101 protein-coding genes (2 of these 101 only partly in view) are annotated in these 115,343 nt (G+C 60.1%); 46 read left to right on the forward strand and 55 right to left on the reverse strand.

Annotated features, from left to right (window positions below; translation table 11 throughout):
* Both C1T17_RS17090 and murA read right to left on the reverse strand, forming a co-directional pair.
* Positions 1-1,218, reverse strand: the 5' portion of a protein-coding gene (locus C1T17_RS17090; RefSeq protein ID WP_104954465.1) for a PAS domain-containing protein. 306 nt of this gene lie to the left of the window's left edge; the window shows 1,218 of its 1,524 coding nt (coding positions 1-1,218); it begins with the start codon at positions 1,216-1,218; its stop codon lies beyond the left edge, outside the window.
* Complete coding sequence (murA, locus tag C1T17_RS17095; protein ID WP_104954466.1) at positions 1,211-2,494, reverse strand: UDP-N-acetylglucosamine 1-carboxyvinyltransferase; 1,284 nt, start codon at positions 2,492-2,494, stop codon at positions 1,211-1,213. The genes C1T17_RS17090 and murA overlap by 8 nt, the downstream gene beginning before the upstream one ends.
* Before the next feature lie 209 nt (positions 2,495-2,703).
* Here murA and C1T17_RS17100 point away from each other — a divergent pair, with 209 nt between their 5' ends.
* Entirely contained in the window at positions 2,704-3,435 is a 732-nt protein-coding gene (locus C1T17_RS17100) for a Crp/Fnr family transcriptional regulator (protein ID WP_189338393.1), read from the forward strand.
* A gap of 17 nt (positions 3,436-3,452) precedes the next feature.
* Here the strand turns inward: C1T17_RS17100 and C1T17_RS17105 are convergent, their stop codons facing one another.
* Positions 3,453-4,019 (reverse strand): HNH endonuclease, encoded by a 567-nt coding sequence (locus C1T17_RS17105; protein ID WP_104954467.1) that lies wholly within the window; start codon positions 4,017-4,019, stop codon positions 3,453-3,455.
* A gap of 93 nt (positions 4,020-4,112) precedes the next feature.
* Here C1T17_RS17105 and gluQRS point away from each other — a divergent pair, with 93 nt between their 5' ends.
* The 6 genes from gluQRS (at position 4,113) to C1T17_RS17135 (ending at position 9,123) form a co-directional block, all read left to right on the forward strand.
* Positions 4,113-4,991 carry a tRNA glutamyl-Q(34) synthetase GluQRS gene (gene gluQRS / locus C1T17_RS17110; protein WP_104954468.1) on the forward strand — a complete coding sequence of 293 codons (879 nt, stop codon included), beginning with the start codon at positions 4,113-4,115 and terminating at the stop codon, positions 4,989-4,991.
* A 9-nt stretch (positions 4,992-5,000) separates the two neighbouring features.
* Positions 5,001-5,237 carry a twin transmembrane helix small protein gene (locus C1T17_RS17115; protein WP_104954469.1) on the forward strand — a complete coding sequence of 79 codons (237 nt, stop codon included), beginning with the start codon at positions 5,001-5,003 and terminating at the stop codon, positions 5,235-5,237.
* Between the two features lie 10 nt (positions 5,238-5,247).
* A complete protein-coding gene (locus tag C1T17_RS17120) occupies positions 5,248-5,817 on the forward strand; it encodes a cob(I)yrinic acid a,c-diamide adenosyltransferase (RefSeq protein ID WP_104954470.1) in 570 nt (189 codons plus the stop codon).
* A gap of 109 nt (positions 5,818-5,926) precedes the next feature.
* Positions 5,927-7,192, forward strand: coding sequence for an ergothioneine biosynthesis protein EgtB (egtB, locus tag C1T17_RS17125; protein WP_104954471.1), 1,266 nt, complete (start codon positions 5,927-5,929; stop codon positions 7,190-7,192).
* A gap of 5 nt (positions 7,193-7,197) precedes the next feature.
* Positions 7,198-8,157: an L-histidine N(alpha)-methyltransferase gene (gene egtD, locus C1T17_RS17130; RefSeq protein WP_104954472.1), complete on the forward strand. Its 960-nt coding sequence runs from the start codon at positions 7,198-7,200 to the stop codon at positions 8,155-8,157.
* 96 nt (positions 8,158-8,253) lie between these two features.
* Complete coding sequence (locus tag C1T17_RS17135; RefSeq protein WP_104954473.1) at positions 8,254-9,123, forward strand: 3-hydroxyacyl-CoA dehydrogenase NAD-binding domain-containing protein; 870 nt, start codon at positions 8,254-8,256, stop codon at positions 9,121-9,123.
* A 27-nt stretch (positions 9,124-9,150) separates the two neighbouring features.
* On the opposite strand, the gene C1T17_RS17140 is transcribed toward C1T17_RS17135, so the two are convergent.
* The gene (locus C1T17_RS17140; RefSeq protein ID WP_104954474.1) at positions 9,151-10,473 is read right to left on the reverse strand and encodes a hemolysin family protein; all 1,323 of its coding nucleotides are present in this window, start codon (positions 10,471-10,473) and stop codon (positions 9,151-9,153) included.
* Between the two features lie 147 nt (positions 10,474-10,620).
* On the opposite strand from C1T17_RS17140, the gene C1T17_RS22025 reads away from it, so the two are divergent.
* The gene (locus C1T17_RS22025; protein WP_104955331.1) at positions 10,621-11,298 is read left to right on the forward strand and encodes an OmpA family protein; all 678 of its coding nucleotides are present in this window, start codon (positions 10,621-10,623) and stop codon (positions 11,296-11,298) included.
* A gap of 100 nt (positions 11,299-11,398) precedes the next feature.
* On the opposite strand, the gene C1T17_RS17150 is transcribed toward C1T17_RS22025, so the two are convergent.
* The 6 genes from C1T17_RS17150 to C1T17_RS17175 form a co-directional block, all read right to left on the reverse strand.
* The gene (locus tag C1T17_RS17150; protein WP_104954475.1) at positions 11,399-12,016 is read right to left on the reverse strand and encodes a MarC family protein; all 618 of its coding nucleotides are present in this window, start codon (positions 12,014-12,016) and stop codon (positions 11,399-11,401) included.
* Complete coding sequence (locus tag C1T17_RS17155) at positions 12,013-12,678, reverse strand: hypothetical protein (protein ID WP_104954476.1); 666 nt, start codon at positions 12,676-12,678, stop codon at positions 12,013-12,015. Before C1T17_RS17155 ends, C1T17_RS17150 begins: the two co-directional genes overlap by 4 nt.
* A complete protein-coding gene (folD, locus tag C1T17_RS17160; protein WP_104954477.1) occupies positions 12,675-13,571 on the reverse strand; it encodes a bifunctional methylenetetrahydrofolate dehydrogenase/methenyltetrahydrofolate cyclohydrolase FolD in 897 nt (298 codons plus the stop codon). Before folD ends, C1T17_RS17155 begins: the two co-directional genes overlap by 4 nt.
* Positions 13,572-13,577: 6 nt before the next feature.
* Positions 13,578-13,880 carry a YggT family protein gene (locus C1T17_RS17165; protein WP_104954478.1) on the reverse strand — a complete coding sequence of 101 codons (303 nt, stop codon included), beginning with the start codon at positions 13,878-13,880 and terminating at the stop codon, positions 13,578-13,580.
* Positions 13,881-13,977: 97 nt separating this feature from the next.
* A complete protein-coding gene (gene argB, locus C1T17_RS17170; RefSeq protein ID WP_411269247.1) occupies positions 13,978-14,892 on the reverse strand; it encodes an acetylglutamate kinase in 915 nt (304 codons plus the stop codon).
* 42 nt (positions 14,893-14,934) lie between these two features.
* Positions 14,935-15,573 (reverse strand): queuosine precursor transporter, encoded by a 639-nt coding sequence (locus tag C1T17_RS17175; protein WP_104955332.1) that lies wholly within the window; start codon positions 15,571-15,573, stop codon positions 14,935-14,937.
* 141 nt (positions 15,574-15,714) lie between these two features.
* Here C1T17_RS17175 and C1T17_RS17180 point away from each other — a divergent pair, with 141 nt between their 5' ends.
* Positions 15,715-17,043 (forward strand): NupC/NupG family nucleoside CNT transporter, encoded by a 1,329-nt coding sequence (locus C1T17_RS17180; protein WP_104954480.1) that lies wholly within the window; start codon positions 15,715-15,717, stop codon positions 17,041-17,043.
* Between the two features lie 71 nt (positions 17,044-17,114).
* On the opposite strand, the gene sppA is transcribed toward C1T17_RS17180, so the two are convergent.
* Positions 17,115-18,998, reverse strand: coding sequence for a signal peptide peptidase SppA (sppA, locus tag C1T17_RS17185; protein ID WP_104954481.1), 1,884 nt, complete (start codon positions 18,996-18,998; stop codon positions 17,115-17,117).
* Between the two features lie 392 nt (positions 18,999-19,390).
* On the opposite strand from sppA, the gene phhA reads away from it, so the two are divergent.
* Positions 19,391-20,263, forward strand: a complete 873-nt coding sequence (phhA, locus tag C1T17_RS17195; protein WP_104955333.1) for a phenylalanine 4-monooxygenase — start codon at positions 19,391-19,393, stop codon at positions 20,261-20,263.
* 145 nt (positions 20,264-20,408) lie between these two features.
* Positions 20,409-22,004, forward strand: a complete 1,596-nt coding sequence (locus tag C1T17_RS17200; protein ID WP_104954482.1) for an MFS transporter — start codon at positions 20,409-20,411, stop codon at positions 22,002-22,004.
* A gap of 7 nt (positions 22,005-22,011) precedes the next feature.
* On the opposite strand, the gene C1T17_RS17205 is transcribed toward C1T17_RS17200, so the two are convergent.
* Complete coding sequence (locus tag C1T17_RS17205) at positions 22,012-23,658, reverse strand: class I adenylate-forming enzyme family protein (RefSeq protein WP_104954483.1); 1,647 nt, start codon at positions 23,656-23,658, stop codon at positions 22,012-22,014.
* 204 nt (positions 23,659-23,862) lie between these two features.
* Between C1T17_RS17205 and C1T17_RS17210 the strand changes: the two genes are divergently transcribed.
* Positions 23,863-24,660 (forward strand): SDR family oxidoreductase, encoded by a 798-nt coding sequence (locus C1T17_RS17210; RefSeq protein WP_104954484.1) that lies wholly within the window; start codon positions 23,863-23,865, stop codon positions 24,658-24,660.
* Here C1T17_RS17210 and C1T17_RS17215 read toward each other — a convergent pair.
* Complete coding sequence (locus C1T17_RS17215) at positions 24,657-25,466, reverse strand: sugar phosphate isomerase/epimerase family protein (RefSeq protein WP_104954485.1); 810 nt, start codon at positions 25,464-25,466, stop codon at positions 24,657-24,659. The genes C1T17_RS17210 and C1T17_RS17215 overlap by 4 nt on opposite strands.
* 79 nt (positions 25,467-25,545) lie before the next feature.
* Here C1T17_RS17215 and C1T17_RS17220 point away from each other — a divergent pair, with 79 nt between their 5' ends.
* The 3 genes from C1T17_RS17220 to C1T17_RS17230 are packed head-to-tail and all read left to right on the forward strand — an operon-like array spanning position 25,546 to position 28,250.
* Entirely contained in the window at positions 25,546-26,766 is a 1,221-nt protein-coding gene (locus C1T17_RS17220; protein ID WP_104954486.1) for an aromatic ring-hydroxylating oxygenase subunit alpha, read from the forward strand.
* Between the two features lie 47 nt (positions 26,767-26,813).
* Positions 26,814-27,716 (forward strand): acyl-CoA thioesterase, encoded by a 903-nt coding sequence (locus tag C1T17_RS17225; RefSeq protein ID WP_104955334.1) that lies wholly within the window; start codon positions 26,814-26,816, stop codon positions 27,714-27,716.
* A gap of 21 nt (positions 27,717-27,737) precedes the next feature.
* Positions 27,738-28,250: a MaoC/PaaZ C-terminal domain-containing protein gene (locus C1T17_RS17230; protein ID WP_223262665.1), complete on the forward strand. Its 513-nt coding sequence runs from the start codon at positions 27,738-27,740 to the stop codon at positions 28,248-28,250.
* Here C1T17_RS17230 and C1T17_RS17235 read toward each other — a convergent pair.
* Genes C1T17_RS17235 through C1T17_RS17270 form a run of 8 tightly spaced genes read right to left on the reverse strand, consistent with a single transcriptional unit; the run spans position 28,196 to position 36,396 of the window.
* Positions 28,196-28,837: an FMN-dependent NADH-azoreductase gene (locus C1T17_RS17235; RefSeq protein ID WP_104954488.1), complete on the reverse strand. Its 642-nt coding sequence runs from the start codon at positions 28,835-28,837 to the stop codon at positions 28,196-28,198. The two genes, C1T17_RS17230 and C1T17_RS17235, sit on opposite strands and share 55 nt — an antisense overlap.
* 1 nt (position 28,838) lies before the next feature.
* Positions 28,839-29,999 (reverse strand): acyl-CoA dehydrogenase family protein, encoded by a 1,161-nt coding sequence (locus tag C1T17_RS17240; protein ID WP_104954489.1) that lies wholly within the window; start codon positions 29,997-29,999, stop codon positions 28,839-28,841.
* Positions 30,000-30,050: 51 nt separating this feature from the next.
* Complete coding sequence (locus tag C1T17_RS17245; RefSeq protein ID WP_104954490.1) at positions 30,051-31,460, reverse strand: 2-oxo acid dehydrogenase subunit E2; 1,410 nt, start codon at positions 31,458-31,460, stop codon at positions 30,051-30,053.
* Between the two features lie 11 nt (positions 31,461-31,471).
* Positions 31,472-32,482 carry an alpha-ketoacid dehydrogenase subunit beta gene (locus C1T17_RS17250; protein WP_104954491.1) on the reverse strand — a complete coding sequence of 337 codons (1,011 nt, stop codon included), beginning with the start codon at positions 32,480-32,482 and terminating at the stop codon, positions 31,472-31,474.
* A gap of 15 nt (positions 32,483-32,497) precedes the next feature.
* Entirely contained in the window at positions 32,498-33,469 is a 972-nt protein-coding gene (locus C1T17_RS17255; RefSeq protein ID WP_104954492.1) for a thiamine pyrophosphate-dependent dehydrogenase E1 component subunit alpha, read from the reverse strand.
* Positions 33,470-33,511: 42 nt separating this feature from the next.
* Positions 33,512-34,843, reverse strand: a complete 1,332-nt coding sequence (locus tag C1T17_RS17260; RefSeq protein WP_104954493.1) for an aromatic ring-hydroxylating oxygenase subunit alpha — start codon at positions 34,841-34,843, stop codon at positions 33,512-33,514.
* Positions 34,844-34,874: 31 nt separating this feature from the next.
* Positions 34,875-35,636 (reverse strand): SDR family NAD(P)-dependent oxidoreductase, encoded by a 762-nt coding sequence (locus C1T17_RS17265; protein ID WP_104954494.1) that lies wholly within the window; start codon positions 35,634-35,636, stop codon positions 34,875-34,877.
* A 16-nt stretch (positions 35,637-35,652) separates the two neighbouring features.
* A complete protein-coding gene (locus tag C1T17_RS17270; protein WP_104954495.1) occupies positions 35,653-36,396 on the reverse strand; it encodes an SDR family NAD(P)-dependent oxidoreductase in 744 nt (247 codons plus the stop codon).
* Between the two features lie 180 nt (positions 36,397-36,576).
* Here C1T17_RS17270 and C1T17_RS17275 point away from each other — a divergent pair, with 180 nt between their 5' ends.
* Positions 36,577-37,245, forward strand: coding sequence for a TetR/AcrR family transcriptional regulator (locus C1T17_RS17275; protein WP_104954496.1), 669 nt, complete (start codon positions 36,577-36,579; stop codon positions 37,243-37,245).
* Here the strand turns inward: C1T17_RS17275 and C1T17_RS17280 are convergent.
* Positions 37,233-37,964 (reverse strand): ThuA domain-containing protein, encoded by a 732-nt coding sequence (locus C1T17_RS17280; protein WP_104954497.1) that lies wholly within the window; start codon positions 37,962-37,964, stop codon positions 37,233-37,235. The genes C1T17_RS17275 and C1T17_RS17280 overlap by 13 nt on opposite strands.
* 74 nt (positions 37,965-38,038) lie before the next feature.
* Between C1T17_RS17280 and C1T17_RS17285 the strand changes: the two genes are divergently transcribed.
* From C1T17_RS17285 to C1T17_RS17295, 3 genes are read left to right on the forward strand one after another with little or no spacing between them, the layout of a single operon-like run.
* The gene (locus C1T17_RS17285) at positions 38,039-39,253 is read left to right on the forward strand and encodes a CaiB/BaiF CoA transferase family protein (RefSeq protein WP_104954498.1); all 1,215 of its coding nucleotides are present in this window, start codon (positions 38,039-38,041) and stop codon (positions 39,251-39,253) included.
* 8 nt (positions 39,254-39,261) lie between these two features.
* Complete coding sequence (locus C1T17_RS17290; protein ID WP_223262666.1) at positions 39,262-39,645, forward strand: Zn-ribbon domain-containing OB-fold protein; 384 nt, start codon at positions 39,262-39,264, stop codon at positions 39,643-39,645.
* Positions 39,646-39,647: 2 nt separating this feature from the next.
* Positions 39,648-40,799 (forward strand): thiolase, encoded by a 1,152-nt coding sequence (locus C1T17_RS17295; protein WP_104954500.1) that lies wholly within the window; start codon positions 39,648-39,650, stop codon positions 40,797-40,799.
* 3 nt (positions 40,800-40,802) lie between these two features.
* Here the strand turns inward: C1T17_RS17295 and C1T17_RS21940 are convergent, their stop codons facing one another.
* Positions 40,803-41,042, reverse strand: coding sequence for an SDR family oxidoreductase (locus C1T17_RS21940; protein ID WP_104954501.1), 240 nt, complete (start codon positions 41,040-41,042; stop codon positions 40,803-40,805).
* A gap of 12 nt (positions 41,043-41,054) precedes the next feature.
* On the reverse strand, positions 41,055-41,546 hold the full coding sequence (locus C1T17_RS21775; RefSeq protein ID WP_104954502.1) for an SDR family NAD(P)-dependent oxidoreductase: 492 nt from the start codon (positions 41,544-41,546) through the stop codon (positions 41,055-41,057).
* A gap of 188 nt (positions 41,547-41,734) precedes the next feature.
* Between C1T17_RS21775 and C1T17_RS17310 the strand changes: the two genes are divergently transcribed.
* Positions 41,735-42,640, forward strand: coding sequence for an SDR family oxidoreductase (locus tag C1T17_RS17310; RefSeq protein ID WP_189338395.1), 906 nt, complete (start codon positions 41,735-41,737; stop codon positions 42,638-42,640).
* 19 nt (positions 42,641-42,659) lie between these two features.
* Here the strand turns inward: C1T17_RS17310 and C1T17_RS17315 are convergent, their stop codons facing one another.
* A complete protein-coding gene (locus C1T17_RS17315) occupies positions 42,660-43,130 on the reverse strand; it encodes a VOC family protein (RefSeq protein ID WP_104954504.1) in 471 nt (156 codons plus the stop codon).
* A 162-nt stretch (positions 43,131-43,292) separates the two neighbouring features.
* On the opposite strand from C1T17_RS17315, the gene C1T17_RS17320 reads away from it, so the two are divergent.
* Positions 43,293-43,847 carry a nuclear transport factor 2 family protein gene (locus C1T17_RS17320; RefSeq protein WP_104955335.1) on the forward strand — a complete coding sequence of 185 codons (555 nt, stop codon included), beginning with the start codon at positions 43,293-43,295 and terminating at the stop codon, positions 43,845-43,847.
* Positions 43,844-44,614 (forward strand): enoyl-CoA hydratase/isomerase family protein, encoded by a 771-nt coding sequence (locus C1T17_RS17325; RefSeq protein ID WP_104954505.1) that lies wholly within the window; start codon positions 43,844-43,846, stop codon positions 44,612-44,614. Before C1T17_RS17320 ends, C1T17_RS17325 begins: the two co-directional genes overlap by 4 nt.
* An 11-nt stretch (positions 44,615-44,625) precedes the next feature.
* Here C1T17_RS17325 and C1T17_RS17330 read toward each other — a convergent pair whose 3' ends face one another.
* The 4 genes from C1T17_RS17330 to C1T17_RS17345 are packed head-to-tail and all read right to left on the reverse strand — an operon-like array spanning position 44,626 to position 46,426.
* Entirely contained in the window at positions 44,626-45,243 is a 618-nt protein-coding gene (locus C1T17_RS17330; protein WP_104954506.1) for a nuclear transport factor 2 family protein, read from the reverse strand.
* Entirely contained in the window at positions 45,240-45,821 is a 582-nt protein-coding gene (locus C1T17_RS17335) for a nuclear transport factor 2 family protein (protein WP_104954507.1), read from the reverse strand. The genes C1T17_RS17330 and C1T17_RS17335 overlap by 4 nt, the downstream gene beginning before the upstream one ends.
* A 15-nt stretch (positions 45,822-45,836) precedes the next feature.
* On the reverse strand, positions 45,837-46,133 hold the full coding sequence (locus C1T17_RS17340; protein WP_104954508.1) for a putative quinol monooxygenase: 297 nt from the start codon (positions 46,131-46,133) through the stop codon (positions 45,837-45,839).
* On the reverse strand, positions 46,130-46,426 hold the full coding sequence (locus tag C1T17_RS17345) for a putative quinol monooxygenase (protein WP_104954509.1): 297 nt from the start codon (positions 46,424-46,426) through the stop codon (positions 46,130-46,132). Before C1T17_RS17345 ends, C1T17_RS17340 begins: the two co-directional genes overlap by 4 nt.
* A 247-nt stretch (positions 46,427-46,673) precedes the next feature.
* Between C1T17_RS17345 and C1T17_RS17350 the strand changes: the two genes are divergently transcribed.
* A complete protein-coding gene (locus C1T17_RS17350; RefSeq protein WP_104954510.1) occupies positions 46,674-49,169 on the forward strand; it encodes a TonB-dependent receptor in 2,496 nt (831 codons plus the stop codon).
* Positions 49,170-49,231: 62 nt separating this feature from the next.
* Here the strand turns inward: C1T17_RS17350 and C1T17_RS17355 are convergent, their stop codons facing one another.
* Positions 49,232-49,798 carry a carboxymuconolactone decarboxylase family protein gene (locus tag C1T17_RS17355; protein WP_104954511.1) on the reverse strand — a complete coding sequence of 189 codons (567 nt, stop codon included), beginning with the start codon at positions 49,796-49,798 and terminating at the stop codon, positions 49,232-49,234.
* Positions 49,799-49,916: 118 nt separating this feature from the next.
* Here C1T17_RS17355 and C1T17_RS17360 point away from each other — a divergent pair, with 118 nt between their 5' ends.
* Positions 49,917-51,287 (forward strand): aromatic ring-hydroxylating oxygenase subunit alpha, encoded by a 1,371-nt coding sequence (locus C1T17_RS17360; RefSeq protein ID WP_104954512.1) that lies wholly within the window; start codon positions 49,917-49,919, stop codon positions 51,285-51,287.
* 28 nt (positions 51,288-51,315) lie between these two features.
* Positions 51,316-53,433 (forward strand): PQQ-dependent dehydrogenase, methanol/ethanol family, encoded by a 2,118-nt coding sequence (locus C1T17_RS17365; RefSeq protein ID WP_104954513.1) that lies wholly within the window; start codon positions 51,316-51,318, stop codon positions 53,431-53,433.
* Between the two features lie 18 nt (positions 53,434-53,451).
* On the opposite strand, the gene C1T17_RS17370 is transcribed toward C1T17_RS17365, so the two are convergent.
* Positions 53,452-53,985, reverse strand: a complete 534-nt coding sequence (locus C1T17_RS17370) for a VOC family protein (RefSeq protein ID WP_104954514.1) — start codon at positions 53,983-53,985, stop codon at positions 53,452-53,454.
* A gap of 152 nt (positions 53,986-54,137) precedes the next feature.
* Between C1T17_RS17370 and C1T17_RS17375 the strand changes: the two genes are divergently transcribed.
* A complete protein-coding gene (locus C1T17_RS17375) occupies positions 54,138-55,496 on the forward strand; it encodes an aromatic ring-hydroxylating oxygenase subunit alpha (protein WP_104954515.1) in 1,359 nt (452 codons plus the stop codon).
* Positions 55,493-56,845 carry an aromatic ring-hydroxylating oxygenase subunit alpha gene (locus C1T17_RS17380; RefSeq protein ID WP_104954516.1) on the forward strand — a complete coding sequence of 451 codons (1,353 nt, stop codon included), beginning with the start codon at positions 55,493-55,495 and terminating at the stop codon, positions 56,843-56,845. The genes C1T17_RS17375 and C1T17_RS17380 overlap by 4 nt, the downstream gene beginning before the upstream one ends.
* 45 nt (positions 56,846-56,890) lie before the next feature.
* On the opposite strand, the gene C1T17_RS17385 is transcribed toward C1T17_RS17380, so the two are convergent.
* Positions 56,891-57,649: an SDR family oxidoreductase gene (locus C1T17_RS17385; RefSeq protein WP_104954517.1), complete on the reverse strand. Its 759-nt coding sequence runs from the start codon at positions 57,647-57,649 to the stop codon at positions 56,891-56,893.
* Between the two features lie 171 nt (positions 57,650-57,820).
* On the opposite strand from C1T17_RS17385, the gene C1T17_RS17390 reads away from it, so the two are divergent.
* Positions 57,821-58,174 (forward strand): Rieske (2Fe-2S) protein, encoded by a 354-nt coding sequence (locus C1T17_RS17390; RefSeq protein ID WP_223262667.1) that lies wholly within the window; start codon positions 57,821-57,823, stop codon positions 58,172-58,174.
* Positions 58,175-58,198: 24 nt separating this feature from the next.
* Here C1T17_RS17390 and C1T17_RS17395 read toward each other — a convergent pair whose 3' ends face one another.
* Positions 58,199-59,071, reverse strand: a complete 873-nt coding sequence (locus C1T17_RS17395) for an MFS transporter (RefSeq protein WP_223262668.1) — start codon at positions 59,069-59,071, stop codon at positions 58,199-58,201.
* A gap of 261 nt (positions 59,072-59,332) precedes the next feature.
* Here C1T17_RS17395 and C1T17_RS17400 point away from each other — a divergent pair, with 261 nt between their 5' ends.
* The 5 genes from C1T17_RS17400 to C1T17_RS17420 all read left to right on the forward strand — a co-directional run bounded on the left by C1T17_RS17400 (position 59,333) and on the right by C1T17_RS17420 (position 62,763).
* The gene (locus C1T17_RS17400; RefSeq protein WP_104954518.1) at positions 59,333-60,589 is read left to right on the forward strand and encodes an aminotransferase class V-fold PLP-dependent enzyme; all 1,257 of its coding nucleotides are present in this window, start codon (positions 59,333-59,335) and stop codon (positions 60,587-60,589) included.
* Between the two features lie 120 nt (positions 60,590-60,709).
* The gene (locus tag C1T17_RS17405) at positions 60,710-61,168 is read left to right on the forward strand and encodes a VOC family protein (protein WP_104954519.1); all 459 of its coding nucleotides are present in this window, start codon (positions 60,710-60,712) and stop codon (positions 61,166-61,168) included.
* Between the two features lie 209 nt (positions 61,169-61,377).
* Positions 61,378-61,845, forward strand: a complete 468-nt coding sequence (locus tag C1T17_RS17410; RefSeq protein ID WP_189338396.1) for a helix-turn-helix domain-containing protein — start codon at positions 61,378-61,380, stop codon at positions 61,843-61,845.
* 27 nt (positions 61,846-61,872) lie between these two features.
* A complete protein-coding gene (locus C1T17_RS17415; protein WP_189338397.1) occupies positions 61,873-62,271 on the forward strand; it encodes a hypothetical protein in 399 nt (132 codons plus the stop codon).
* Between the two features lie 57 nt (positions 62,272-62,328).
* Positions 62,329-62,763 (forward strand): hypothetical protein, encoded by a 435-nt coding sequence (locus tag C1T17_RS17420; protein ID WP_104954522.1) that lies wholly within the window; start codon positions 62,329-62,331, stop codon positions 62,761-62,763.
* 65 nt (positions 62,764-62,828) lie between these two features.
* Here the strand turns inward: C1T17_RS17420 and C1T17_RS17425 are convergent, their stop codons facing one another.
* Both C1T17_RS17425 and C1T17_RS17430 read right to left on the reverse strand, forming a co-directional pair.
* Entirely contained in the window at positions 62,829-63,803 is a 975-nt protein-coding gene (locus C1T17_RS17425; RefSeq protein WP_104954523.1) for an aldo/keto reductase, read from the reverse strand.
* Between the two features lie 77 nt (positions 63,804-63,880).
* Entirely contained in the window at positions 63,881-64,951 is a 1,071-nt protein-coding gene (locus C1T17_RS17430) for an NAD(P)H-dependent flavin oxidoreductase (protein ID WP_104954524.1), read from the reverse strand.
* Positions 64,952-65,160: 209 nt separating this feature from the next.
* Between C1T17_RS17430 and C1T17_RS17435 the strand changes: the two genes are divergently transcribed.
* Entirely contained in the window at positions 65,161-66,366 is a 1,206-nt protein-coding gene (locus C1T17_RS17435; RefSeq protein ID WP_104954525.1) for an MFS transporter, read from the forward strand.
* 4 nt (positions 66,367-66,370) lie between these two features.
* On the opposite strand, the gene C1T17_RS17440 is transcribed toward C1T17_RS17435, so the two are convergent.
* Positions 66,371-68,809, reverse strand: a complete 2,439-nt coding sequence (locus C1T17_RS17440; RefSeq protein ID WP_104954526.1) for a calcium-binding protein — start codon at positions 68,807-68,809, stop codon at positions 66,371-66,373.
* Positions 68,810-69,048: 239 nt separating this feature from the next.
* Here C1T17_RS17440 and C1T17_RS17445 point away from each other — a divergent pair, with 239 nt between their 5' ends.
* Genes C1T17_RS17445 through C1T17_RS17455 form a run of 3 tightly spaced genes read left to right on the forward strand, consistent with a single transcriptional unit; the run spans position 69,049 to position 71,203 of the window.
* Complete coding sequence (locus C1T17_RS17445; protein ID WP_104954527.1) at positions 69,049-69,354, forward strand: hypothetical protein; 306 nt, start codon at positions 69,049-69,051, stop codon at positions 69,352-69,354.
* Positions 69,351-70,934: a PepSY-associated TM helix domain-containing protein gene (locus tag C1T17_RS17450; protein ID WP_104954528.1), complete on the forward strand. Its 1,584-nt coding sequence runs from the start codon at positions 69,351-69,353 to the stop codon at positions 70,932-70,934. The genes C1T17_RS17445 and C1T17_RS17450 overlap by 4 nt, the downstream gene beginning before the upstream one ends.
* A gap of 38 nt (positions 70,935-70,972) precedes the next feature.
* The gene (locus tag C1T17_RS17455; protein WP_223262669.1) at positions 70,973-71,203 is read left to right on the forward strand and encodes a hypothetical protein; all 231 of its coding nucleotides are present in this window, start codon (positions 70,973-70,975) and stop codon (positions 71,201-71,203) included.
* A 25-nt stretch (positions 71,204-71,228) separates the two neighbouring features.
* On the opposite strand, the gene C1T17_RS17460 is transcribed toward C1T17_RS17455, so the two are convergent.
* From C1T17_RS17460 to C1T17_RS17470, 3 genes are read right to left on the reverse strand one after another with little or no spacing between them, the layout of a single operon-like run.
* Positions 71,229-72,671: an efflux transporter outer membrane subunit gene (locus C1T17_RS17460; RefSeq protein WP_104954530.1), complete on the reverse strand. Its 1,443-nt coding sequence runs from the start codon at positions 72,669-72,671 to the stop codon at positions 71,229-71,231.
* Between the two features lie 8 nt (positions 72,672-72,679).
* Positions 72,680-74,233 (reverse strand): DHA2 family efflux MFS transporter permease subunit, encoded by a 1,554-nt coding sequence (locus C1T17_RS17465; protein WP_104954531.1) that lies wholly within the window; start codon positions 74,231-74,233, stop codon positions 72,680-72,682.
* Positions 74,230-75,393 (reverse strand): HlyD family secretion protein, encoded by a 1,164-nt coding sequence (locus C1T17_RS17470; protein ID WP_104954532.1) that lies wholly within the window; start codon positions 75,391-75,393, stop codon positions 74,230-74,232. Before C1T17_RS17470 ends, C1T17_RS17465 begins: the two co-directional genes overlap by 4 nt.
* Positions 75,394-75,498: 105 nt before the next feature.
* Here C1T17_RS17470 and C1T17_RS17475 point away from each other — a divergent pair, with 105 nt between their 5' ends.
* Positions 75,499-75,978 carry a MarR family winged helix-turn-helix transcriptional regulator gene (locus C1T17_RS17475; RefSeq protein ID WP_104954533.1) on the forward strand — a complete coding sequence of 160 codons (480 nt, stop codon included), beginning with the start codon at positions 75,499-75,501 and terminating at the stop codon, positions 75,976-75,978.
* A gap of 204 nt (positions 75,979-76,182) precedes the next feature.
* On the opposite strand, the gene C1T17_RS17480 is transcribed toward C1T17_RS17475, so the two are convergent.
* Positions 76,183-77,598 carry a hypothetical protein gene (locus C1T17_RS17480; protein ID WP_104954534.1) on the reverse strand — a complete coding sequence of 472 codons (1,416 nt, stop codon included), beginning with the start codon at positions 77,596-77,598 and terminating at the stop codon, positions 76,183-76,185.
* A 453-nt stretch (positions 77,599-78,051) separates the two neighbouring features.
* Between C1T17_RS17480 and C1T17_RS17485 the strand changes: the two genes are divergently transcribed.
* Positions 78,052-79,440, forward strand: coding sequence for an O-antigen ligase family protein (locus tag C1T17_RS17485; protein ID WP_104954535.1), 1,389 nt, complete (start codon positions 78,052-78,054; stop codon positions 79,438-79,440).
* On the opposite strand, the gene C1T17_RS17490 is transcribed toward C1T17_RS17485, so the two are convergent.
* Together C1T17_RS17490 and C1T17_RS17495 are read right to left on the reverse strand one after the other, a co-directional pair.
* Positions 79,420-80,853 carry an oligosaccharide flippase family protein gene (locus C1T17_RS17490; RefSeq protein WP_104954536.1) on the reverse strand — a complete coding sequence of 478 codons (1,434 nt, stop codon included), beginning with the start codon at positions 80,851-80,853 and terminating at the stop codon, positions 79,420-79,422. The two genes, C1T17_RS17485 and C1T17_RS17490, sit on opposite strands and share 21 nt — an antisense overlap.
* A gap of 56 nt (positions 80,854-80,909) precedes the next feature.
* Positions 80,910-81,956, reverse strand: a complete 1,047-nt coding sequence (locus C1T17_RS17495) for a glycosyltransferase family 2 protein (RefSeq protein WP_189338398.1) — start codon at positions 81,954-81,956, stop codon at positions 80,910-80,912.
* A gap of 228 nt (positions 81,957-82,184) precedes the next feature.
* Here C1T17_RS17495 and C1T17_RS17500 point away from each other — a divergent pair, with 228 nt between their 5' ends.
* The 3 genes from C1T17_RS17500 to C1T17_RS17510 all read left to right on the forward strand — a co-directional run bounded on the left by C1T17_RS17500 (position 82,185) and on the right by C1T17_RS17510 (position 84,317).
* Positions 82,185-82,853, forward strand: coding sequence for a heparin lyase I family protein (locus C1T17_RS17500; protein WP_189338399.1), 669 nt, complete (start codon positions 82,185-82,187; stop codon positions 82,851-82,853).
* Positions 82,854-82,863: 10 nt separating this feature from the next.
* On the forward strand, positions 82,864-83,976 hold the full coding sequence (locus tag C1T17_RS17505; protein WP_104954539.1) for an acyltransferase family protein: 1,113 nt from the start codon (positions 82,864-82,866) through the stop codon (positions 83,974-83,976).
* Positions 83,977-84,110: 134 nt separating this feature from the next.
* Positions 84,111-84,317, forward strand: a complete 207-nt coding sequence (locus tag C1T17_RS17510) for a hypothetical protein (RefSeq protein ID WP_104954540.1) — start codon at positions 84,111-84,113, stop codon at positions 84,315-84,317.
* Positions 84,318-84,345: 28 nt separating this feature from the next.
* Here C1T17_RS17510 and C1T17_RS17515 read toward each other — a convergent pair whose 3' ends face one another.
* From C1T17_RS17515 to C1T17_RS17540, 6 genes are all read right to left on the reverse strand, one after another.
* Entirely contained in the window at positions 84,346-85,584 is a 1,239-nt protein-coding gene (locus C1T17_RS17515) for an SGNH/GDSL hydrolase family protein (RefSeq protein ID WP_104954541.1), read from the reverse strand.
* A 53-nt stretch (positions 85,585-85,637) separates the two neighbouring features.
* The gene (locus tag C1T17_RS17520; RefSeq protein ID WP_104954542.1) at positions 85,638-87,278 is read right to left on the reverse strand and encodes a DUF5597 domain-containing protein; all 1,641 of its coding nucleotides are present in this window, start codon (positions 87,276-87,278) and stop codon (positions 85,638-85,640) included.
* Entirely contained in the window at positions 87,275-88,513 is a 1,239-nt protein-coding gene (locus C1T17_RS17525; RefSeq protein ID WP_104955337.1) for an MFS transporter, read from the reverse strand. The genes C1T17_RS17520 and C1T17_RS17525 overlap by 4 nt, the downstream gene beginning before the upstream one ends.
* A gap of 89 nt (positions 88,514-88,602) precedes the next feature.
* Positions 88,603-89,814 carry a D-mannonate dehydratase ManD gene (manD, locus tag C1T17_RS17530; protein ID WP_104954543.1) on the reverse strand — a complete coding sequence of 404 codons (1,212 nt, stop codon included), beginning with the start codon at positions 89,812-89,814 and terminating at the stop codon, positions 88,603-88,605.
* A 13-nt stretch (positions 89,815-89,827) separates the two neighbouring features.
* Entirely contained in the window at positions 89,828-92,203 is a 2,376-nt protein-coding gene (locus C1T17_RS17535) for a glycoside hydrolase family 3 N-terminal domain-containing protein (protein WP_104954544.1), read from the reverse strand.
* On the reverse strand, positions 92,200-94,578 hold the full coding sequence (locus C1T17_RS17540) for a glycoside hydrolase family 3 N-terminal domain-containing protein (protein ID WP_104954545.1): 2,379 nt from the start codon (positions 94,576-94,578) through the stop codon (positions 92,200-92,202). The genes C1T17_RS17535 and C1T17_RS17540 overlap by 4 nt, the downstream gene beginning before the upstream one ends.
* A gap of 133 nt (positions 94,579-94,711) precedes the next feature.
* Here C1T17_RS17540 and C1T17_RS17545 point away from each other — a divergent pair, with 133 nt between their 5' ends.
* A complete protein-coding gene (locus C1T17_RS17545) occupies positions 94,712-96,865 on the forward strand; it encodes an alpha-glucuronidase family glycosyl hydrolase (protein WP_104954546.1) in 2,154 nt (717 codons plus the stop codon).
* A gap of 158 nt (positions 96,866-97,023) precedes the next feature.
* The gene (locus C1T17_RS17550; protein ID WP_104954547.1) at positions 97,024-98,088 is read left to right on the forward strand and encodes a LacI family DNA-binding transcriptional regulator; all 1,065 of its coding nucleotides are present in this window, start codon (positions 97,024-97,026) and stop codon (positions 98,086-98,088) included.
* 36 nt (positions 98,089-98,124) lie between these two features.
* Here the strand turns inward: C1T17_RS17550 and C1T17_RS17555 are convergent, their stop codons facing one another.
* Genes C1T17_RS17555 through C1T17_RS17570 form a run of 4 tightly spaced genes read right to left on the reverse strand, consistent with a single transcriptional unit; the run spans position 98,125 to position 102,339 of the window.
* Positions 98,125-99,534 carry a sugar porter family MFS transporter gene (locus C1T17_RS17555; protein WP_104954548.1) on the reverse strand — a complete coding sequence of 470 codons (1,410 nt, stop codon included), beginning with the start codon at positions 99,532-99,534 and terminating at the stop codon, positions 98,125-98,127.
* 21 nt (positions 99,535-99,555) lie between these two features.
* On the reverse strand, positions 99,556-100,431 hold the full coding sequence (locus tag C1T17_RS17560; protein ID WP_104954549.1) for an SMP-30/gluconolactonase/LRE family protein: 876 nt from the start codon (positions 100,429-100,431) through the stop codon (positions 99,556-99,558).
* Positions 100,432-100,435: 4 nt separating this feature from the next.
* Positions 100,436-101,197: an SDR family NAD(P)-dependent oxidoreductase gene (locus C1T17_RS17565; RefSeq protein ID WP_104954550.1), complete on the reverse strand. Its 762-nt coding sequence runs from the start codon at positions 101,195-101,197 to the stop codon at positions 100,436-100,438.
* Positions 101,194-102,339 carry a fumarylacetoacetate hydrolase family protein gene (locus C1T17_RS17570; RefSeq protein WP_104954551.1) on the reverse strand — a complete coding sequence of 382 codons (1,146 nt, stop codon included), beginning with the start codon at positions 102,337-102,339 and terminating at the stop codon, positions 101,194-101,196. Before C1T17_RS17570 ends, C1T17_RS17565 begins: the two co-directional genes overlap by 4 nt.
* A 163-nt stretch (positions 102,340-102,502) precedes the next feature.
* On the opposite strand from C1T17_RS17570, the gene C1T17_RS17575 reads away from it, so the two are divergent.
* Positions 102,503-104,089, forward strand: coding sequence for an aldehyde dehydrogenase (NADP(+)) (locus C1T17_RS17575; RefSeq protein ID WP_104954552.1), 1,587 nt, complete (start codon positions 102,503-102,505; stop codon positions 104,087-104,089).
* A gap of 30 nt (positions 104,090-104,119) precedes the next feature.
* Positions 104,120-105,898, forward strand: coding sequence for an IlvD/Edd family dehydratase (locus C1T17_RS17580; protein ID WP_104954553.1), 1,779 nt, complete (start codon positions 104,120-104,122; stop codon positions 105,896-105,898).
* A 113-nt stretch (positions 105,899-106,011) separates the two neighbouring features.
* Here C1T17_RS17580 and C1T17_RS17585 read toward each other — a convergent pair whose 3' ends face one another.
* The 3 genes from C1T17_RS17585 to C1T17_RS17595 all read right to left on the reverse strand — a co-directional run.
* On the reverse strand, positions 106,012-109,203 hold the full coding sequence (locus C1T17_RS17585; RefSeq protein WP_223262670.1) for a TonB-dependent receptor: 3,192 nt from the start codon (positions 109,201-109,203) through the stop codon (positions 106,012-106,014).
* A gap of 569 nt (positions 109,204-109,772) precedes the next feature.
* Positions 109,773-112,814, reverse strand: a complete 3,042-nt coding sequence (locus C1T17_RS17590; RefSeq protein WP_104954554.1) for a glycosyl hydrolase family 28-related protein — start codon at positions 112,812-112,814, stop codon at positions 109,773-109,775.
* Positions 112,815-112,889: 75 nt separating this feature from the next.
* Positions 112,890-115,343 carry the 3' portion of a TonB-dependent receptor plug domain-containing protein gene (locus tag C1T17_RS17595; RefSeq protein WP_223262671.1) on the reverse strand. 543 nt of this gene lie beyond the right edge of the window, so only the last 2,454 of its 2,997 coding nucleotides appear in the window; its start codon lies beyond the right edge, outside the window; its stop codon occupies positions 112,890-112,892.

Below are 115,343 nucleotides of genomic sequence, written 5' to 3' on the forward strand. Positions count from 1 at the left end.
CGGTGTCGCGGATCGATCATCAACGACCTGATCCTCACCAGTGATCGCGATCCGCTTATTGTCCGCAGATTGATAAGGCTCGAACAATTGCTCTAGCACGCCGAACAGGCTGTTTTGCCCGATCGCTGATGCGGAGTCGGCACTATGCGGACGAACGTAATCATGCGCGCGCCCAAGCGCGGTCACCCGATCCCGGAGCTGATCCGCCACATCGCTGATTTCGGGCCTCTCCCTTGCGGAAAGCCCGATCAAACCGGCTATCACCGAGAATATGTTCTTGATGCGGTGTGAAAGCTCATGCGCGATCATCTCGCGCTCCTCCATCTCCCGCTTGCGCTCGTGGATGTCGGTGCATGTCCCGAACCAGCGCGTGATGTTTCCGGTCTCGTCGCGGATCGGCAACGCACGACCCAGGGTCCAGCGATACTGGCCGCTATGATGACGCAACCGGTACTCGATCTCATATGGCTCGCCGGTCTGCAACGAATGGTCCCAATGCCTCCAGGCGTTCGCCTGATCGTCGGGATGGAACATGCCGTTCCATTCCTCGCCATCGGTCGATCCTGTGGGCATACCGGTGAATTCATACCAGCGCGCATTGTAATAGTCGTGATAACCATCAGGCCGCGTCGACCAGACCATTTGCGGCATAGTATCGGCCAGCGTCTGAAATCTGATCTCGCTGTCTTTCAGCGCGCTGGCTCGTATTTCCGCATCACGCAGTTGCAGGCGGTCCCTCCTCCGCGCCTCCAGAAAGGCAGAGACTTGCCGACCGAGGAGCATCAACCCCTGGCTCTGGAGAGGCGTTAATCCTTCGCGCGGCACGTAGTCGATGACGCACAACGCCCCTAACGGTATGCCCTCGGCGCTAATCAGCGGCGCACCTGCGTAAAAGCGAATATGTGGTGGGCCAGTGACCAACGCATTGTCCGCAAAGCGCGCGTCCAAGGCCGCATCGGGGATAGTGAACAACTGATCGCCCAGCATGGCATGAGCGCAGAAGGACACGTCACGAGGTGTTTCGCTCACATCTAAGCCGGTACGCGCAAGAAATCGCTGACGCTCGTCCTCTACAATACTGACGAGACAGGTCGGCGTACCGCACAGAGCACTGGCGAATGCGGTGATTTCATCGAGTTCAGCAAATTCCACCGAATCAAGATCATATTCGCGCAACAAAGCGAGGCGATCGGTCATGGTCGGCGACGTCTCAGCCATCGCTGATGCGTTCGATGTCGGCTCCGACAGCGGACAATTTCTCTTCCAGCCGCTCGTAACCCCGATCCAGATGGTAGACCCGGCTTACAACCGTTTCGCCTTGCGCCGCCAAGCCGGCCAGGATCAGGCTCATCGAGGCTCGCAAGTCAGTCGCCATGACGGGCGCGCCGGTCAGCCGCTCGACACCGCGCACGATGGCGGTGCGACCGTTCACGCTGATGTCCGCACCCATGCGCGCCAGTTCTGGCACATGCATGTAGCGGTTCTCGAAAATCGTTTCGGTCAACACGCTCGCGCCGTCTGCCAGTGTAAGCATCGCCATGAATTGCGCCTGCATGTCGGTGGGAAACGCGGGAAATGGCGCTGTTGAAATCGTCAGTGGTTTCAGCTTGCCTTCAGCGGCGATGCGGATGCCGTCAGCCAACTCCTCGACATGAACGCCTGCTTCGCGCAGGGTCGTCAGGATTGCATGCATGTCGCTATAATTCGCACCAACGAGATCAAGGCTACCCCCGGTGATTGCGGCAGCACAGGCATAGCTGCCCGCCTCGATGCGATCGGGCATGACGCTGTAGGTCGCGCCGTGCAGGCGCTTTTTGCCATGGATGGTGAGCGTTCCGCCGCCGATCCCTTCGATCTCCGCTCCCATCGCGACCAGCAGTCGGCACAGGTCAACGATCTCAGGCTCACGTGCCGCATTTTCGAGCACACAGGTGCCGTTCGCCAGCACAGCGGCCATCAACGCATTCTCGGTCGCGCCCACGGATACCACGGGGAAGCTGAACGTTCCGCCGGGAAGGCCCCCGTCCGGCGCACTCGCCCGGACATAACCCGCCGCGATTTCGATTATGGCCCCGAACGCCTCCAGCGCTTTCAGGTGCAAGTCGATCGGGCGGTTGCCGATCGCACAACCGCCGGGCAGCGACACCGTCGCCTCGCCCGCACGTGCGAGCAACGGCCCTAGCACTAAAATCGAGGCGCGCATCTTGCGCACGATGTCGTAAGGGGCCTCCGTCGACGTCACGCGTCCGGCCCGCAGCGTCATCACCCGACCGAAATCCTCCGGCCGCGCGCCTTCGATCATCGTCGACACACCGAGCTGGTTCAGCAGGTGCCCGAAGCTGTCCACGTCGGCAAGACGCGGCAGGTTGCGCAACGTTACCGGCTCGTCCGTCAGCAGTGCACAGGGCAGCAGGGTAAGGGCGGCGTTCTTCGCGCCAGAGATAGGAAGGCGGCCATTGAGGCGGGCGCCGCCATGAATGCGAATTTGGTCCATCGGACTGCTTCATAAGGCTTAACGCTACCTATGCAAGGCAGCGGGATCTTCAAAAAAATTTCGCCGGCGGCATGCTCTACAAGGGCTTGAATATAAATCCTCTTCTCGTCCGTTATTGTTGATCGAAGTTAATGCAACTTTCTGCGATGCAGCCAAAAGCCCACTAAGGCGTTCTGCCTCCGTAACAACATCACTACTGAGGGACACGCGTGACGGGAAGTTGTTTCGCCGAACGACTGGAAAAGCATATTTCGCTGAATGATGCAGAGCGCAAGGCGCTCGCTCGTCTTGAAGAGACGCAGCGCAAGGTAAAGCGCGGCGCCGTTATTCAGCGTGCCAACGACCCTGTATCCGAACTGTTTGTGCTGCGGCACGGCCGGGTGATGAGCTATGTCATCATGCCCGACGGTAGCCGTCAGATACTGCGTGTGTACTTCCCCGGCGACTTTATTGGATCGGCCAGCACCATCTACAGCAAGGCGCCGGAGTCGCTGGTGGCGCTTGCCGATTCCGTGCTGTGTCCGTTCGACAAGGCCGGGCTTCGCGTCCTGCTGGAAGAACATCCGCGCGTCGCGGCGCTGATGTTCATGCTGTCGCAGACTGAGCGGGTCGCTCTTACCGACCGGCTGGCTTCACTGGGACGGACTTCGGCAAAGGCGCGAGTTGCCGCCTTCCTGCTCGACATCATCCACCGCCTTCGTGTCATGAACGACGATATCACCGACACGTTCGACTTGAAGCTCACGCAGGAGGAAATCGGCGACGCGATTGGCCTAACGTCGGTGCACGTCAACCGGATGATACGCCAGATGGAGGCGGAAGGCCTCATCCGGCGGTCGAATGGGTCGATCACGCTTCTCAACGAGCAGAAACTCGCGTCGATCGGTCACTATACCAATCGCTATACCGACTTCGATCTCACCTGGTTACCCGCGGCCTGATACGCCACGGTCGTCGGTCATGCCAGAAGTTCGACGTCCCAATACAGCCAGTCATGCCAGCTTTCGTGCAGGTAGCCCGGTGGAAAAGCACGGCCATGTTCCTGCAACTGCCAGCTTGTCGGACGGATCGGCTGCACATGCAGCCGCATTCCCGCTTCGCGCGGCGTGCGACCACCCTTTCGCAGGTTGCAGGGGGAGCAGGCTGTGGCGACATTCTCCCATGTCGTACGCCCACCCGCACGGCGCGGCACGACATGATCGAATGTCAAATCATGCGGCGATCCACAATATTGACATGCGAACTTGTCACGCAGGAACAGGTTGAAACGCGTAAAAGCAGGATGTTCGGACGGTTTCACATATTGCTTCAGCGCAATGACCGAGGGGATCTTCATCTGGAAGCTCGGCGAGTGCACTTCTCGCTGGTAGGTGGCGATGATGTCCACCCGCTCCAAGAATACGGCCTTGATCGCCGTTTGCCAAGGCCAAAGGCTCAAGGGATAGTAACTCAGCGGCGTGTAGTCTGCATTCAGAACCAGCGCCGGGCAACTTTCCGGATGCCGTATCAGGTCGGGATGGTACATAGAAAAACCTTTTCCCCAGTCCGTCGCGCTGATCGCTGATAAGCGTGACAGCGGCATGACAGCATTAACCTATATCGCCCGTCAAGAGCCTGTATGATCTCCACCACCATGCCACCGCATATTGTGACTCGCTTCGCACCCAGCCCTACCGGACGCCTTCATATCGGGCATGGCTGGTCCGCGCTGATGGCGCATGATCGGGCGCGAAAAAATGGCGGCGTGTTCCGCCTGCGGATTGAGGATATCGACGGCGCGCGCAGCCGGGAGGAGCATGTCACAGGTATCATCGAGGATTTGGCGTGGCTTGGGATTACATGGGATGGCGAGGTCGTCCGACAATCGGACCGGCTCCCCGTCTACGCCGCTGCGCTCGACCGGCTGAAAGCGATGGGACTGGTTTATCCCTGCTTCTGCACCCGTGCCGATATTGCCGCATCCGCCTCCGCGCCGCACGGACCCGAAGGCGCGATCTATCCCGGAACATGTCGGGCTTTGCCGCTGGCCGAACAAGTCGCCCGCTTTGAGACGACGCCGTGCGCCTGGCGGATCGACATGGCGAAGGCAGTGGCATTGGTGGGCCGCCTTACGTGGGAGGATGCCGGCCACGGCACGATTCTGGCCGACCCTCTGGGGGCAGGCGATGTCGTGCTCGCGCGAAAGGATGCGCCGACCAGCTATCACCTCGCCGCCACTGTGGACGACGCGGCGATGAAGATCAGCTTCGTGCTGCGCGGTCGCGACTTGATGGGGGCGACCGACATTCACCGCCTCTTGCAGGCGCTGCTCGATTTGCCGACACCGCTTTACCGGCACCATAGCCTGCTGATCGGCCCGGACGGCAAGCGCCTCGCCAAGCGGAGCGGCGGCATTCAATTGGCGGAAATGCGCGATGCGGGCGTCGATCCGGCGCGGCTTCGCGACGATCTTCGACGCGGTGTGTTTCCGGTTGGAATTTCGGTGCGGGATACCTAGATTGCAGTCATGAACACATTCCTCGTCATCCTCATCATCGCTGCGGCGATCGCGACGGTCGTCATGCTGGTGCGTGGCGTCGTCACCTTCCTGAAGACGACGGAGGAGGAACTGAAATCCGGCAACGCCGGTCCCAGCGCGTCAAGTCTGAAACAGAACAAGATGATGTTTGCCCGCGTGGGCTTTCAAGCAATCGCGGTCCTGCTTGTCGCGATCCTGTTGTTGATGAACGGCGGCAGCCAATAAGGCTGTCGATATGGTAAAGCTCAACCGCATCTACACGCGCACTGGCGATGCAGGCACGACCGGCCTCGTCGACGGCTCACGTGTACCCAAGCACGACCTGCGCCTCGCCGCGATGGGCGACGTTGATGAAGCGAACAGCGCAATCGGCCTTGCGGTGGTCGCTTTGGGTAAGGCACCCGAAGCGCATGACTTGCAGATCATTCAAAACGATCTGTTCGACTTAGGCGCCGATCTCGCGACGCCCGGCGAGGACTTTACGCCCGGACCGATGGCGCTTCGGATCGTGCAGAGCCAGGTGACACGCCTGGAACAGGACATCGACGCGATGAACGAGAGCCTCGCGCCGCTCAACAGCTTCATCTTGCCCGGTGGGTCGCCTGCGGCTGCGGCGGTGCACCTTGCCCGCGCCGTCGTCCGGCGCGCCGAACGCAGCGCAACCCTTGCCGCGCAAAGCATGTCCCTTAATCCGCTTGCGCTGGCCTACATCAATCGCCTGTCGGACTATTTTTTCGTGCTCGCGCGCCGCCTGAACGGGAATGGTTCCACTGATATAAAATGGGTTCCGGGTGGATCCCGCTAACGCCGTCACAGCGTCATTGCGCCTACATAATTATTGCCTAGACGGAACATAAATGAGGCCTCAGGCGCTTTGTGGCCTGCAGAGCGGATGACCGCATGGGGAGTGGCCAGTGACGGTATATTGGCAGGCAGAAGCACCATCGGCTCTCGCGCGCCAGTTCAAGTCCGTCCGGAGTCTTAGCGAAGCCCTCGCTCATCCGCTTTCAGATGCCGACGCAACGGCGCAGTCCATGGACGACGCGTCCCCAGCCAAATGGCACCTTGCCCACATTACCTGGTTCTTCGAAACATTCGTCCTGCGCGACCATGTTGCGGGACACATACCCTATGATCCCGCCTTCGCTTTTCTGTTCAACAGCTATTATGAAGCGGAAGGCGCGCGCCATGCGCGGCCATCACGCGGACTGCTGACGCGGCCTTCGCTGGCGCAGATTTTCGCTTATCGTCGCCATGTTGATGCGGCGCTGACTCAGGCAATGCCGAACCTGCGTTCGGAAGCTCTGGCGCTGATTACCTTGGGCCTGCATCACGAGCAGCAGCATCAGGAATTGCTGCTCACCGACATATTGCACCTCTTCGCGCAGAACCCGCTCGATCCGGCGGTTTGGGACGCGCCGAGCGCCCTTCCCGCCCCCATGCCTGAGCCAATAAAATGGGTCGCCGGCCATGAAGGAGTGGTTGAGATCGGCCATAATGGCGAGGACTTCGCGTTTGACTGTGAAGGCCCCCGCCACAGCACGATCCTGACGCCGCACGCTCTTGCCAACCGGCCCGTCACTAATGGCGAGTGGCTGGAGTTCATGGGCGACGGCGGATATGCCGATTCGCGGCATTGGCTGTCCGACGGCTGGGCATGGGTACAACGGGAAGGCATCGTCGCGCCACTTTACTGGCGCAAGGACGAGCAGGGATGGTCGCGCTTCGGTCATGACGGCCGCCGTCCGGTAAACCCCGCCGCACCTGTTGCGCACATCAGCCTGTACGAAGCCGACGCCTATGCAAGCTGGGCGGGCGCACGACTACCGACAGAGCCGGAGTGGGAAAGCGCGGCGCAGGCGCTCGATCCTCATTCCGGCAACCAACTCGATACCGCGCGATGCCCCCGCCCCCGTGCCTGTGAACAGAGCGACGGTCTTGCTCAGATGTTCGGCGACGTTTGGGAATGGACCGGAAGCGCCTATCGTCCCTACCCTGGCTTCAGGACCGCAGAAGGCGCCGTGGGCGAATATAATGGCAAGTTCATGTCTGGCCAGTTTGTTCTGAAAGGGGGTAGCTGCGCCACACCGCGTGGCCATATGCGCCCATCCTACCGCAACTTCTTCTATCCGCATCAACGCTGGCAGTTCACCGGCGTGCGGCTCGCCAAGGATCTTTGACGCTTATGCTGGCAACACTTGATCGTCCCGCGACATCATCAACTGTCGACCCCGCCTTCCGCCGCGATATCCTCTCGGGCTTTTCGCAAAGGCAGAAGACGACCTCAGCCCGCTGGTTCTACGATCATCGCGGATCGGAGCTTTTCGAGCAGATTACCGAACTTCCAGAATATTATCCGACCCGCACGGAGACCGCGCTGCTCGCCCAATATTGTCGTGACATCGGCGAAGTGACAGGGGCGGGTCGCGCCGTGATCGAATTCGGCGCAGGGAGCGCGATCAAGACCCCGCATCTGCTTTCTGCAATTTCCCCTGCCGCCTATGTGCCCGTCGATATAAGCGGCGACTTTCTGCGTGAGAGCAGCGCCGCCCTCGCTACGCGATTCCCTGGACTCCCTGTCGTGCCCGTGGAGGCGGATTTCACCGGACCAGTCACCTTGCCGCCGTTGGTGGCGGACATGCCGAAGCTCGGCTTCTTTCCCGGATCGACCATCGGCAACATGATGCCGCGTGAGGCCGTGGATTTATTGCGCGCAATGAAGGAGTCGCTCGGCAACGGCGCAATGCTGTTGATTGGCATGGACCGCGTAAAAGATATCGATGTGCTGATCCGCGCCTATGACGATGCACAAGGCGTGACTGCGGCGTTCAATCACAATCTCCTGGCGCGAATCAATCGCGAATTGGGCGGCACAATTCCGCTTGATGCGTTTCGCCATCGTGCGATCTGGAATGATAGCGCCGCCCGAATAGAAATGCATCTGGAGGCGAAACACGGCGTAGCGTTCATGATAGATGGCGTGGTGTTCGCAATGGAAGCAGGCGAGACCATCCACACCGAAAACAGTCACAAATACGGCCCGGGCGACGCACGCTTGCTCCTGCGCGCTGGTGGTTGGGAGCCAATGGACGAGTGGATCGACGCAGGCGATCAGTTCGCAATCCTGCTGGCCCGGTCCGCCTGAACGCCGCGCATTGTCCGTCAACTCTATCATTTTTGCATAGCCTCATCATTGTCCCGCCGGTAGAGCGCCGGAGAACATTCACAATGGGGAACGGCCATGCAGACAGTCGGTATCATTGGCGCAGGACAGATGGGGGCCGGAATTGCGCAGGTCTCCGCGCAGGCAGGATATGACGTCCTGCTGGCCGATGTCGATGTCGCACGCGCGCAGGCAGGGAAAGACGGGGTAGCCAAACAACTGAAGCGCCTCGTCGAGAAGGGCAAGCTGGACGCAGCCGCGTGCGACACGGCCATCGACCGGATCACGCCGGTCGGCGATTATAGCGCGATGGGTCAGGCTGGCCTGATTATCGAAGCTGCGACGGAGCGCGAAGACATCAAGCGCGTCATTTTCGCCAAGGCAGCGGAGGTGCTCGCGCCAGACGCGGTGCTTGCGACCAACACCTCGTCCATCTCGATCACCCGGCTCGCACAGGCGTCATCCGACCCCAGCCGCTTCGTCGGCATCCACTTCTTCAATCCCGTACCCCTGATGGGGCTGGTTGAAGTGATCCGCGGTTTGGCCTCCAGCGACGCCACGATCAAAGTGGCGAGCGAGTTCGCTGCGAAGGTGGGCAAGCAGGTGGTGCTGGCGAAGGATAGTCCCTGCTTCGTCGTGAACCGTATTCTCCTGCCGCTGCTGAATGAGGCATTTTTTGCTGTGGGCGAAGGCGTAGGATCGGTGATCGATATCGACCTTGGCGTGAAGCTCGGCCTTGGTCACCCGATGGGGCCGCTTACGCTGGCCGACATGATCGGGCTGGACACTATTCTGGAAATCCTGCGTGTCCTGCAGCAGGATTTCGGCGATCCGAAATACCGCCCTGCCCCGATCCTCGTCAAATATGTCGAAGCGGGCTGGTATGGCCGCAAGACAGGGCGTGGGTTTTATGATTATTCCGGGCCAGAACCCGTGCCGACGATCTGAAGCGGCGAGCGCGGCGGATCGAAAGCCTTACCGCCGCGCCACCAGCAGCTTATCGATCTTTCGTCCATCCATGTCGACGATCTCGAAGCGCCATCCCTGATCGTCGAAATGCTCGCCGATCTCGGGCAGATGCTTCAGCACCCACAGCGCATGACCTGCGACAGTCGCGTAGTCGCGTTCTTCCGACAGATCGATGCCGATGCGGTCCGCCAGCAGGTCGATCGGCATCTGACCCGACACCAGCAGACTCCCGTCCTCGCGCTCGACCACATCAGGTTCATCATGCAGATCGCGGTCCGACGCGAATTCGCCTGCGATGGCTGAGAGTAGGTCGGCAGGCGTCAATATCCCCTCGAAATGCCCATATTCGTCATGGACCATGACCATGGGCACATCGGCGCGGCGCAGCACTTCCAGTGCGTCCATGGCATCCACCTGATCGGGCACGACTTCGGCGCGCCGCATCAACGCCTCAAGATCGAGCGTCTCTCCCCTGAATAGCGCCGACATGATGTCGCGGGCCTGCACAATGCCGATGATGTCCTCGACCGAGCCTCTGCCCACAGGCAGGCGTGTGTGTGGCGTTTCGAGCAGCCGGTCGCGAATGGCCTGCGCATCGGCGCCAATGTCGATCCAGTCTACGTCCATGCGCTGCGTCATCACCTCACGCACCGGCCGGTCGGCCAGTCGCACGACGCCCGAGATGATGGCGCGTTCGCTTTCTTCAATGACGCCCGACTTGCTCGCTTCGGCGACGATCAGGTGCAGTTCCTCCGCCGTCACATGACTCTCCGATTCCCGGCTCATGCCAAGAAGACGGAAGATAAGCGCGCTGCTGCTGTCGAGCAGCCAGACGATCGGCGCGGTAATCTTGGACAACCAGATCATCGGGCGCGCCATGATAACGGCGATAGGCTCGGGCGCGCGCAGAGCGAACTGCTTTGGCACTAACTCGCCAATAATAAGCGAAGCATAGGTCGTCACGCCGATCACCAGCGCAAAGCCAATCGACTGCGCCGTCTCGGGATCAACGCCTAGCCGCGCAATCCGCGCGCCGACCGGCCCACCAAGGCTGGCTCCGGAATAGGCGCCTGCCAGGATGCCGATCAATGTAATGCCGATCTGTACGGTCGAAAGGAATTTGCCGGGGTCCGCTGCCAGTGAGAGGGCGAGCGTGGCGCCAGTGCTGCCACCTTTCTCCAGCCCCTGCAGCCGAGGTTTACGCGCCGATACTATCGCCAGCTCCGACATCGCGAACACGCCGTTCAGCGCGATCAATGCAAGGATGATAACGACATCCACCCAGGGAAAGGGCGTCAGCGGGGGAAGCGTGAGAGGGGGATTGGCCATGGCGGTCGCTCCCCTATTGCAGGGATTCTGTCTATTTCACAACAGCAACCTCATTGCCCGTTCAGTTCGATAGTGGAACAAGGACTATCATAGGTTGTTTATCGCCGCATCCAGGCGGCACGACCGCGACAAGAGGGAACGAACATGATGCATATCTCGCACCGCATTCTGGGGAACGCCGGACTTGGCGCGATGCTTCTAACTGCCGCCTGCACGACTGATCCGAACACGGGTGAACGCACCATTTCAAAGGCTGCGATCGGCGGCATCGGTGGCGCGCTGGGCGGCTATGTGCTGGGCGATCTGGTCGGCGGTCGTCGTGACCGGACCGAGAAGATCGTCGGCGCGGGCATCGGGGCGTTGGCGGGCGCGGGCGTCGGCGCGTATATGGACGCGCAAGAACGCAAGCTGCGCGAGGAGACGGCGGGATCTGGTGTGGACGTGATCCGCGACGGCGACAACCTGCTGTTGCGTATGCCATCGGGCATCACGTTTGCCTATAACGACGCAGCCGTGCAGCCGCAGTTCCAGCCAACTCTCAATGATGTCGCGTCGGTGCTGGCGCAATATCCCAAGACCTACATCGACGTGTATGGCCATACCGACAGCGACGGATCGGACGCCTATAATCAGACGCTTTCCGAACGCCGCGCGACGTCCGTCGCCAACTATCTGAACAGCAAGGGCGTGCAGTCTGCGCGCATGGCTACTCGCGGTTATGGCGAAACGCAGCCCATCGCCTCGAACGCCACCGAAGAAGGCAAGGCCGCCAACCGCCGTGTCGAGATCAAGATCGTGCCGGTAACGGAGAATGATGTGCGGTGAAGAAGCTTTGAAATATCGGCCGCTGGTGAAATAGCGGTCGATGCCCTTATGCGGTTGCCGAAGCGACCGCCACGTTCGTCATCCTTATTACCCTTGCCGTTCAGAAACTCGCCTTCAACCCGTCAATCACGAACTGTGCCGCCAGCGCCGCCAGCAGCACGCCAAGCAATCGGGTAATAACCGCCTCGATCTTCTGCCCCAGCAGCTTCATGATCGGTCCCGCCGCCAGCAGCGAAATCAGCATCAGGAGTAGCACCGCCGCCATTGCAGCGAGCACCACGATTCGCTGCATCGTCCCATCGGCGCGCGACATCATCAGCATCACCGTCGCAATCGATCCCGGTCCAGCGATCATCGGCATCGCCATCGGAAAGACCGACACATCCTCGACTTCGGGCGTGTCCACAATCTTTTGCGCACGGTCCTCGCGGCGCTGCGTACGCTTTTCGAACACCATGTCCATCGCGATCAGGAACAGCATGATACCGCCCGCGATCCGAAAGCTGTTGAGATCGATGCCCAGAACGCCAAGCAATTGCTTGCCCCATAAGGCGAATACCAACAGGATGGCGGTGGCGATGAAGACCGCGCGGATCGCCATCGAGCGCCGTTGCAGGTCGTTTGCGCCGTGGCTGAGGCTTGCGTAGATCGGGGCGCAACCTAGCGGGTCGATGACCACGAACATGGTAACGAAGGCGGAGAGGAACAGCTCGGTCATGACACCGAGGCCGCCACATCGTCGGTCAGAACAGTCTCAAATGCGCCGTTCACCATCAGCGACACCGTGACGCGGCGCGATTTGTCGGCACGCACTTCCGTGCTCCATTTGAGACTGCCATCATCCGCGCTGCCGATGCCGGGCGTCGGAATTGGCTTAATGGCAGGTGCAGGAGGGGGTGCCGGACGCATACCACGCAGACAGGAAGCCATCCTGGTCGTTATAAAGTCCGGCGCATCGCGCGGCACCTTCAACGTGTCGCCATGGTCCAGCACCCAGTACCAGCGGCCCTTGCCGTCGCGCCGCCAGATCGTCGTGAAGTAGCCGTTGCTGCCATCGGATCGTTGCCATGCGCCGGTCGTCACGCCTATACTGCCGTCGCACGACATCATCACTTTCTGCGGCTGCCACTTGACTGAAGCAGGCGGATCCTTGCGCCCTTTGAGCCATGTCTGCGCGTTGACCATGTCGGGCACGAACATCACTGCGTCCTTGGCCGCCGTGGCGCGGAAGGCTGTCCATTGCCCTTTTTCCTGCGCCAACCGATTGAACGCGATCTCCGCCGCGACGACTGCGCTAGGATTGGCGGACAGCCGCATAGGTGGCCGCGCTGCCTGCGCACTGCCCGCAATCAAAAACAGGGCAAGTGCGAGGCGCTTCACAGATTGTCGGGTGCTGGCAGACCAGCCCGGGCATGTGCCGCTACCAGCGTATTACGGAGCAGCACCGCAATCGTCATCGGCCCGACACCGCCCGGCACCGGCGTGATCGCGCGGGCGTGTAGTATCGCTTCGGCAGTGGCGACATCGCCGACGATGCGGCTCTTCCCATCTTCATCAGCGGGAACGCGGTTGATGCCCACGTCGATAACGGTAGCGCCCGGCTTGATCCACTCGCCCTTCACCATCTCCGGACGGCCCACTGCGGCGACCACGATATCCGCCCGGTGCACGACTGAGGCGAGATCGCGGGTCCTGCTGTGCGCGATGGTGACGGTGCAGCTTTCGTTGAGCAGTAACTGCGCCATCGGTTTGCCGACGATGTTCGACCGACCAATCACGACGGCTTCCAGGCCGGACAGATCGCCGAGTTCGTCCTTTAGCAGCATCAGGCAACCCAATGGCGTGCAGGGCACCAGTCCCGGCTCGCCTACTGCCAGCTTGCCGCTGTTGATGATGTGGAAGCCGTCGACATCCTTGTCCGGATTGATCGCACCGATCACGGCGGCTTCGTCAATATGGGCGGGGAGCGGCAACTGGACGAGGATGCCGTCCACGCGATCGTCGCCATTCAGTTCCTCGACCAGCTCCAGCAATTCCTCGGCGCTTATCGTCGTGGGGCGCTTGAACTCGAAGCTTTCCATGCCCGCTTCGATGGTCATCTTGCCCTTGTTGCGGACATAGACGCTGCTCGCCGGGTCTTCCCCCACTAGCACGACGGCAAGCCCCGGTTTGCGGCCCTGCGATGCGACAAAGGCTTCGACTCCCAGCGCCACTCGCCCGCGCAATTGCGCCGCGAACGCCTTGCCGTCGATTAAAGTGCCGCTGATCGTCATGGGCCGTTATCCTTGCAATATCAGCGGCGTGAAGATCGCGGGCAGGATGACCCGCTGAAGGATGTAGATCGCCAGCAGCACGACCATCGGCGAGAGATCCAGAGCGCCGAGATCAGGCAGTATTTTGCGAATAGGACGATAGATCGGCTGCGTCATCCGGTCGAGCGCATACAGCGCGTTGCGGACGAAATCATTGTAGGTGTTGATTACGTTGAACGCGATCAGCCACGACAGGATCGCCTGAATAATGATGATCCACCACACCACGTTCAGCAGGATGTTGAGGATCTGATAGATGACGAGGGCCATGCGGTCTCCAGGTTGATCTTGTGCAGCGCCTTACCGCTCTACGCGACGGGCCGTGGAGGGGGCAAGCGCCGCGCTGCGTTTATTCCATTAACGGCCCTCAAAGCCGTACCAGCGTACCTGCGCCGCGCTTCGTGAAAATTTCGAGCAGCATAGCGTGTGGTACACGTCCGTCGAGGATGACCGCCGCGTCCACGCCCGCCTCCACCGACATCACACAGGTCTCAAGCTTCGGGATCATGCCGCCGGTAATCGTGCCATCGACTTGCAAGCCTTTGATCTGGTCCGGCGTCAGGTCCGTCATCAACTCGCCGCTCTTGTCGAGTACGCCCGGCACGTCGGTCAGCAAAAACAGCCGCGCCGCGCCCAGCGCCGCCGCCACCGCGCCCGCCATGGTGTCGGCATTGATGTTGTAGGTCGCATTGTCCGCACCGATGCCGATGGGCGCAATAACCGGGATCATGCCCGCACCGCTGATTGTGTCGAGGATCGTCGTGTCGATAAAGCTCGGCTCACCGACGAAGCCCAGGTCCACGGCCTGCTCGACATTGCTGCCTTCGGTTTTCGTCGTGCGCACGACCTTCGTCGCGGTGACGAAACCGCCGTCCTTGCCAGATATGCCGACGGCGCGGCCGCCAGCTTGCCCGATCCAGTTGACGATGTCCTTGTTGATCGTGCCGGACAGAACCATTTCCGCGACCTTGGCGGTTTCCGCGTCGGTCACGCGCAGGCCATCGACGAAGCTGCTTTCCACGCCCAGTTTCTTCAGCATCGCGCCGATCTGCGGCCCTCCGCCATGGACGACGACGGGGTTGATGCCGACGGCCTTCATCAGCACCACGTCCTCGGCGAAGTCGCGCGCCAGTTCCGGGTCACCCATCGCGTGGCCACCGTATTTTACCACGAAGGTCTTGCCCGCATAACGCTGCATATAGGGAAGTGCTTCGGTGAGCGTCTCGGCTTTGGCGAGGAGTTCGGGCGAGGGATCGTACTTGCTGCTCATGGCCGCGCGCATAGGGCAAAGGGGGAACGTGGGCAAGGCATAGCCCGGTATCCGTTACTGCTCATCCAGCTTCCGCCCGATCCACACCACCAGCGAAATCAGCGGCGGTACCAGCACGATCGACAGCGCCACTTTCGCGACCATCTGCCCCGCCATCAATTCGAAGATCGGCCGCTCGCCATAGAAGGAGATGGTGATGAACAGCACGGTGTCGATGATCTGGGAGATGATGCTGGCCATCATCCCCCAAAGCCACACCAGCCTTCCGTCGCCGCGTGAGAGTTTCGAGAAGATGAGGACGTTGAGCGTCTGCGAGATGCCATAGGAAATCAGCCCCGCCAGCATCATCCGCGCGCCCTGTCCGACCACGATCGGAAAGGCATCGACGGCGGGCGGGTACATGCCCGCGTCATGCGGCAGGGCGATTACCAACTGGATCAGCAAGGCAGACATGATGAGCGGAATGAAGCCCAGCCGCACCAGCCATGTCGCGACCTTCTGCCCGTGCAGTTCGGCGACGGCGCTGGACAGAATCACAAGTTGCAGGAAGGCGAAGATGCCTGCCTCCACCGCGAGCGGGCCGAGCGCAACCTGCTTCACGCCCAATATGCCCGCGGTGCAGGTCATGCCGCCATACAGCACGGCGAACACGAACAGGGAGCGGGGGATGGTTGCGTTGGATGCGCTGGTCATCGCCTGTCTCTTATCGGCTTTCGCAAAAAGGAAAAGCCAAGACATGTTAACAGTCTAGGCGTGGCAGGAAGCGCGTGTATAAAAAGCGTGTCCAAACGCCGGCCGGAGTTCCGGCCCTCCCCTCGCCGTTCGAAAGCATCCATGACCAGATTCCTGATCGGCCTGGCCGGCATTGCCCTGATCCTCGCCATTGCCGTCGCCTTCTCTTCCAACCGCCGGGCGATCCGGTTGCGGGTGGTGGGCGCGGCCTTCGCATTGCAGGCAAGCATTGCGGTGCTGGTACTCTATGTGCCTGCGGGCAAAGCGGTGATCGCGGGCATGTCGCGCGGAGTCGCCAATCTGCTGGGCTATGCGCAGGCGGGAACGGACTTCATCTTCGGCCCCCTCGCCAAGCCGGAGATCGGCGGCGCAAGCTTCGCCATCGCGGCGCTGCCGGTCATCATTTTCTTCGCCAGCCTAGTCTCCATTCTCTATTATATCGGCCTCATGCAGTTGATCGTCCGCTGGGTCGGCGGTGCGATCCAGCAGGTGATCGGCGTGTCGAAGGTCGAGTCGCTCTGCGCGGCGGCGAACATCTTCGTCGGGCAGAGCGAAAGCCCGCTGGTGATACGCCCCTATCTCGCCGCGCTCACCCCGGCGCAGCTTTTCACGGTAATGACGTCGGGCATGGCGGGTGTCGCCGGCACGATCCTGGCGGCTTATGCTTCGATGGGGATCAAGATCGACTATCTGCTGGCGGCCAGCTTCATGGCCGCGCCGGGCGGCATTTTGATGGCCAAGATCATGATGCCGGACGACATCTTCCGCCCGCAAGGCGAACTGCCACTGGGCGATGAGCCGGACGTGCGCCTCGCCGAGACACGCGTGAGCGGCCAGGGGCCTGCCGCACTGCTGCCCGAGGGCACGCCCGGCGAGCCGATGCCGATCGCCAGCCATGACGAGGAGCGGCCCGCCAACATCATCATGGCCGCCGCGCAAGGCGCGCAGACCGGCGTCAAACTGGCCGTTGCGGTCGGCGCGATGGTGCTGGCGTTCGTGGCGCTGGTGGCGCTGGCGAACGGCATCCTTGGTGGCATCGGAAGCTGGTTCGGCTATCCGACGCTCAGCTTCCAGCAACTGCTTGGCTATGTGTTCTCGCCAGTCATGTATCTTCTCAACATTCCATGGGATCAGGCGCAGGTCGCGGGCGGGCTGTTCGGCACGAAGGTAGTGCTCAACGAATTCGTCGCCTATATCCAGCTTGGCGCCGTGCAGCAGACTCTCGCGCCGCCGACTGTGGCGATCATCACCTTCGCGCTGTGCGGCTTTGCCAACTTCAGTTCCATCGCGATCCAGATGGCCGTGACCGGCAACCTCGCCCCTAATCAGCGCCCGATGATCGCGAAGCTGGGGCTGAAGGCGCTGGTAGCCGGCAGCCTCGCCAACCTGATGAGCGCCGCACTTGCGGGGATGATGTTGAGTTTGGGATAATCCGGGTAGCGGATTACGACGGCAAGATAGCTAACTTCGTCATTTGCCTATGGATCGCAAACCTGTGAAGGCTACCACAGCTTCCCTGCCAGCATAGTCCAAAATCCTTTCTCTTCTCCAGCGCTTGCCAGTCGCGGCGCGCCATAGCCGCGGCATTCCAGGCAGGCGGCGCGGACCGATCCCCCGGTAATCAGGCCACGGGCATCGGCGACTGCCTGCAACGCCCATTGTCGTTGCATCCATGCCTGCCGCGCCAGCCAGTCAGTCGGCAGCGCCGCCTCCTGCGTATCGCTGTTGAGCCAGTCGTCGAGGATCTGCTCAAACGTATCGGGGGCTTTTTCGATATAATAAGGTTTAGCGTCGTCGGCGTCGATCTTAGCCAATCTCGCCGCCTCGGCAATCGCATCCTCAAGTCCGCCGAAACGGTCGACAAGCCCAATCTGCCGCGCGGTGCCCCCGTCCCAAACGCGCCCCTGTGCAATGCCATCGACTTGAGCGGGCGTTTTGTGCCGCGCCTTGGCAACCAGCCCCACGAAGCGGTTATACACAGATTCGACACTTGCCTGCCCGATGGCATCGAATTGCGGGCTTATGCCGCCCAGGACATTAGGTTCACCCGACAAGGGCGTCGTTCTGATGCCGTCCGTAGTTACGCCGATTTTGGCTAGCGTACCCTCCAGGCTCGGCAGAATGCCGAAAACCCCGATCGATCCGGTAATCGTCGCGGGCTCTGCAAAAATGCGGTCGGCAGGCGTCGATATCCAGTAACCGCCGCTCGCCGCAACATCGCCCATTGATACGACAACCGGCATCCCACGTTGCTTGGCCGCCAGAATTGCCTGCCGGATTTTCTCGCCCGCCAGCACCGATCCGCCCGGCGAATCGACGCGCACGACCAGCGCCTTCAGCGACTTCTCCGCCAGCGCCTTGTACAGCAGGTCAGAGATCGTGTCCCCCGCCGCCGTGCCCGGCCCCGCCTCGCCATCCACAATGTCTCCGGCCACCGTCAGCACGCCGATCTGCCCATTATTAGCGGGCCTCTTGGCCTTCACGTAGCGCGCGAAGTCGATCGCCGCGAACCCGCCAGGTTTGTTGTCGCTTGCCGCACCGGCCACTTCCGCAACTCGCGCGCCGAAAGCTTCCTCCCCGCCTAGCTTGTCGACAAGGTTGGCTCGCAACGCCGCTTGTTGAAGGTCGCCGCCCGCACCCTTCACCGCGCCAAGCGGATCAGCGACATATGCGGCGATCTGCGCCTTGGGACGGGCTTTACGGACGTCGTCCTGCCACGTCTGCCACAAGGCGTCGGCGAGCGACTGGTTGGCCTGCCGCGCCTCGGGCGACTGGTCTGTGCGAATGAAAGGTTCGACATAGCTCTTATAGGTGCCGACGCGATACACATGCGTGGTCACGCCGAGTTTGTCGATAAGCCCCTTGTAATAAGGCTGCGATCCGCCCGGACCCGCGATAAACACCTGCCCAAAGCTGTTGAGCCACACTTCGCTGGCGTGCGCCGCGAGTTGATAGCTGTCGGAGGTATAGCTGGTCGCATAGACAAGCACTGGCTTTTTCGCGGCCCTTACGCCATCAAGCGCCTCGCCAATTCGCGACATAGCCACTTGCCCACCGCCCATGAACCGGTCGAGGTTCAGGACCACGGCCTTCACATTGTCATCGCTCTTCGCCGCATCCAGCGCGGTCACGATGTCCCGCAAGCGATATTCCTTCATCTGCGGCGCGCTGCCAGGAAGTGCGGAGAGCGGATTGACCGATTGCGGCTGCTCGACCACCACACCTTCCAGTTGAAGTAGGAGTGCGCCGCGAGACACGCTGGCTTCGGGCTTGGGAGAGTAGGACAGCATCGTATAAAGAGCGCCAAAGAACAGCAGCAGGAACAACAGCACGAGCACATCCTTGATGCCCACCAATATGCGCCACGCGCCACGTACAAATGCCAAGGGTGCTGCCTTCCGTTTCGGTTCTGTCTCCAGCTAATGCGTCAGGTGTCCCGCTTCAATGGAGCCGCCTTTTCCAATATGGTCGCCTACTAGCCGCAGCACTGCGTAAACCTCTTCATCGACGATGCCTCTGCCGCTCGTCGACTGTCCGACGACGCCTTAAGGAATCACAAGGGCATTACCGTCGTATATTTCGTCAGCGACAGCGCGAAGTGGGAAGAGGCGCTGCCGACGGCAGGATGAAGAAGCAGGTGAGAACCTCGGGCGGCGCCCCACGACCGTCTCGAAGCTGCGGCACATAATTGCCGTACGATCGAAACAGCATCTTCAATTTTTTATATTTCGATACGCATTGAAAACGCAATTTCAGAGGAAACATGCAATATGCGTGCATGGCAAGCACTGACCTTATCCGCCCAGCGTCCGCAGCATCGGACTGGACCATCCCCCAGGGGTGGAAGCACTATACGGCGTCCGAACATGCGATGTGGGACCAGCTATTCGAACGGCAGGTGAAACTCTTGCCGGGGCGGGCTGCGCCGGAATTCCTGGCGGGACTGGATATTCTTCGCCTATCGCGCCCAGGAATTCCGAACTTTGACGAATTGTCGGAACGGCTGATGAAGGCGACCGGCTGGCAGGTCGTGCCCGTTCCCGGCCTGATCCCGGACGACGTGTTCTTCGATCATCTCGCAAATCGCCGCTTTGTGGCCGGAAATTTCATCCGCAAGCCCGAACAAATTGATTATCTGCAGGAGCCGGACGTTTTCCATGACGTCTTCGGGCATGTCCCGCTGCTGGCGAACCCGGTTTTCGCCGACTACATGCAGGCCTATGGTGTCGGCGGGCAGCGTGCGGCGAACGGCGGCGTCATCGAGAAGCTTGCCCGGTTATACTGGTACACAGTCGAATTCGGTCTGATTCGCAGCGGCGACCAGGGACTGAAGATTTACGGCGCTGGCATTGTCTCCTCCTTTGGCGAGACGATCTTCAGCCTCGATGATCCTTCGCCCAATCGCCTGGGTTTCGATGTCCGACGATTGATGCGCACCAAATACCGGATCGACGACTACCAACAGAATTACTTCGTGATCGACAGCTTCGAGGATTTGCTGCGCCAGACACTACAAACGGATTTCGGCCCTCTCTATGCCGAACTTGAGGACGCGCCCGACATCGAGATCGAGACGATCCTGCCGACCGACGCGGTATATACCCATGGCACGCAAAGTTATGCCCGCGAGAAGGCGACAGAACAGGCTTAGATTATCCAATGTAAACTTGAGTCGTTGCGCCTGTCAGCGGAAACCCGTCGCTTCTTTGAGGGTTACGTGCTGTTTCCTGCCGCGATGACTCGACCCCGGCCGTCGAAGCACCAAGACAGCAATGAGCCTTGATGGATCGGGAGCAATGACGGCGAAACAACAATATGCTGCTCCAAGCGAGATACTGGACGGCATTCCGACCCCCCGACGCTATTATGCTGCCGCCGCCGTCTGGTTGGCCATTTCGATGTCGGTGCTGGACAGCGCTATCGCAAACATTGCGCTACCAACGATTGCTGCCGAATTGCATGCGCCGCCAGCCGTCACAATCTGGGTCATCAATGCCTATCAACTCGCGATAACCATCCTCTTGTTGCCACTTGCGGCGATGGGTGATCGTATCGGTCATGCGCGCGTCTACCTGCCCGGCCTTGGCTTATTCATCCTTGGTTCGCTTGCGTGCGCTCTGGCGCAGAGTCTTCCGTGGCTAATCGCCGCGCGCATGTTCCAGGGCGTAGGCGCCGCGGGGATAATGAGCATGAACGCAGCCCTCGTGCGCGCCATCTACCCATCAGCCATGCTTGGGCGTGGAATGGGATATAATGCGCTTGTCCTCTCCATCTCGGCTGCGATCGGACCTACACTGGCGTCGCTGATCCTTGCCGTGGCAACCTGGCCGTGGCTTTTTGCGGTAAACGTTCCGATCGGATTGGCTGCCCTCATCGTCGGGTATCGCTGCCTGCCACGAGTAAAGGGGCATGGCCGCAAGCCCGATTATCTGTCCGCGCTACTCAGCGCCGGTATGCTTGCTCTGATCGTCTTTGGCGCGGAGTCCTTTGCGCGGGAAGGTTCGTACCGAGGACTGGCGCTACTGCTGCTCGGCATCGTGATCGGCGCGGTGCTCATACACCGCGAATGGCGGAAGCCAGCGCCCTTGTTCCCGCTCGATCTTCTGCGGATTCCCGTTTTCTCCTTATCCATCGTCACGTCCCTGACATCCTTTACGGCACAGATGCTGGCCTTCGTGACAATGCCTTTCCTGCTTCAGAGCGTATTAGGACTTAGCATCGTGCAATCGGGACTGCTGATGACGCCTTGGCCGATTGCCGCAGGATGCACCGCCGCATGGGCCGGACGGCTTGCGGATCGATATCCTGCCGGATTGTTGGGTGGAGCAGGACTGACGCTGCTGGCGATCGGGCTTTATGCGCTTTCATCCTTGGAGCAGCATCCATCCACACTCGACATTATCTGGCGAATGGCACTCTGCGGCGCCGGCTTCGGGCTGTTTCAGTCGCCCAACAACAGAGCGATGGTCAATGCTGCCCCACGAAGCCGATCGGGAGCGGCGGGAGGCATGCTCGCAACTGCGCGTCTCCTCGGACAAACGAGCGGTGCGGTTGCGGTGGCTTCCGGCTTCCACTGGCTTGGCTTGAATGCCAGCCCCACATTGTTGATGGGCGCCTCGGTAGCAGCGGCGCTGGCCGCCTGTATCAGTATGCTTCGCCTGCGCTTGCCGACAAACCACTTACCGTCGGGGCATCCAGTTATCGACCTACCTGGATCGGGAGGAGGGGCCTTCATTGGGAAGACGTGCTTTATCGCTGGCATTACCTCGGTTGGCGGGCCTGAAAAGCCCGCCGAGATGCTGAGGTGTCATCCCGCCCACCTCCTTCGATCGCCACCCCCTCTAGCCGGCACACAGACCTTATCGAGCAGTTGTTTTAAGGCAAGTGATTGATCGAAATTCATGCCGCGTCGTTGCGGTTCAATTCTTCGATCAATTCGCGTTGCAGCCGGAACTTCTGGATCTTCGACGTCGACATTGGCCATTGCGACACGGTACGCACATGCCGGGGTATCTTGAAGCTGGCGAGCTTACCTTTGCAGTGCTGAATCAGTTCGTGCTCCGTCGCGCTTTGTCCTTCGACGAATTCCACGAAGGCGGCCGGCACCTCGACATAGCGATTGTCCGGAATGCCGACGACTTGTGCCAGCTTTACCGCCGGATGGCTCTGCAACATGGCCTCGATCTCGGCTGCCGCGACATTCTCTCCGCCCACCTTCAGCATGTCCTTGGTGCGGCCATGGAACATCACTTGTCCGTCAGCGTCGATGGAGCCGATGTCACCCGTGTGGAACCAGCCGTCGCGGATGACCTCAGCCGTCTTCTCCGGCGCGTTGTAATAGCCACGGAGCATGTTGGGGCCACGGATGACGATTTCGCCGCGTTCATCGACGCCCAAGTCCTTGCCGCTTTCGATATCGACAATGCGGATTTCCCACTCGTCCAGCGGTACGCCGCAACGTCCTGTGCGCTGCTCAAACGAATTACTGAGCCGGCTGGTCGACACCGTACCCGCGCCTTCGGTCAGGCCGTAAGTCCCGACCTGCGTTGTGTGCGGCATAGCCGCTGTCACTGCATCCTTGATCCAGGGGGGCTGCACGGCGAAATTGGAATTCATGACACGCAGGCTGGAAAGGTCCGTGTCCTTAAACATGGGATGGGTGATCAGATCCTGCATGATGGTCACGAAACTGGGATAGGCGATCGTCGCCTTTTCGCGGCCCAGCATTTCCAGCGCCACGCCTGCGTCGAAATGCGGTACGGTCATATAAGCACCGCCCAGATCGAGGATCATCGTCATCGGCAGGATACCCGCGATGTGGAAGATAGGGAGCGGCGACCATACGCGGTCCTGCGCGGTAACTTCATATCGGATGCCCAGATTGCGGCTGTTGCCGACTTGGCCCCGATGGCTAATGAGCGCGCCCTTTGGAGTGGCGGTGGTGCCAGAGGTGTAAAGGATCATCGCGATGTCCTCCGCATCCACTGCGTCGATCCCGGCATCGACCACCGTGTCTGCCACGTCCCTGCCCAACGCGAGCGCCTGCGTCGCATCCATCAGGTAGGACGGCGCAGGCGGATCGAGGCAGATGATGGACCGCAACATAGGCGCTTCGTCCAGGCTGAGTGCGGCTGCGTCCTTCTGATCCTTGAGCGAAGGCAAGGCAGCGACTAGGCGCTCGCCAAAGTCGAGGCTGTCGGCCACCCGGCCAGTCGTGACGAGGAGCACAAGGTCAGCGTCGCGCACCAGGAAATTCAGCTCGCTCGCCTGATAGCGGGCATTGACCGGCACAGCGATGCCGCCTGCCATTTCGATGCCGTAGAATATCTCGATGAAGTCGGGGCGCGTGGTGAGCAGAATGCCGACATTCTGTCCCGGCTGGATGCCTAGAGCAATGAACGTCCTGGCCCAGGCCCGTGCGGACTTGTTCAACTCATTATAGGTCAGCTTGCGATCGGGAAATATCAGCGCCGGGGCATCTGCATATTGCGCGGCGGACCTCCGCAACATTGCGCCCATAGTGAAAATCGGTTCCTTCGACGCCATCATCTTCTCCAGATCAGCATGAACCTAAACCGTGTCGCTACCGCTTTTCGCGTTCTGTTGTTCGGACACAGCGGTCACTTATCACGCAAGCTTATCATCAGTCCGATAAAAAACAATCTGTCATGTCTTTTTATCTCGCTTCCCTCCTCGTCTGCGCTATCACATTGGCAACTGCGCGGCAGGTGCAATCAGAGGAGAGATGAAATGGGCAAGCTTGACGGGAAGGTCGCCGTAGTCATCGGCGCGGCGGGCAAGGACAATATGGGCCAGACGATTGCCCGCCGCTTGGCATCGGAAGGCGCGAAGCTAGTGATCGCGGGTCGCGACACCAATTCGGTTGCGGGCTTCGCGCAGGAGTTGGACGGCGTCGGCGTTGCCTGCGACATTACCAACGAAGCCGACCTTGCCGCCTTGGCGCAGGCTGCTGTCGACCGCTTTGGCGGGCTGGACATTGCGCTCAACGCCACCGGATGGGGCTTGCTCAAGCCGTTTCTGGAAACGACAAAGGAAGAGATCGAGAAGATCACCGCCCTTCAGTTCACGGGCGCGATCCTCTTCTATCAGGCAATGCTGCGTACCATGCGCGACGGCGGATCGCTGATCCAGATTTCATCCGCAACGGCTTCGATCATGCTAGAAGACCATGCCGCCTATATGGGCACGAAGGCGGGAGCGGATCATGTCGTTCGCTGCGTCGCCAATGAGTTCGGCCATCGCGGCATTCGTGCGAACTCCATTGCGCCGGGCTTCACGATCACGCCAATGACGGCGAAAGCGGCGAAAAATCAGGCGATCATCGACGCCTTCAAGCGTGAATATCCGTTGGGCCGCGTCGGCACCAGCGACGACATTGCCGAAGCGGCAGTCTGGCTTGCGTCCGACGAGTGCTTCATGACTGGCCAAGTCCTGCAAGTGAATGGGGGCCTGACCCTGCGCCGCAACCCGACCAACGCGGAAATCGGCGCAGCGGTGAAGGCCGCCCGCGCGGCGCAGGCCAGTTAGGTCGCACGCTGATCTGCGATCACTGCCCGAGTCGCTTCCATGGCGCGGCGGGCGCGTTCGAAGGCGCTGCACCCCGACTTCTCTGCCCGATATTGCGGAATCTCCGCCTCGATGATGATCTCCCCTGACAGCGGAGCGAGGATGTCCGTTAAAGGAAAGGCGCCCTGCCCCGGCAGCGCCCGTTCCTTGATGGCCTCCCGCCATATGCCGCCTTCGTCGATCTCCAGCGGTCCATCGGAAAGCTGCACTATCGAAACGAGATCGGCATTCTCCGCCACCGAGTCGACATAAGCGCCGTTGCGCATCAGGTGGAGCACGTCGAGAACCAGCGTACCGCATCCGGCGTCCCGAATGATGGCAGCCGCAGTGCGGATGTCCTTCACCGCCGAAAAGGCGTTGAATTCCAATCCGGGGACGACATCATATTCCGCCGCAAGCGCGCAAAATCGCCTGAAACGATCCACTGCGAGCGCGTGGTTGTCTATAGCGTGGATGTGAGTCGTCGCCCGCCTGGCTCCAATGGCCCGCCCGATCTCTAGCCCCTCCACGAGGTGTCGATAATTCCCATCATCCTCCAAAGGAAAAACTTCCAAATTTCCAACTGTCACACTGGTTTCAGCCAAGGCTTCCAGAAACACGTCAACGTCCTTACGCTCCAGCAGAGGGAAAAGCCCCCTCGCCTGCTCCGGCACATGCGTGAAGATCGTGACGTGGCTGCATTCCAGTTCGGCAGCCATCCTGACGAGTTCGACCGGTGTGGCTTCCAGCGCGTTCAGCGGGTGCAAAGAAAAGCGCGGCACGATCATCGGCCACTCCTAATAAAAAGACATTCATGATTGTTTTTATGCGCCATCATGCTAGGGGAAGTCAATCAGGAGTGGAATAATGGAACTGAACGCATTCTCGGTTGATCAGGTCAATGAGGCGATGGAATTCGAGCGCTCACGCAAGACGCCGCCCGAAGGCTTCCCCGCCCTGCCAGACATTCCCGGCAGGCGCTATGTCGACAAGGAATTTCTGACGCTGGAGCGCGAGCGTATGTGGGGCCGCGCCTGGCTCTATGCGGGTCATGTCGATCAGCTACCGAACAAAGGCTGTTGGTTCCTCTCCCGCAACACCGGCTCCCCCGTCATCGTCGTCCGCGACATGCAAGGCGACGTCCGCGCCTTCTACAATACCTGCCAGCATCGCGGCGCGCCGCTCGTTACCGAAGATGCCGGAGAGTCGCGCGGCTTCGTCTGCGGTTATCACGGATGGAGCTACACGCTGGAAGGCAAGCTCACCGCCGTGCGCGACAAGCGCGACTTCGTCGACCTCGATTTTTCCTGCCGCTCGCTCGTCTCCGTGCGCTGTGAATTGCTGGGCAGCCTGATCTTCCTCAATGAGGATCAGGACGCGCAGCCGCTGATGGAGCATCTCGGTCCGATGGCGAAGGAGCTTGAGCAATATAAGCTTGAGGATCTGCGCATGGTCGACTCCCGCAGCTATGATGTGGGCTGCAACGTCAAGATCCTGCTCGATGCGTTTCTTGAGGTTTATCACATCAAGTCCATTCATCAGCACACGGTCGACCGCTTCCTCGACCATCGCGGCATGATCGTGACGCTCTGGCCCAATGGCCACAGCCGGATGCTGACGCCCAACAGCCGCCCCGACTGGAAAGATCCGGGCACGCTGGGCATGCCCAAGATTCCGACGATCACCGAAGTGCCGGCGAACAACAATGTGAGCTATCACATCTATCCGAACTTCGTGATGCCCGCGTCCGATAGCGGTATTCCGCTACTTCAGTTCTGGCCAACATCGGATACGACATGCCGCGTCGTTTCAAGCTGGATCGCGCCGGACTATGACCCGGAGCAACCTAGCGAGCGGTGGGACACGCGGCTCTCCAACTGGGAGCGCATTCTCTACGAGGATCTGCAATTCGCGCCGCAGATCCAGGAATCTTTGGAGAGTAAGGGTTTCCGGGGCATGCCGCTCAACTATCAGGAACGCCGCATTTATCATTGGCATGAGGAACTGGATCGCCGGATCGGCCTGAACCAGGTGCCGCCGGAAGCGCGCGTGGAGCAGGTTCTGTACGATCAGGTTGTGCGTGAGTGACCATATTGCGGTCGATTTCTGCTTCGACACCTGACAAACAGCACGTCATGGCCGACCAAGAAATCTACAATAACGACCCCGCCGTGGAACGCGACATGCTGTTCGCCCTCCATGAAGTTGGACCCGACCGCTATCGCGCCGAGCCGATACCCAGCCGCCTGCTGCGCCTCTATGGCGGGCAGGTCGTGGCTCAGGCGGTTGCGGCGATCCAGAAGACCGCACCAGCGGATCGTTCGATCAACAGTTGCCATGCCTACTTCGTGCGCCCAGGCAGCATCGACCGGCCCATAGACTTCATCGTCAGCCGTGACCGGGACGGCCAGAGCTTCTCCGCACGCCGCGTTAGCGTGGAGCAGGATGGCCAGATCATACTAACGATGGCTGCCTCCCTGCATGTGCATGAGGACGGTCCCGGCCATCAGTTCCCGATGCCGGACGTGCCCGGCCCCGAGGGACTGCGCTCTATGAGCGATTATATCGCCGAGGTGGGCGACTATCTTACCCAGAAGCACTGGCCCTTCTGGCGCCGCAAGCATCTCTTCGACTGGCGACCGGTCGAGCCTTTCCGAATATTCAACGACGCGCCGGTATCGAGCGTCCGACACGTCTGGTTCCGCTTCGAAGGCACGTTGGGAGGCGATCCCGCGGAGCATCAGCGCTTTTTCGCCTATGTGTCGGACCTTCATATCCTCCACGCGGGACTATTGCCGCTCGGCGTCGGTTGGGCGGATGAGCATCTACAGACCGCAAGCCTCGATCATGCGATCTGGTTCCATGACCGATTCCGCGTCGACGAATGGCTACTCTATTCGCTCGACAGCCCTGCGGCGGCCGGAGCGCGTACATTGGGGCGCGGCGTTGTCCATACCGCCGATGGACGCCTCGTCGCGTCGGTCGCGCAGGAAGGGCTGATCCGAATTTTGGAGACGCCCCGAGGTGATACGCTGTGATGCAGGAAAAAAGGGTTCATTGTGACTAACGACACGCCCTTCGTGCCCGTAAAGCCCTACCGCACCTTTGAAGACCTCGCTGTCGGCGAATTTCGCAAATCGCGCGAGCGGCTGGTGACTCAAGAGGATATTCTGACCTTTGCGCGCGATTATGATCCGCAATGGTTTCACAGTGACCCGGAGCTGGCGAAGGGATCGGTGTTCGGCGAGCTGGTCGCCAGCGGCATCCATGTGTTGGCGATGTGGCGGCAACTGGATCACGAGATCAATTCGGATATCGATTTCGTGTGCGGCATCGGCTGGGACGAACTGCGCCTTCGCCGCGCCATCCGCGCGGGCGATGTAATCCATGTGACGTCGGAAATCACCGAACTGCGTCCCTCGCAGACTCGCGAGGACCGGGGCACTGCCCTCACCCGCTATGCAGTGGTGACGCAGACCGGCGAGGAGGCCGTGACCTTCACCAGTATCAACCTCGTCTACACACGGGCGGGGCGCGACAGGGCAGCGGCAAGTGCATCTGCCTCGGCATAGGCGCGGTCCATCGCAGCGCTCACCTCGCACTCGCTTCCATATGTCGGACGAATATCGACGCGATGGATGTCAGTAACGCCGATGAAGCCGACCCAGTCGTTCAGGTAAGTCATCTGATGATCGAGTGCCGCCATTGGGCCGTCCGGTCGAATGTCCAACGCCCCTGACCCGATCACAATAGCAGTCCGCCCCGCCGCCAGACCTGTAACTCCGCCATCTTGAACGGTGAAGGTCATGCCCGGATGCGTGATAAGATCGATATAATGCTTGAGCGGATAGGGAACCCCGAAATTCCACATCGGCGCGCTGAACAACCACGCATCGAAGGACAGGAAATGGTCAATACGGGCGCGGATCGCATCCCACTGCGCAACGACATCCGGGGAAACCGCGTCCCCCGCGAGCAGTGCGTAGCGGCCCTCAATCACCGTTCCGTCAAAAGGTGGAAGGTCCGCTTCGAAAAGGTTGAGAGTCTCGACTGTCGCCGGAGCGATCCCGTCGATCAGACGCCGGGCGACATCAGATGATCGGGATCGTGGACCGCGTGGACTCGCCTCGATATGCAACAGCCGGGCGAACCTGCTCATATCAGCGACGCTGATCGAAGCGGCGGCCCAGCATGGCCCCTGCGATATTCACTTTCTGAATATCGATCGCGCCGCCAGCAATGCCCCAGCCCCAGCTATCGCGCAGGCGGCGCTCCATCGGGAACTCCTTGGAATAGCCATAGGCGCCCATCAACTGCATCGCGTCGCCGGTCACTTCACGCGAGATGGTGTTGGCGAAGCACTTCCCCGTCGAACTGTTGAGCACCGACGGCAGGCCATCCTGCGCATTGACCGCCGCGCGCCAGATCAGCAGACGCGCCGCCTCGCACTTCATATGCATTTCGGCGAGCTTGATCTGCACGGCCTGGAACTCGGCGATAGGCTTGCCGAACTGCTTGCGCTCCAGCACATATTGGGAGACGTCCTCCAACGCGCCCGATGCCTGACCCAGAGACATGGTGGCATTGCCGCACCGCTCCAAGTCGAACGCTTCCATAAGCTGCCTGAAGCCGCCCGCCGGCACGATGATGTTCTCGACCGGCACCTCGCAATCATCGAAGTTGAGGTCGGACGACGGGATGCCACGGAAGCCCATGAGCTGTTCGGGCGGTCCGAAGCTTAATCCCGGCGTGCCGTTTTCCACCAGCACGGCGCCGATGGCCTTTGCGCCAGGATCGTCGGATAGACGGCAATAGACGACATAAGCATCCGCATGGCCACCACCCGAACACCACCGCTTGGTGCCGTTGATGATGACCTTGTCACCTTTTATGACGCCTCTGGTCTTAAGGTCGGTCAGCGCGCTTCCCGCATCGGGTTCGGACATGGAGACTGCGATGACCATTTCGCCTCGGCACACGGCGGGAACGACGCGCTTCTTCAGGCTCTCAGGCGCGAAATATTCGATGGCGCGTACAGGGCCGACCGAGGATTCGAAGATAGGGAACGCGACGGCAGACGAGATTTTGGCAAATTCCTCCAGCACGATCAGCGCCTCGATATTGCCAAGGCCCAAACCGCCCAGACCGGACGACACATTGATGCCAAGAAATCCCATTTCCGCATAGCGGTGGATCAGTTCATGACTTGGCGGCTTGTTGTCGCGTTCCAGCTCCGCAGCGATCGCGGGCAGTTCGGCACGCGCGAAATTGCGGGCCGCTGCCTGCAGTTCTTCCTGGTCAGGGGTCAACGAGAAATTCACTTCATCCTCCCTTTGGGCGCTTTGCTATCAGCAGGGAGCGCCATATTTTGTTTAGAGCAGTTCGGGATGCTCGATCAGATTGGCGAGCGCCGCCATGAAACGCCCGCCGTCCGCGCCGTCGATCGCGCGATGGTCGCAGGACAGTGACAAGTGGAATACGGGCACGATGCGGATCGCCCCGTCATCGTCGATCGGTTCCGGCCGCGCCGTGCCGACGGCCAGGATTGCGCCCTGTGGCGGGTTGATGATCGCATCGAACTGCTCGACCCCGAAGCCGCCCAGGTTGGAGAGGGAGAAGCTGCCTCCGCTGAACTCTTCCGGTTTCAGTTTGCCCGATTTCGCCCGTTGCGCGAGCGCCGCCATGACGGTGGAAATGTCGGAAACGCTGCGGCGGTCTGCGTTTGCAACGATGGGCGTGACCAGCCCCTTCTCTGTGGCGACGGCGACGGCGATTTCTGCGCTGTCGAACTCATGAATGTCGTTGCCGTGAACTTGAATATTGACCTGCGGCACTTCCATCAGCGCCAGCGCGCAGGCTTTGATCAGATAGTCGTTCACGCTGGGCCGCTGCCCTTGCACTGCGGCGCGTAAGGCAAGCAGCCGATCCGCGCGAACGCGGCGGCGGACGTAGAAATGCGGGATCGTGCTCTTTGCCTCGGTCAAGCGACGCGCAATCGTGCGGCGCATGGACGACATAGGCTTGACCGTCACGCCCGCCGCAGAGGGAGCAATGGGCGAGGCAGCCAAGGGCGGTGGCGGGGGAGCAGGTTGTGCAGGCGGAACGATACGGGCAAGCACGTCGGCCTTGCGGATTCGGCCGCGCGGGCCTGAACCCTCTATCCCGGAGAGCGAAACATCGTGCATTACCGAGAGCCGCTTCGCCATGGGCGATGCAAATGCCCCGGTGTCGGGCGTCAGCGGGAACTGCCCGACCAGTGTAGCTGCCGCTGCAGGACGCGCGGCCTGATCGATATCCTGCGCCGTAATGCGCCCACCACGGCCTGATCCCTGAAGGGTCGCGACATCGACGCCAGCTTCCATGGCGCGGCTGCGAGCCACGGGGCTGATCAGCGCGTCGTCCGGAATGGCGACCTGAGCGGGCGCAGGTGGAGGTGGAGGCGCAACCACGGGCGCGTCATCGCCATCTGTGCCGAAACTTGTGTCTGCCTGCTTGAATCCTCCAACGATAGCATCGACCTCAGCCGGGCTGGCCTCGCCGCCATCGCTCAGCACGGCAAGCAGCGCGCCGACGGCATAGGTTCCGCCGGCCTCCGCCATGATCCGCACAAAGCGACCGGGCGCTTCCGCCTCAACTTCGTTAGTGATCTTGTCGGTCTCGATCAGCGCGAGCACGGCGCCCTTTTCGAACTGGGCATTTTCCGCGACCATCCATTCGGCGATCGTGCCTTCGCTCATCTCGATGCCCCATTTGGGCATGGTGAACGGCTTCAGATTGGCCATGCCGCCACTCCTCAGCGAAAGGCGAGGAGTTGGCGAACCGCATCCTCGATCTTCTGGGGGGAAGGAACCCATGCGCGTTCCAGTTCGCGGGCGAACGGGATTGGCGAATGCGGGCCGGTAATCATCGCAGGCGGCGCTTTGAGGCTGGTGAAAGCCTTTGACGCGACGATCGCAGCGATGTCGGCGGCAAGGCTGCAGCGTGGCGGGCTTTCGTCCACTACCACCAGCCGTCCGGTGGCCTCGACGGAATCAAGGATGGCTTCTTCGTCCAGCGGGCTGGTGGTCCGCAAGTCGATCAGATCGACGCCGATACCTTCCGCCGCCAGCTTGTCAGCCGCCTTCTCGCCGAAACCGACCATGCGGCCGCAAGTAACTACCGTGACGTCGCCGCCCTCGCGCACCATGCGCGCTTCGCCGAAGCGCTGGCGATGTTCGCCATCGGGCACTTCGCCCTTCACGCCGTACAGCGCCTTATGCTCGAAGAACATCACCGGATCGTCGCCACGCAGCGCTTCGGTCAACAGGCCCTTAGCGTCGGCGGGCGTCGCGGGAAGAACGACCTTCAGGCCGGGCATCGACGTCAACATGGCATAGACCGACTGGCTATGCTGGGCCGCCGCGTTCATGCCCGCGCCGTAGATCAGGCGCACGACCGCAGGGCACGTCGTCTTGCCGCCGAACATATAGCGGAACTTCGCCATCTGATTCCAGAGCTGGTCCAGGCTGACACCCACGAAATCGGCGAACATCAGCTCCGCGACTGGCCGTTTGCCCGCAAGCGCCGCGCCCGCCGCAGCGCCAATGATCGCACTTTCCGAGATCGGCGTATCGATGACGCGGTCCGCACCGAACTTGGCGAAAAGACCGGGCGTCGTGCCCCAGATGCCGCCGATGGCCTCCTGACCTCCGGCCGTACCCGCGCCGCCGACCACATCCTCGCCGAGCACGATGATGTTGGAATCGCGCTCCATTTCATCCATCAGCGTCTTGTTGATCGCCTCGCGGATATTCATGACTGCCATGGTGTCCGCTTCCTCTTAATAATCGACGTAAACATCTTCGGCGACATGCGCCGGATCGGGCGGCGGGGCAGCACGCGCCTCGCTCGTGGCTTCTTCGATGAGCTGCGCGACTTCCGCATCGACATCGTCGAGCAGTTGAAGATCGAGCAGCTTCGCTTCGCCGACGCGGGCACGGAAAGCCTTCAGGCAGTCGCGCTCCTCGCGCAGCCGGTCCAGCTCTCCCTTGGCGCGATAGCGCTGCGGATCGCCCTCGAAGTGGCCGTAGAACCGCTCGGTATCCAGTTCGATCGCGGCTGGGCCGTTGCCTGCGCGGACATATTCGAGGAGGTCGCGCATCGTCTCATAAGTGTCAAAGTAATCGCAGCCATTGGCGCGCCATGCCTTCATGCCGAATGCCTCGGCGCGGCTGGCAATGTCCTTGTTGGTGCCGACGGCATAGTCGACGCCGGTATGTTCGGAATAATGGTTGTTCTCAAACACGAAGATCGCAGGCGCCTTAACGACGACGGCAAGGTTCATCGCTTCGAAGGTTGTGCCCTGATTGCACGCGCCGTCGCCGGAGAACGCGATCGCCACGCGGCCCTTTCCATCTAGCTTTGCTGCAATAGCCGCGCCAACGGCTTGCGGTGCCCCCGCGCCGACGATGCCGTTTGCGCCCAACATGCCGACAGACAAATCCGCGATATGCATGGAGCCGCCCCGCCCCTTGCACAGGCCGTCTCGACGTCCGTAAATCTCCTTCATCATCCCCTTCACGTCGCAGCCCTTGGCGATGCAATGTCCATGGCCGCGATGGGTGGATACGATCAGATCTTCGGTGGTCAGATGGTCGCACACGCCGACAGCGGCAGCCTCCTGCCCGCAATAAAGATGGGTGAAGCCCGCAATTTCGCCGGTCTTGATCTCCTCGTGCAGACGCTCTTCGAACTGGCGGATGATCGCCATTCGCCGATACGCGCCGACAAGTTCCTCTCTGGAAAGCTGCATGAAATTCGCCTCTCCTAAAATTCTTTTACCACCGCCGGCTGTTCAAATGTCGCCAGGGCCTTTGTTGCCCGCACCATAGACGAAATCGTCAATCACCTTGTGGAAGTGCCGGATGCGCAATTCCTGATCGCCAATCCAAAGCCCCTTGAAGGCGTCGGAATGCATGCCCTTCTGCACCGTCGGAAGGTTGAACGCGTCCTGATCCAACACCTGACCGATGCTGCGGTCGCCATGCTTGAACCGCTTGTGCTTGGGGCGCTCGGGCCATTCATCGCCTTCCGGCACCAGTTCAAACATCCAGATGTCATAAAACATCTTGTTGGGATTGGTCGGGTGCGGGCGCTGGCGGAACATCATGACGTCGTCGGCATGGACGTTCATCGAGACATTTGGGAAGATCGAGTAATGATAATCGTCGGTTAGCTGATCGTCATTCAGCGCCGAATAATCCTTGCCCTGATCCTTGCCATGCTTGCGCTTGAACAGTTGCACATCGCGGCGAATGTCGCTGACGCGGCCTTCATACTCCGCCGGGTCCATGCCTGCCTTGACCATGATGTCATAGATGGCGGGCGGAATGGCGGACGGCAGAGCAACACGGGCGCTGATCGCCGCGAACGGAACCAAGTAACGGCTGTGCCGCTCATACACGTCGACCTGCGCATTGGTGTCGTCCAGATACCATTGCAGCTGCGGATGAATGCCCTGCACATGATAGACTTCGCTGAATGCGTCGACACTGGCCTTCCAGTTGCAGTCCCACTCCACCGTAATGTCGCGTGCCCATGCCATCCGCTCCAGATGATAGGGTTCCAGATGCGCCTGCATCGGCGAGAGGAAGTCGGCCAGCGGTCCTACATCGGGATTGAGCGAGTACCAGACGAAACTGCCCCATTCTTCGCACGGATAGCTCGGCAGCGCCGCGCCGGGAGGACAACCTTGCGGAAAGGTGTCGAGGTCGGGAATACGCGTGATCGCGCCCTGCAGGTCGTAGGTCCAGTGATGATACATGCACTGGAAGTTCTCGGCATTGCCAAGCCCTTCGGGGCGTAACTTGTTGCCGCGATGCAGACAGACATTGGGGAAGGCACGGACCGATCTATCCTGCTGGCGGACGATCAGGACGGACTCCTTGCCAATTTCCGTACAGATATAGTCGCCCGGCTCCTTCATGTCGTCGGAGCGGCCGCCCAGCAGCCAGACCTTCGACCAGATATGATCCCACTCCAGCTTCATGAATGCTTCGCTATAATAGCGTTCGGCCGGAATGATGTCATAGCCGAGGTCCGGGTCCTCCTCCTTCTGAGCGGGAGTCCCGTTGGGCCAGTCCTGTGGATTGACCCGGATGATGTCGACCTTGCGTTTTACGTCCATTGCCGTTCCGTTCCTTGCGGACCCTGCCCGATCAGAAATGGGTGCGATTGGTGAAGCCGCCATCGACGACCAGATGCGACCCGTTGCACCAGCTCGCAGCCGGGCTGGCGAGGAACACGATGCAGCGCGCGACTTCCTCCGGCGTGCCGAGGCGGCCGGTCGGCTGCTGGCGCAGTTGGGAGTTGTAGAATTTCTCCATCGTTCCCTTGATCATGTCCCAGTTGCCCCCTTCGAACTCGATCGGGCCGGGGGACACGACATTGACGCGGATACCGTTTTTTCCGTGGAACAGCGCAAGCTGCTTTCCCCATGTGAGGAGCGAAGCCTTCATGGCATTGTACGCCTGTGGGCCGCCCATCGCTTCCCCGGTGGAGGTGGTGGCGATCAGGATGATCGAACCCGACTGCTGTTCGGTCATCGTCGGGATGACAGCCTCTACGGCGCGCACCGGCCCCATGACGTCGACTTCGAACGCGTTGCTCCAATATTTCTCACTGCCCATGCCGCCGCCGGCCGAAGTGATCGGGATCAGGATGTCGCAACCGCCTAACTCCTCGACAGCCCATTCCAGCCAAGCCTTGTAGTCATCGGCCTTCTTTACGTTAACGGGCTTGCCGATCACACGCGTGCCATATTTCGACAGGTCGGCGATGGCATCCTTGACGCTGTCCTCAGACCGCGCAGTGATGGCGAGATCGCAACCTTCCCGTGCCAGGATTTCCGCAACCGCCATGCCGATGCCGCGCGCCGCGCCGACGAGAATGGCTTTCTTGCCCTGTAGTCCGAGGTCCACCTATCCGCTCCTTAGTTTATGCTTGAAGTTCGTCGGCGCGCGGCAGGCGCAGCAATTGCGCCCCGCCGCTCACCTGAATGATCTCGCCGGTGCTGTAGCAGTCCGGCGACGCGAGATAGGACACTGCCGCTGCCACCTCATGCGGTTCGGTCAGCTTACCCATGGCCGTTTCACGGCTGTAGAGTTCCTGATAGCGGCTCTCGCCGAGAAACACTTCCGTCATCGGCGTGCGCGAAAAGCCGGGAGCGACCGCATTCACCCTGATACCCATCGGGCCGAATTCGAGTGCCGCCACGCGCACCACATGATCGAGCGCCGCCTTTGCCGCAGCATAAGCGACTAGGCCGAAGCCCGGCACCTTTCCCACGACGGAGGAGAACAGTACGATGCTGCCACCACGCGGCATAATTGCGCCGAAGTGCTTCATCAGCAGGATATTGGCAGTGACGTGCATAGCCAGTTGCGGCTCGATCTCCTGGCGAGTGATCTTCAGGATGCGCCTGCCCTGTGTCGTGCCCGCAGCATTCACAAGCACATCCACAGGCCCCGCGTCCCGCGCCAGATCGGAGATAGACTGCTCATTGAGTAAGTCGCAGGTGAACGCGCGCGCGCCTAAATCAGCCGCGAGCGCATCAAGCCGCGTCCGATTACGTCCGGCCAGAATAACCGCGTAGCCATCCGCAACGAGGCGCCTCGTCGTCGCTTCGCCAAGGCCGCCTTCACTGGAAGCGCCGATGATAAGGGCCGTTCTTTGCACCATCGCTATACTTTGAACGAGCTTTTCGCCGATCGCAAGTAAGAAACAAGCATGAATGTTTTTTTGTAGATATGCTATTTACAGACCGTCGCGCTATAAGGGGAAAAACGCCGCAGCCTGCTTGACTTTTTCTACGAAAAACAGTCATGCTTGTTTTTTATCAAGTTTTATCTGGAGATTTTTATGGCCCTTGCGTCGGGGCGTACAGCCTCAGCCCCCCGCAGCACAAAGGCCGCCTCGGTCAATGGGCCGACTCAGCAATCGCTAAAAAGCGCGCAGACCAGAGCCCGTCTAATCGATGCGACGATCAGATGCATCGTAAAATTCGGCTATGCCAATACGACCACCCCTCAGGTAGCGGCGGAAGCGGGGCTTTCGCGCGGCGCGATGCTTCATCATTTTGAAAATGGCTCCGCCCTTATCAAGGCGACCATTGTCGAATTGCATGAAAAGCGTCTTCGCGCCTTCCGCCGCGCGGCGGAAATCACTGAACATGAACCAGCGACCATGGTGAACACCTATTGGCGGCAATTGCAGAAGCCTGGGTTTATCGCCTTTCATGAACTGGCTCTAGCCGCGCGCACCAATGCGGATCTCGCGCGGATATTGCAGCCGCTACAACTTGAATTTCGCCAGAAGTTCAATTCGCAGGCTGTGCTGCTTTTCCCCGAGTGGCAGGACGACCCTGTCAGCTTTGAACTGGCCATGACGCTCTCGCAGACGATGATCGAAGGCATGGCGATCAACCTGCTGACCAAGGCGATCGATGAGAGCATGGTTGAACCGATGCTGCGGCTGCTGGAACAGCAGATCAGGCTGATGAAGCCCGCAAGCCGGGGTCAGTCCCGGTGAGTAGCGCCCCAACGAATGCCGCGGCGCAGCAGCTCGTAGAATATAGGGTAGTTCCATGCGCAGCGCTGCGGATGCGGCCAGAAGTCGGCAACGGGACGCAGATCATAATGGCCCCGGCAGTGGCCGAGCGTAAGGTAGAGGATGCCGCCCTTCCCTACCTTGCGCTCATACAGCACCGGCATTTCCGCAACGTCCCATTCCGATTCACGAAATTCGTCGCAGCGTCCGGTGAAGCTGGTGTGCAGGAGCACGTCGATATCGGCAGTGCGATGCGTCAGGTAAAGTTCATCCTCGACGCGGAAATCGCGCAGACCCATGGTCATTTCATGGTCGCTGCGCGTCACGAACACCTTGTACGGCGCGATCGGCGGATGACCGGCAAAGCGCGTTCCAAGCAGGTCGGTAAATTCCGGAGCGTCTTCGGGCGTATCCACAATTCCATCATCGGCGAAGCGCAGGATCGCATTGGTGCCGTGGAGCGCAAGCCAGCGTCCACCACGCTCCAGCCAGCTCTTTAGGACGTCGGTCTGCGACGGCGTGGGGATGAGGTCGCAGGTGTAGGTAATCAATAAATCGGCGGCCATGATGCTGCCGGTATCGGCATAGTCCGAGGAGACGGAGGTTCGAATTTCGGGATGTTCAGCCAGCAATTTCAGCAGTTCCAGCCGCGCGAAATCAATGTCGTGGAACTTGCCAGCCGCAACCAGATGCGCCTTCATGATGATCCCTCTCTCACGTGTGTACGCGTGAGGATAGGCGGCGACCTGCCCTTGGCAAGAGGGGAGAAAAACGCATGAGCGGCGCAGGACTAGGCCCGCTTTCAGGGGTGCGCGTGCTCGACCTGACAAGCGTTCTGATGGGGCCTTATGCCACGCAGATTTTTGCGGATCTGGGAGCGGACGTCATCAAGGTGGAAAGCCCAGATGGCGACACCACGCGCTACCTGCCCCCCGGCAACGACCCGGCGCGGGGTGGCATGTTCATGAACGTGAACCGGGGCAAGCGCAGCATCGTCCTCGACCTCAAGCAACCCGCCGCGAGGGACGCGCTGCTGAAGCTGGCCGAGACTGCCGATGTGTTCATCCATTCCATGCGGGCGCAGGCGATCGGGCGGCTTGGGCTGGATTATGCCGCGCTACAGGCCGTCAATCCGCGTATCCTTTACGCCAATCTTTACGGCTTTGCACGGTCAGGCCCCTATCGCGACTATCCCGCTTATGACGACATCGTGCAGGCGGCGTCCGGCATCGTCGATTTGCAGGCGCGCCTGTCGAAAGGGGAGCCGACTTATCTTGCCACCGTCGTTGCCGACAAGGTCGCCGGGCTTACCGGTGCCTATGCGGTAATGGCCGCACTCTACGCCCGCGAACGCACAGGCCTTGGTCAGGAAATCGAGGTGCCGATGTTCGAGACTCTGGTGTCCTTTGCAACCGTGGAGCACCTATGCGGATCGCTATTCGTGCCGCCGCTGGGGCCGCCAGAGTATCCGCGCGCCACGTCGGAGGCGCGCCGCCCCTACAAGACGGCGGACGGCTATATCGGCGTCATGATCTATAACGACAAACATTGGCGGTCCTTCTTCCACGCCATCGGCGATCCAGAATGGTCGAAAGATCCGATGTTCGCCTCCATGCGCACGCGCACGCAGAATATCGGTAAGGTTCTCGCCCAGGTCGCAGAGGTTATGGAGCAGCGCACCACCGACGAGTGGATGGTACTGTTACGGGAAGCGCAGATTCCCGCCATGGCCATCGCAAGCCTTACGGACTTGCTGCACGATCCGCATCTGGTCGAGACGGGTTTCTGGCAAGAGCGCGACACGGACGAGGGCAGATTGCGCTTCCCCGGCATCCCGACGAGCTTCTCGGCGACGCCCGGCGCAATTGGCGGGCCAGGTCCGGCGCTGGGCGCCAACAGCCGCGAGATTCTGGACGAGGCCGGGTTCGACAGCAGCGCGATCGATGCGCTGATTGGCAGCGGGGCGGTACGTCTGGCGGAACCCGCCTGAAGGAGAGCATGATGGAAGCGATCACGGGTGGACCGGAAGCGCATTGGCGCGCGGCTTTGGAGGAAGGTAAATTCCTGCTGCAACGTGCAGTGTCGTCCGGCACGGTATTCTTCCCGCCACGCGTGCTGGAACCGGGAACCGGTGACACCGATTTGGAATGGATCGAGGCATCGGGCCTTGGCACCATCTACTCGCTAACGTGGGTGTCGCAAAAGACGCCTGCGCCGCCCTATAATGTCGTGATCGTCCGCCTCGATGAAGGTGCGCAGTTGATGAGCCGGGTCGAAGGCGCGGACCCCGAAACCCTGCACATCGGCCAGCGCGTAAGGGCGCGGATCGCGAGGCAGGATGATGGCGATCCGATGGTCGTCTTTGAACTGGTGGGTCATTAGCAATGGGCGGAACCTTCCCGCGCGGTAAATCCGCGATCGCGGGCCTAGCTACTTTCGGTGTCGGCGAAGCACCGGGGCTCACGTCAATGGAATTGACGGTCCGCGCGGCATTGCTTGCGGTCGCCGACGCAGGCTTGCACATCGGCGCGATTGATGCCCTTTTTATCTGCCAACCCGACGATTTCTTTGCTGGCCTCAGCTTTGCTGAATATCTCGGCCTCAGCCCCCGCTTCACCGACAACAACCGCACCGGCGGATCGGCGTTCATGAGCCACATCATCACCGCGACGATGATGCTGGAGGCTGGCTATATCGACACGGCGCTAATCGCTTATGGGTCAAACCAGCGCACCAATGGCGGGAAGCTGGCAACATCAATCAAGAGCAATGCATGGGATGCACCCTATCGCCCGCTGTTTCCGCTATCGTCCTACGCTCTGGCCGCAGCCCGCCACATGCATGAATATGGCACGACGCGTGAGCAACTGGCGGAGGTCGCGGTTGCCGCGCGCCAATGGGCGAACACGAATCCCGAAGCGTTCGCAAAGGGGCCGCTAAGTATAGAGGATTGCCTCGCTTCGCGGATCATCAGTTCGCCGATTTCGGTGCGGGACTGTTGCCTTGTGACCGACGGTGCAGCGGCGATCGTGCTGACGCGCACGGATCACGCGTTCGATTTGCCGCATTCGCCGGTCCCCGTGCTGGGAGCTGCGGCTGCGACATGGTGGAACTCGATCGCGCAGGCTCCGGACATTACGACCACGGCGGCAGCGGAATCGGGACCACGCGCCTATAATGCGGCTGGCATAGGGCCATCTGAGGTGCAGGTCGTGCAGCTTTATGACGCCTTCACGATCAACACGATCCTGTTCCTGGAAGATCTCGGCTTTTGTCCGAAGGGTGAAGGCGGGCGCTTCGTCTCGGGCGGGAATATAGCGCCGGGCGGGTCGCTCCCCGTCAACACCAATGGCGGCGGCCTGTCCTGCTGCCATCCCGGCATGTATGGACTGTTCGCCATTATAGAGGCCGCGCGTCAGATCAGGGGCGACGCGGCGAACCAGCAGGGTCAGGTCGATATCGCGCTCGCCCACGGCAATGGCGGTACATTGTCAAGCCAGGCGACAGTCATTCTGGGGAGCGCCGCTACGCTATGATCTTTATGGCATATAGAAACCACCGTTAATGTCCAGAACGGTACCGGTCACGAACCCGGCGCCGTTCGACACCAGGTACTCCACGCCCGAAGCGATGTCCGCGGCCTCGCCGAAACGGCCGACCGGCAATTGCTTCAGATAAGTGTCGGTGTCGCCGAAGCTACGGCTTTGTTCGGTATCAATGCGACCGGGCGCGATGCAGTTGGCGGTAATGCCATGCGCCCACCTGCCCCGCGAGCACACGCGTGAAGCCGATCAGGCCTGCCTTCGTCGCGGTATAATGCGCGCCGGAAAGCAGCGAGCGCATTCGTCCACCCTGTGACGAAAATTGACGATCCGCCCCCATTTGCCCGCCTTCATCATAGGCAGAGCATGGCGGCACATGTAGAAGGTGCCGGAGAGGTTGACTGCGAGTACTCGATCCCACTCTTCCAGCGGCACATCCTCGACCAATTGCGAATAGCCGCCATGGCTGGGGCTGATCCCGGCATTGTTGATGAGGATGTCCAAGCGCCCGAGTTCCCGCTCAATCCCGGCGACAGCGTCTTGAGCAGATGAGTCAGAGGCGACGTCGCCCTCGAATGCAGATACGTCCAGACCCATTACGTCTAAGTCATGCTTGGCCTGCGCCAGCAAAGCAGCATCCCGATCGAACAGCATGACCTTATGGCCAAGTTCGCCGAGCCGCTTTGCCACATCAAGGCCAATACCCTGCGCCGCTCCGCCATCACTTCCTCTCCTTCCGATCTTTTTGACGCAAACCTAGCCTGAGCCGTTCGTCAGTCATCTGCCTTATACAAACCATGCGCAGCAGAACGCCAAATAAAGACATTCTTGTTTGTTTTTTTATTTGGCCTTGCTAGTCTGGTGGCCAGATAGAAGAAGGGGCGGACTCGTGGGTGACTGCGACGTGTCGCATGGAGAGGACGAGCATTATGACTACACCCAAGATCTTCCGGCCGGACCTTAATGATCCGACTCGGCCGAAACGCGGCCTGACGGAGGAAGATCTTGCCACGAAAGAGACGGTGTACCGTCCGGACCTGCTTGCAGGGCAGACGCTGCTCATCACGGGCGGCGGCAGCGGCATGGGCAAGGCTGCAGCGTTCCTTGCCGTACGTTTGGGCGCAAATGTCGCGATCTGCGGCCGCAATGTCGAGAAGCTGGAGCGTACCCGCGATGTCATCGCGAAGGAAACAGGCGTCGAGATATTCACGCAGTCCATGACCATCCGCGACCCGGAAGAGGTCGAGGCGCTGATCGCCGCCGTGCATGACCGTTTCGGCGGCATCGACACCATCGTCAACAATGCAGGCGGCCAGTTTCCGCAGGACGCTATTGATTTCACGCGCAAGGGCTGGCTGGCAGTCATCGACACCAACCTCAACGGCACATGGTGGATGATGCAGGAGGCCGCGAAGCGCTGGCGGGCCGACGGCAAGCCAGGCAACATCATCAATATCGTCGCCAATGTCGAACGTGGAATGCCGCAGGCTGCCCACACCTGCGCTGCGCGGGCGGGCGTCATCTATCTGTCGAAGACGCTTGCGACCGAATGGGCTCCGTTCAACATCCGCATAAACTGCATAGGCCCAGGCGTCATAGAAACCGAAGGCTTTGCAATGTACCCGGAGGAGGCGCTCAAACGCTTCCATCAAGCCAACCCGATGAAGATGCGCGGCAACGCCTGGGACGTTGCCGAAGCGATCGCCTATTTCGCGTCTCCAGCAGCCCGTTTCATCAATGGCGACCTGATGATCCTGGACGGCGGGCAGGCACAGTGGGGCGTGGTTTGGCCCGGCGGAATGCCGGACTATTTCGACGAGAGCGGCGCGGCGTGAAGGCTGCGCCGCTCCCGCCTCAAGCAGGCTGTCGCGCACCCAAATAAGGGAAGGGGTGATCCTGCGCGGTCACCTCCAGCAATTCGACCACATTACCGTCGCAGTCGCGCCCATAGGTTGCCAGCATCGTCTCCCCGCCACCCGGCTCACAATGGAACTCCATGCCGAGTGCCGACAATCGCTCATATTCCGCCCATACATCATCGACGTACAGGCAAATATGAATGAGGCCGGGATCGCACATCCGGCGTTCGAAACGCTCGCCCCTGGGTTCGAGATATTGGAACACCTCTACATAAAGGCCGTTCAGCCGGATCATGGCATAGCGCGCCGCAGACCCGGGCAACTGCACCATCTTCCCTATGCGCTCGTTATCGCTCTGCCACCCGCCATCGGCAACTTTCTCAAAGCCATACCAGCGCTGATAATGATCGACGAACCTGTCTAGGTCGGGCGTCGATATTGCCACATGGTGCATACCCAAAATCATTGGTTTCTCCTTTGAGCGGGCGACATTGAGCGCATCCTCGCTCTATTTTTCAGCATTGAAATAAACCAGACTTGACTGTTTTTTTCAATGCTTCTCTCATGAGGAAAATCCGGCCGCCCGCATATGCGGCAGAGCTTGGGCATCATCATAGGAGACAGGACCATGGCCACATTGGAAGACCGCATCACCCGGCTGGAGGCAGAGTCCCAGATACGGCAACTCGTCGCGCGCTATTGCTTTTATCTCGATGATCGCCTGATCGACGAGGCGTACACGCTCTTCACGGACGACGCGGTTCTGCGATCGGCCGATGGCGTGATGAACGCGACGGGCGTAGAAGCGATCATCCAGCAATTTCACGGCCGCTTCGACGTGCTCGGCCCCGGCCATCATTTCATGCACGACATCCAGATCGATTTCGTCGGCGACGGCAGCGAGGAAGCCAGGGGCCGCGTCACTGGCCACGCCGAACTATGGCGCAACGGCAAGATGATGTTGGCCGCGATCCGCTATGACGATGTGTACCGGAACACCGACAAAGGGTGGCGCTTTGCGGACCGGACGATCAACTTCCTCTATTATGTGCCCGTGTCCGAATATCCCGACATATTGAGCGGCCCGAACCGCAATCATGCCTATGCGGAACCGGCGCCTGCAGACTTCCCGGAACGCCTGCCAAGCTGGATCGCCTACGAAAAGTCCCGAGGCCGGACGTGAGCGGCCTGATCGTTGAGCGGCATGGTCCGGTCCTGCTGCTCGTCATCGACAGGGAGGCACGGCGCAATGCGCTCGACGCGGCGACCTCGGCTGCCATCGACCGGCAGATCGGTGCCGCAGAGGCGGATGAGAGCATAGGGGCGATCATCATCACCGGCTCCGGCGATCGCGCTTTTTGTTCGGGCATGGACATGAAGGAAGCGGCGGAGATCGGCGTCGGTCATGGGCTGATCCCCGGTCACGGCTTTGCAGGCATCACCGAACGCAGGCGAACGAAGCCGCTGATTGCGGCGGTCAACGGGTTCGCGGTTGCGGGCGGGTTCGAAATTGCGTTGGCGTGCGACATCATTATAGCCGCCGATCATGCGATGTTCGGCCTCAGCGAAGTGAAACGCGGCCTTTTTGCCTTCGCGGGAGGCGTGCAGCGCCTCGCCCGACAAGTGCCACGCTCTGCGGCGATGTCCATCATCATGACCGGGGAGCCTGTGCCCGCCGCGCGGATGTATGAGTTGGGCGTCGTCAGCGAAGTCGTCCCTGCCGACCAACTGCGCCAGCGCGCACTCGATCTGGCCCAAGCAATGCTGCAAAATAGTTGGGAGGCGATCCGCAACGGCAAGTTGCTGTACGAGATGGCAGCCGACATGCCTGTCGAGCAAGGATTGCGCTACGGCGCCGCGTTCGGCCGCGCGACCCTTCAATCGGCCGACAGTCGCGAAGGCATCGCGGCCTTTAGCGAAGGGCGCGACGCTAACTTCGATCGTATCTGATCCGACCGAATTTAGTTTGCACGTTCGGTGATAGACATCGCAGCTTTCGCTGGCAGGATATTGGCATACACCGGATCGCTACGTCCCCACTCGCCGCGCGGTCGCATGGTGCGGAACAGACCTTCGTCCAATATCTGATTGGATGGATTGCTATCGTTCCAGTCCATCACCACCTGCCGCTGCGCGATCCGCCACTCGCCATCACGGCGCTCCAGACGATCCAGATAGCGGCCTGCCATGATAAATTGCTCGTTCCCGGCATCCAGGCCCTTGCCTCCGCACATCTGTAGATAACGCGATCCGAACATCGCGTCGGTCATATCTTCGCGCACGCGGCACGCCGAATAGAGATAGCTTTCGGAGCAAGCCACATCACCGTCGACTTCGATATGGACGTTGAGCAGGCAATGCGTGCCCATCTCGAAATACTGCGTAATTTCGCCGATGATGAATTCGACGAATTCTGCGGCGTTGCCGCTGTAGATGCCATGGATGTCCACGCCGTCCGGCCAATACACCGTCCGCATAAGTTCGAGGTCCGCCCGGTCCAACGCCCGGCAGTAGCGCGTCAACACTTCGTATACATCGCGCCGGGCGACCAGATCCTCCAACTCCACAAGGCGGCTCATGGGACATTGGCAAAGACGAGATCGCCCTGCCCTCTCTGTCCGCGTGGTTCCAGGGTCGCGAACATGCCCTGATCCAGTATCTCGCCGGACGGGCGATTATCGTTCCAGTCCATCACCACCTGACGCTTCAGGATGCGCCATTCGCCGTTCCGCCTTTCGAACCTGTCGAGATAGCGGCCGCCGAAGTAGAAATGGTGATGATTAGGATCGAGGCCCTTGCCGTCGAACATCGCCATATAGCGCGACCCGAAAATCTCGTCCGCCTTGTCCTGCCGCACTTTGTGATAGGCGAACAGGTAGGTTTCGGTGGAGGCGAAGTCCCCGTCGATTTCCATATGCACGTTCATCAATCCGTGCATCGTAACTTCAAACCAGTTCTGAATCTCCCGCACGATGAACTCGGCAAATTCGGCGGCATTGCCGTTGAAGACGCCGTGATTGTCGACGCCGTCCGGCCAATATACCGTCTTCATCAACTCGACATCAGCCCGATCCAGCGCGCGCGAATATCGCGTGAGCACGTCATAGATGTCCCGCCGCGCAATCAGGTCTTCGATGTCCTCGTCCGTCACGGCCATTTTGCCTCTCCTGTTTTATGTCAGCGAGCGATAGAAGGCGATCGTCATATCCTCTGCCAGGCATTCGACGATCGGCGGCACCAGGCGGTCGTGAAAATCGATGTGCATGTGATGCTCGAACGCCGCATCGTCGCGAAACGTGGCGACGACTTGGAAGAGGTCGGGGTCTTCGTCCGACTGGAAAAGCTCGTACACCAGCGCGTCGGGTTCCTGCGCATGCACCAGTTCGCGCAGTTCCTTCTGCAGGTCGATCAGATCCTGCCGCTTTTCCGGCTTGGTTCGGAGCTGCGCGATAAAGCTCTTGCCGCTCATTGCTCGGACACCAGATCGTAGAGCAGTTCTCGCTCGTAACCGCCGGCCATGCAGCCGATCATCTTCTCGATCAGCGGCTTGCCATGATCGGTTTCCATATGCGCCTTGTCCGCTGCCTCGTCGACGAAGGATTCGAAGACCGCGAACATGCCCGGCTCGCCCAATCGAAAGAATTGGAAGTGCAGAGTACCAGGTTCCCGCTCCACAAGGGATTCCATCTGCTGCGCCAATTGGACGAACTCGTCCTCTGTTTCCGGCTTGACGCGGAAACGCGAAAGAAAACTGTAAGCCACAGACTCTCCTCATCCTTGGGCGCGGGATTTTTCCCTCCACTGTATTAAAAACAATCATGACTGCTTTTTCAACTTAATAAATTAAGCTGGTCGCTTTTGTTGCACTGCAAAATTATACGCTGTGGCTTTTGCATCAGCATCTTAAAAAAAACATTCATGCATGATTGCAATTTGCATTTCGCGAAGTAGGATCAGGCATCCGAGGAACGAAGCCATTGAAGCTTCGACGAAGGAGAGGAGACAGCGAATGATCAAAAGAAATCGTCTGATGGGTGCAGCTATCGGCGCGCTCGCCGCCGGCGTGATCGCCACCCCCTCGTTGGCGCAGACCGCCTCCACACCATCGGGTGCGGATCAGGCTCCGCAAGCCACATCCCAGGATGGGATCGGCCTACAGGACATCGTCGTCACCGCCACGCGCCGCGCCAGCAATCTTCAGGATACGCCGATCGCGGTCAGCGCGATCGACGCCAATCTTATCCAGCAGGCCAGCCCCCGCGATATTGGAGAGCTTGCCGCCTTCGTCCCCAACTTCTCCGCCGCGACGATCGCTAACTTCAACGCGGCGTCCTTCGCCATGCGCGGCGTGGGGCAGAACACCATCATCGTCTACTTCGAGCCACCAGTCGCCGTGCTGGTCGACGATTTCGTGGTGCCGTCGGTGCAGACGCAATTGCTCGACACCTTCGACATCTCGCAAGTCGAAGTGCTGCGCGGACCGCAGGGTACGTTGTTCGGCAAGAACACGACGGGCGGCGCCGTTACCGTCCGCACGAAGCGCCCGGAAATGAACATGGTCGGCATCGAGGCCCGCGCGCAATATGGCAGCTATGGCACAAAGAAGGTGCAGGCTGCCTTCAACGTACCCCTAATCAAAGACATCCTTTCTCTGCGTCTGGTGGGCGGTTATGAAAAGAGCGACGGCTATTATCGCAACGGCGCCTGCTACGGTCCTGTCACCGGCTTCGTGCCCAACAAGTTCAACGGCGCCTCAGGCTGTCTCGACAACAGCCGCCTGGGTGGCAAGGACGTTTGGCAGGCACGTGCCAAGCTGCTGTTCCAGCCGACCGACACGATCAGCGCACTGCTGCAATATGAATGGATTCGCGACAAGTCCGATGCGGTTCCCTCCGTCAACGAGAACGGCCTGTTTGAAGGGCCGGGCGGCGCGGGATCGTTCCTGACATCGATCCTCGGCACGATCCGGCCGAACCCCAATAGCGATGATCCTTTGAAGAACGCGGCAACGACCAATCGTTTCGCGGGCCTCATCAGCATGCCGCTGGGCCAGCGGATCAATGTAGATGGCGTCTTTCTGAACGTCGATTTCGACCTCGGCTTCGGCACCCTCACCTCTGTTTCGGGTTACCGTTTCCAGCGCTCGCGCCTGCCCAACAGTTATGCCGGTGCTGTCGCGATCGCGCCGGACGGCGAACCGCTGTCGTTCTTCGACGCCAATCGAGACGACGACCGCAAGACCTACCAACAGGAATTGCGTTTCGCATCGGACTTCGGCGGCGCGTTCGATGTGGTCGCGGGTGGTTTCTATCAGCGAGACAAGACGCAGTTCTGCGTGGCGCAGTTGCTGGGCTTCCAGGATTTGCTCGGGCCGCCAACGCCATACGGCCCCTGGAACTCGACGCCTTACACGCTGTGCAACGCACAGAAGGCAACGTCCAAGGCGTTGTTCGCGGAAGGCACGTTCAAGTTCACCGACCAACTCAAGCTGACTGCGGGCGCGCGTTATAGCTGGGATGACAAGACTTGGTGGGGACGCCAGCAGACCTTCATCCCCGATCTTGGCACGCCGGTTCGCCCGATCACGATCGAAGAACCGCTGGACATGAGCGTGTTCAACTTCCCCGACAATGTCGTCCGCGTCGAAGCGCATGACCGCAAGCTCACTTACCGCGGCAGCCTCGGCTGGCAGGCGGCGCCCACTTTGTTTGTCTACGGCACGGCATCGCGCGGTTACAAGGGCGGCGGCTTCAATGACCAAACCGGCAGCTTCGCCTTGTTCGGCACCGACCTTGAGGCGTTCCGCCGTGGTGCCGCGGCTACCAAGCCGGAAACGGCTGACAGCTACGAAATCGGCTTCAAGAGCGAATTCCTCGATCGCCGGGTACGCCTGAACGTCACTGGCTTCCATGTTAAGTACAAGAACCTTCAGAAGAACATCAACGTACCGATCGTCGTGAACGGCCAGCCGAACCAGTTCACGCAGTTCCAAAACGCGGCGAGCGCGACGGTTAAGGGCGTGGAGGCCGAAGCGTCGGCCATTCTCTTCCGGGGCTTCACACTGCGCGGCGTGCTGGGGTATCAGGATGCCAAATATGGCGACTATGATGCGCCAGGAGCAGGTTACGACCTGTCCACCGCACCGCTGGACCGCGCGCCAAAATGGCAGTGGACCACAGATGCGACCTACGAAATTCCGGTCAGTTCCGACTGGAAGATCGTAGCGAATGCCAATGCCGCCTATACCGGCCGCAACCTGTCCACGCAGGCCATCGATACACCGTTCGGCAATACCTATCTGAACGCACGCACGTTGCTGAATGCCTCGATCACCTTGTCCGAAGCGGAGGACAAATATTTCATCCGCCTGATCGGGCGCAACCTGAGCGACAAACGCTACCGCATTGCTTCACAGAATGTGGCTGGCCTGTGGCTTAACACCCAGTTTGGCCCACCCCGCTTCTATGGTTTGGAAATCGGGGCAAAGTTCGGCAGCAAGCGGTGACGCCGCCTGCCCATGGGCAGGCAGTTACGGCGGCGGGGACCCCCTTCCCCGCCGCCGCGACTTTACGCTGCGGGTTGCAGCATGTCGGTCATGCAGACCGAATCCAGACCAAGCGCGTGGGTGAAGCGACCCATCGCCATCCAGCAACCGATCGCCAGCGTCAGTTCGGTGATCTCCGCATCGGTGAACGCCGCGCGCATTTCTTTCCAGAAGTCCGCGTCGTAGGACAGGTCGCGCGGGTTTTCTGCGAGGCGTTCGGAATAATCCATCGCCAGCCTCTCCTGCATGCTGAACGCGTCGGAATTCCGCCAGTCATCGACGGCCTGATAAAAAGCTTCATCGGGTCGCGCTCCGCCACGAGCGACCAGCGATTGCGACGGGTCGCCGCCCACGGACGCAAGATAGCCGTCGAGATGGTCGCCCGCACGGAAATCCTGGCAGACGAGGCATCCGTTGATCTGCGCCGTGCGATAGCGAGCCGCCTCCGCCACGCGCAGCGGAAGCCGCAGCGATTGATAGACCGAACGGACGAAGCCGCCCGCCGCCGTTCCGATTTCCGGCGCATGATGCCCCAGCACATAGCCCAGCGGGTCACCCGCGTTCTGGGGCGGCACGTCTACATTAGGCATTCCATCCTCCTATTATCAGTTGCGGACTCGATGCCGAGTCCAGATCTCATGCTAACATAGGATTCCTATAATAAAACATACGTTTTCTTACGATATATTGTAGATTTGGAGAGTTTTAATGTCCGATATACTTGATCGTGACTGTCGCCAGACGTGGATAGTCAATCCGCAAGCACCTGATGATAGCTATGAAGCGAAAGCGCCCTATGTAAATAATGGCGCGGACCCCATTTCTCCGGAGCGTTACTACAGCCTCGACTATATGGAGAAGGAGCGGACCCATTTATGGGCCAAAGTCTGGAATTGGGCCGCGCGCGAAGAGGATATCCCTGACGCCGGCGATTACGTCATGTTCGAACTGGGCCGCGAGAGCTTCATCATAACGCGTGACGATGAAGATCGCGTCCGCGCCTATTTCAATGTCTGCCCGCACCGCGGAAATCGGCTGGTCTCCGATGATAGCGGATCGCGCCCCGGCGGTTTCACTTGTCCCTTCCACAACTGGCGTTTCGACCTCGACGGCAAGATCGACCATGTGACGGACAAGGAGACCTTTCGGCCCGAAGCCCTGTGCCGCAATATGGACCTGACCGAAGTACGCTGCGAAAGCTGGGAAGGCTTCATCTTCATCAACATGGACCAGGACGCCAAGCCGCTTCTCGACCATCTCGGCCCGCTGCCTGCCCATGCAAAGCCCTACCGGCTTCAGGAAATGCGGATCATGCGCCGCGTGCGGGCGGTGTGGGAATCCAATTGGAAGGTAGCCGTAGACGGCTTCAACGAAGCCTATCACGTCCACGCCATCCACCCGCAAATCCTGCCGGTGTTCAACGACTATCACGCGCAGATCGATCTCTATCCCAACGGCATGAGTCGCATGGTGACGAAATTCGCCTATGAAAGTCCGCGCATGGGCGTCGACGGCCTCAACCCCGGTCTACGCGCCACGATGCAGGAAGTGGGCATCGATCCCGATAGCTTCGCCGGTCCGAAAGACGCCGTGCGTCCCGCCGTTCAGGCCGCCAAGCGCGCCCGCGCTGAACGGCTCGGCATCGACTACTCGGGATTTCTGGACAACCAGCTAACCGACGACTGGAACTATGACATTTTCCCGAACATCCAGATGGGCATCCATCCGGAAGGCGTGAGCATGCTCTATTTCCGCCCGCACGCCACTGATCCGCGCAAATTCGTGTTCGATGTCATCGTGATGATGCACCCGCAGGAAGACCCGCAGATACTGCCTCCCGCCTATATGGGCCTGCCCGAAGGCTGGGACATCAGCGGCAGAGAACCGGTCGAAGTGCAGCATATTGATTGGCGCGAAGGCGGGTTGGGCGAAGTGTTCGATCAGGACAGCAGCCTGTTTGCCGAAGTCCAGCGAGGCATCGAAAGCGTTGGCTTCCGGGGGTCGATCCTGTCGGAACAGGAGCAGCGCATCGGTCACTTCCATGCCGAACTGGACCGCTACATCAACGCCACTCGCTAAATCGCTCTAGTTACTGGATCTTTGCCTGATGCTATCCCTGTTCCGCCGCGCCAACCTTGCGGCCGTTTCGATCCTTGCCTTGTCGCTGGCTGGCTGCGCGTCCAGCACGCCCGAGAACGGAACGGCGGCAGCCGACGCCGGACCCGCTCAATGGGAAGCGCAGTTAGCGGACGGCAGCGACGGGCGGGACTGGCCGGCGTTCGGTCGCACTTATGGCGAGCAGCACTACAGCCCATTGGATCAGGTGAACGCCAGCACCGTCAAGCGGCTTGGCCTCGCCTGGTCCTATGATCTACCCGCGGGCAATCCTGCGACCGGCCCCATTGAAGTCGATGGCGTCATCTACTTCGCCTCGGGCTACAGCGTTGCCCATGCACTCGACGTGCGTACCGGCAAGCTGCTCTGGACCTTCGACCCCAAGGCGCCCGAAGCCGCCGGACACAAGCTGCGCCAGGGCTGGGGGAGTCGCGGCATCGCCTATTGGAATGGCAAGGTCTACATCGCCACGCAGGACGGACGACTGATCGCGATCAACACGAAGACCGGCAAGCCGGTCTGGTCGACGATGACGATGGGCAAAGACGAGCTTCGCTTCATCAGCGGTCCGCCCCGCGCCTTCGATGGAATGGTCATCGTCGGCAATGGCGGTGCGGACGAAGCCGCCATTCGTGGTTACGCGACTGCGTATGACGCGGAAACCGGAAAGCAGAAATGGCGCTTCTACACGGTCCCCGGCAATCCCGCCGATGGGTTCGAGAACAAGGCCATGGAGATGGCTGCGAAGACCTGGTCCGGCGAGTGGTGGAAATATGGCGGCGGCGGCACGGTGTGGAACGCCATCACCTATGACAAGGAAAGCGACACGATCTATTTGGGCACCGGCAACGGCTCGCCCTGGAACCACAAGATTCGCAGCGAGGGCAAAGGCGACAACCTGTTCCTCTGCTCGATCGTCGCTGTCGACGCCAAGACGGGCGCGTACAAATGGCATTACCAGATCAATCCCGGCGAAAGCTGGGACTATAATGCTGCGATGGACATGCAACTGGCTGACCTGCCCATCAACGGGAAGCCGCGCAAGGTGCTGATGACCGCGCCGAAGAACGGCTTCTTTTACGTCATAGACCGGACCAACGGAAAGCTGATTTCCGCCAAGCCCTTCGTCACGACGACATGGGCCAAGAGCATAGACCTCAAGAGCGGTCGCCCCGTCGAGGAAGCGAATGTTCGCTACGAAAACGGCCCAGTCACGTTCCAGCCAAGTCCGGTCGGCGCGCATAGCTGGATACCGATGGCATTCAGCCCGAAGGCTGGGCTTGTTTATATCCCCGCCATCGATCTGGAAGTCACCTATGACGACAAGGGCATCGCGCGGAAGGACTGGAAGCGCAAGCCGGGCATGGCGCTCGATTATGGTGTTAACATCACCGTACAGCCCGCAAAGGGCGCGAAGGTGCTAAGCTACCTCGTGGCGTGGAATCCGGTAACGCAGAAGGAAGTCTGGCGCTTGCCGACGCCCGGCCACTATAATGGCGGCCTCATGGCGACGGGCGGCGGGCTGGTGTTTCAGGGGCATCCGGATTCCACCTTCACGGCCTATGATGCGAAAACCGGCAGCGTCCTGTGGAATTACGATGCGAAGGCGCCGGTCATCGCTCCGCCGATCACCTATTCCGTCGACGGCAAGCAATATGTCACTGTCCTGTCGGGCATCGGAACCAGCGCCGGTATGTTCGGCCCGCTGCTTAAGCCATTCGGCATCGATTATCGCACGCAGTCCCGCCGCGTGCTGACCTTCGTGCTGGACGGCAAGGCGACTCTGCCTGCCAAGGTTCCTTACAAGCCGGTGGCCGTAGAAGATCCGGACTTCAAGCCAAATGCCAAGGCCGCGAAGGCAGGCGAAGACATCTTCAACGTCCGTTGCGCAGTGTGCCATGGCGGCGGCGCGATAGCAGGCGGCACCGCGCCCGACTTGCGCACGTCGGGCGCAATCCTGTCCGCGGATGTCATCACCTCGATCGTCCATGACGGTTTGCTCGTGCCCAACGGTATGCCCCGTTTCGAGGAGCTAAGCACGCAGGACCGGGAGAACATCCGCCAATATCTGCGCACCCGCGCGGACGATTTGCGAAATGGGCGGCCCTGAGCCGCCCCTCCGCCGGCATCATATTTTGCGAACGGGGTCCGTGCCGTCCCACGACCGGGCCGCTTCCTTGATGCCGCCGAACAGATCCCGCATCGCCTGCGTCATCTCGATCAGTTCGATCATCGTTCCGGGAAACAGCAAGTCCGTATCGAGATAGGAGAACCGGGAGATCGGCAGCACGCCTTCGGCCGCCACGCCAATCCCCGCAGCGCGCGCCGCAGCCATCTGCGCATCGTAATCTGTGGCGATGGTACCCAGATGATGCACACCTCTGCGTCCTGCATCCAGAAATTCGCGGTAGGTGGACGGGTCTTTGCCGGGCTGGATGATTTCGATCATCGTATCGCCGCTATAGCTGATCGCCGCGGCGCCGATGAAATCATAGTCCGGCGCCACTCGTTCCCCACGTACTTCGATCCACTCCGCCTGCAACGGCACCGGAAACATGAAGAAGGGTCCAATACCCATGGTCTTCACCATATGCTCTACCGCAGGCTCTACATCCTCCACAACATAGGCGATCTGAAAAACCGGTCCAAATAGCTGACTCATTGCCTGATCCTCTCGCGCAGACCTGTTTTTCGCATCGTCCACAGCGGATCGTGCGAATCTGCTTGCAAAACAATCATGCATGTTTTTTTATTGGTGTCGATCCGCGTAAGACGGAATCATCCGATTTGGAATTGGCGCTTAGGAGAGCGGAGATGAAGTTCGACTTCAACCTGTGGGATATTCACATCGGCACGCCGCATCCGTTCAATGAACGCGCGCCTGTCATCGACAATGGCACGGAGCGCCCAACCGGCGCGCGCTACCACGATAGAGCCTTTGCCGCCGCAGAGTGGGAGAATGTTTTCGCCCGAAGCTGGCTACTCGCCTGCTCTATTTCCGATGTGCGTGAACCCGGAGACTTCGCGAAATTCGACATCGGCCCGGAAAGCTTCATCATCGTCCATGGGGATGATGGGAAAATCCATGCGCATTACAATGTCTGCCCACATCGCGGCAGCCGACTCATCACCTCCGACGCCGGCAGCATCGGCCAATTCACCTGTCCCTTCCATAGCTGGAAATTCAGCCTTGAGGGCGAGAACCTGGCCGTCACCGACCCGGAAACCTTCCGCCCGGAAGTACTGTGTCACGACCGCAACATGACGTCCGTCCGCTGCGAAGTCGCTGCCGGCCTGGTGTTCATCTCGATGGACCCGAACATTGAGCCGCTCAAGCAATGGCTGGCGCCGGTCCTCGATCAACTGGAACTGTATCAGATCGACAAGATGTATGTCGTCCAGCATCGCCAGTCCGATTGGGGCGCGAACTGGAAAGGCGGGGTCGATGCCTTTGCCGAAATCTACCACCTTCATGCGGTGCATCCGCAGACCCAGTGCCTGATGGACGACCGCACCCAGATCGATCTGTATCCCGGTGGGATCAGCCGTCAATTCGTCCCCTTCGCACAGCCAAGCCGTCGCTTTGAGGATCAGGAGAGCGTCAATCCGGGCATCGCCATGATGTTGCAGGATGCGGGCATCGATCCTGCCAGCTACGAAGGCACAGCGCATGAAACGCGCGCCGCAGTCCAACGGGCCAAGCGCGAGCGGTCAGAGAGATATGGCCTCGGCTACGAGAAGTTCAGCGACACGCAATTGAGCGACTCCACGGTCTATGGCCTCTTTCCCAACGCGCAGATCGGCTGTCACCCGGAGGCTATCTTCCTGCACCGCTTCCTGCCGCACGCGACCGATCCCAACCAGTTCACCTACGATACCTGCATCCTCTATCGGCACATCGACGCCCCCGGTTATTGCGCCCCGGCATGGATGGGGCTTGGCGAGGAAGTCGATCTGTCCGGCGATACGCGTCCTGAAATCGTCCACACCGGGCTTGGCGAACCGCCGGGCCTTGGCGAGGTGCTGGATCAGGACAGCGACCTGCTTCCAATCGTGCAGGCCGGCGCTCGTTCGCGCGGTTTTCGCGGGCCCCTCTGGAGCGAGCAGGAAGCACGGCTTCGCCACTTCCACGTCGAACTCGACAAACGCATGGCACAGGGAGCCGAAGCATGAACTATGATCCTCGCGGGTGGGCGGTTCACAAGGACAGCACGCATCCGTTCGACGAAGCCGCGCCTTATGTCGATAATGGATCGGCCCGCCCGGACCCTGCCCGCTACACGGAACCCGCATTTGCCGATGCGGAATGGGAAACAGTGTTCACCAAGACCTGGCTCCTCGCCGGGCCGTCGAGCGACGTGCGCGAGTCCGGCGACTGGATGCGCTTCGACATAGGCGTCGAATCCTTCATCATCGTGCGGAAGGATGATGGCGAACTCGCCGCGCATTATAACGTCTGTCCGCATCGCGGGAGCCGCCTGGTGCTGGACGATGTAGGATCGCAAGGCAGCTTCTCCTGCCCGTTCCATAGCTGGAAATTCGCGCTGGACGGCAGCAATCTGGCCGTCACCGATCCGGAAACCTTCCGGCCCGAAGTGCTGTGCCACGACATCAACCTGTCGTCGGTCCGGGTCGAGGAGGAAGCGGGCCTCGTCTTCATTTCGATGGCGGACGACGTGCCGCCGCTGGAGGAATATCTTGGCACGATCCTGCCGATGCTGGAAACCTATGAGATCGAGAAGATGCATGTGGTGCAGCATCGCCGGTCCGACTGGGCGGCGAACTGGAAGGGCGGGATCGACGCCTTTTACGAAAGCTATCACCTCCACGCCATCCACCCGCAGACGATGGGGATGCTGGACGACCGCACGCATATCGACCTGTATGAAAACGGCATGAGCCGCCAGTTTGTGCCGTTCGGGCAGCCCAATTCGCATTTCCCCGATCAGCAGGGGATCAATCCCGGCATTGCGGTGATGCTCGATGATGCGGGGCTGGATGCCGCTGCTTTCCCAGGCACGGCCTATGAAAGCCGCTCCGCCATTGCGATGGCAAAGCGCGACAGGGCCGCGAAGCTGGGGCTGGACTATGACAGGTTCAGCGACGCTCAATTGACCGACGCGACGATCTTCGGCGTCTTTCCCAATGCGCAGATCGGATGCCACCCCGAAGCGGTCTTCCTGCACCGCTTCAAGCCGCATGCGGACGATCCCAACCAGTTCACCTATGAGACGACGATCTTGTACCGCCATATCGATGTGCCGGGTTACGGCGCACCGCTATGGATGGGTCTTGGCGACGAGATCGACCTGACGGGAGAAACGCGGCCCGATGTCGTGCATACCGGCCTCGGCGAACCGCCGGGCATGGGTGAAGTGCTGGACCAGGACAGCGACTTGCTGCCGATCGTTCAGGCAGGTGCCCGCTCGCGCGGCTTCCGTGGTCCGCTCTGGGGCGAACAGGAAGCAAGGCTGCGCCACTTCCATGTCCATCTCGACAAATGGATGGCTGGCACGAAATAATTGGGAGAGGAGAGGCGGCGACACGAGCCACCTCTCCCTCTGTATTTAGAACGGCCGGATCGTCACGCCATTGTCGACGTTCATTTCCGCGCCCGTGATGAAGCGCGATTCATCGGAGGCAAGGAACAACACCATCGCCGCGACATCCTCCGGCGCACCAGCCATGCCGGGCTTCAGCACGCCACTGGGAATGACATTCGGTTTGCCCGCACGTCCTTCCGCCTGCTGCACCATGGGCGTTTCGATTGATCCGGGATGCACCGAGTTGCAGCGGATTTTATAGCCCTTTTCCTGGCACATCACGGCGACGGACTTGGTCATGGACCGTACCGCACCCTTGGCTGCTGAATAGGCAAAGAAGATCGGATAGCCGAGCAGAGCGCCGGTTGACGACATGTTGATGATCGACCCGCCATCATTCTTGTTCATCAGCGGGATCGCATGCTTGCACCCCAGGAACACACCATCGCTCATGATGGAGTTCACCCAGCGATATTGCTCCAGCGTCGTTTCCTCGACGTCAGCGCTCAGAACGACCCCTGCATTGTTGACCAGAATGTCCAGCCTGCCGAATGTCTCGTCGATCGCCTTCATGGTGTCGATCCACGCTTCCTCCGATGCGACGTCAAGCGCCATGGCCACCGCGCCATTGCCGATCTGGTCTGCGACCTTTTGCGCCGTATCGAGCTTCACATCGGTGACGACAACGCACGCCCCTTCGCGCGCCAGCACCGCACAGTCCGCAGCGCCTAGTCCGGAACCGCCACCGGTCACCAAAGCCACTTTGCCTGCTACTCGTCCCATTTCGCTCTCCTGTTGCATCCGATCGCGTTGGCGTCGACTCTCTCTACACGGCCGTATCGCCCGTCTGCGATCAGGCTATCCAAAGGACCACCATAGTCAAAATAAAACATGTACGATTGTTTTTAATCAGATGTGGTTTAAAAGGTTTGGCTCGATACAAATTAGGAGAAGATGCTTGCAGATCAGCAGGACAAGAAGGAATGGCGCAAGATGACCCTGCACCAGGTTGCCGCGCTGTCCGATCTACCTGAGACCGGAAACAAGGCATTTGACGTGGCAGGCCGTTCGGTGCTGCTATGCCGCTCCAGCACGGGGCTGTTCGCCATTGAGAATATGTGCAGCCACGCCTACGCTTTGCTGGAAGGCGGCAAGGTGAAAGGCCCATACATCTTCTGCCCTCTGCATGGCGTGCGTTTCGACCTGCGCGACGGAAGCCCCAGCGGCAATCTCACCAAGAAGCCAATCACTGTCTATGCCGCGCAGGTAGCCGACGATCAGGTTTATGTGGAATTGCCGGATAACTGAATCAGGCGTGCATTCATCAGCGACTTAATCCGCCGCAGGCAGATGCTCGCTTGGCGCAGGTTTGCGAGTGATCCATATGACGGCAATCAATGCCAGCGCGAGCCAGCCACAGATCCAGAACAATTCCAACGAGGACAGCAGGTAGGACTGGTTCACGATCTGCCGCATCACCGATGCTGTAGCCTGCAAGGGCGTAAGTCCTGCTGCCTGAAGTTGTTCGATGGTCTGACGGTAAATCGGAGAATAGTCCCTGGCCACTTCAGTCAACCGCGTCTGGTGCAGCGCTTCGCGCCGGTCCCAATAAGTTGTAGTGAGCGAAGCGGCGAAACTACCTGCGGTAATGCGTGCGAAGTTAGAAATGCCGCTTGCTGATGGAACGCGATCCGGCGGCAGGCCGTCGAACGAAATCGTCACTAACGGCACGAAGAACATGCTCATGGCCAGTCCTTGCAGCAATAACGGAGAAACAAGCGTCCAGAAGCTCGCATCGGGCGTGTATTGCGACCGCATGAAATAGGACAAAGCGAACATCAGGAATGCCGCTGTTGCCAGCCAGCGCGTGTCGATTTTCAGCCGGGCAACGATCGGCGTCGCCAACACCGCCACTATGCCGCTCGGTGCCGCAACGAAGCCAGCCCAGGTGGCCGTATAGCCAAGATGCTCCTGCAGCCACAAAGGCAGTAGCAGATTGTTAGCGAAGAACAGCGCATATCCGAGACAAAGGGCGAGCGTACCGAATGCAAAGTTCCGGCGCATGAATAGCCCAAGGTCCACCGCCGGGCTACCGTCCGTCATCTCCCAAATTACCCACGCAACAAAGCCCACTGCCGCGAAGATAGTGAGTACGACGATGAGCGGATTCTGAAACCAGTCACGATCCTTGCCGAGGTCGAGCATCGTCTGCAGGCTGAAAACCCAGAATGCGAGCTTCCGGATTCAAAATAGTCATTCGTCTCACCAGGCAGTATCTGCATAGGCAAATATTATGGCACGGCGCTATTACAAGGTGGAAGGAGATTGTTTTTGGAGTTGCTGGTTTAGCGTGGCTCGGGCCTCGCACGTCTCAATTACCTGCCGCTGCTGACCAGTTCGCTGCAAAGGGCGCGGATCGGAAGCCCCAGTTCGTTATTAATCGGCAACAGGTCGAGGACATCGGGCATGGACAAGCGAGAGTTTCTGAAAACGGGCGCAGCAGCGTCCATGGGCATATTGATGGAAAGCCGCCTCTTCTCGCAAGCATCCAAATCTCCGACAATGTTGGCGCAGGATGAGCCGTTCTGGGCAGCGTTGCGGCTTCATTATCCAACCGGCAACCGCTTCATCAATTTGGAAAATGGCTTCTATTGCTTTCAGCCGGACACCACGCTGGAAGCTTTCGTCGGCAATATACGGGCGGTGAATGGCGAAGCATCGCATTACATGCGCACACGGATGGACCGCGACATGACTGAGGCCCGAAAAGCAATCGCCCGTCTGGCAGGTTGCGCGGTCGAGGAGTTGATCGTCACTCGCAACACGACGGAATCGCTCGACACAATCATCAACGGTATCGACTGGAAGCCGGGCGACGAAGCCGTCATGGCGACGCAGGACTATGGCTCCATGATCGACATGTTTGCGTTGCAGGCGCGACGGCATGGCATGGTCAATCGGATCGTAGAGGTGCCGCTGCATCCCACCAGCGACGAGGAAATTGTCGAGGTCTATCGCAGCGCGATCACCGACAGGACGCGTTTGCTTATGGTGTCGCACATAGTCGGCGGCACGGGGCAGATCCTCCCCGTCGCCGCCATATGCGATATGGCGCATGGCTTAGGCGTGCAGGTTATGGTCGATGGGGCGCACAGCTTCGCACACCTCGACTTTCATGTGCCGGACCTTCGATGCGACTACTATGGCGCGTCACTGCACAAATGGCTGTCTGCGCCATTAGGAGTGGGCATGCTCTACGTCCGGCGCGATCGGATCGCAGGCATCTGGCCGATGTTCGGTGATGGCAGCATGCCCGACGACGACATTCGCAAGCTTAATCATCGCGGAACTCATCCCGTGCATACCGATCTGACGCTGGCGCAAGCCGTAGCCTTTCATCAGGCGATCGGCGGGCAGCGCAAGATGGCGCGCTTGCGCTACCTTCAGAATTATTGGACCAGCAAGGTCCGGTCTTTGCCCAACATCCAGATCAATACGCCGGGCGACCCGTCACGATCCTGCGCTATCGCCAATGTCGGAGTGAGGGGGGTCGCTCCGGCGGATCTTGCCGCGCAATTGATGGAGAAATACAATATCTACACCGTGGCTATCGACCGCGGCGCGGTGAAAGGCATCCGAGTAACGCCGCAAGTTTATACGTCCCTTGCCGAACTGGATGCTCTGACAGGCGCCCTTGTGGAGCTTTCAAAACAATCGACGTGAAAACTCCGCACATTTATAATAGCCAAGGTCGAACATCCCGGAATTTTGGATAGTTGCGGCGCAATGTGGCAATGGCCATGATCGGTCCACTACCTTGCCGAATCCGAGAGGCCGATACTCATGATAGACCTTCAACGCATCCATCACACAGGCGTGGCTGTGGCCGACATCGAACAGGCTCAGATTCATTTCGGCAAGGCGCTCGGCCTAAAATGGGCACCAGTACGGCGCTTTGATCCGCTTCCTTTCTGGACACCAGAGCAAGGAACGCATGAGGTGCATGTGAAGGCGACGTACTCGCTGGGGGGACCAAACCATCTCGAGTTGGTGCAGGGTACTGGCCCCTTCTACGATCCCGGCCGATTGCCTGATGCACGCCATATCGGTGTGTGGGTTGATGATCTCGCTGCGGAGGCACAACATCTTCTTGATCAGGGATGGCAGGTCGTTGCGTCCGGCGCAGCCCCCGAGAAAGGCTTTGGCCTGATCGCTTATATGGCGCTGCCAACGCCGGGGCTTCTGGTGGAACTGATTTCCGCCGACCTGAAGCCGGTGATCGATGATTGGCTGGGTGAGTGAAAATCCCTCGGGACAAGCGGTCGCCTGAACACCGCTCCATCTGACCGCGCTTTCGCTACGCAGATGCGATCCAACGCATCGGCATGTCACACGAGTGCCACCGACAGGCTGCCACTCTTACTCGTGCGTGCTTTTATCCTGAGCGAGCGAAGTAAGGCTTGCCTATCCTAAATTTCGGCATGATTGATTGCAGGCTGATGAGGGGGCAAATGGCTCGGATGCCGGAATCACGTTTCAATCGGTTGACGCAGCGTCAAAGGGACTGCCTCAAGCTTGTCGCGCAGGGCTACACGTCCAAGGAAATCGCCCGTGATCTGGGCATATCTTATTCAACCGTAGACAATCATCTGCTCGCCGCGATGCAGATCCTGGAGGCCGGAAGCCGTGCCGAAGCCGCGCGATTATTCATGCGGCAGAGCGAGAATGCGACTGGGCAGCAACTGCCTAGGCAGCCGCCAGACCTTGTTCCTGCACCGATTCTCGCTGATCCCTCGGTCGGGGAGCCGACGGGCTGGCGACACACATTGGCCCGATTGCTCCCTCCCATCGGGGGAAAAGACAATGACCTGACGCCTTTGCAGACTTTGGCCGCAATCTCGCGGATCACCTTCTTTTCGGTGCTGGCCTTCATAGCCTGCATCATGGTTCTCAGGATGAGCATCACGCTACTCTCCTAAAGCGCCAGATCCCAAAATTCCGACACCATGAAGCGTGCCCCCCTGGGGCGCGAGGAGACCTTTATGACCTTTTTGACCGAAGCTGCCGGCCATGTGATTTCAAGCGACATGGTGGCCGTATTTCATTCCACCGACGACGCGCTACTTGCCAGCGCAAGGGTAACCGCGTCGCTTCTGGAAGGCACCGCCAAGTCCGGGTTGCACCCCCGCGCCAAGCAGAGGCTTCTTGAATCCTTGAATGCAGGCGTGACCAAGATGCTGGAAGGCCGCAAGGACATGGTCAACGCGCATGGCCAGATGATCGTCATTCATCGCCAAAGCAATCTCGCGCCGGTCGGATTTGGATGCTGGGGCGCCCCCAATGCCGAAGCTTTCAGTCTCCCCACCTCGGCATCTTCCATAGAATCCGACGCTCCTGAAGCTTAAGCAAAACAATTGTCCGGCGTCTTGACCCTTCGATAGGCACAGTGTTGGGTCAAGACGATGGTCGGCAGTCTTTTCACTATTCTTCTATTCGCCAGTTGCGGCTACGCCTTCTTCGCTGGCGGACAAGACGGGCGGCGCATTTCGCTGCTGATCGTCGCGGCTGCGCTGCTCAGCATTCCTGCCTCGTGGCTGGACCGGGCGTGGTCACATACTCAGCTTCCAGTGCTGGGCGTCGATATCCTCCTGCTATTGGGGCTGGCCTATTTCGCTGTTCGCAGTCACCGCTTCTGGCCGATCTGGGTGTGCGGGCTACACTTGGGAAGCATCGCCACACATTTGGCGACGATCGCCATGGCTTTGCAATTGAAGCCGATGCTCTACTTCGCGATGCAATCCTTCTGGAGCCTGCCGCTACTGCTGGTGATGGTCGCAGGCATCATGCTCGACCGGCGTGCGGCCCGTGCTGGACTCCTGCGGTCAGAGGAAGCGTAAGCGGGTTTGCCCCGTCATCCTTGACCTTCACCCACCGATTATCAGTCACCGCTATAACGCACTCCTCAACTCGGGACAGGCGCCTCGGCCGGTATTAATGCCTCCTTGCGCAGTTCCTCCCACACGCCCGCAGGTACCGTGGCCGCCATCAACCTTGCGTTCTCCTTGACCTTGTCCGGTCGCTTGGCACCGGGGATGATCGCGGCAACGACGGGATGAGCAGCGCAGAATTGCAGTGCGGCTGAGCGGATGTCCGCGCCGTGCCGCTCACAAATGGCGGCGATGCGGTCGCGCTTCTCGACCATCTCCGGCGGCGCTTCCTGATATTCGAAATTGCGTCCACCCGCGAGCAGGCCGGAATTATAGGGCCCGCCCACGACGACATGCACGCCGCGTTCGGCGCACATCGGGAATAGCTGGTCGAGTGCCGGCTGGTTCAACAGGCTATAGCGGCCCGCCAGGAGGGACACATCCGGGTCCGCCTGCTCCAAAGCACGAACACAGGGATCGTTGAGGTTGACGCCCAATCCCCAGCCTTTGATTACACCCTGCTCCCGCAAATCGGTAAGCGCACGAAAGGCACCGTTACGCGCAATCTCAAACTGCTCCTGCCAGGCATCGCCCAGATGGTCGGCGGCTAGATCATGAACGAACGCAATGTCGATCTGCGCCAGGCCCAGCCGCTGATAACTGTCTTCCACAGATCGCATCGTCGCGTCGTACGAATAATCGGTTTCCACCCGGAATGGCAGGCTCTGCTTGAAGGGCGGATTTTCCGGGCGGCTCGGGTCTGGGCGCAGCAGCCTACCGACCTTTGTCGACAGTACGAAATCGTCGCGAGGATAGCGGCGCAAAACGGTGCCGAAGCGATGCTCGGACAAGCCGCTGCCGTAATGCGGCGCGGTATCGAAATAGCGCACGCCACTATCCCAAGCCGCAACCAGCGACGCTTCGGCCGTCGCCTCGTCGACGACATCGAACATATTGCCAAGCGGCGCACCACCAAATCCAAGTGGTCCCGGAGGAGCAAAGTGAGGCATGGCGAAAACCTCCGGTGAAGAATGGTGTACGGTCGTCATAGCGCGGGGCGCGAAGCCTTGTTCCCATGCAACGCCTTCTATTCGAAGGGCCGCCCATTCACTGCTGCAAGTTCAGCCTCAAGTGTAGCGACTAGCTCTGCCGCTGGCATAGAGCGAGCCAGGGGAGCCCCCTGCCCGGCCCACTGCGCACCAAAACCGTATTCGCCTGCCGCTTTCGCAGCGGCATGGATCGCCTTTCCTGCGGCATAAGCGATAGGATAGTCGGGAATGGCGAGGTCGACATTAACGGCCGCCCAATCGGTAAAGCGGTTCGCCAGGCAACGGGCAGACCGGCCCGATATCGCCGCGATCATGCTGGTGTGCCACCCGCCGTGGCCTGTAAGCGCATGTCGATATGCTTCGTCGGCTGCACTTTCCGGGCAGGCGATGAAGGCCGTGCCGAGTTGCGCCGCTACAGCGCCTAGGTCGAGCGCCGCCGCGATGCCGCGACCGTCCATGATGCCGCCAGCGGCAATGACCGGCAGCCCTGACCGCTTCACCAGCAATCGTGTCAGCGCCATGGTGCTTAGGCAATCATCCGGTGCGGAGGGGTCGAACATGCCGCGATGCCCGCCCGCCTCGAAGCCCTGCGCAACGACAGCATCAATCCCGGCCGCGCTCGCGGCTTCGGCTTCGGCAAGGTTCGTGGCCGTAGACAGCAGAACGCACCCCGCTGCCTTCAGCGCGGCAATACGATCCGCGCCTGGCAAACCGAAATGGAAGCTGACGACGGGCGGGGCAAGCTCCACAAGAGTTGTGAGCATGTCGTCATCGTCGACAAAGCTCTTGTATATCGCACTTAAGGTGGACGGCGGCGCAGCGCCGAGTTCCGCGAACAGCGGCGCAAGCGTTTTCAGCCAAGCCGCCTCGCGCGTCGCATCGGAAGCAGGAGGTGCATGCACGAACAGGTTGACGTTAAAAGGGCGCTGCGTTCGTGCCCGCACTTCGGCAATCATCTGCCTCGCTGCCGCCGCATCGACGGAGCCGACCGCGATGGAACCAAGACCACCCGCATTAGATACGGCAGCCGCCATTTCGCACGTGGAAACGCCAGCCATGGGAGCCTGAACGATGGGCAACTCAACGTCAATCCAACGGAGGAAATTCATGAGAAATCCCTTTCTAGGCCGACAATTAGGTCCGTTCGCCACATCCGTAGCGTTCAAATCGATGGATGTCCTATAAGATGATGCAGGACCGGTTGCATCCGCCGATGCCCTAAGTTCCCCTCCATTATCCTTTCCAAGCCCTTGAATTGCCGCCTGACGACGCCCAAGTTGCGCGCTTCTGCTGCACTGCAGCACTATCAGGCAGACCGATGACACAACAGGCAGACCCGGCAAAGACCCGTTCTGTGGGCCTCGTTCATTTCGCTCTCGCGCTAGGCGGGTTTGCGATAGGCACGACCGAGTTCGCTACGATGAGCCTGCTCCCTCTGTTTTCCAAGGGACTTGGCATTAACGAGCCGACGGCTGGTCACGTCATCAGCGCTTATGCGCTGGGCGTGGTGGTCGGCGCGCCGCTGCTTGCCGTTGCCGCCGCACGCCTCAGCCGTCGTACCTTGCTTATCCTGCTGATGGCCCTGTTCGCAATCGCCAATGGCGCGAGCGCGCTTGCGCCGACATACGGGACGATGCTCGTCTTTCGTTTTCTGAGCGGCCTGCCGCACGGAGCCTATTTCGGTATAGCTTCGCTCGTGGCTGCGTCGCTCGTGCCCCCCGACCGTCGTACTCGGGCCGTCGGCAACATCATGCTTGGCCTGACCGTCGCGACCATCATTGGGGTCCCTTTCGCCAACTGGCTTGGTCAGGCGATAGGCTGGCGCTGGGGCTTCGGGGTAGTGGCCATACTTGCGCTCGCGACTGTCCTGATGGTGTTCGCGTTCGTTCCCTATGATCGGCCAGAACCCGGAGCAGATCCGCTACGGGAACTGACGGCCCTAAAGCGTCCTCAAGTCTGGCTAACACTGGCGACTGGCGCGATCGGTTTCGGCGGCCTGTTTGCGGTATATACCTATCTTGCTTCCACGCTCATGGAAGTCACCGGCGTTTCGGCGGCCGCCGTTCCTCTTGTGCTTGCGGCGTTCGGCATTGGTTTGACGCTGGGCAACCTTATCGTGCCGCGCTTTGCCGACCGCGCGCTTATGCCTACGGCTGGCGCGCTACTGCTATGGTCCGCGATAGCCCTCGCACTTTACCCACTGGCAACCGGCAACATCTGGACGATCTCGATTGCCGTCGTCGCGATCGGCTTTGGAGGGTCGCTAGGCACTGTGCTCCAGACGCGCCTGATGGATGTGGCCGAAGATGCGCAGAGCCTTGCAGCGGCTCTCAACCACTCCGCGTTCAACACCGCCAATGCGCTCGGGCCATGGCTCGGCGGCATGGCCATCTCGGCGGGCTATGGATGGAGCTCAACCGGTTGGGTAGGCTGTGCGCTGGCGCTGGGCGGCCTCATCTTCTGGGCGATCTCACTGATGACGACGGAAAGACGCCGAACGGAAGTCCTCCAGCCCGCCGAATAGCGGCCTAAAGCAGGAAATCGTTTTGCGTGAGCGTTCCGACGCCGCGTAGCTGGATCGCGAAATCGACCAAGCCATCGCCGTCGACATCCCCCTCGACCACGGCATCGCCGTTGCTTACGACGTAGCGCAGTTCGCCCTCCTGGCCTGTGAAAGCGCCTGCGCCGACAAAGATGAAGGCATCATCCGCTGTCGATGACACTGCAGCATCGATGCGGCTTAGGTCGATCAGATCGCCCTCTGAGTGACTGAAGTCCACTATGAGGTCCGGCTCGCCCGCGCTGCTGTGGGTTACATCATCAAACTGGAAGGTGTCCGCCCCGGCGCCGCCGATCAGGTTATCATACTCGATCCCGCCGATCAGGCTATCGTTCCCCGCGCCGCCGCTGACATAGTCTCGGCCAACGTCGCCGTGCAGCACATCGTCGCCATCATTGCCGTACAGCGTGTCTGTGCCGTCGCCGCCATGAATGTCATCGGCACCACCATTGCCGCTGATAAGATCGTACCCGCCGCCGCCGAAAATTGTGTCGGAGCCTTCGTCGCTCCCGCCTATTCGGTTCGATTGCCAGTTCCCCGTCACCGTCAGACCGGGCCGCACCATAGCTACCGTCTCAATGTTCAAGTCGATGTTATAATTTACCTTGGTGATGACAAAGTCGTCACCGCTTTCATCAACGATCTTGGTAGTGATACTACTGATTGTATAACGATCATCGCCAGCCCCGCCATCGAGCAAATTGACGCCGGCTCCACCCCATAGCCGATCATTACCCTCATAACCGTAAATCTTGTCGTCGACATCTCCACCCCCCATGAAGTCGTCGCCGCTCGTGCCAAAGGCGTGAACTGCTTCGATATTGGACCAACGACCGTAACTAAACACATGGTTGTCGCCGACGCGGTAAATTACCGTATCAAATCCCTGTCCGCCGTTGATCCTGCGGAAACTTCCCAGTTCAATGGTGTCGTCACCCTCGCCTCCAAAGACCAGGCGGTTCTCATTGGTTGGAAGCGCCGTGATATAATCGTTACCAGCATCCCCCTCGATCGTTCCCGCTCCGATGATGCGATCGTTACCATTGCCCCCGTAAATTACCGTACCGCCTGACCCAGCGTTGATGTAATCATCGCCATCTTCGCCATAGATCGATCCCTCCGCAGCGAACTGCGAAGTAATCCTGCCGAGCGAGGTATCGATGAAGTCATTGCCCCCGCCTGCCCGAATTCCGCTAATCGTGCCGGTGTTGATGATCCTGTCATCAAAATTGCCGGATAACCACACCGCAGAGATGATGCCACTATTCGTCAGCGTGAGCGCGCCATCCTGAGCATGAATACCTCCCCCCGATCCGTCGATCGTGCCAGTGTTCACGATCGTTCCGCCGCCGATCGAAACGCCAAAATCTCTGCCAAAGGCCGTCGGATTATAGGTGCGGATGACGCCGTCATTGGTAAGATCGACCATACCAGAGACATCGATGCCATCGCCGCTTCCATAGCTTCGGATGGAACCGCCCACATGGTTGATGATCTTCGTGACCGACGTGAGAGCCGTATCCAGAGCGATCCCCGCGCCGATCCGCCCAAGGATCGAGCCAGAATTCTCGATCTCAACCGCTTGGTTGCCGGCAATGCCGCTATCAGCGCCACGGATCTTTCCGCCCACTTCGTTCCGGATGAAAACATTCGTTGCGGTGCCAATGTCGATGCCGTCATCACCCTCGCTGCCACCGGCGATGATCTTGCCGTAATTAGTGACAGCCGCGTAGTCGCCGACGCGAAAAGCGTCGCTATCGACGGCCTGCACCGTGCCCGTGTCCCAATTGATGAGGCGGACTTTGTTCGGGACGGTCGCGTCCAGATCAGTGGTGTCGATGGCAGGAGCGGAATCTACGCCCTTGCCCATGCTGATGATCTTGCCGACGTTGGCAACGAACACATTGCCATCGGTCTGCGCGAAATTACTGGCACCGGACAGCCGGATGGTGGGACCGGCGTCACTTTGCATGATACCGGTCTCCAAGTTGAGGAGATAGAGGGGGCTGATCCCCGAACCTGTGGGAGTGCCTGAAATGATCGCGTCGACCACTGACCCGGTGTATGATTTGAGCAGACCACGATTGTCCAAATTGATCGAACCGCCCTGTAAGTCCGTCCCGACATGCAGCACGTCGTCGCGCGCGCGGATGGACGATCCGACCTGCGTATCTATGGCGATGCTCTGGCTGGCGGCGGCAGTTCCAGTCGCGTCGATTGCCGCACCGCTGAATGCCTGGATCGCGCCTTCGAGATTAAGGCGAACCAGCCCTTCCGCTCCCGTGATATCCCATTCCACCGCTGTACCCAACGGATGCAGAAGAGCATCCGATTGAACCGTCAGAGTGTCTCCGCCCTGAAGGTACTGGCGCTGCAATACATTGCCGGACACCGTGAAGTCGGTCATTGATCTGCTCCGTCGAATTCATCCGAAACGGATGAACCACACATCGTGGCAATATGTAAACCATATTAAGTAATGTTACCGTACTGTAACAAAAGAGATTTTATAGCGAGCGCAACACTCCCCGGTGAAATAGACTCTAAATATTGCGAAGGCATCGCAATAGCAATTGTCAGGCCGCCGCGGCTGGTATAGTTTGAGATCAGCATGCGCCTGCCATGGCGCACCGGTTGGGAAGAAGCATGGCCGCGATGTCGGGCAAATGGATACGCATGTTGTTCGCCGGGCCAGGCGCGATCATCTTGGCCCTCGTGATGATGGCAGGCATGACCCAATGGTTGCCGAAGGGCGCTGCGGGGATCGACAATCTTGTGCTGCCGCTGGTGCTCGCGCCATTACTGTGGGCCGCGCTGTTCTTTCACGCCTGTATGGACAGGAAACTTTCACGAGTAGCCATCGTGGCGCTTGGCCTGCTGGTAATCCACGGGGGGCTGGTGGCGCACAGTTTCCTCAGTCACGCACCGGTTGCAAAAGGGGCATCCAAATGATCCACTTGCCCAAAGACGAAACCAAGCTGATGGTGGCTGTGCACGGCTGGTCGGGGATTGTGCTCGGCCTGCTGCTGTACGCCGTGGTGCTGACCGGCATGGTCGCAGTATTCGCCGAAGAAATCGGCATCTGGTCAGCCGGACATATCGAAACCCGCTCCGCCTTCGAGCGCCCGATCGATAGCGCCGTGCGCAATCTCGCCCGGCGCACTTCGGAGAAATATTATGAAGGAGTCGACCTGTTCGAGATGGGCGACCACGACCTCGGCGTCTTCTTTCACCGTCATGAAACGGAAGCCAGTGGCGACTTCGTCAGTCGGGGCATATATTATCAGGTCGATAAGACAGGCCGCGTAGTCGAAACGCAGAATGGCACGAGCGAAGATGTATTCGGTCCCCGAAACGATGATGCGCTAAGCCGGTTCCTGATAGACACGCACGTCCAGTTACACGTGCCCAATCCTTGGGGGCTTTTGCTCACCGGCATCCTAGGCCTCGCCATGCTTGTTGCGGCGATCTCGGGACTTCTGATCCATCGCCACCTGTTCAAGGACATCTTCACCCTGCGGCGGAAAGCCAATCCGGTGCTGGTTGACCGCGACCGGCACAGCGTCGCCGGCACGTGGAGCCTGCCCTTTGCGTTCGTACTTGCATTCACTGGCAGCTTTTTCTCTTTCTTCAGCACGATCGGCGTCCCTATTGTCGCGATGGCAGCATTCGGGGGGGACATTCCCGCGCTGACCGAAGCAGTATATGGCAATCCCGGTAAAGCGAACCCGCGTCCGGTCGCGATCGGCAATCTGGATCGGATCGCCGCAGATTCCATCCGCCGAGCTGGCGACGCGCCAACCTTCGTCGCGATCGAGAACTTCGGCCGCGCCGATTCCAAGGTGACGAGCTATCATCCTCCAAAAGCATCGGATATCGAGCCGGTGACATTATTGTACGATGGTGCGTCGGCACGGTTCGATCGCGCCAAGCCAGCGATCGGCCCCCGCCCATCGGCTGGCGGAACGATCGCCGCGATCATGGCTCCGCTCCACTTCGGCAACTTTGCCGGGATCGTCTCGAAAGCCATATGGTTCGCGCTGGGATTCGCAATGTGTTACGTCACCTTGACGGGGCTGCGGCTCTGGCTCGTGCGGCGCGCGGATGCGGCGCGGTCGCTGGAATGGCTCGACCGTTCCGTGGCTGTGATCGGCTTCGGCCTGCCCTTTGCTCTGGTCGTGGCAGCCGCCGCGTTCCTGATCGAGATGCCGAAGGGCGGCGCAGTATACTGGACTACGGCGTCGTTCCTGATCGCGTCCGCTGTTGCCATCGTGGGCGGCTTTTTCGCCCGCGCGCGTGCAATTGATCGCGCGTTGCAACTCGGTACGGGATTGGTGATGATTGCCCTCCCGGTGCTCCGTCTCGTCACCGGCGGGCCAAGCTGGACCGTCGCAATGAGCGCCGGGCAACCGATCATAGCGGCCATGGATAGTGCGTTCGTCCTCGCCGGCGGCTTCATGCTCTGGCGTCACTTTGGTGCAAAGCGGCGGCAGAGCGGCTTGCGCGTTCCTGTCCTGCACCCGGCGGAATGATTATGTTCCCCATCATAGCCGTCGCAATCTCGGCGATCTTGATCGTATCGCTTTGCCTGGGCGATCCCAAGCGCCGCCGTTCACTGCGCATGGCAGGAACTGGACAAACCCCCACGACGCGCAGATTGTTCGCTGCCGCAGCCTGCATACCCGGACTTCTATGCGCGCTACAAGGCGATGCCGCAGCATTCCTGATCTGGTTGGGCGGCAGCAGCGCCCTGGGTTGGCTTATTGCCTTGTGGTTCAATCGTCAGGATGTTGCGCAATAGAATCTCGCGACATCGCCCGATCCGGTCATGAGCCTTCCCAGCCCAGCCCCAGTGCCTTTTCTATTGCCACGAAGTCACCCGTGAGAGCGGCTTGCGCGGAAAGCAGATCCTGCTCGGCGGCGAGTTGCTGCCGCTGCGCGTCCAGCAACTCTATGCGGGTCACTGTGCCAGCTTCATTTCGCTGGGCCGTGAGTTGCGCAGCGTGAATGGCAAGATCTCGCGCACGCGCCAACGATGCGACCACTCTTCGCCGGTCGCGGAACCGCGCCAGTGAATCCTCAGCATCACGCAATGCTGCCAACACGGCATTGCGATAGCGAGCCTCGGCTTCATCCCGAACGCCTTCCGCCTGCTCGACCCGCGCCCGATTCCGGCCGAAGTCCAGGAAATTCCAGCTTAGCTGCGGAGCCGCAATAGCCGCAAAATCGTCAAGTTGACCCAAGTCGCTAAGCTTGGTTCCGCCAATGCCGACCAGCCCCATAAAGCTGAGGCGCGGAAAACGCGCTGCATCCGCCTGCCCGATCCGTGCGGTGTCAGCCGCAAGCTGCCGCTCGGCTGCGCGGATGTCCGGCCGATGCTGAAGCAGCCGGGCGGGATCGCCCACTGCCACCGACGCAGGCGGCAGCGGGATCGCACCGCCTGCTGACAAAGTTGCGTCCAGCGCGCCCGGCTCCTCGCCCGTCAGCACCGCCAGCGCATTAAGGTAGGCGTCGCGCTCGGCGTTAAGCGGCGTCGATCGCGCACGCGTGCCGCTAAGACCCGTCTCCATTGCGGTTACTTCAAGCGCAGACGCCGTACCCCGCGCATAGCGTTGCCGCGTCAGCTCGAGCATTTCCTGCTGTTTCGCAATCGACTGGGTATTGAGAACGATGCGCTGCTGCCGTTCCCGCAGGTTGATGTAGTTCTGCGCGACTTCGGCGGACAGGCTGACCTGTATATCCGCGACGCTTGCCTCAGCCCCTTGAGCAGCGGCGCGCGCCGCGTCGACTGCGCGGCGCTGGCCGCCGAACAAGTCGATCTCCCACGACGCATCGAACCCAAGATTGTAGACATTGAGATCAGAGGCACCATTGCCGCCACTCTGTTCCCCTTCGCCACCGTCACCGCCAAGGTCGATGCCGGGGATGTGGGCGTGGGCGTACACGGCGGATGCATTGACGCTGGGAGCGGAATTGGCCCGTTGCAGTCCCAGTGCAGCGCGCGCCTGGCGCAACCTCGCCTTCGCCATAAGCGCGTTTGGATTGGCGTCCAGCGCCTTGACTACGAGCGCATCCAGCACAGGATCGTTCAAGCTCTCCCACCAGCGTGCTACCGGTGCGGCGGTTGTCACAGGTGCATCCCCGGCACGCGTAAAAGCAGTCGCGGCTGCGGCCTTGAGTGCCACAGCGGGTGGCCCGGCATAATTCGGCCCTACGGTACAACCGCCAAGCAGCGACGCGATCAATGGGAAGGCAAGATAGGGGCGCATGACGTTCCTCAATGCCCGGCCGCCATCGGCGCGCCCTTGGGAAGCGGCCGAAGGAAAAGCGCGAGCGGACTGACTAAGATGATCCCGACGGTCAGGATCCAGAAAAGATCGGAATACGTCATCGTAAGGGCCTGCATCTGGATCGTACCCTCGATCATACGCATCGCCCTTCCTTGCCCGCCCAGGGCCTGTACCTGACCGGCCACATAATCCTGCACATTGATCGCATTGGCGCTCAGCGTTTCCTCGATGCGGCGGCTATGGAGCCATAGTCTCTGGTCCTGGATCACCGCGATGCCGGCCAAAGCGAAGGAGCCGCCCAGATTACGCGCTGCGTTATAAAGCCCCGCCGCATCGCTGGCCTGCTCAGCAGGCACAGATCGGATCGCGGCCTGATTGAGGAACATCATGCAGAACACGGTGCCAACGCCGCGCAAGAGTTGGGAGTCGACAAAGCTTGATCCGTCCGACACGCTTGTCAGATCCGTCTCCAGCCATGCACTGAACGCAAGAACCGTCAGCCCGAAAGCTACCGACAGGCGAATATCGACCGTTCGAATGAGCCAGGGCGTGAAAGGCATCATCAGGATGACGGGCGCGCCGGAGAGCATGACGATCTGCCCTGCCTGTAACGAGTTGTAGCCCGCTATGGCCGACAGGAATTGCGGAATGGCATAGGACGTGCCGTAGATCACCATGCCGACCACCGTGACCATAACGACCACGCTGCCGAACTGACGATTACGCAACAGAGCCAGACGTATCACGGGGCGACGGGCGAAGAATTGCCCGGCGGCAAGAAGCATGAAGCCGACCGCCGACACGATGGTCAGCCAAATGATCGTCGACGAGGAGAACCATTGCTCGCGCTCTCCCTCCTCCAGAACAACCGTGAGGCCGCCAAGGCCCATTGCCAGACCGATGATGCCGAGCCAATCCGCCTCCGCAATAAGCGCAAGATTGGACCTTTTGTGAGGCATTGCGACGAGCAACAGCGTAATCAGCGCGGCACCCACGGGCAGGTTGATGAAGAAGGCGTAATGCCAGCTTAAATTCTCGGTCAGCCAGCCACCCAGAACAGGCCCGGCCACCGGTCCCAACAATGCCGTTGCGCCGAACAGGGCATTGCCGATCGGCTGCTGCGAGCGGGGCAACCGCGTGGCAATAATGGTCATCGCAGTCGGAATGAGCGCCCCGCCGGTGAACCCCTGACCTACGCGGCCGATTATCATCATGGTGAGTGTCGTGGATACGCCGCACAGCATGGAAAACAACGTGAACAGGCCCGCAGCGAGAAGCAGGAAAGTGCGCAGTCCGAACAGGCGCTCCAGCCAGCCCGACAAAGGTATGATGATGATTTCCGCGACGAGATAGGCGGTCGCGATCCATGTTCCTTCGGTCCCGCTGGCGCCGATCTCACCCTGTATCGTGGGCAGCGAACTGTTGACGATGGAGATGTCCAGTGTGGCCATCAACGCGCCCAGCGTCCCCGCCGCCACCGCGAGCCAGGCAGCCGCGTCGGCACGCTCCTCGGGCGCAGGCGCGGGTTCCGCGTCGCTCACCGGCGCGCCTCTCTCCGTGCCTTTTCCTTGTCGGCAATGTGCTCCGCCTGCCCTTTGGCCGCGATCGTGTCGACGCTCGCCGTCACCGAAAGGCCGGGAACAAGGATTGCACGCGTTTCGGGACTGGCGTCGATCGCGATCCGCACCGGCACGCGCTGGACGATCTTGGTGAAATTGCCCGTCGCGTTTTGCGGCGGCAGCAGTGAAAATTGCGCCCCGGTGCCCGGAGAGATGCTGTCCACATGGCCGGTCAAATCGACGCCGTCCAGCGCATCGACGGATATAGTCACAGGCTGACCGCGGCGCATCAGGCCGATCTGCGTCTCCTTGAAGTTTGCGGTGATGTAGAGGGATGAAAGCGGTACGACCGACATCAGTCGCGTTCCTGCCTGTACGAACTGCCCCGCGCGAACAGAGCGATCGCCAATGCGCCCATCCACGCTGGCGCGCAGGATAGTCGATCCTACGTTGAGGCTGGCGGACGCCAATTGCGCCCTTGCCGCTTCGCCTTGGGCTTCCGCCTGTCGTACCTGCGCCTTGAGCGATCCGGTCCGGCGCTGCGCCGTCAGCAGCGCCGCGCGCTGCGACGCCACCGCGTTTGTCGCCGTCGCGGCCTGATTGCGCAGGTTGGCCAGTTTTTCCCGCGTTTCGGCACCGCTCGCGGCGAGAGGGGCATAGCGCGCCGCCTCGGCAGCCGCATAGCGCGCATCGGCTTCCGCCGTGGACAGTTGCGCCCGCGCCTGAGCAATGGCCGCCTCCTGCTCGCCGATCATCGCACGGACATTGTCGGCGTTAGCGGCGGCGACATCGATCTGCGCCTGAGCCTGCTCGGCCTGCGCGCGATAGTCCCGGGGGTCGATACGGGCCAGTGGCTGGCCCTTCTTCACGTCCTGATTGTCGCGAACGAACACTTCTTCGACGTAGCCCGAAATCTTGGGCGAAACGGTTACCGCATCGGCCTGAATATAGGCGTCGTTAGTTTCCTCGATATATTTGCCATGCGTCTGATAGCGGATGAACCAGATGATAAAGCCAATCAGTATCACCGCTAGAACGATGCTGATGATACGTCTTACGCGAGGGCGTTTCAGTGGCGAAGGCTGCTCCGTCCCGGCGCCGGTATCCAGCTTCCGCTCCGAACTGTCATCGCTGCTGGCCATCAATCGGATCTCACTTTGTTTGCGCGCTATGGCACAACTCCCTTGAACCTCTCCGCACAATAGGGCAATACCATATTACATGGTCCCACATCTTTTCTTTGCCTGATGGCGCATCAGCAACTTATGGACAGCATGCGTGAGTTGACGCTTCGTATGCATCGCCTCTTCAATATTGAGTTGAAGGCGCAGGGCACATCACTTGCGCAATTGAAGCTGCTGCTTTTCATTGAGCACATGGCTCAGGCGCGGGCCATAGACATCAGCGAGGCGTTCGGCTTTGCGCCACGGACGGTAACGGAAGCGATCGATGGGCTGGAGCGCGACGGACTGGTTCGCCGGGATCCCGTTCCGAATGACCGACGTGCGAAATACATTCGGGTGACCGACGCCGGAAGCAAAGTGATCAGTGATGCCGCGCCGGCCCGGCAGGCTATTGCGAGCCGAATATTTCAGGCGCTGACGCCGACCGAAGAACAGGAACTGCTTAGGTTAGTTAAAGTGCTAAACGACAGATTGATGGAGGTCGAAGCGCCACATCTTCGCGGTGAACATTCTCAGCCTAAAACGAAATCATCTGAGCAGTAGAACCATACCTAAAGCCAGACTTCCCGAGCAAGCGCTTGCCAGGCAGATAATGCGAAACTCACAGGCGCAAAATACAGATTCCAGGCGTTCCACGAGCACGATCCTCTCTACCCACTCTACCGGCGGTATATTGAAGGATATCACGATTCCCCCGCAACTCAATATGGGTTTTTAGCGTCAACTTTACCGTCGTCTTAAGAACGATCAGCGCCGTTTTGCAGCCGCTCGCTGAGCGGTAAACAGGTCAGCTTCCGTCACGACGTCAATGCGGTCGCGATTGGCATCGAGCCAGTCGAGCAACATCGGCAAGTTATCCAGTGCATTGTGAAACGTGTAGATCGCCACACCGCGATTGGCGATGGCTTGCTCGGCATGTTGCGTCAGCAGGCCAAAGCTTTCTGACGGCACGTCAGCCGCCAATGACTTCACCAAGTAAGGATCTACGAACGGATAATTCTCGCCATACAGGATCGGGAAATCGGGCGGACTGACGGCACGCGGTGTGAAATATGCTCGGGTCGACCGCTGATTGCGTGCGAACATGCCATAAAGCCCGACCTGCGTCTGCCCTACCTGGCTGAAGTAAGAACCAAAGCCGGGATCACCCAATCGATTCTCTCTCGCGAAATCAATCTGCTTGCGCATCTCCGCATCGCGGTCGGTTTCGGACATGGCGAGGATCGGCGCCAGCTCTTCGGTCGAATAGGCCTGCTGCATCCACTGCCATCCGGCATCGCGCAGCACATGCACTTGCGCTTTGGTCAGATGACCCGGCGCATCCAGCGTCTGCTGCATGGCCCCCAAATTGTACATGCCGCGAAAGCCCTTCGCCTTGAACAGCGGCAAGGCGGTGTTCACCACGCTGGCATAGCCGTCGTCGAACGTGATTATCGCCTTAGCTTTATTCAGCGCCGAGCGCTGAAAATAGGGGCTGCCCAATTCGATAACCATCGGCGACGCTCCGCCGCGGACGATAAGCCGGACGAACTTAATTGCTTCGAGATTGGCACCGGTGCCCACAGCATGCAGATTATTGGTATGCACGCCGAAATACTCCCACCGCCCCTCTCCGGTACTATCCTTTTGGGAGGTCAACACCGAACGCAGCGCGCTTGGTCCGTCTCTGACCGCGTCCATTTCATGATAGTTGCCGGTAGGCGCGCCGGGAGACCCTTCGGAATGGAACTCCAGCGACCATCGCAGTGCCTTTTCGCAGTTGCTGATGGGTTTGAACGGAAGGATTGTATAGCCATTCCGCACATCCACAGGCGTAGCAAGCGCGGCGGACGGCGCGATGGTATAGACGGTCGAACCCTGTGTCGTGAGACGCAAAGCCGTCGATGCGCCTTCTGTATTTTCAGCCGCCGGCACCTCTGCCAGCGCGAGTTCGGGAGCTTGTAAGGCCGCACGCGAGGAGAAGTCCGCCAGCGGGACAGGGGCGGGAACATCGAACGGCTTAAGGTGCGAGATGCCGTGCCCAGGCGTATATTCCCGCTGATCCGCGCCACCATGAGGCATCAAACCCGACAACATGGTCGACGTCTGCGGCGCGCCGGCGAGCAGTGCAGTGAATGCGGCGCACACGACGATGCCGGTTAGAACAAGCTTTCGCATCATCATATGCAACGCATCAACAGGGGCATAGGAGCGGACAAATCACCGCACCTTATCAGTAACGGTTCTGCTACGGCCACATACTGCCCTTCGATTGCGCATGCCGGGTCGAGCGGCTTCCTTCGACTAGTCAGCTATGCCGCAGGCGTCAACTTTATCGCAGCAGTAGCACATGTGATCCTGTTGCTTATGAAATTACTGGCTTGATCTTCAGCTAACCTCTTAGGTGGCTCCATGATTGGGGGTATCGCTGTTTTTCCGAGACTTAAGGCTGCGCGGAAATTTTTCGGTGCAGCAACTACAACATTGTGTATGGCGGTATATCCTTGGCTCGACTGGACACGCGGGTTAGCAGACGGCGTCGCAATTTGATGGATAGGCAGAACATGCCGAGTGACAGCGACGGCATCGGACCTAACGTCCGCCGAATGTTGGCCGCGCCTTTGCAGGTGCAACCGGATGTCTAGCACCAAGATCAGTCCGAGACGCCCGTCGCCCCTGGACCATTTTCTGATTACCGCGCTATTGGTAGCGATAGTCGTTCATGCCGCCGTGATCGTCGACCTGCTGTGGCCTGCCGCAACCTATGCGTCGTATTTCGTCCAGATATCAGTGTTCCTTTTTTATCTGTTCTTCCCGCTGACGCGTATCAGGTTGGCCATACAGATTCCTGCAATTGCGATATTTCTGTTCCTCATTCTGGAACACGTCTGGTTCTGCCATCTGGCGCAGCAGCCCTATAACTTCAATTCGGTTCTCACCTACATCGAACTGCTCAGCTTTCTGCCCTTCTATAGAAGTGGCGTAGCCATATCCCGCATCCTGAAGATATTGTTCATCGTAACCACACTTTACCTCATCTTTTACGTTGTTGGGCATAACAGCATTCTCAGTGGTTCGCTGGGAGACAATCGCGCCATCCATAGCGGGGACACAGCGCGCGGTTCGCGCCTCTACCTCGCCGCCGCGTTCGCTTCCTTTGTCGCTTATTACGCGATGACGAACAGGAAGCTGGGATTTTTCCTTCGATCGGGCATCTTTCTCCTGGCGGTCTATGCCTTGTGGCTGAGCGGATTTAGAACCTTCGGCCTGATCTTTGTGACGGTGATGCTTTTGTCGTCGGTCAGGCTCCTTGGCGTAGCCACGCGATTGGCACTATTTGGACTGTTCTGCGTCATTTCAGGTATATTGCTGCTCGGATTCTTGATCCCTCACTGGAACCCGTTCAACTATATGTCTTGGGACGGATCGGCCTTCGCCCGCTCGCTGGAATATCGGGTCGCGATCCGAGTCATCCAGCAGCATTGGATGTGGGGCGTAGGCATCGCCAATACGTTCGACGCGCAGCAGATCTTCTTCCGAACTCGTGAATATGAGCCGCTGTACCCAAGCGATCTTGGGATTTTGGGGCCTCTCATATTGTTCGGCATTCCTGGAGTAGTTGCGTTCATCGCCGCCACCTATTTCTGCATCGCCTCTCCTCTGAGGCGAGATGGCGGCTCCGGCATTCGCGGGCTGCAACTTAACTGCATCGCCTGCGGTATGTACGGGGTAATCAGCCCTTCGCTGATTATCGAGCAGAATGCCGTTTTCCTGTCCCTCCTGTTCGTGGCGCAACTGCGGGCAGGGCAGCTATTCTGGTGGATGCGGTTCGAAAAGCTGTGGTTTGAGGCAGTGCCGCTAAACTACCGTCCGGCGCTGCATAGCTTTCGAGCATTCCTCGGCAACAAGAGCCGCGACAATGCTATGTCCAGTCATTACTCGCCTCCGACCGACGGGGAGACAGCCTTAAACGAGAGCGGTGATCCAGCGGTGGATGCCGAAACTTCACGCCGAAAGCGGTTTTGATCTCTTCCGAATTTCGGCGACGAGCGGGTGGCGAAGGACGAAGAGTCCCCCTACCCAAAGGACGATGCCAATCGCTATCGCCGCTATCAGCAGAACCACCGGAATTTGGGCGGAGAAGCCCATCGCGATGGTCAGCAATCCGGCAGGCCCGCACGCCAGCAACGTCAATAAGGCGCTCCTGCCATAGATGCTCCAGAAGTCGCGGATCGTTGTCTCAGTCATGCGATCGAGGTGCGGACGGTACAGCATAAGCGCGAAAAGCGCGTCGATCACACGCGCCGCGGCGGCCGCCTCTAGGCTAATCAGGCAACCGCCCACGAAGGCCGCCAGCGCCACACCGCTGCGAATGAACTCGATCCGTGTCTGCACGCGCAACTGGCCGGTTGCGGCAAACAACTCCCATGTCATAGTTATCGCCACCTGAATAGCTGATGCCAGCATAATGAGCGCCAATGGAACGGCTGCCGGTATCCAGCGCTCGCCATAGACGATCAGGATGAACGGCTTGGCGATGACGGCAAAGCCAATGAACATGGGCCAAAGGAGCGCCGTCACAATTTCCACGGTGCGCAGATAGCGCTCGCGCAGCGAGCCGCCGCTGCGATAGAGCGCGGCATAATCGACCAGCATGACGCGCCCGATGAGCAGGTGGACGTTGGTCCAGATCATCCCGTTTAACCCGCTTGCGCGATTGTATACGCCCAACGCCGACAGGCCGAGAAACCGCGCCAAGACGATGTCGGACAGCCGCGTCGAGAGCGAATTGATGCCCGATACCGCCAGCATCTGAAGCCCGAAATCACCGACTCGCCGCCAGGCGTGGAAACCGATCCGAAAGCTCACATGATGCGATCCTACGATCGACATGAGAACGGCGGTCACGGCCCCGTTGACGAGCTGCGCATAGGGCACGCTCATGTAGCTGAAACCACCGAGCACAAGGATGATCGTCGCGATCGCACCGCAGACTGCGCCCGCCGTGTTGACTAGCGCGATCTGCTTGAACTGCCCTTCCCGCTCAAGCGTAGCGGCGGGCAGGAACACGAAAATCTGAAAGAGCGGCGAAATTGCGAGGACACCTAATGCGCGCTGCACGCCGGGATCGCCAAGCAAGCGGCCCCCGGCGAGGCTGGTCGCCATGATGACACCGCTAAGAGCAATCGAAATCAGCGCGTTGACCGTGAAGGCGGTAGTCGAGATTTCGCGGGTCAGCACTTCCTCACGCACGATAAGCGCCTGTAGCCCCAGATGCTGCACCAGCGCGAGAACTGCGACCAGAGACAACGCCACGGCGTAGATACCCGCCTCATGCAGCGTGAGATAGCGCGCCAATACGATGGTCGATGCGAATTGCAGGATAAGGGCAACGATCTGCGCGCCGCCCATCCATGCTAGGGACTTCTTAATCGACATAGCGGCCTGGAACCATCAACCTTTGAGTTTGCCCGCAAGCGAGCATTTGGCTCCGGTCAAAATTTCACCGGCAGACTGAAGGCGCCGCGTATCATCATTTGCGCGCGTGTCCAGCGCTGCGCCAATCCTTCGCGGATGACGGCCTTCAGCAACAAAGGGAAAGCTATGGCCAACAGCCATGGACGATGCAGCCGCAGATAGCGGAACTTACTCCGCGTCATCCAGTAGGTGGAGCTAAGCGAAGGGATGCCATGATCGCTCGTCCCGGACGACGCGCCCACTTGATGATAGACGAGCGCGTCGGGGCAATAGCCAAGCCGGAACTTGCCCGATGCCAGTGCGCGCGTTGCCCAATCCAGTTCTTCCCAATACAGGAAATACCCTTCGTCCATGTACCCGATCTGCTCGACCAACTCGCGGCGGACCAAAGCCGCTGCGCCATTGACGTAGCTCAGAACTGCTTCGACGTTCTCCGGAGCGGAAGCTTCTGTGGCCGGAAGGCCCTCGCCGATCTGTTCGCACCGGGCGCGAAAAGGCAGAAAACGGCCTCCGCCCAAAGTTTGAACCTTCATATCCCTGCCGGAGTACAGCACTTTTGCGCCGCAGATGCCGATTGCCGGATCGCTCGCCATTTGCGCTACAAGGAATTTTAGAGACGTCTCATCTACGATCGTATCGTTGTTGAGAATCCAGATATATTCAATGTCCTTTGACAGCATCGCCAGACGGATGCCGACATTATTCCCGAACGCGTAACCTCCGTTCCGGCCCGTCTGGGTCAGCCAAAGCCTTCGGGTGCCTGCTTCATTCTCTACATTCCGGATATCGGGCGCAACTTCGCGATATTCAAAGCCCAGAAAGCCTTTCGAGCGCCGCATTTCGATTACTTCGGGCAGGAAAGCGGCCAAGCCGGACGATATCGTATCGATCGACCCATCGCCTGAATCATTATCGCAGATGACGATGTCGAGATTACTGTAGTCGAGCTTCATAACGCTCGTGACGCACAAGATGGTATCCTGTGGCCTACGCCAGTTCAGCACGACGACGGCAACACGCGGTTGGGCCTTGAATTTCGGCACAGCTTCAGTGGGAGTCTTCATAGACGTGGAGTTTTGCATGGTCCCGAAAATAGCTCGTCCCTGTAGGCAGAATCGTCAGTAGCATATATTGCGGTCCTTAGAAGTTTGGATTTTTCGTAACTGGCGAAAGGCCGATGAATGCTGTCAGAAACGGCAAGATGCTGCGCCGTGATATGGGCTTCCATTCGCTTCCTTCTATGCAAATGTGCACACGCCGGTCGGCTAATCGTCCTCCTACCGCTCACCGTGATGAGTGTAGCGGCGAACTCGCCTCCCAAAGAATGCATCACGGCAGCCAATCTTCGCCATCAAAATACGGCGCGGCCGTGGAGCTTCACACAGAGAAAAAACGTTAGCCGCTTCGAAGTCCGCTCAGGCGATCATATCGCCGGTGACGGTGCGGAGAAGGAACGGTCAGAAGCATTCGACACTCAAAAATTCGCAGCGGGGCAAAGCCATCGGATATCCTTCGAGATGCTGGTGGAATCCGGTCGCCCCAACAGCGCGGCTTGGCTGACATTGGTTCAACTGCAATCGACTTTTGATAGGGGCGAAAACGGCCATAGTGCACCCGTGGCGGTGGAAATGCTCGGCGAGCATATGCGGATCGTATCGCGTGCGGACCAGCGTCGAGTGTCGGTTCCGAATGGCTTTAGCTTTACCGAACAGTATCGGGATACCGGTACGATTAGACGCAACAGATGGTACAAGATCGGGATGCGCTTCAAATTCGATCCGTTCAACAAAGGATATTTGGGCGTGTGGCGCGATGGGAAACCGCTTGTAGAATATCACGGCCCGCTTGGCTTCAACGACGCCGAGGGTGCTTATTTCAAGCAAGGCGTGTACCGCGCCTCCGCGCCGGAAGCTTTCGCAGCGCAATTCCGGCGGCTAAGCATATGTACGGTCGAGCAATGAGGAGTGAGGGGTGAACAGTACGTCCGGCGATAAACCCACAGTGAGTTCCTCGGGCGGGAAGCTGTTGACGCTTGAAGCAGGCCGATTTTTCGCGGCGGTTGCTGTTCTTCTCTACCATCTTACCACGATCGTCGCCAACTTCCGCGGGGTCCTTGTTCTGGGGGATGTTTTCCGGCCGGGCCACGTCGGCGTCCCCTTTTTCTTCGTCCTCAGCGGCTTCATCATCTTTCATGTGCATCGCCGCGATATCGGCCAACCTAGGACTTTGGGACGCTTCGCGTTCCGCCGCTTTGTCCGTATATATCCGATGTTCTGGCTAATTTCGCTGGCCATGCTGGGCGCGTTCCTGATAGTGCCCAGCTTTGCCGGTCAGAGATCGCTCGGCATTGGTGGTCTTCTCAGCGATTTCCTTCTGCTTCCTCACGGAGACGCCATCCTCGCCATCTCCTGGACGCTTCGCCATGAAATCGTCTTCTACGGCTTGTTCTCGCTCGCGATCTGCTTCGGTCCCCGCGCCTTTTGGGCACTTGCATTATGGATCGCAGTGAGTTTCTGGCTGAGCTTGCTATTTCCGGCGGGCGAACAGGACTTGGGCGGATGGTCAGTGATGGCGGCGTCGCTCAATCTCGGCTTTGCCTTCGGCATGATCGCCGCCGCACTGCTTCAGCGTCCGTCGATTGCGCCAGCATGGCTATGGGTTGCGCTCGGGGGCGGATCGTTAGCCCTACTTTGCGTGCTGGAGTGGTCCCTTGGCCATCATGTGGATCATTCGGTTCAGGTTCTGGGGCCGCTAGGCGACATAGGCTATCTCCTTGCCTCGGCAATCCTGATCTACGGCCTTGCAAAGGGCGAAGAAAATTGGCGGCTGCCCTATCCCAAGCTGTGGAAGATATTGGGGGGGTCATCCTATCTTATCTACCTGATCCATCAGCCTGTCGCGTCGGTGGCGATGCGATTGCTGCGGCGCTTCGACGCACTCCCGCCCGAAGGCGCGTTTGCGATCTGCGCTGCGCTGGCGATTGGAGTAGCGGTTTTGCTGCATCTGACAGTGGAGCGGTGGCTTCTGAGGAAGCTGAATTCTGCCGCTGTTCCTACTGCCAAAACGTTCCCCGCAGCAATTTGACAGCCTAGGTTAGTGTTACCGTCGTGGCACGGACCCGTAGGGGAACGTGGCTTCCGGACGGAAGTTTCTCTCAGAACGTGCTGCCGTTCCCTACAATATGGCGAACTCGCGGCGCTCTGAGCGAGGAGAGGCTGATGGTTGAAGACGAGGCGCTTACAGATGGCGACATCGCGACGGCGGGCGTTCAGTGGATGGCCGCACTCGTTGCTCGCCTGGTGGAGAAAGGCGTCTTGACCGGTGAGGACGCGACGAACATCGCGGCAGAGGCCCAGGAACAATGCAGAGCAGAGGGCGTGACGAAGGCGGCCAGAGTTATAGCTGGCCTCTCGCCCGCAAAATAGAAGTCGCAGGCTCCCGCGGTTCCTTTTATTATTTGAACAACTCAAGAGATATCGCGTCGGACATCGCGCGATATCCAGCAGGTGAAGGATGCAGTCCATCGCCTGAATCGTAGGCAGCATGCATCCGGTCCGGACGCGCTGGATCGCGTATCACCCGGTCGAAATCTACAACTCCATCGAAATTACCCGGCTGACGTATCCAGCGATTGACCGCCTGGCGGTCAGCCTCGTTTCGCGCGTCCGGATGATAATATTCGTTGCCGACGAACGGCAATATCGTCGCGCCGATCACCTTGATTCCCCGTGCACGGGCGCGAAGAACGATCTGACGGTATGCGCCGATCATCCGCGACACCAATTGCTCATGCGCTGCGTCGCTCACCGGCGCTTCCCTGGTGAGCGTCCCGATATCGTTGATGCCTTCGAGCACGATAAGGTAGCGCACCCCCGGTTGTGCCATCACGTCACGATCCAGCCGCGCCAGCGCATTGGGTCCAAGACCGTCGTTCAGCAGCCTATTGCCACCTATCCCCTGATTGAGCACCGCGAGATGGCGCAGCTTGGGACTGGCCTGAAGCCGTGATGCGAGGCCGTCGGTCCAGCGGTCGTTTCCATCGGTGGTCGCTCCCCGACCATCGGTGATCGAATCTCCCAGCGCGACGACCGTTGCCGCCGGAGCACAGGTCTCCGCCTCGAGCGAAGCGAGCGAAAACCAGTGCGCGAAAGTCTTTGCGCCGGGCATGGCGGGATCGGCCAGATGGTCGCCCGGCAGAACATAGGAGGTCGCACGAGAGCCGGGATGCGAGGTCGGCGCAGACGGCTCCTCGGCATAGTGGATGCTCACCGTCAGGCTTTGAAGCGCCGATGGCGCCAACGGCACGGGGTCCGAGAGATATTCGGCGCCCGCCGGTATAATGACGTCGCGCCGCCCGTCGAACAACACTGGCTTCAGGGATTGCGGCTTTATCGCGGAGGAAGTGGGACTCTCGGCTTCCGCCACCGTGACGCCGCTGATCCGTAGCGGATCGGAACTCGCGACATTGGACAGCCGGATGCGCAGGCGTTGGCCTGCCGACGAGGTACGGACGATCTGCCGCAGGGTTGCGCCGCCCAATGTGCCCTTGGGCAGCACATTTTCTCCAGTGGGCAGCATCTGTGACGATGCCCATGTCGGCACCCATATAGGGGAGCAGCTCTTGGCCATGGCCGTAACCGGCACGCCAAATGCCACAGACAAGGAAGCGATAACCACCGTAAAACGCTGCATCCTCATATAGCGACAAGCCTCTTCTAAAACGCTGCGTCGGAAGCTTCGCACCGCTATTGGTAGCGGTAAAGGCGAACCTTCTGGATCTGGAAATCGCCGGGCGGCAGGCGGACATGTCGCCCCTGATGAGTCTGGTCGCCGTTCAACAAGCGCCCTGCGTTCCACTGCCCCGACGCATCGAAACGCCCTTCCCAGGCGCTTTCGATACCTGCAAGACCTGGCCCCTGTCCGACCGGCCGGAAGGTGACGGTGATCCCCTGTCCTGCCACGAGATATTCTTCCGGCCCCGTCTGGATGATGATGCCTCCGGCGTTGCCGGTCTCGGGAGTCGGAACAGGTTTCTGGATGTCGGCAAAAGCGACGGTGAAGCGATAGTCGCCAATCGTCTCCGTCACCGGCTCATAGATGATGGTTTCGTCGTACAGCGCGCGCGGCCTGAAGGCCGACATACGACCGAGCCCCTGCGCCGCGAGGATCTGTGGAGCGAGCTGGTCCAGAATGTCATAGGCGTCACCCAATGCGCCGGGCTTTTCGTCAACCGACTCGATGGAAAACGGTCCGAAGCCAATCGCGTCCAGCTTTCCTATGGCGTAAAATGCGTTGCCGGGCACCTGCGGGTGATCGGCGTTATTGGCCTCCGGAATGAACAGCGGGTTGTCGGGCCGTTTGTATCGGTGAACGATGTCGACGAAGTTCGGGAAATAGATATCGGGCGCGATGAAGTCGATGGCTGGGGCACCTGCCTTCCACACATCGATCAGATGTGGCAGCGGCCCCCCGCTGGGATATTCGCCCGGCAGGCGGCCGGGACGGTTCAGCGCCACATTGACGTACATCGGCATCGGATATGCGGCTTTTCCGGCAGCTGACAGTCCGTTGGCGAAGCGCGCATAATACCACGCTGTGAAGACTTCCTCGGCTTCATGCCCCGGACCGAATATTTCTGCCCAGGTGCCGGCGGTCTTCGCACCCTGCCCTTCCCATAGCTGCTTCATCTCGGGGACCAAGGTGTCGCGATGCTGAGTGAGATATGTCGTGAGTTCGGCAGGGACCGGCTGGCGAAATGCCTGCTCCGCCAGCGGGCCATAATCGCGCGCGACCGGCAACATGCCTATTTCATTCTCGACTTGCGTCATCACCACGGTGTTCTGCTTATCGTCGGTCGCCTTGATATGCGCCATCAGAGCCGCAAAAGCACGGCTGTCCGCGTCAAGTGTGGCAGGCGCCATTGCGGAGAGTATTTCAACACCCTGCCCGTTCGGCAGCGCTGCGCGGGGAAAGCGCTGCTGATCGCGCTTCACCCATGCCGGTACATAGGTCGACATGCTGTTCTTCCACGCGCCAAACCATAGGATCACCAGCTTTAAGTCATGCGCGCGGGCGTCGCGTATCAGGGCATCCACGGATGACCAGTCGAACCGCCCTTCGACCGGCTCGATCAGCTCCCACGACACAGGGGCCAGCACGGTGTTGAGGTGCATGTCCTTCAATCGCTTCCAGTGCGGCGCCATATAGGCCGCACTGGAAGCGCTGCTGTTGCCGAGCTCACCCGCGATGAGCAGCATCGGCTTGCCGTTCACCTGTAACTGCGTGGCGGTGCCTTGCTTCACGAGCTTGGTGGGTTCGGCAGCGAGTGGCGCTGTAGCGAGGATCGACAGCAGCGCGCAGCCTGCTTTGACAGAAAATCTCATCATGCGGGCTGCCCCATGTTCACAGTAGCGTAGCGAGGATTGAGAAGATGCGTGGCGAGCAGCGCCAGAAGGTAGGCCATGCCGCACGCGATGAAGAAGGGTTCGTAGCTGCCGACCCGGTCCAGCAACATGCCCAACGACTTGGAGGCGATAAAGCCGCCAGCTGCTCCCGCGAAGCCGCCAAGACCGATCAAAGTTCCCTGGGCATAACGGGGGAACAGGTCACCGGGTAGCGCAAACAGGTTCGTCGAAAAACCCTGATGCGCGGCGCAGGCAAGGCCGATGAAGGCGACCGCGATCCATATGTTGCTTGCCTGCACCGCGAACATGACCGGAAGCGCGAAAAGCGCACAGGCGAACATCGCCCGCTTTCGTGCCGTCCCTGTCGCGCGGCCCTTCTTGAGCAGGTGAGACGAATACCATCCCCCCGCGATTGCTCCGACATCCGCCAGAACATAGATCGCTACCAGCGGCGGCCCGAAGCTTTTCAGGTCATAGCCATATTGCTTGCTGAAGAAATCTGGCAACCAGAACAGGAACGTCCACCAGACGGGATCGATCAGAAAACGCCCGGTCATATAGGCCCAAGTCTGGCGATAGCGCAGCACCTGACGGAACCCGGCGCGACCCACGTCCTGTTGCGGTTCCGCCTCGACCCAAGCGCGCTCTTCATGCGTGATCGTCTTGTGATCGGCTGGTTTGCGATAATATCGCCACCACACTGCAAGCCAGACCAGGTTGAAAAGCCCTGTGATGATGAAGGCCCAACGCCAGTCCAACAGCAATCCGGCGACGATGAAGGATATCAGCAGCGGCGTCACCACAGCCCCGACATTGGCCCCCGCATTGAAGATGCCGATGGCGAGCGCACGCTCCTGCTTGGGGAACCATTGCGACACTGCGGCCAGTGCTGACGGATAGGTTCCGGCCTCGCCCAGCGCCAGTGGTATCCGCGCGATGACGAAACCTGTTGTGCTCGTCACCAGAATCTGTGCGAAGTGACCCAGCGTCCAGCTTCCCATCGCGAGCATGTAGCCGAGCTTTGGCCCGATCCGGTCGATCAGCCAGCCGAAGCCCAAAAAGCCAAGGCCGTAGAAAACCTGAAAATAACCGGTGATGTCGCCGTAGCCGGTGTTAGTCCAGCCGTAGAGCACCTCAAGCTGCGGTTTGAGCACTCCCAAAACCAGCCGGTCGATGTATGACAAGACCACTGCTGCGAACAGCAGCGCGCAGATCATCCAGCGCACACGCCCGCGCGGCTTAGGCACGGCACGGATAGCCGCTTCGGGTGCGTCCAGCGCAGCGGACGCGATGTCGCTCACGGAGGTCACCAGTTGTACATCGTGCCGTCTTCCAGCCGGTTCACCGGCAGGAAGGCACGCTTATATTCATACTGGGCAGCAAGTTCCTCGTCGATTTCCACACCCAGCCCCGGTTTGTCGCCGGGATGCATCATGCCGCGATCGAATGTATAGGCGTGCGGGAATACCGCATCGGTCTCGGGGGTGTGCCGCATATATTCCTGCACGCCGAAATTCGGTACCGACAGGTCGAAATGCAGCGCGGCCGCCATGCAGACCGGCGACAGGTCGGTCGCGCCGTGGCAGCCAGTGCGAACCTGATAGAGATCCGCAAGGTTCGCAATCTTGCGCAAGTGGCTGATGCCGCCCGCGTGCACTACAGTCGCCCGAATATAATCGATCAACTGGTTCTGGATCAGATCCTTCGCGTCCCAGATCGAGTTGAAGATTTCGCCCACTGCCAGTGGCGTGGTCGTGTGCTGGCGGATCAGTCGGAACGCCTCCTGGTTTTCAGCGGGTGTGGCGTCCTCCAGCCAGAACGGGCGATACTGCTCCAAATCCTTGCCCAGCCGCCCGGCCTCGATCGGCGTCAGGCGGTGATGGATATCGTGCAGCAGGTGAACGTCCCAGCCCAGCGCCTCGCGCGCAGCCTTGAAGAGTTCGGGTACGACCCGCAGATATTTCTCGGTCGACCAGACATTCTCGGTCGGCAGGTCGGCATCGGCGGGTTCGTAGAAGTAGCGATCTTTCGAAACACCATAAGTGGACGGTAAACCCGGCACGCCGCACTGTATTCGGATCGCCTTGTAGCCCTCATCCTTGTAAACCTTCGCCGTCTCGATCGTGTCCTCGATCGTCGTCCCATTGGCGTGGCCATAGACCATGACGCCTTCCCGGCTCGCACCGCCCAGAAGCTGATAAACCGGTAGGCCAGCGATTTTGCCCTTAATATCCCACAAGGCCGTATCGACCGCCGCGATCGCGCTCATCGTCACAGGGCCTCGCCGCCAATATGCGCCTTTGTAGAGATACTGCCAGATATCCTCGATCCGGTGCGCGTCGCGCCCGATCAGGCATGGGATCACATGGTCCGTCAGATAACTCGCCACGGACAATTCACGCCCGTTGAGCGTAGCGTCGCCAAGGCCATAGACCCCTTCGTCGGTTTCAATCTTGAGCGTCACAAAGTTTCGGCCGGGGCAAGTGACAATGACCTTGGCGCTGGTGATTTTCGGCATCGATTAGTCCCGTTCAGATGATTTCGAGCGTCGTGGATTTCAGGTCGCGGCTGTTGGGGCCAGCCATGATGTCGAACAGGCCGGGTTCGACGACTTCCTCCATCCTCTGGTTCCAGAGCGAGAAAGCATCGGGACGCAGTGTGATGCTGACGGTGCGGCTCTCGCCGGGAGCCAGGGTGACCCGCTCGAAGCCCTTCAATTCCTTGATCGGACGCGTGACAGACGCCGTGCGGTCATGCACATAAAGCTGGACCACTTCGTCGCCTGTGCGTGAGCCAGTATTACGCACGTCGATCTCGACCGAAACTTCACCACCAGTTCCTATTCGTGCAGATGACAGCCGCGGGGCGCCTGTCTCGAACGTGGTATAGCTAAGGCCGAAGCCGAAGGGGAAAAGCGGCTCGATGTCCTCGAACACATAGCCCCGCCGCGCGGACGGCTTATGGTTGTAAAACACCGGGATCTGCCCCGCGTCGCGCGCAACCGTCACCGGCAGTTTTGCGCCGGGATTTATGTCACCAAAGAGCACATCGGCCATTGCCGTGCCGCCCTCCTGCCCCGGATACCAGCACTCCAGCATTGCGTTGGCACCCTCCACTACGGCGGGATAGCTCGGCGGGCGGCCATTGATCGCACAAACGACGATAGGCTTACCAACTTTGGCCAGCGCCAGGAAAAGCGCGTTCTGCTCGCCGACCAGATCAAGGCTGGTACGGTCGCCCAGATGATTGGCGGCAAAGCCTTCGCGACTGGTCTGCTCAGTATCGCCGATCGCCAGCAGAACGACATCGGCACGCTTCGCGACCTCCACCGCCTCGGCAATGAGTTGGCGGTTCTTGGCGGGATCGGCGAGCAACACCTCATCGATGGAACGATCTTCGCTCTGGGTGATGAAGACGCCCTGCGCATGGACCACCTCGGCTTTTCCGGCGAGCTTGGCCGTGACGCCTTCCAGCAAGGAAATCGCCTGCCGCGGGATGCTGGAATAGCCGCCTAGTCTCGCAATCGCCGCATTGGGGCCAATCACCGCAACGGTGCGATGCGCGCCCGCTTTCAAGGGCAGAACGCCATCGTTCTTCAGTAGCACAATCGACTTTTGCGCGGACTTGAGCGCCAGCGCACGGGCTTCGGCATTGCCGGTCAGCCGGTCGAAGCCGGAATTCGGCCAGGGTTCTTCAAACAGGCCAGCCCGAAACTTCAGCGTCAACATACGCGCGCAGGCGGTGTCCACAGCTTCGGCGGGCACTTCGCCCGAACGCACCTGCTCGACAAGCGTCCGAAAGGCAAAGCCATCGGGCAATTCGCAATCCACGCCTGCACGAAGCGCAGCGCGCGCCGCAGCCTTCAAGTCGGACTGGACATGATGAATAGTGTCCAGTTCGGGAACCGCACCATAGTCGCTGACGACAGCGCCATCGAAACCCCATTCGCCGCGCAGGATGTCGCCAAGAAGCCAACGGTTCATATGACTGGGAACGCCATCGATCTCATTGTACGAAGGCATCACCGCCGCAATGCCGGTGCGCTTCACGACGGCACGGAAGGGTGGGAAGAAATTCTCCCGCAGTTCGCGTTCCGCAATCGGCGCAGGTGCGATGTTCTCTCCGCTTTCGGGTTGACCATGGCCCGTCATGTGCTTGAGCGTGGCGAACACTTTGCCGGGAGGAAGCGTCTTGCCGTCCCCCTGAAGGCCGCGCACTGCAGCGACACCCATTTCCCCGCAGAGATACGGATCTTCGCCAAAGGTTTCCTCGATCCGCCCCCACCGCGGATCGCGCGCAATGTCGACCACAGGCGACAAGGCCAGATGCACGCCGCGCGCACGCACTTCCCGCGCGATTACGGACTGGACGTCTTCCATCAGTTGTCGATCGAAGCTGCCTGCCAGACCAATCGCCATCGGAAACATCGTCGCGTCCGTCGCCATATAGCCATGGAGCGACTCCTCATGGAAGAGCACCGGAATGCCAAGGCGCGTTTCTTTCGTGGCCCAGCGCTGGACAGCGTTGATGAACGTAACCGTATCAGCGGGCGTGCGCCATCGTGCGCCGGTGCCTCCTGCCTGCGTCGATCCCGCAGGTGCGCCGCGACGATCGGACGGGCGAGTGATCTGCCCGAAGCTGGCGGGATACGCCTTGGACGCCTTGGCGGGCGAGAACGTCAGGTCATCCATGATGTCCGCCTTGGTGGCCCAAAGCGCAATGATCTGCCCGACCTTCTCCTCCAGCGTCATCCGCCCGAGCAAGTCGCGTACCCGCAGGTCTATAGGCGCGGAGGCGTCCTTGTAGAGCGGCCCGTTGCTCTTCGCGGCCAAAGGTGCGGCTGCGACCAGCGAAGTGGAGCCAAGCAATCCAAGTACCTGGCGGCGGGCGAAAGCAGCGTGTTTCACGGGACCACCGTCAGCGTTACGGACTTCAGATCGACCGAATTGGGGCCGGTCATGATCTCGAACTCGCCCGGTTCCACCACACGCTCCATCTTGTCGTTCCACATCTGCAGCGCCTTCGGGTCTATGGTGAAGCGCACCGTGCGGGCTTCGCCGGGCTTCAGCGTGACGCGCTGAAAGCCCTTCAGCTCCTTGATCGGCCGCGTGACCGAACTCACCTTGTCGCGCACATAAAGCTGCACGGTCTCGTCGCCGCTGCGGACGCCGGTGTTCCGCACGTCAACCGAGACAGTTACCACCCCCCCTGTTCCCATTCGAGAAGCGGAAAGGCTGGGCGCTCCTAGATCGAAGCTGGTGTAGCTAAGCCCGTATCCGAAGGGATAGAGCGGCGCCGTAGTATCGAACAGATAGCCCCGGCGCGCGCTGGGCTTGGCGTTGTAGAACATCGGCAACTGTCCGACCGAACGCGGGATCGTCACGGGCAGCTTGCCGCCGGGATTGACGTCACCGAAAAGGACATCGGCCATGGCGTTTCCGCCCTGCTCGCCCAGATACCAGCCCTCCACCAGTGCATTTGCCTCTTCGGAAATCTTCACCGTGGAAGCGGGGCGACCATTGATGAGCACGACCGTAATGGGTTTGCCGAGCGCCTTCAAAGCGTCGAACAGTTCCTGCTGCTCACCAACCAGATCAAGGCTGGGTCGATCGCCCAAATGATTGTTCGCCCAACCTTCCCGGCTGGACTGCTCCGTATCGCCCAGCGTCAGTATTATGCGATCGACACCCTTCGCCGCTTCGACGGCTTGTGCGATCAGCTTACGGTTCTCGGCAGGGTCTGATTTGGTGACCTTGTCCTCCCACCAGTCATCGTTTTCGGTGATTTTCACACCCTGCGCGAAAACGATGTTGGCGCGCGTGCCGACTTTCGTCTTGATGCCTTCCAGAATGGAAACGCTATGCGGCGGCTGACCATAATAACCACCCAGTCGCGCCACAGCCGCGCTCGGGCCGATCACCGCGATCGTGCCTTCCGGCTTCAGTGGCAACATGCCGTCGTTCTTCAGCAGTGTGATCGAACGCTGCGCGGCCTTCAGCGCCAAAGCGCGCGCTTCCGCATTATTCGTGATCGCTTCGGAAGCGGCCGCGTCGACATAAGGATTTTCAAACAGGCCGGCACGGAACTTCAGCTCAAGCATCCGTCGAACAGCCATGTCGACTTTGGCCGCGTCCACCCGTCCTTCGCGCACGGCCTTGGTCAGCAGCTTGTACGACACGCCATCGGGCAGATCGGCATCGACCCCTGCATCGAGCGCGCGTTTTGCCGCGTCCTCCAGATTATCGGCGATATGGTGAATGCTCATCAACTGATCGATCGCGGAGTAATCGCTGACGACCGCGCCCTGAAAACCCCATTCGCCGCGCAGAACGTCGTCCAGCAGCCATTTATTGGCGTGGCTCGGCACGCCATCGATTTCATTGTACGAGGCCATCACCGCCTCGATCCCCGTCCGCTTCACAACTTGCTCGAAGGGAGGGAAGAAATTTTCGCGCAACTCGCGCTGGGAAATAGGCGCGGGACCGACATTGGTGCCGCTCTCCGGCTGTCCATGGCCGGTGAGGTGCTTGAGGGTTGCGAAGACGTGACCGGGAGGCAACAGGCGGCTGCGGCCCGCGCCTTGTAACCCCTCGACGGCCGCTACGCCCATTTCGCCGACAAGGTAGGGATCTTCCCCAAAGGTTTCCTCTATGCGGCCCCAACGTGGATCGCGGGCGATATCCACCACTGGCGAGAGCACAAGGCTCACGCCACGCGAACGGATTTCGCGGGCGATGACCGTGTTGACGTCCCGTACCATGTCAGGGTCGAAAGCGGATGCCATGGCGATGGATTGCGGAAAGCTGGTTGCGGCCACTGCGGCATATCCATGCAGACCTTCCTCATGGAAGAGGATCGGAATGCCCAATCGAGTCTGGGTCGTTGCCCATCGTTGCAGCGCATTCACGAGCGCAACCGTCTGACGCGGGTTGCGTCCCGGTGCGACCCGAGGACTCACGGCTCCCTTGGCATCGGACGGTCGGGCAAAATGACCGAGACCGTCCGGAAATTGCGCCTTCAGCTTGGACGGATCGAGCTGAAGCTTGTCATCGAAGATTGCTACCTTGCCGTCCCAGACGGTGGTGATTTGCGCGATCTTCTCCTCAAGTGTCATCCTCTTTAGAAGATCGTCGACACGCGCTTCGATAGGTTGACGGGCGTCCCTGTAGAGAGACTGTTTGCGTTCCGCCGCTTTGGCAGGGGCAGCATCGACCGAACAGGCGGGCGCACAGACAAGCAGCGCCAGAACAGAAGCCGCACCGAAAAACTGACAGGCCCGCAACGTCTCTCTCCATTTTCTCAAAGCGACTTTTTAGTTGCCGTCGTTCTATTGATAGCGTTACCATTGCGCAGACAAGATGAGGTTGTCAATGCCCCCTCGCGGGATTGGCAAGACGATTTCGGGAGAGGTTTCAATGCCGATGCAGGTGTTTTGCTACATCGTTGCCATGCTGTTTCTGGCGCTAGCTCCGGCGGCCAGCGCGGAGGATGGCTATGATCTATGGCTGCGCTATCCCAAGGCGCAAGAACCAGTGCTTTCCGCTCTTTCCAGCCGAGCCAACAGCCTCGTCGCGCCCGGAAAATCCACCACCGCCGCTCTCGCGCGGGAGGAACTCATCAAGGGCATCAAAGGACTGACAGGGCGTGCGCCCAACCAAGTCTCAGCACCGCAAACTGGGGCAATATGGTTGACGACGCTTGCCGATTCGCCGGACCTCGCAAGGCTGCCTCTCAGCCTCTCCGATCTTGGTCCCGACGGATATGTGATTCGCAGCCTCACCACCGACGGCAAGTCCGTTACGATCATCGCAGCAGCAAAGGACCAGGGCCTGCTCTATGGCGTCTTCCACTTTCTACGCCTCGCGCAAACCGGTGCAACGCTCGATCAGATCGCAGTCCGTAGCGTCCCACGCACCAAGCTGCGGCTCCTCAATCACTGGGACAATCTCGATCGTACAGTCGAGCGCGGATATTCAGGAGAATCTATCTGGGACTGGTGGCGCCTGCCGGACTGGAGGGGTCCGCGATATGCCGATTATGCCCGCGCCAACGCTTCCATCGGCATCAACGGCACGGTCCTGAACAATGTGAATGCCAAGTCGGACAGCCTGACCGCCCCGTATATCGCCAAAGCCGCGGCGCTGGCCGACGTGTTTCGTCCCTATGGCATAAAGGTCTATCTGTCCGCCCGCTGGACAGCGCCGATGGAAATCGGCGGGCTGAAGACCGCCGACCCGCTCGATCCGCAGGTGGCGGCGTGGTGGAAAGCCAAGGCCGATGAAATCTACCGCGCGATACCCGATTTCGGCGGTTTCCTCGTGAAGGCCAACTCCGAAGGGCAACCCGGCCCGCAGGATTACAAGCGCACACATGCGGACGGCGCAAACATGCTGGCGGCGGCGGTAAAGCCCCACGGCGGCATCGTTATGTGGCGCGCCTTTGTCTATGCGCATGACAATCCCGATGACCGGGCAAAGCAGGCCTATGCCGACTTCAAGCCACTCGACGGAAAATTCGCTGACAACGTCATAGTGCAGGTGAAAAACGGCGCGATTGATTTCCAACCGCGCGAACCATTTCACCCGCTGTTTGGTGCAATGCCCAAGACGCCGCTGATGATGGAATTCCAGATCACCAAGGAGTATCTGGGCCAGTCCACGCACCTCACCTATCTCGGCCCGCTGTTCGAAGAGACGCTCAAGAGCGACACTTTCGCAAAGGGCAAGGGATCGACCATCGCGAAGGTTGTCGACGGCAGTCTGGAGGGTCACACGCTCACCGGTATAGCGGGTGTAGCCAATATCGGCGGAGATCGGGACTGGAGCGGATCGATCTTCAACCAAGCCGATTGGTACGCGTTCGGTCGCTTTGCATGGAACCCCGAAATATCCGCCGAGGCCGTCGCTCAGGAGTGGGCGGCGCAGACGTTCACTGCCGATCCGCGCTTCGTCGGACCTGTGGTGAAGATGATGATGGGCTCACGCGAAGCCGCCGTGAACTACATGACGCCGCTCGGTCTGGCGCATGTGATGGCTACAGGCCATCATTACGGCCCGGCACCCTGGGTGTCGGACCTGGCTCGCCCCGAATGGAACCCCGTCTATTATCATCGCGCCGACGCGAACGGCATAGGCTTCGACCGGACTCGCAGCGGCAGCAATGCCATCAGCCAATATGCGCCGCAACTCGCGCGCCGCCTTGCCAGTCCCAAGACGACGGCCGAACGCGATCTGCTATGGTTTCATCATATCGGATGGGACTACCGCCTGCCCTCGGGCGAGACGCTCTGGACCAACCTTGTCCATCACTATGATGCAGGCGTTGCCTATGTAGGCGAGATGCGGACGGCGTGGGACAAGTTGCGCCCCTATGTCGACCCTGAGCGGTTCTCCCAAACCGAAACGTTCCTTGCCATACAAGCACGTGAAGCCCGCTGGTGGCGCGACGCGAGCATCGCCTACTTCCAGACCTTTTCAAAGCGGCCGCTGCCCGCCGGTGCTTCTCCACCGGAGCATCCGCTGGACTGGTACGAAGCTCAGCGCTTTCCTTATGCGCCAGGAAATCCATGAACGGCTTTTGATACGACCCTCGCGACAACCCGACAGGAGGAAAAGTTGACCGAAACGCCGCAGGGTACGCATTTCTCCTTAGCTTTCACGAACGTTGCCGCTACTATTCCGGTAATGTATCGAAACTCGTCCTCATCGCCGGAAAACGCGGTTTCCTGATGGAAGCCAAGACTTCCCGGCGTCAGCGCAATGCGCCGACCATCAACGACGTGGCCAAACATGCCGGTGTGTCGCCGATGACCGTCTCTCGCGTCATAAACGGCGAACAGATCGTTAAGGCAGCGACGCGGGAGAAGGTAGAACATTCGATCGCCGCGTTGAATTACGCACCCAGCGCGGCAGCACGCAGCCTGGCGGGCGGGGAAGAAACGCGGATCGGCCTGCTCTACAGCAACCCGTCCTCATCGTATCTCAGCGAGTTTCTGATGGGCAGTCTGGATCAGGCCAGCCGCAGCAATGTGCATCTGGTGGTCGAGAAGTTCAGTGAAGACATGTCCGTCAAAGCGGCCGTCGACCACCTGTCGCGCGGCCGCATCGATGGCGTGATCCTGCCGCCGCCGCTTTGCGATTCGCTGGAAATGCTTCGGGCGCTGGCGGCCGCCATGATCCCTGCCGTTGCGGTTGCGACCGGCCGCATACCCAAGCGGATGTCCGTCGTCAGCATTGACGATCATCATGCCGCTTATGAGATGACGCGGCATCTGATCGCGCTGGGCCACAGCCGGATCGGCTTCATACGCGGCAACCCGAACCAGAGCGCCAGCGAGCGACGCTTGGAAGGCTATGCGCTGGCGCTTTCGGAAGCAGGCATCGACACCGACGAGACTCTGGTGGCGCAAGGCCTCTTCACTTACCGGTCGGGCCTCGACGCCGCCGAGCAAATCCTGGATTTGCCTGAGCCGCCTACGGCCATCTTCGCGAGCAACGACGACATGGCGGCTGCGACCGTCGCAATCGCGCATCGGCGGGGGCTGGATGTGCCCGGCGATCTGACGGTCTGCGGCTTTGACGACACGCCGCTTGCGACGACTATCTGGCCCGAACTCACGACCATTCACCAGCCGATCAGCGATATGTCACGCGCGGCGGTGGAGCTTCTGGTACGTGAGATCAGGGCCGGAAAGATGGAGAAGGACGAACCGCCAAGCCGCATCTTGCTGGATTATAGTTTGGTCCGTCGGCAGTCCGACGCTGCTCCGCGCCGCCGTCCCCGTAAGGCATAGCGGCGCGGACGCTTCCGCGTGAGACAAGGAAGGCGCCTAGCCGACCATATCCTCAAGTTCACGGCCCTTCGTTTCATGCACCATCTTGCGCACGAAGAAGAAAGACAGAAACGCGGCAAGGGCATAGAAGCCGTAAGTGACGGGTAATCCGACGCCTGCCGCCAGTGCAGGGAAGCTCATGGAGATGAGGAAGTTCGTGATCCACTGAGCAAAGCCGGCGATGGCAAGGCCAGACCCGCGTATCTGGTTCGGATACATTTCCCCCAGCATGACCCACATGACTGGCCCCCAGCTCAGATTGAAGAAGATCACGTAGAAGTTGGCGGCCAACAGGGCAGTGGTGCCCAGCTGGTCGGACAGGCGCAGGCTGCCGCCCTCGAACGAACCGGTGGAGAAGCAGATCGCCACGATCGCGAGCGTGACCGTCATTCCTGCCGAGCCGATAAGAAGCAGCGGCTTGCGGCCGATGCGGTCGATCAGGAACACCGTCGCGACGCAGGCTAGAATCGACAGCGACCCGGACAGGATGTTGATTAACAGCGCGTCGTTTTCACTGAAGCCGACCGATTGCCAGAGCACCGCGCCGTAATAGAAGACGATATTGATACCCACGAGCTGCTGAAACATGGCAAGCCCGATGCCGGTCCAGACGATTGGACGCACCTTGCCGCTGGTGCGGTCGATCAGGTCCGCGAATTTCGGTCGATGATGGTCCGTCGCAAGGCTTGCGCTGATCTCGGCGACTTTGCGATTTGCTTCCGTCGGACCAAACAGGCGCGTCAGAACCTGGCGCGCATCTTCCTCACGCCCGCGGGCAACGAGATAGCGTGGGCTTTCTGGAATGAACAGCAACGCCACGAAATAGATCGCGGCGGGAATAACCTGCATCCAGAACATCCAGCGCCATGCAGGCAGGCCCAACCAGAGCGGCGCCATCGATCCGCCAGCCGAGTGCGCCAGCACGTAATTGGCAACGAACGCGCCCGTCAGGCCCGTGATAATCATGATTTGCTGGATGGAAGAGAGTCGCCCACGAATAGCGGCAGGCGTCACTTCGCTGATATATACCGGAGAAAGCACACTGGCTGCGCCGACACCGAAACCGCCGACGATGCGCGCCAGAATGAACAGCAGCGAGGAGTTCGCCGCACCCGCCGCAATCGCGCTGGCGACGAACAACAATGCCGCGATCATCATCACCGTTCTACGGCCGATCAGGTCGGCAAGCCGTCCCGCCAGGAACGCGCCGATCGCACAGCCGATCAGGATCGCGCCAACGTTGAAGCCCGTGCCCAGCTTGGAGAGGTCGAACGCCTGTTCCAGGCCCTCCTGCGTGCCGTTGATGACGCCGGAATCATATCCGAACATGAAGCCACCAATCGTCGCCACGGCAACGATTGCGGCAACGAAGGCCATGTTGACCTTCTCAGCGCTCCCCTCGTGCATCCTTCGTCCTTCTCTCCAACATTATGATATTATTGCCTGATGGGCTGGAAGCCCCCGAACACCGGGATCAAATGCGAACAGATCGCCCGCGAGCGGCTGTTCCTGCAACTGCGCCTCGCTCAACCCCTTGCGGGCAGTCGTGGCATAGGCGGTAGATAAATCTTCGCCGCCAAACGCAATTTTTGTAATGTTGGCGACGGGAAAGGCAACGGAAGCCATCAGTTTACCCGCCGGATCGTAACGTCTGACGCCCCAGCCGCCGAACAAGCCAACCCACAGACATCCTTCCGCATCGACGACAGGCCCGTCGGGATAACCTGCGCCATCCTCGATCTGTGCGAAAAACACGGTGTCCGCGACTGATCCGTCCTCGTCGGTGCGGCTGCGCCAGATCGTTCGCCCTAACGTGTCGACATGGTAGAGCGTGCGCCCGTCGGCGGAAATCGCAGGACCGTTGGTGATCGTCACCGGCGGCAATCCGGCAGGAATGGCAACACCCCTGTACATACGGTAGATTCGACCGCTTACCTCCTCTTCGGCATCGTCCATGGAGCCGAGCCAGACATTGCCTTCCGGATCGACTGTCGCATCATTCAGGCGGTTGCCCGGCACGTGCGCTTCAGGAGCGTGGAGCAAAGTATAGGCCGAAGTTGACGGATAAAACCGATGTATTCCCGTCTGCAGGCCAACGACAAAATCGCCCTCGGCCGCCGGAACGATCCATCCCACTTGTGCGGGAGCCGCCCAGCTTTGCAGGCTGTTTGCCTGTGGATCAAACCGATGGATCGCCGGAGCTTTTATATCGACGAACCAGAGCGCACGGTCGCGCTCTACCCAGATCGGCCCCTCGCCTAGCGTCGCGCCCAGCTTCAGCACGGATTGCGGCGTAGCGCCCATTGTCTTAGCGCCAGCCCGCATCGACGAAATAGTCATGCCCGGTGCACATCCGCGCATCGTCGGAGGCAAGGAACAGGGCGAGTGCGGCTACGTCGGCGGGTGAAATGCGCGCGTCGAGACACTGGGCAGCGACGATCTCGGCTTCTCCTTCGGGCGTGTACCATTTCATTTGCCGCGGCGTCTTCACATTGCCGGGGACGATCGTGTTCACGCGAATATTGTCCCGTCCCAGGTCGCGGGCAAGGCTGCGTGTCAGCCCCTCGATCCCCGCTTTGGCTGTCTGATACAGCACGAGATCCTTCAGGCCCAGATGCCAGCTTATCGAGCCGAAGTTGAGGATGACACCACCGCCCGCCTTCTTCATGGCAGGCACGACCGCCTGCGCCGCGAAGAACATATGACGCAGATTGACTGCCATACGCTCGTCCCAATATTCCGGCGTCACGTCATCGACCGAATGGCGATCGTCATTCCCGGCGTTGTTGACGAGGATGTCGATGCCGCCAAGATCGCTCTCGACCTGTCCCAGGACATGCCTGAGAGCGGCAACATCGGTGAGGTCGCACGCATAGAAGGATGGCGCAAAGGCGGCATCATGCAGCCGTCCGATAAGCGCCTGCGCTTCCGCTTCCAATATGTCGCAAAATGCCACGCGTGCACCTTGCGCGGCAAAGGCCTCCACCAGCCCCTCACCTATGCCGCTGCTGCCACCGCTGATGAACACGCGCTTGCCTGCTAGGCTGGGATAGTGCGCCCGGTCGCTCATGCGGCATGTTCCTTGACGCGCGAACCCAAAAGGCCGCGTTCCGCAAGATTGGTCATGAACGCGCCAATTCCCTGCTCCCATGGCGGCGCGTCCTTCGACGTGACCACGCGATTGGCCAAGCGGCCAAGGCACGGCGTTGCGATCGACACCATGTCTCCAACTTTATGCGTGAAGCCACGTCCCGGCTCATCGCGATCCTGCACGGGTGCGAACAGCGTGCCGAGGAACAGCGCGAAGCCATCGGGATATTGATGCTCGCTCAGCGTCTGGCGGACCAGTTCGATCGGATCGCGGCTGATCTGCGCCATGTTGCTGACGCCTTCCAGAACATAGCCTTCCGGCCCCTCAATCCTTAGTTCGACATCGGCGGCACGCACATCGTCCATGGTGAATCCGTCGTCGAACAGGCGGATCAACGGTCCCAATGCACAGGACGCGTTATTGTCCTTCGCCTTGCCGAGCAGGAGCGCCGAGCGGCCTTCAAAATCGCGCAGGTTTACGTCGTTGCCAAGCGTCGCGCCCACAGGCGTGCCGCGCGAGTCTACGATCAGCACTATTTCCGGTTCTGGATTGTTCCAAGTCGAGTCGGAGCGAATGCCAATCTCCGCGCCCGCGCCTACGGTCGCCAGCACCGGCGCCTTGGTGAACACTTCCGCATCCGGGCCGATCGCGACCTCCAGATATTGCGACCACATGCCGTCCTCGATCAGCGCCTGCTTCAATGTCGCTGCCTCTGGCGATCCCGGCACGGTCGTGCGGATCGACCCACCCATGCGTGCCTCTAACCTTGTCCGAATATCGGCGGCAGCGCCTGCATCGCCTCGCGCGCGCTCTTCGATCACGCGTTCGATCGCAGACACAGCGAAGGTCACGCCACATGCCTTTACGCATTGCAAGTCGACCGGGCTGAGCAAGGGAAGATCCAGCGCATCAAGACTGCCGAGCGGCTCGCCTGCTTCGGCCTGAACCGGCAACCGGTCCAGCAGCATGGAGACCGTCGGCGCAACCTGCGCCATGTCATATGCCACGCCGTTCTCAACGAGAATTGGACTTGGCCCATCAGCCTGCATAACCCGGCCCACGAAGCGGCCCGACCGCCAATCCGGCGGCAAATCATCCGCCAAGGAAAAAACCCCGGACATCCTCAACTCCTACTCGACACGTCTCTTTGATAGCGCTACCAACAACGATAAGCCCTCGCTGTCAAGAGGGGTACGACTATGACGAATGCCAAGAGGATGCGGCGCACAAAGCAGATTTATGCGTCAACTTCGCTCTCCATTTCGATAACACGAAGGTGAAGACATGATAAACGGTACGGCGCTTATCGGATCGGCGGAAATCCAGACCGATGCACGCTTCGACGCGATCAATCCCGCAACGGGCGAGGCTTTAACGCCTGACTTCAGCAGCGCGGGACCGGATGAAGTCGCCCAAGCCTGCGGTTTGGCCGATGCGGCTGCTATCGCCTTTGCCGACACATCGCCTGATACACGCGCGACGTTCCTGGAAACCATAGCCGAAGAGATCGTCGTGATCGGCGACGCGTTGATTGAGCGGGCCATAGCGGAAACAGGTCTGCCACGACCCCGCCTGGAAGGCGAACGTAGCCGCACGACGGGCCAGTTGCGCCTGTTCGCGCAGGTGCTTCGCGAAGGAAGCTGGGCCCAAGTGACAATCGATCCCGCCTTGCCGGATCGCCAGCCCCTCCCCCGGCCCGACCTGCGCCGACGGCACCTTGCCATTGGTCCTGTGGCCGTGTTTGGGGCCAGCAACTTCCCGCTCGCCTTCTCCGTCGCGGGCGGCGACACTGCCTCCGCCCTTGCAGCCGGTTGTCCGGTGGTGGTGAAGGGTCATCCCGCCCATCCCGGCACTGGCGAGTTGGTGGCGCGCGCCATTCAAAAGGCAGTCGCGGCCTGCAATCTGCCGGAGGGCGTGTTCTCCTATCTGCCCGGCCCCAGCAATGAACTGGGCGGCGCATTGGTCGCCGACTCGCGTATCAAGGCTGTCGGCTTCACCGGATCGCGCGCCGGGGGCCTCGCCTTGGTCCGGATCGCCGCCAATCGGGCGGAACCGATCCCGGTCTATGCCGAGATGAGTTCCATCAACCCGGTTATAGTGTTTCCTTCGGCACTCAAGGCGCGCGGCGCGGCGCTTGCGCCCGCATTCATTCAGTCGCTGACGATGGGTGCAGGCCAGTTCTGCACCAATCCGGGCCTCTTGATCGCCGTGGAAGGACAGGACCTCGATGCATTCATCGAGGCCGCTGGACAGGCGTTGCTGGCGAGCCACCCGCAACCAATGCTGAGTCCAGGCATCCATGCCAGCTTCGAAGCGGGCGTCGGTGCCCTGGAATCGCATCAAGCGGTGACGCCAGTGGCGAGAGGCTGTGTCGGCGAAGGTGTGAACCAGGCGCGCGGGGCGCTGTTCCGCACGAGCGCATCGCAGTTCCTGTCCGACGCGGCGCTGTCGCACGAGGTCTTCGGCTCTTCTTCGATCATCGTCACCGTCAGCGACATGGCGGAAGCCGCGACCGTAATCGCAACGCTGGAGGGGCAACTTACCGCCACGCTGATCCTGGATGCCGCCGACGAACCGCTGGCGGCGGATATCGTTCCAATACTGGAACGCAAGGTCGGTCGGATACTGGTGAACGGCTGGCCCACGGGCGTCGAAGTCAGTCACGCGATGGTGCATGGCGGCCCCTACCCCGCTACGTCTGACGGGCGAACGACGTCAGTCGGCACTTTGGCCATAGACCGGTTCCTGCGCCCGATATGCTATCAAAGCTTCCCGACGGCATTGCTTCCGCAGGCGATCGCCGACGCTAATCCGTGGGGCGTGCCGCAGCGGATCGACGGGGCTTTGCGCTTGCCATCAACAGCGGCCTAACTCCATTATCGCCGTCAGGAAGGCACGAGTATGACGACGCCAGACAAGCCCCGCTTCCGATCGCTGGACTGGTTCTCCGACCCTGAACGGTCCGACATGGTCGCGCTCTATCTGGAGCGGTTCATGAACTATGGCATCACGCCCGCAGAATTGCGCTCCGGGCGACCCATCATCGGCATCGCGCAAACGGGCAGCGATCTTAGCCCCTGCAACCGCATTCACCTCGATCTGGCGAAGCGTGTGCGGGACGGCATACGCGATGCAGGCGGGATCGCGATGGAATTTCCGGTCCATCCGATCTTCGAAAACTGCCGCCGTCCGACCGCGGCGCTCGACCGCAACCTCGCTTATCTGGGCCTTGTCGAGATCCTCTATGGCTACCCGATCGATGCCGTGGTGCTGACCACGGGCTGCGACAAGACGACGCCCTCTGGCATCATGGCCGCCAGCACTGTCGACATTCCCGCGATCGTCCTGTCGGGCGGGCCGATGCTCGACGGCTGGCATGAGGGCGAGTTGGTCGGCTCCGGTACCGTTATCTGGCGGAGTCGCCGCAAATTGGCGGCAGGAGAGATTGATGAGGAAGAGTTTCTCCAGCGCGCTTGCGACAGCGCGCCGTCTGCCGGGCACTGCAACACCATGGGCACTGCCTCCACCATGAACGCGGTGGCCGAAGCGCTTGGCCTCTCCCTCACCGGCTGCGCGGCAATACCCGCGCCCTATCGGGAACGCGGGCAGATGGCCTATGAGACCGGTCGCCGCATAGTCGAGATGGCCTATGAGGACTTGCGCCCATCTCAGGTGCTGACGCGCGAAAGCTTCCTCAACGCGATCCGGGTGGTCAGCGCATTGGGCGGGTCGAGCAACGCACAGCCGCATGTGATGGCGATGGCCCGCCATGCAGGCGTGGAGTTGCATGCCTCGGACTGGACCGAGCATGGTTACGACCTGCCGCTGCTGCTGGATATGCAGCCCGCGGGGAGATATCTTGGCGAGAAGTTCCATCGCGCGGGCGGCGTGCCGGCGATCCTTTGGGAATTGATGCAGGCCGGCAAATTATCGGGCGATTGCGTGACCGTGACCGGCAAGACCATGGCGGAAAATCTGATGGGCCGGGAGACGCGTGACCGCGATGTCATCCGCGCCTTTGATGCTCCTTTGCGGGAGAAGGCTGGGTTCCTCGTTCTCTCAGGCAACCTCTTCGATTTCGGGATCATGAAGACTTCCGTCATCAGCGCAGAGTTTCGCACCCGCTACCTTTCCACGCCCGGTTCCGAAGGTGTGTTCGAGGGCAGAGCGATCGTCTTCGAAGGTGGTGAGGATTATCACCACCGGATCAATGATCCGTCGCTGTCCATCGATGAGAACTGCATCTTGGTGATGCGCGGTGCGGGGCCGATCGGCTGGCCCGGATCGGCGGAAGTCGTCAACATGCAGCCGCCAGACGCGCTGATCCAGCGCGGGGTGCAGTGGCTGCCGACGCTGGGCGACGGGCGGCAGTCGGGCACTTCGGACAGCCCGTCCATCCTCAACATTTCGCCCGAAAGCGCGGCAGGCGGCGGGCTGGCCTGGCTGCGGACCGGTGATATCATTCGCGTCGATATCAATAACGGGCAGTGCAACGCCCTGGTGGATGAGGCGGAGATCGCGCGGCGATTGCTGGAGGCGCCGCCGCCAGTCCCCGCGTCCAATACACCGTGGGAAGAACTGTTCCGTGAGAAGACCGGTCAAATGGCGACCGGCGCAGTTCTGGAAATGGCCGTTAAATATCGCGGCATTGCCCGGAAGACGCCGCGCCATAATCACTAGATCGGCGAGCCGGATCGGCGCTGATCCCCCAACTGTCTGAGCATAAAAAAAAGGGGGTGGCTGACGATGTGTCAGCCACCCCTTCATTATGCCGCCGGTGCAGCGTGCTTCCTTTAGAAGCGGCCGCGGATGCCCACGAGAACGGTACGACCCGGATTATATTCGTTGAACGTCGCATTGGGGTACTGGAAGTAAGAGCTTTGCGCTTCCTTGGTGATGTTAATCACGTTGACCACCACGGTCGGCAAATAGTCATTGTTGAAGATCTTGCCGAGGTCGATGTTGCCCGAAAAATCGAGTTGTGAGTAGTCCCGTCCGAAGATTGCTGCCTGCGGGATGCCGTTCTGATTTAGCGTCGAAGACTGCGACCCTTCGTTGTAGGTGTAGGTCAAGCGACTGGAGATGCCGTGGCCTTCATAATAGCCGGTCAGGGTATAGGTGGTCGGCGCCACTCCCAAGGCAACGGGTGGAACCGTACCCTCGCCCTTCTGATCGATCAGCGTCAGGTTGCCCTGTACACCGAACCCTTCGACACCGACATATTTCGTCAGGAAGTCGAGTGGCTGCGTGACCTGGAATTCAAGCCCGTTCACCTTCAACTTGCCGTCCGAATTGACTTGCTGCTGGATAACGACATCCACATTCCGGGGGTCTTGACCATTGGCGCGTGACTGCAAGGCGTCCCGTTGCGCCTGCGTCAGGGACTCAAAGTTGATGCCGAATTGTTCAAGGAAAGAGAAAGGCCGGGTCGTGAGACCATTTACCGTAAAGCCGGTGATCGATTTGCGGAACGCGGCGACCGAGATCACGCCTTCCCGCCCGGTATAATATTCGAAGCCTAGGTCGATATTGTCCGAGATGTATGGGTCCAGCTCATTATTGCCGACTGTGCCGATGTCTGCTGACGGCTGAACGAAGCTTGCGCCCGGCAACAATTGGTTGGGATCGGGACGCGTCATCGTCCGCGATATGGACGCACGGGCTACGGCCTTGCCTGCAAATTCGAACGCTATGCTCGCCGAAGGAAGGAAGTTCGAATAGACTTGGCGAGTGATCGGGAAGGTCAGGAAGTTGGGATAGCGCCCGCCATCGGCAATTGGGCCGGTGAGAGGCGTGTTACGCGGATCGGGAACGCTGACGCGGCCACCGACGAGTTGCTCGGTCCGGACGTACCGAACGCCGCCGTTCAGTCGGAGCACATTGTCGCCGACATCGATGATGCCGTTACCTTCGATAAAGGTGCCGGTCACCTTTTCCCGGATAAACCCACCGTTGGCACCGCTGCTCGATGCGCCGGTTTCCGTCGCGGAGGCCAGCAAGGCGTCGTAATTGGTCGCGCCTTTGAACTTGTCCCAGTCCACCGTTATGAAGCCGTTACTTCCGGGCAGCAGGAAGCTTGGCACCGCAGCGGTCGGGATCAACGAACCTGCATAAGTGATCGGCGGAGCGCCTGCGGTTGCGTTAGTGCCGTAACCGGCAAAGGCCGGGAACCCTGCCGGAGTGGCTACGCCGGGCTGGCTAAGCCCTGTGCAGGGCGTGGTGGTGGTGTTCGGTGCCAGCAACGTTACGCTTGGACCGTTGCCGCAGATCGCGTTCTGCCAGGGGTTCGTATTGTCGAACGGTGTGATCCGCCGCTGCGTATCGTCAAAGGATCCGCCGACGCGAACGCTGAACCGACGCTCATCGCCGAAGAGCAAGCTGCCACGAATGCCTTTGGTCTTGGTGGAGCGGTCTTCCCCATTCAGGTTGACGCGACCGCCGCCGTTCCAGCCGAAATTATTGGGATTGTTGAGGTCGATATTCGTGGAGATGGATGGGATGCCGCCATCGTTTGCATAGGTCACAGTCGCGCCGCTGCTGGGCGGCGTAATCACCAGAACCGTCGGACTTTCGCGGCGGAAGGTGCTCTTGGTGTAATTTGCCTGAATGTCGCCCTTGATCCAGTCGTTGACGACGAAATCGAGGCCCGGATTGACGCCCCAGAATTCCTGATCGTCCTTATATGGACGATATTCCAGGAAGAATTGCGAATTCGCATAAGTGCCGCCGGTGACGACGCAGCCCGTAACGCAATCTACCCGATCATAGGTCGTGTTGAGGGGAATGACTGCGCCGTTGCGTACTACCCAGTTCATCGCGGTACGCGTGAATTCGGTCGTGCGCTTGCCGTACATTCCATCGACATAGAAGTGCAGGGCATCACTCGGACGCCATTCGACCGAGGCGATGTAATTCTGACGCTTGCGATCGCCGACTTCCGTTCGCGGGCGACCCAGGCGGGGGAGCAGACCGTTGTCGATCTGATCGATAGTTGCACCCGGGTTCTGGCTCAACAGGAACGCCTGGGTGATCGGAGTGCCAGTAATAAGGCCGTTGCCCGCATTGACGGGCACTGTAGCTGGGATCGTGAAGTTGCCGCCACCTGTCGGGTTCAGCGTACCACTAGTGCGCTGTGTAGCAGTCAGATTGGGGTTGGTCCAGCCGATCGTCTCGAACCCATCGACTCGGAATCTGTTGCGGACGGCAGCAGCGCCGACCAACACGCCGAAGTCGCCAAATGTCGCGCTGGCGACGATATGACCGCGATAGCCCCACTTCTCTGCAGAGCTGACTTTGGAACCCTGCAGGCCATAGCTGATATAAGGCTTGGGGTTGTCGAAGGGCCGGGCGGAGCGCAGGTTCACCGTACCCGCTGCGCCGCCTTCCAACTGACTGGCGACAGGTGATTTGCTTACCGTCAACTGCGTGAACAATTCGGTTGGCAGCAGGTCAAGATCAACCTCGCGGCCCGTGCCCTGAGCGTCGAACCGGACGGAAGCGATGGACACTGGCGTGCCATTCAGAAGCACACGCGTGAATGCCGGCCCAAGGCCGCGAATAGCGACGTTGGAACCTTCGCCGGTGACTTCGCGGCTAATCGTGATGCCGGGAATCCGGTTCAGGGATTCGGCGATGTTGGTGTCAGGGAATTTGCCGATGTCTTCGGCGAAAATGCTGTCAGTGAACCCGACAGAGTTGCGCTTGGCATTTGTCTGGCTTTGCAGCGAGGCGCGGAAGCCCGTGACGACGATGTCCTCAGCGCCTGTCGCAGAAGGGTCGGCGGGTGGCTGAGCAGAGGAGTCGATAGCCGTGGGTGAAGTCTGCCCCGCGCCATCCTGCGTGGGCGCGTTCGCAGGCTCTTGTGCACTGCTGTTGGATGATGGAGTGGGTGTGCTGACGGTCTGCGCGAGCACGGGCCAGGCGGTCGTGACCAGCAAGAATGCCGAAACCGAGCCTGCACGACGGATATTAAGCTTCTTCCCCATACATCCTCTCCGAACAAGGCGGCCAATTTCCCGAGGCCTACCTTTGACGCCGCATTGATTCGCGACGCACTTTTGATAGCGCTATCAATTTGCAGGCGTCAATCTTTATATCGGTATCGGAGAGATCACGGCCCGATAGGACCGGATGCCGATGAGGCGTAAAAATCCGATCCATCCCTTTAAATCTCAGTGTTTAACTGGAGGAGACGGTCAAAAATGACATAAGCACGACTAGAAGGATGAAGTGATCGTCTCCGGCGACTCGTCCTCGTCGTCGCACGAGATGTGCACCAGCCTTCTGCCTTTATCCGCCGTGGCAATAACAAGATGGTAAAGCTAACATCATTCAATGTCTTCGTGATAGCGCTATCAAATCTAAGTCTGGTGCCATTTTTGTGAGCTATGACGATGGGAGAACTGCCGAAACGGCGTGTGATGGTTGTGACTGCCTGCATAACGGCGTCGTTCTCTACTGCGCGTGAAGCAGCGCCTGACGCGCTGGCAGCGGTCACAATGAAAAGGCCGGACATTACTGCCCGGCCTTTTTTTCATTCCGATGGCACGGTGGGTTATGGCATTCGCCACGCGTAAAGGGAGTGATGAGTGAGGATAAACAGCGTTTGCTTGTCCCGTCCTCCAAACACCAATTGCAGCGGCCGTTCGGGTACGTCGATCCGGCCGATTTCCTTGCCGTCCGCCGCATAGATGAACACCTGCCCGTTGGCGACATAGACGCGGCCCTGGCCGTCGGTTGTGACACCCTCTCCGCCGCGATTGGCGAAAACCTTGAGGTCTGTCATTGCACCGGCCTGCCCGATAACGCCGCTATAGGTCTTGTTCTCAGACCCATTGGTCACAAAGACGCGCTCGCCCGGCTTGCCCTGAATAAAGCCGTAACTGTCCAGCGGATCGGAGAAACGCAACCCGCGGAAGTCCGATGGACCTTGTTGGAATACGCGCCAGGCAGGCAAAACGAGGCTACCATCGGGCGAAACATATTCGCGCGTCTTGGGAAGCGCCATGTCACGGACAAACATCTCTGCTAGGATGGTGAACTCATAGGTTTTCGGATCAATCTGATCCTTGAATTCTCCGTTTACCCACCAGTTGACGGGCAGCACGGTCGCTGCGCCCCTATGCGAGGTTGCAGGCGTCGAAGGGATGACGGTCAATTCCGTATCTGGCGTGCCAGGCTTAACGCTGTAGACTGTGCCGTTGCGTCCGTTGGATGACAGGACCATCAGATTGTCCGAGCGATCCACTGTCAGGTTGACGGGATCAAGCGGCGCGTCGCGTACAATCTCGAGCTTGCGATCGTCCGACCAACTCCAGATGCGCTGAAACTTGCGGTCTATGAAATAGACGGTGCCTTTGCTGTCCACTGCCGCGCCGCCGATCGAATGGAAGCCGTCGCCGAGCTTTTCGATCTTGCCGCCCCGAAACGTGGATGGCGTGACTGGATCAGGCTTGGCCGGCACGTCCAGCACGGCAAATTCCCGCTCCCGCACCTCCAGCCCATGCGTCACATCCTGAATGGCATTCTCATAGGGAAATTTTGTCAGGCGCAGGAAGGTCGCGCAGCCATTTTCATCGCAGGTGCCAACGCCGCTCTCCGCGTTCACATGGACGTTGCGGAAGCGGATGTCGTGCGAGTTGTAGAGCGACACGGCGGTCGGCGCGGCCTTGCGCGTGCGCGTCACGCGATAGCCATGGAAGTTCGCGACGAGGATATTGTTCGAATTGCGGATTTCCAACGCTACCGCGTCGCCGCTCTCTCCCGCCTCGCCCTCGGTCTGCGGCGCGAGCAGTTCCCAGTTGGATACGCGGTTGAGGCCGATTTCGGTGCGGACATGATGTTCGACTGATGCCTGGATCAGGCGGCCGGGGGTATCCGTGTCGGAGATCAGGATGCCCGGATGCGCAAAGGTGCTGGGGCTCCAGATGTTGGCGAAAGTGCCCCCACCGCCGCGCGTGACCCACAAGCTTGCATTCTGGCCATCCCAGCGCTTAGCCGCATCGGGGTCTCCGGTCGCATTGTTGTTGTAGGGCGTGATGCGTTTGCCGTCGAACAAGTTGGTGCCATGCCCACCCTGAAACTTGATGTCGTTGGCCATCGAATTGGCCCCCGCCATCCACAGCAGCGCCGTCGCGCGCGGATTGATGCCGTTGGTATTGAGGCCAAGCCCCGCCACGATGGCATCGCCGCCCTGCGCGGTTTCGATGAGCGCCTTTGGCACGCCCACCCCTTGAAAGGCGGGCGTGCCATCGGGCAGGCCGATCTGCGTCAGGCTGGGGTGCAGTCCCAGCAGCACAGTGTCCGGCCGCAAGCGAAGCGTGTCGGTGACATTGTAGAAACCAGCGGGCAGATAGACGACGCGATGCGTGTCGATCGCCTTCTGTATCGCTGCGGTATCGTCGGTCTTGTTGTCGCCCTTCGCGCCCAGCTTTCGGACGCTGACCCATTCGGAAACCGGTGGCAGGGGACGAATGGCGGGAGCGGACGGCGCGGGCAGGCTGGCGATCGTCTGCGCCTGCATGTCCGTCTTGTACGTGCCCATCTGGCCAAGGCCCGGCAACGTCAGTCCATAGGTGAAGGACGCGACCTTATAGGCTGGCCCCTTCCCCGCGACCGTCTTTCCACTGTCGCGGAAGCGGGCGAAGGTGGGGGTGTTGGCCGCAACCACATTTTGGAAGCCGATCTGCGTATAGACATTATCTTCGTTGGAGATGATGACGCCAGCCTTCGAAATATTCTCGAACCGGACATCCTGCCCCCAGAGCCAATCGCCGTATCCCCGGTCGATCTCTATGCCGACCGGCGTGTCGCGGATGGCGACGTTGAGCAGCGTAAGTCCCGCTTCATGTTCGCGGATGGCGGCGTCGCGCTGTCCCTGAAACGTCGAATCCACCAGTGCGAAGGGCCAGGCAGGCGACGTCTTTTCGGCGAGTATGCCATAGCGGCCACCCCGAAAGTGCAGGTCCTCCGCTTCGTTCGCGACATGGTAGAGGCCAGCGAGGCCGGACCCTATGTCGAAATCCACATGGCTAACAAAGCTGTGCTGCGCAGCATGGAACCGGATCGCCGTCGCGGCGGGATTGCCCTCCATAATGCGGAAGTCGATGTTGCCTAGCGCGGAATAGAAGGTGCCAGGGTTGGCGTCCGCTATCGTCTTGTCGAATGGCACGCTGCCCGCTGGCGGGAAGGCGGCGGGCGGGCTTTGCTTGTCCGTTTCACGTGCGCTGCCGGTGAACATCAGCATATGGGCGACGCCCTTTTGAAAGCCGGGGGTATTTGCACCAAGCACGAAAACGGGCCGCTTCTCGCCAATGCCGAAGATGCGCACGCCTGGCCACAGGAAGATCGTGCGGGTGATCCGGTACGTGCCCTGCGGGACGAAGACGATCCCGCCGCCACCCTTTGCCGCCGCCTTGTCGATCGCCTGCTGGATTGCCGCGCTATCGTCGACCTTCCCGTCGGCCACGCCTTTAACAGTGACGGCACTCGGTTCGTCGGGGGCGGTAGTGTAGACAGACGGCGATGCCATGGCCACTGGCGCGACCGACAGGCACAGCAGCATGGTCGCGTAGGCTCCACTTAATCCACGATGCATCTGATAGGCTCCGGAAAAGAAGATGTCCCGGCCGTGCAGGACCGGGACAAGGTTGGGGAGAGTATAACGAGGATATCAGAAGTTGAAGCGTACACCGGCCCGGTAGATGCGGCCTAGCGTATCGTAGAGCGCCGGATTAACGTCCAGACCAGTATTGGTTTGCGGCGAGGCAACCGGATCCTTGTCGAACAGGTTGTCCACCTTTCCGTAAATGGTCAGGTTCTCTCTGATCTTGAACGATGCGCCTACGTCCACATAGAAAGCGCCCTTCATCTTGTTGTAGTCGATCGTTGGGTGGTTCGCGTCGGAAACCGGGCAAGAGGACTGGCAGACGACATACTGGTTGCCGAAAGTGCCGTCGCTGATCCAACGCTCCTGAACAGTCAGGTTGAACCGGCCGCTGTCGTAGGTTTGCACGGCAAGCCATTTCCAGTCAGGCGTATTGCCGTTGTTCGCGCCAGCCTGATCGATCGGATTGACCCCGGCAATGCCCGCACTGACAATAAACTTGCGGATATGGGTCGCGAGGGCACGGACAGTGAAGCTGCCCGGAAGGCCCAGCGGCTGCTGCCACTGATAGCTCGCCTCGATGTCGAACCCGTTTGTCTTCCACGACGCAAGGTTGAACGGCTGCACGTTGACGAAGTTGGTGCCCTGCTGACCGTTGAGTTGGAAACCGCCGCAGAAGGCCTGGTTACCTTCAAAGCAGAACCGGACGATTTGATCCGCCGTCAAGGTCGAGATCACGCCCTTCAACTTGATGTCATAATAGTCAAACGACAGGCTGAGACCGGGCAACCATTCGGGACGGGCCAGCACGACGCCGAGTTCGGTGTTCCGCGCGACTTCAGGCTTTAGGTCCGTGTTACCGATCGTGTTCTGGAAAACCTGGACCGCCTGATTGCGGAAGGGATCGTTGAAGTTCGGCAGCGTTGTCACTGTCGGTGCAGCGAACAACTCCGAAAGATTGGGCGCACGCACGTCGCGAGAGGTAACGGCGCGCAGGCGCAAACCGCTGAGCGGCGTATCCCAGGTACCACCCACTTTCCACGTCCAGACTGTGCCGGACGTGCTGTAATGCGTACCGCGGCCCGCAGCGTTCAAGTTGGCGCGGCCCATCCCCTCGCTGTCGAACAAGGGAAGATCGATTTCGAGATATCCTTCATATACCTCATATTTGCCACGCCCGTTCTTGTAGTTGCCGGCCGCCCAGTTGCTGCCCAGCGTGGAGTTGAGCAATGGGTCTGCTGGATATGCGGGACTGTTGGGGCTGAGCGAGGAGACGCCAGCGCCATAGGGATCGGCATTTACACGATAGAATTCGCGGCGATATTCGGCGCCGAATGCGACGGAAAGCGGCCCAGCCCAAAGGTCGACCGGATTGCCTGAGAAGTTCAGGCTGGCGACATCTTGTGTCAGTTTGGTGTGCTGAAACGGTCCATTGTCATGCGGTGCGACGTAAGCGAGCGCTGACGAGGACGGTGCGAAATTGCCAAAGATATTGATTGGCTGGCAACCCGCAGCCCGTGCAACCGGATCAGCACATACGATCGCGCCATTGAGCGCAGTCGCATTGGTCGCGGCCACATACCGGTTCTGCAACACGATGTCCTGAACACGGATGTCGGAGATCGTAATGCCGTGCTCGTAATAGGCGTCGTAGTTCCAGTCGGACCCGGCCACATTGAACTTGCCTTTGAGGCCTCCGACGAACCGATATTGTTTACGATCGGTGTGCACCTTCGGATCGGGGAACGATGCGTTGCTCGACCCGAAACCAAATTGCGTGATGCCGGCAGTGGCGCAACGATCACGCACGAGTTGCGGAAGATATGGGTTTGCGCACTGGACCGTCAGGCTGGCGCGGTTGTAGCCGGGACTCGGCTGGTTGCTGGTTTTTACCTGCGCCACATTTACCGAGACATAGACTTCATTGTCGTCGGAAAAATCATAGCCGATCCGACCATAGCCATTGACGCGTTCCAGCGCAGATTTCAGTGATGCGCCCGAACCTGGCGCGCCGGTCAGGTCGCCGCCGACGCAGAAGCTGTTGCCGCGGAAGCAGTTGTTGACCGCGCCGGTGCCGGTTGGTGTTCCGCCCGATCCATAATTGAAATTATAGGGGGTGCCGTTCGGGTCAAATGCAATGCCCTGCAGGGGACCATTGTTAATCAAGCCGTAGCGGGCATATTGGTAGGGCTGCGCAAAATCGCGATAATTGAATTGCGGCAGGCCATTATTGGTCTGACCAGTGTTGAGCAGGGTAGTCGCGCGATACCAGTTGCGGCTGCCCGCAAGGTCAGTGCCGAAGTCGCCTGCGCCTACGCCGCCTTCATGATCGTATTCGCCGCTCAGGACTACGTGCAGGCGATTGTCGAGGAATGCTTTGCCGAAGGCAGCCTGGACCAATCCGGTCTCATCATCCCCATATTTGGTGATGCTGCCAAGAATGTTGCCCTTGAACCCTTCGAAGCGCGTATCGGTGATGAAGTTGACGACGCCACCAACCGCATCGGAACCGTAGGAGGC

The sequence above is a fragment of the Sphingobium sp. SCG-1 genome (genome assembly GCF_002953135.1).
Classification (GTDB): Bacteria; Pseudomonadota; Alphaproteobacteria; order Sphingomonadales; family Sphingomonadaceae; genus Sphingobium.

Bases quoted from the DNA above. Each gene is read 5' to 3' on its own strand.
- murA (WP_104954466.1), bottom strand. From the start codon at position 2,494: ATGGACCAAATTCGCATTCATGGCGGCGCCCGCCTCAATGGCCGCCTT.
- C1T17_RS17105 (WP_104954467.1), bottom strand. From the start codon at position 4,019: ATGTACCATCCCGACCTGATACGGCATCCGGAAAGTTGCCCGGCGCTG.
- gluQRS (WP_104954468.1), top strand. From the start codon at position 4,113: ATGATCTCCACCACCATGCCACCGCATATTGTGACTCGCTTCGCACCC.
- C1T17_RS17115 (WP_104954469.1), top strand. From the start codon at position 5,001: ATGAACACATTCCTCGTCATCCTCATCATCGCTGCGGCGATCGCGACG.
- C1T17_RS17120 (WP_104954470.1), top strand. From the start codon at position 5,248: ATGGTAAAGCTCAACCGCATCTACACGCGCACTGGCGATGCAGGCACG.
- egtD (WP_104954472.1), top strand. From the start codon at position 7,198: ATGCTGGCAACACTTGATCGTCCCGCGACATCATCAACTGTCGACCCC.
- C1T17_RS17135 (WP_104954473.1), top strand. From the start codon at position 8,254: ATGCAGACAGTCGGTATCATTGGCGCAGGACAGATGGGGGCCGGAATT.
- C1T17_RS17140 (WP_104954474.1), bottom strand. From the start codon at position 10,473: ATGGCCAATCCCCCTCTCACGCTTCCCCCGCTGACGCCCTTTCCCTGG.
- C1T17_RS22025 (WP_104955331.1), top strand. From the start codon at position 10,621: ATGCATATCTCGCACCGCATTCTGGGGAACGCCGGACTTGGCGCGATG.
- C1T17_RS17150 (WP_104954475.1), bottom strand. From the start codon at position 12,016: ATGACCGAGCTGTTCCTCTCCGCCTTCGTTACCATGTTCGTGGTCATC.
- folD (WP_104954477.1), bottom strand. From the start codon at position 13,571: ATGACGATCAGCGGCACTTTAATCGACGGCAAGGCGTTCGCGGCGCAA.
- C1T17_RS17165 (WP_104954478.1), bottom strand. From the start codon at position 13,880: ATGGCCCTCGTCATCTATCAGATCCTCAACATCCTGCTGAACGTGGTG.
- argB (WP_411269247.1), bottom strand. From the start codon at position 14,892: ATGCGCGCGGCCATGAGCAGCAAGTACGATCCCTCGCCCGAACTCCTC.
- C1T17_RS17175 (WP_104955332.1), bottom strand. From the start codon at position 15,573: ATGACCAGCGCATCCAACGCAACCATCCCCCGCTCCCTGTTCGTGTTC.
- C1T17_RS17180 (WP_104954480.1), top strand. From the start codon at position 15,715: ATGACCAGATTCCTGATCGGCCTGGCCGGCATTGCCCTGATCCTCGCC.
- phhA (WP_104955333.1), top strand. From the start codon at position 19,391: ATGGCAAGCACTGACCTTATCCGCCCAGCGTCCGCAGCATCGGACTGG.
- C1T17_RS17200 (WP_104954482.1), top strand. From the start codon at position 20,409: ATGACGGCGAAACAACAATATGCTGCTCCAAGCGAGATACTGGACGGC.
- C1T17_RS17205 (WP_104954483.1), bottom strand. From the start codon at position 23,658: ATGGCGTCGAAGGAACCGATTTTCACTATGGGCGCAATGTTGCGGAGG.
- C1T17_RS17210 (WP_104954484.1), top strand. From the start codon at position 23,863: ATGGGCAAGCTTGACGGGAAGGTCGCCGTAGTCATCGGCGCGGCGGGC.
- C1T17_RS17215 (WP_104954485.1), bottom strand. From the start codon at position 25,466: ATGATCGTGCCGCGCTTTTCTTTGCACCCGCTGAACGCGCTGGAAGCC.
- C1T17_RS17220 (WP_104954486.1), top strand. From the start codon at position 25,546: ATGGAACTGAACGCATTCTCGGTTGATCAGGTCAATGAGGCGATGGAA.
- C1T17_RS17225 (WP_104955334.1), top strand. From the start codon at position 26,814: ATGGCCGACCAAGAAATCTACAATAACGACCCCGCCGTGGAACGCGAC.
- C1T17_RS17235 (WP_104954488.1), bottom strand. From the start codon at position 28,837: ATGAGCAGGTTCGCCCGGCTGTTGCATATCGAGGCGAGTCCACGCGGT.
- C1T17_RS17245 (WP_104954490.1), bottom strand. From the start codon at position 31,460: ATGGCCAATCTGAAGCCGTTCACCATGCCCAAATGGGGCATCGAGATG.
- C1T17_RS17250 (WP_104954491.1), bottom strand. From the start codon at position 32,482: ATGGCAGTCATGAATATCCGCGAGGCGATCAACAAGACGCTGATGGAT.
- C1T17_RS17255 (WP_104954492.1), bottom strand. From the start codon at position 33,469: ATGCAGCTTTCCAGAGAGGAACTTGTCGGCGCGTATCGGCGAATGGCG.
- C1T17_RS17260 (WP_104954493.1), bottom strand. From the start codon at position 34,843: ATGGACGTAAAACGCAAGGTCGACATCATCCGGGTCAATCCACAGGAC.
- C1T17_RS17270 (WP_104954495.1), bottom strand. From the start codon at position 36,396: ATGGTGCAAAGAACGGCCCTTATCATCGGCGCTTCCAGTGAAGGCGGC.
- C1T17_RS17275 (WP_104954496.1), top strand. From the start codon at position 36,577: ATGGCCCTTGCGTCGGGGCGTACAGCCTCAGCCCCCCGCAGCACAAAG.
- C1T17_RS17280 (WP_104954497.1), bottom strand. From the start codon at position 37,964: ATGAAGGCGCATCTGGTTGCGGCTGGCAAGTTCCACGACATTGATTTC.
- C1T17_RS17285 (WP_104954498.1), top strand. From the start codon at position 38,039: ATGAGCGGCGCAGGACTAGGCCCGCTTTCAGGGGTGCGCGTGCTCGAC.
- C1T17_RS17290 (WP_223262666.1), top strand. From the start codon at position 39,262: ATGATGGAAGCGATCACGGGTGGACCGGAAGCGCATTGGCGCGCGGCT.
- C1T17_RS17295 (WP_104954500.1), top strand. From the start codon at position 39,648: ATGGGCGGAACCTTCCCGCGCGGTAAATCCGCGATCGCGGGCCTAGCT.
- C1T17_RS17310 (WP_189338395.1), top strand. From the start codon at position 41,735: ATGACTACACCCAAGATCTTCCGGCCGGACCTTAATGATCCGACTCGG.
- C1T17_RS17315 (WP_104954504.1), bottom strand. From the start codon at position 43,130: ATGATTTTGGGTATGCACCATGTGGCAATATCGACGCCCGACCTAGAC.
- C1T17_RS17320 (WP_104955335.1), top strand. From the start codon at position 43,293: ATGGCCACATTGGAAGACCGCATCACCCGGCTGGAGGCAGAGTCCCAG.
- C1T17_RS17330 (WP_104954506.1), bottom strand. From the start codon at position 45,243: ATGAGCCGCCTTGTGGAGTTGGAGGATCTGGTCGCCCGGCGCGATGTA.
- C1T17_RS17335 (WP_104954507.1), bottom strand. From the start codon at position 45,821: ATGGCCGTGACGGACGAGGACATCGAAGACCTGATTGCGCGGCGGGAC.
- C1T17_RS17340 (WP_104954508.1), bottom strand. From the start codon at position 46,133: ATGAGCGGCAAGAGCTTTATCGCGCAGCTCCGAACCAAGCCGGAAAAG.
- C1T17_RS17350 (WP_104954510.1), top strand. From the start codon at position 46,674: ATGATCAAAAGAAATCGTCTGATGGGTGCAGCTATCGGCGCGCTCGCC.
- C1T17_RS17355 (WP_104954511.1), bottom strand. From the start codon at position 49,798: ATGCCTAATGTAGACGTGCCGCCCCAGAACGCGGGTGACCCGCTGGGC.
- C1T17_RS17360 (WP_104954512.1), top strand. From the start codon at position 49,917: ATGTCCGATATACTTGATCGTGACTGTCGCCAGACGTGGATAGTCAAT.
- C1T17_RS17365 (WP_104954513.1), top strand. From the start codon at position 51,316: ATGCTATCCCTGTTCCGCCGCGCCAACCTTGCGGCCGTTTCGATCCTT.
- C1T17_RS17370 (WP_104954514.1), bottom strand. From the start codon at position 53,985: ATGAGTCAGCTATTTGGACCGGTTTTTCAGATCGCCTATGTTGTGGAG.
- C1T17_RS17375 (WP_104954515.1), top strand. From the start codon at position 54,138: ATGAAGTTCGACTTCAACCTGTGGGATATTCACATCGGCACGCCGCAT.
- C1T17_RS17380 (WP_104954516.1), top strand. From the start codon at position 55,493: ATGAACTATGATCCTCGCGGGTGGGCGGTTCACAAGGACAGCACGCAT.
- C1T17_RS17385 (WP_104954517.1), bottom strand. From the start codon at position 57,649: ATGGGACGAGTAGCAGGCAAAGTGGCTTTGGTGACCGGTGGCGGTTCC.
- C1T17_RS17390 (WP_223262667.1), top strand. From the start codon at position 57,821: ATGCTTGCAGATCAGCAGGACAAGAAGGAATGGCGCAAGATGACCCTG.
- C1T17_RS17395 (WP_223262668.1), bottom strand. From the start codon at position 59,071: ATGCTCGACCTCGGCAAGGATCGTGACTGGTTTCAGAATCCGCTCATC.
- C1T17_RS17400 (WP_104954518.1), top strand. From the start codon at position 59,333: ATGGACAAGCGAGAGTTTCTGAAAACGGGCGCAGCAGCGTCCATGGGC.
- C1T17_RS17405 (WP_104954519.1), top strand. From the start codon at position 60,710: ATGATAGACCTTCAACGCATCCATCACACAGGCGTGGCTGTGGCCGAC.
- C1T17_RS17410 (WP_189338396.1), top strand. From the start codon at position 61,378: ATGGCTCGGATGCCGGAATCACGTTTCAATCGGTTGACGCAGCGTCAA.
- C1T17_RS17415 (WP_189338397.1), top strand. From the start codon at position 61,873: ATGAAGCGTGCCCCCCTGGGGCGCGAGGAGACCTTTATGACCTTTTTG.
- C1T17_RS17420 (WP_104954522.1), top strand. From the start codon at position 62,329: ATGGTCGGCAGTCTTTTCACTATTCTTCTATTCGCCAGTTGCGGCTAC.
- C1T17_RS17425 (WP_104954523.1), bottom strand. From the start codon at position 63,803: ATGCCTCACTTTGCTCCTCCGGGACCACTTGGATTTGGTGGTGCGCCG.
- C1T17_RS17430 (WP_104954524.1), bottom strand. From the start codon at position 64,951: ATGAATTTCCTCCGTTGGATTGACGTTGAGTTGCCCATCGTTCAGGCT.
- C1T17_RS17435 (WP_104954525.1), top strand. From the start codon at position 65,161: ATGACACAACAGGCAGACCCGGCAAAGACCCGTTCTGTGGGCCTCGTT.
- C1T17_RS17440 (WP_104954526.1), bottom strand. From the start codon at position 68,809: ATGACCGACTTCACGGTGTCCGGCAATGTATTGCAGCGCCAGTACCTT.
- C1T17_RS17445 (WP_104954527.1), top strand. From the start codon at position 69,049: ATGGCCGCGATGTCGGGCAAATGGATACGCATGTTGTTCGCCGGGCCA.
- C1T17_RS17450 (WP_104954528.1), top strand. From the start codon at position 69,351: ATGATCCACTTGCCCAAAGACGAAACCAAGCTGATGGTGGCTGTGCAC.
- C1T17_RS17460 (WP_104954530.1), bottom strand. From the start codon at position 72,671: ATGCGCCCCTATCTTGCCTTCCCATTGATCGCGTCGCTGCTTGGCGGT.
- C1T17_RS17470 (WP_104954532.1), bottom strand. From the start codon at position 75,393: ATGGCCAGCAGCGATGACAGTTCGGAGCGGAAGCTGGATACCGGCGCC.
- C1T17_RS17475 (WP_104954533.1), top strand. From the start codon at position 75,499: ATGGCGCATCAGCAACTTATGGACAGCATGCGTGAGTTGACGCTTCGT.
- C1T17_RS17480 (WP_104954534.1), bottom strand. From the start codon at position 77,598: ATGATGATGCGAAAGCTTGTTCTAACCGGCATCGTCGTGTGCGCCGCA.
- C1T17_RS17485 (WP_104954535.1), top strand. From the start codon at position 78,052: ATGTCTAGCACCAAGATCAGTCCGAGACGCCCGTCGCCCCTGGACCAT.
- C1T17_RS17490 (WP_104954536.1), bottom strand. From the start codon at position 80,853: ATGTCGATTAAGAAGTCCCTAGCATGGATGGGCGGCGCGCAGATCGTT.
- C1T17_RS17495 (WP_189338398.1), bottom strand. From the start codon at position 81,956: ATGAAGACTCCCACTGAAGCTGTGCCGAAATTCAAGGCCCAACCGCGT.
- C1T17_RS17500 (WP_189338399.1), top strand. From the start codon at position 82,185: ATGAGTGTAGCGGCGAACTCGCCTCCCAAAGAATGCATCACGGCAGCC.
- C1T17_RS17510 (WP_104954540.1), top strand. From the start codon at position 84,111: ATGGTTGAAGACGAGGCGCTTACAGATGGCGACATCGCGACGGCGGGC.
- C1T17_RS17515 (WP_104954541.1), bottom strand. From the start codon at position 85,584: ATGCAGCGTTTTACGGTGGTTATCGCTTCCTTGTCTGTGGCATTTGGC.
- C1T17_RS17520 (WP_104954542.1), bottom strand. From the start codon at position 87,278: ATGATGAGATTTTCTGTCAAAGCAGGCTGCGCGCTGCTGTCGATCCTC.
- C1T17_RS17525 (WP_104955337.1), bottom strand. From the start codon at position 88,513: ATGATCTGCGCGCTGCTGTTCGCAGCAGTGGTCTTGTCATACATCGAC.
- manD (WP_104954543.1), bottom strand. From the start codon at position 89,814: ATGCCGAAAATCACCAGCGCCAAGGTCATTGTCACTTGCCCCGGCCGA.
- C1T17_RS17545 (WP_104954546.1), top strand. From the start codon at position 94,712: ATGCCGATGCAGGTGTTTTGCTACATCGTTGCCATGCTGTTTCTGGCG.
- C1T17_RS17550 (WP_104954547.1), top strand. From the start codon at position 97,024: ATGGAAGCCAAGACTTCCCGGCGTCAGCGCAATGCGCCGACCATCAAC.
- C1T17_RS17555 (WP_104954548.1), bottom strand. From the start codon at position 99,534: ATGCACGAGGGGAGCGCTGAGAAGGTCAACATGGCCTTCGTTGCCGCA.
- C1T17_RS17560 (WP_104954549.1), bottom strand. From the start codon at position 100,431: ATGGGCGCTACGCCGCAATCCGTGCTGAAGCTGGGCGCGACGCTAGGC.
- C1T17_RS17565 (WP_104954550.1), bottom strand. From the start codon at position 101,197: ATGAGCGACCGGGCGCACTATCCCAGCCTAGCAGGCAAGCGCGTGTTC.
- C1T17_RS17570 (WP_104954551.1), bottom strand. From the start codon at position 102,339: ATGTCCGGGGTTTTTTCCTTGGCGGATGATTTGCCGCCGGATTGGCGG.
- C1T17_RS17575 (WP_104954552.1), top strand. From the start codon at position 102,503: ATGATAAACGGTACGGCGCTTATCGGATCGGCGGAAATCCAGACCGAT.
- C1T17_RS17580 (WP_104954553.1), top strand. From the start codon at position 104,120: ATGACGACGCCAGACAAGCCCCGCTTCCGATCGCTGGACTGGTTCTCC.
- C1T17_RS17585 (WP_223262670.1), bottom strand. From the start codon at position 109,203: ATGGGGAAGAAGCTTAATATCCGTCGTGCAGGCTCGGTTTCGGCATTC.
- C1T17_RS17590 (WP_104954554.1), bottom strand. From the start codon at position 112,814: ATGCATCGTGGATTAAGTGGAGCCTACGCGACCATGCTGCTGTGCCTG.